General features: G+C 58.6%; 100 protein-coding genes, 1 tRNA gene, 5 pseudogenes and 1 riboswitch (2 of these 107 running past the window's edge). Of the genes and pseudogenes, 44 read left to right on the top strand and 62 right to left on the bottom strand.

Features of this window, described 5'->3' with window-relative positions:
- Both EOK75_RS11145 and EOK75_RS11140 read right to left on the bottom strand, forming a co-directional pair.
- A protein-coding gene (locus tag EOK75_RS11145) for an extracellular solute-binding protein (RefSeq protein WP_137194021.1) crosses the window boundary here: on the bottom strand, positions 1-1638 show its 5' portion. Its footprint begins 252 nt before the window's first position; 1638 of the gene's 1890 nt are visible here — the first part of the coding sequence; the start codon lies at positions 1636-1638; the stop codon falls past the left edge of the window.
- Positions 1639-1803: 165 nt separating this feature from the next.
- A complete protein-coding gene (locus tag EOK75_RS11140) occupies positions 1804-2316 on the bottom strand; it encodes a c-type cytochrome (protein ID WP_137194377.1) in 513 nt (170 codons plus the stop codon).
- Positions 2317-2435: 119 nt separating this feature from the next.
- On the opposite strand from EOK75_RS11140, the gene EOK75_RS11135 reads away from it, so the two are divergent.
- On the top strand, positions 2436-3266 hold the full coding sequence (locus tag EOK75_RS11135) for a prephenate dehydratase (RefSeq protein WP_137194020.1): 831 nt from the start codon (positions 2436-2438) through the stop codon (positions 3264-3266).
- A gap of 21 nt (positions 3267-3287) precedes the next feature.
- Here EOK75_RS11135 and EOK75_RS11130 read toward each other — a convergent pair whose 3' ends face one another.
- Positions 3288-3764, bottom strand: a complete 477-nt coding sequence (locus tag EOK75_RS11130; protein WP_137194019.1) for an SRPBCC family protein — start codon at positions 3762-3764, stop codon at positions 3288-3290.
- A 106-nt stretch (positions 3765-3870) separates the two neighbouring features.
- A complete protein-coding gene (gene nudC, locus EOK75_RS11125; protein ID WP_137194018.1) occupies positions 3871-4827 on the bottom strand; it encodes an NAD(+) diphosphatase in 957 nt (318 codons plus the stop codon).
- Between the two features lie 287 nt (positions 4828-5114).
- Between nudC and EOK75_RS11120 the strand changes: the two genes are divergently transcribed.
- Positions 5115-7025: a bifunctional 2',3'-cyclic-nucleotide 2'-phosphodiesterase/3'-nucleotidase gene (locus EOK75_RS11120; protein ID WP_137194017.1), complete on the top strand. Its 1911-nt coding sequence runs from the start codon at positions 5115-5117 to the stop codon at positions 7023-7025.
- Here the strand turns inward: EOK75_RS11120 and EOK75_RS11115 are convergent.
- Entirely contained in the window at positions 7007-8305 is a 1299-nt protein-coding gene (locus EOK75_RS11115; RefSeq protein ID WP_137194016.1) for an ammonium transporter family protein, read from the bottom strand. The two genes, EOK75_RS11120 and EOK75_RS11115, sit on opposite strands and share 19 nt — an antisense overlap.
- Positions 8306-8584: 279 nt before the next feature.
- On the opposite strand from EOK75_RS11115, the gene EOK75_RS11110 reads away from it, so the two are divergent.
- From EOK75_RS11110 to EOK75_RS11075, 8 genes and pseudogenes are all read left to right on the top strand, one after another.
- A complete protein-coding gene (locus EOK75_RS11110) occupies positions 8585-10783 on the top strand; it encodes a transglycosylase domain-containing protein (RefSeq protein ID WP_137194015.1) in 2199 nt (732 codons plus the stop codon).
- A 132-nt stretch (positions 10784-10915) separates the two neighbouring features.
- On the top strand, positions 10916-12652 hold the full coding sequence (locus EOK75_RS11105; protein WP_137194014.1) for a type I secretion system permease/ATPase: 1737 nt from the start codon (positions 10916-10918) through the stop codon (positions 12650-12652).
- Entirely contained in the window at positions 12649-13962 is a 1314-nt protein-coding gene (locus tag EOK75_RS11100) for an HlyD family type I secretion periplasmic adaptor subunit (RefSeq protein ID WP_137194013.1), read from the top strand. The genes EOK75_RS11105 and EOK75_RS11100 overlap by 4 nt, the downstream gene beginning before the upstream one ends.
- 98 nt (positions 13963-14060) lie before the next feature.
- Entirely contained in the window at positions 14061-14522 is a 462-nt protein-coding gene (locus EOK75_RS11095; protein ID WP_137194012.1) for a RidA family protein, read from the top strand.
- Between the two features lie 103 nt (positions 14523-14625).
- Positions 14626-15396 carry a glycerophosphodiester phosphodiesterase family protein gene (locus tag EOK75_RS11090; protein WP_137194011.1) on the top strand — a complete coding sequence of 257 codons (771 nt, stop codon included), beginning with the start codon at positions 14626-14628 and terminating at the stop codon, positions 15394-15396.
- A gap of 38 nt (positions 15397-15434) precedes the next feature.
- A complete protein-coding gene (locus EOK75_RS11085; RefSeq protein WP_137194010.1) occupies positions 15435-16598 on the top strand; it encodes a GNAT family N-acetyltransferase in 1164 nt (387 codons plus the stop codon).
- A gap of 223 nt (positions 16599-16821) precedes the next feature.
- Positions 16822-16920 (top strand): annotated as a pseudogene (locus tag EOK75_RS11080) (transposase); the annotation flags it as partial.
- 332 nt (positions 16921-17252) lie between these two features.
- The gene (locus EOK75_RS11075) at positions 17253-17357 is read left to right on the top strand and encodes a 4a-hydroxytetrahydrobiopterin dehydratase (RefSeq protein WP_137194008.1); all 105 of its coding nucleotides are present in this window, start codon (positions 17253-17255) and stop codon (positions 17355-17357) included.
- Between the two features lie 3 nt (positions 17358-17360).
- Here the strand turns inward: EOK75_RS11075 and rnd are convergent, their stop codons facing one another.
- Both rnd and EOK75_RS11065 read right to left on the bottom strand, forming a co-directional pair.
- A complete protein-coding gene (rnd, locus tag EOK75_RS11070; RefSeq protein WP_137194007.1) occupies positions 17361-18518 on the bottom strand; it encodes a ribonuclease D in 1158 nt (385 codons plus the stop codon).
- Between the two features lie 116 nt (positions 18519-18634).
- The gene (locus tag EOK75_RS11065; protein WP_137194006.1) at positions 18635-19123 is read right to left on the bottom strand and encodes a peroxiredoxin; all 489 of its coding nucleotides are present in this window, start codon (positions 19121-19123) and stop codon (positions 18635-18637) included.
- Between the two features lie 108 nt (positions 19124-19231).
- Here EOK75_RS11065 and EOK75_RS11060 point away from each other — a divergent pair, with 108 nt between their 5' ends.
- Genes EOK75_RS11060 through EOK75_RS11050 form a run of 3 tightly spaced genes read left to right on the top strand, consistent with a single transcriptional unit; the run spans position 19232 to position 21672 of the window.
- Entirely contained in the window at positions 19232-20434 is a 1203-nt protein-coding gene (locus tag EOK75_RS11060) for an NAD(P)/FAD-dependent oxidoreductase (protein ID WP_137194005.1), read from the top strand.
- Complete coding sequence (rsmD, locus tag EOK75_RS11055; protein ID WP_137194004.1) at positions 20434-21000, top strand: 16S rRNA (guanine(966)-N(2))-methyltransferase RsmD; 567 nt, start codon at positions 20434-20436, stop codon at positions 20998-21000. Before EOK75_RS11060 ends, rsmD begins: the two co-directional genes overlap by 1 nt.
- An 18-nt stretch (positions 21001-21018) precedes the next feature.
- Positions 21019-21672: an HAD family hydrolase gene (locus EOK75_RS11050; RefSeq protein ID WP_137194003.1), complete on the top strand. Its 654-nt coding sequence runs from the start codon at positions 21019-21021 to the stop codon at positions 21670-21672.
- 3 nt (positions 21673-21675) lie between these two features.
- Here the strand turns inward: EOK75_RS11050 and map are convergent, their stop codons facing one another.
- Positions 21676-22560, bottom strand: coding sequence for a type I methionyl aminopeptidase (map, locus tag EOK75_RS11045; protein ID WP_137194002.1), 885 nt, complete (start codon positions 22558-22560; stop codon positions 21676-21678).
- A gap of 150 nt (positions 22561-22710) precedes the next feature.
- Here map and EOK75_RS11040 point away from each other — a divergent pair, with 150 nt between their 5' ends.
- The 3 genes from EOK75_RS11040 to EOK75_RS11030 are packed head-to-tail and all read left to right on the top strand — an operon-like array spanning position 22711 to position 25096.
- Complete coding sequence (locus EOK75_RS11040; protein WP_137194001.1) at positions 22711-23430, top strand: competence/damage-inducible protein A; 720 nt, start codon at positions 22711-22713, stop codon at positions 23428-23430.
- Positions 23427-24146, top strand: coding sequence for a GNAT family N-acetyltransferase (locus tag EOK75_RS11035; protein WP_137194000.1), 720 nt, complete (start codon positions 23427-23429; stop codon positions 24144-24146). Before EOK75_RS11040 ends, EOK75_RS11035 begins: the two co-directional genes overlap by 4 nt.
- A 2-nt stretch (positions 24147-24148) precedes the next feature.
- On the top strand, positions 24149-25096 hold the full coding sequence (locus EOK75_RS11030; RefSeq protein WP_137193999.1) for an OmpA family protein: 948 nt from the start codon (positions 24149-24151) through the stop codon (positions 25094-25096).
- Here EOK75_RS11030 and EOK75_RS11025 read toward each other — a convergent pair whose 3' ends face one another.
- Positions 25097-26002, bottom strand: coding sequence for a LysR family transcriptional regulator (locus EOK75_RS11025; protein ID WP_137193998.1), 906 nt, complete (start codon positions 26000-26002; stop codon positions 25097-25099).
- Between the two features lie 347 nt (positions 26003-26349).
- Between EOK75_RS11025 and EOK75_RS11020 the strand changes: the two genes are divergently transcribed.
- Positions 26350-26586: an EF-hand domain-containing protein gene (locus EOK75_RS11020; RefSeq protein ID WP_137193997.1), complete on the top strand. Its 237-nt coding sequence runs from the start codon at positions 26350-26352 to the stop codon at positions 26584-26586.
- Between the two features lie 62 nt (positions 26587-26648).
- On the opposite strand, the gene EOK75_RS11015 is transcribed toward EOK75_RS11020, so the two are convergent.
- The 5 genes from EOK75_RS11015 to ilvD all read right to left on the bottom strand — a co-directional run bounded on the left by EOK75_RS11015 (position 26649) and on the right by ilvD (position 32345).
- The gene (locus EOK75_RS11015; RefSeq protein WP_137193996.1) at positions 26649-28664 is read right to left on the bottom strand and encodes an NADPH-dependent 2,4-dienoyl-CoA reductase; all 2016 of its coding nucleotides are present in this window, start codon (positions 28662-28664) and stop codon (positions 26649-26651) included.
- Between the two features lie 120 nt (positions 28665-28784).
- On the bottom strand, positions 28785-29168 hold the full coding sequence (locus EOK75_RS11010) for a hypothetical protein (RefSeq protein WP_137193995.1): 384 nt from the start codon (positions 29166-29168) through the stop codon (positions 28785-28787).
- Positions 29168-29947: a DUF6478 family protein gene (locus EOK75_RS11005; protein WP_137193994.1), complete on the bottom strand. Its 780-nt coding sequence runs from the start codon at positions 29945-29947 to the stop codon at positions 29168-29170. Before EOK75_RS11005 ends, EOK75_RS11010 begins: the two co-directional genes overlap by 1 nt.
- Positions 29948-30046: 99 nt before the next feature.
- On the bottom strand, positions 30047-30631 hold the full coding sequence (locus EOK75_RS11000; protein WP_137193993.1) for a hypothetical protein: 585 nt from the start codon (positions 30629-30631) through the stop codon (positions 30047-30049).
- Positions 30612-32345 (bottom strand): dihydroxy-acid dehydratase, encoded by a 1734-nt coding sequence (gene ilvD / locus EOK75_RS10995; RefSeq protein WP_137193992.1) that lies wholly within the window; start codon positions 32343-32345, stop codon positions 30612-30614. Before ilvD ends, EOK75_RS11000 begins: the two co-directional genes overlap by 20 nt.
- 121 nt (positions 32346-32466) lie before the next feature.
- Here ilvD and EOK75_RS10990 point away from each other — a divergent pair, with 121 nt between their 5' ends.
- The 3 genes from EOK75_RS10990 (at position 32467) to mbfA (ending at position 35077) form a co-directional block, all read left to right on the top strand.
- On the top strand, positions 32467-33135 hold the full coding sequence (locus tag EOK75_RS10990; protein WP_137193991.1) for a hypothetical protein: 669 nt from the start codon (positions 32467-32469) through the stop codon (positions 33133-33135).
- 3 nt (positions 33136-33138) lie between these two features.
- The gene (locus EOK75_RS10985; protein WP_137193990.1) at positions 33139-34023 is read left to right on the top strand and encodes a peptidoglycan DD-metalloendopeptidase family protein; all 885 of its coding nucleotides are present in this window, start codon (positions 33139-33141) and stop codon (positions 34021-34023) included.
- A gap of 76 nt (positions 34024-34099) precedes the next feature.
- The gene (mbfA, locus tag EOK75_RS10980; protein WP_137193989.1) at positions 34100-35077 is read left to right on the top strand and encodes an iron exporter MbfA; all 978 of its coding nucleotides are present in this window, start codon (positions 34100-34102) and stop codon (positions 35075-35077) included.
- Here the strand turns inward: mbfA and EOK75_RS10975 are convergent.
- Positions 35074-35901 carry an LOG family protein gene (locus EOK75_RS10975; RefSeq protein WP_137193988.1) on the bottom strand — a complete coding sequence of 276 codons (828 nt, stop codon included), beginning with the start codon at positions 35899-35901 and terminating at the stop codon, positions 35074-35076. The genes mbfA and EOK75_RS10975 overlap by 4 nt on opposite strands.
- Positions 35902-35986: 85 nt before the next feature.
- On the opposite strand from EOK75_RS10975, the gene dapD reads away from it, so the two are divergent.
- The 3 genes from dapD to EOK75_RS10960 all read left to right on the top strand — a co-directional run bounded on the left by dapD (position 35987) and on the right by EOK75_RS10960 (position 38470).
- Positions 35987-36811 (top strand): 2,3,4,5-tetrahydropyridine-2,6-dicarboxylate N-succinyltransferase, encoded by an 825-nt coding sequence (dapD, locus tag EOK75_RS10970; RefSeq protein ID WP_137193987.1) that lies wholly within the window; start codon positions 35987-35989, stop codon positions 36809-36811.
- 102 nt (positions 36812-36913) lie between these two features.
- On the top strand, positions 36914-37663 hold the full coding sequence (locus EOK75_RS10965) for a YoaK family protein (protein ID WP_137193986.1): 750 nt from the start codon (positions 36914-36916) through the stop codon (positions 37661-37663).
- A gap of 45 nt (positions 37664-37708) precedes the next feature.
- Positions 37709-38470, top strand: a complete 762-nt coding sequence (locus tag EOK75_RS10960; RefSeq protein WP_137193985.1) for a hypothetical protein — start codon at positions 37709-37711, stop codon at positions 38468-38470.
- 7 nt (positions 38471-38477) lie between these two features.
- Here EOK75_RS10960 and EOK75_RS10955 read toward each other — a convergent pair whose 3' ends face one another.
- The 16 genes from EOK75_RS10955 to EOK75_RS10880 form a co-directional block, all read right to left on the bottom strand.
- Positions 38478-40067: a GMC family oxidoreductase gene (locus tag EOK75_RS10955; RefSeq protein WP_137193984.1), complete on the bottom strand. Its 1590-nt coding sequence runs from the start codon at positions 40065-40067 to the stop codon at positions 38478-38480.
- Between the two features lie 61 nt (positions 40068-40128).
- A complete protein-coding gene (locus EOK75_RS10950) occupies positions 40129-42834 on the bottom strand; it encodes a DUF2339 domain-containing protein (RefSeq protein WP_137193983.1) in 2706 nt (901 codons plus the stop codon).
- A gap of 50 nt (positions 42835-42884) precedes the next feature.
- Positions 42885-43535 (bottom strand): DUF1523 family protein, encoded by a 651-nt coding sequence (locus EOK75_RS10945; protein ID WP_137193982.1) that lies wholly within the window; start codon positions 43533-43535, stop codon positions 42885-42887.
- Between the two features lie 13 nt (positions 43536-43548).
- Complete coding sequence (locus tag EOK75_RS10940; protein ID WP_137193981.1) at positions 43549-43815, bottom strand: hypothetical protein; 267 nt, start codon at positions 43813-43815, stop codon at positions 43549-43551.
- Positions 43812-45161, bottom strand: a complete 1350-nt coding sequence (locus EOK75_RS10935) for a DUF6638 family protein (protein WP_137193980.1) — start codon at positions 45159-45161, stop codon at positions 43812-43814. Before EOK75_RS10935 ends, EOK75_RS10940 begins: the two co-directional genes overlap by 4 nt.
- On the bottom strand, positions 45158-45478 hold the full coding sequence (locus EOK75_RS10930; protein ID WP_137193979.1) for a hypothetical protein: 321 nt from the start codon (positions 45476-45478) through the stop codon (positions 45158-45160). The genes EOK75_RS10935 and EOK75_RS10930 overlap by 4 nt, the downstream gene beginning before the upstream one ends.
- Positions 45479-45556: 78 nt before the next feature.
- Positions 45557-46117, bottom strand: coding sequence for a hypothetical protein (locus tag EOK75_RS10925; RefSeq protein WP_168199212.1), 561 nt, complete (start codon positions 46115-46117; stop codon positions 45557-45559).
- Positions 46114-48042 (bottom strand): AAA family ATPase, encoded by a 1929-nt coding sequence (locus tag EOK75_RS10920; RefSeq protein WP_137193977.1) that lies wholly within the window; start codon positions 48040-48042, stop codon positions 46114-46116. Before EOK75_RS10920 ends, EOK75_RS10925 begins: the two co-directional genes overlap by 4 nt.
- Before the next feature lie 18 nt (positions 48043-48060).
- A complete protein-coding gene (locus EOK75_RS10915; protein WP_137193976.1) occupies positions 48061-49185 on the bottom strand; it encodes a hypothetical protein in 1125 nt (374 codons plus the stop codon).
- Between the two features lies 1 nt (position 49186).
- Positions 49187-50239, bottom strand: a complete 1053-nt coding sequence (locus EOK75_RS10910) for a hypothetical protein (RefSeq protein WP_137193975.1) — start codon at positions 50237-50239, stop codon at positions 49187-49189.
- 89 nt (positions 50240-50328) lie between these two features.
- Positions 50329-51168, bottom strand: coding sequence for a pantoate--beta-alanine ligase (gene panC / locus EOK75_RS10905; RefSeq protein WP_137194376.1), 840 nt, complete (start codon positions 51166-51168; stop codon positions 50329-50331).
- Positions 51168-52007 carry a 3-methyl-2-oxobutanoate hydroxymethyltransferase gene (gene panB, locus EOK75_RS10900; RefSeq protein WP_137193974.1) on the bottom strand — a complete coding sequence of 280 codons (840 nt, stop codon included), beginning with the start codon at positions 52005-52007 and terminating at the stop codon, positions 51168-51170. The genes panC and panB overlap by 1 nt, the downstream gene beginning before the upstream one ends.
- Positions 52008-52108: 101 nt before the next feature.
- The gene (locus EOK75_RS10895; RefSeq protein WP_240793964.1) at positions 52109-52930 is read right to left on the bottom strand and encodes a L,D-transpeptidase; all 822 of its coding nucleotides are present in this window, start codon (positions 52928-52930) and stop codon (positions 52109-52111) included.
- 170 nt (positions 52931-53100) lie between these two features.
- Complete coding sequence (locus EOK75_RS10890; RefSeq protein WP_137193972.1) at positions 53101-53940, bottom strand: C40 family peptidase; 840 nt, start codon at positions 53938-53940, stop codon at positions 53101-53103.
- Positions 53940-55316 carry a leucyl aminopeptidase family protein gene (locus tag EOK75_RS10885; protein ID WP_137193971.1) on the bottom strand — a complete coding sequence of 459 codons (1377 nt, stop codon included), beginning with the start codon at positions 55314-55316 and terminating at the stop codon, positions 53940-53942. The genes EOK75_RS10890 and EOK75_RS10885 overlap by 1 nt, the downstream gene beginning before the upstream one ends.
- 102 nt (positions 55317-55418) lie before the next feature.
- A complete protein-coding gene (locus EOK75_RS10880; RefSeq protein ID WP_137193970.1) occupies positions 55419-55802 on the bottom strand; it encodes a hypothetical protein in 384 nt (127 codons plus the stop codon).
- A 137-nt stretch (positions 55803-55939) separates the two neighbouring features.
- Here EOK75_RS10880 and EOK75_RS10875 point away from each other — a divergent pair, with 137 nt between their 5' ends.
- Both EOK75_RS10875 and EOK75_RS10870 read left to right on the top strand, forming a co-directional pair.
- A complete protein-coding gene (locus tag EOK75_RS10875; protein WP_137193969.1) occupies positions 55940-56587 on the top strand; it encodes a carbonic anhydrase in 648 nt (215 codons plus the stop codon).
- A 48-nt stretch (positions 56588-56635) separates the two neighbouring features.
- Positions 56636-58033: a leucine-rich repeat domain-containing protein gene (locus EOK75_RS10870; RefSeq protein WP_137193968.1), complete on the top strand. Its 1398-nt coding sequence runs from the start codon at positions 56636-56638 to the stop codon at positions 58031-58033.
- A gap of 61 nt (positions 58034-58094) precedes the next feature.
- Here the strand turns inward: EOK75_RS10870 and EOK75_RS10865 are convergent, their stop codons facing one another.
- From EOK75_RS10865 to EOK75_RS10810, 12 genes are all read right to left on the bottom strand, one after another.
- On the bottom strand, positions 58095-59117 hold the full coding sequence (locus tag EOK75_RS10865) for an aspartate-semialdehyde dehydrogenase (protein WP_137194375.1): 1023 nt from the start codon (positions 59115-59117) through the stop codon (positions 58095-58097).
- A 70-nt stretch (positions 59118-59187) separates the two neighbouring features.
- On the bottom strand, positions 59188-60423 hold the full coding sequence (locus tag EOK75_RS10860) for an MFS transporter (RefSeq protein WP_137193967.1): 1236 nt from the start codon (positions 60421-60423) through the stop codon (positions 59188-59190).
- 96 nt (positions 60424-60519) lie between these two features.
- Entirely contained in the window at positions 60520-61371 is an 852-nt protein-coding gene (locus EOK75_RS10855; RefSeq protein ID WP_137193966.1) for a 2-dehydro-3-deoxygalactonokinase, read from the bottom strand.
- A gap of 72 nt (positions 61372-61443) precedes the next feature.
- Complete coding sequence (locus EOK75_RS10850) at positions 61444-62136, bottom strand: thiamine ABC transporter ATP-binding protein (RefSeq protein WP_137193965.1); 693 nt, start codon at positions 62134-62136, stop codon at positions 61444-61446.
- On the bottom strand, positions 62123-63661 hold the full coding sequence (locus tag EOK75_RS10845) for a thiamine/thiamine pyrophosphate ABC transporter permease ThiP (RefSeq protein WP_137193964.1): 1539 nt from the start codon (positions 63659-63661) through the stop codon (positions 62123-62125). Before EOK75_RS10845 ends, EOK75_RS10850 begins: the two co-directional genes overlap by 14 nt.
- Positions 63637-64620 (bottom strand): thiamine ABC transporter substrate binding subunit, encoded by a 984-nt coding sequence (gene thiB, locus EOK75_RS10840; RefSeq protein WP_137193963.1) that lies wholly within the window; start codon positions 64618-64620, stop codon positions 63637-63639. Before thiB ends, EOK75_RS10845 begins: the two co-directional genes overlap by 25 nt.
- A gap of 22 nt (positions 64621-64642) precedes the next feature.
- Positions 64643-65620, bottom strand: coding sequence for a thiamine ABC transporter substrate-binding protein (locus tag EOK75_RS10835; protein WP_137193962.1), 978 nt, complete (start codon positions 65618-65620; stop codon positions 64643-64645).
- A gap of 36 nt (positions 65621-65656) precedes the next feature.
- Positions 65657-65764: riboswitch (TPP riboswitch) on the bottom strand.
- Between the two features lie 41 nt (positions 65765-65805).
- Positions 65806-66345: a dihydrofolate reductase family protein gene (locus tag EOK75_RS10830; protein ID WP_137193961.1), complete on the bottom strand. Its 540-nt coding sequence runs from the start codon at positions 66343-66345 to the stop codon at positions 65806-65808.
- 81 nt (positions 66346-66426) lie between these two features.
- A complete protein-coding gene (locus tag EOK75_RS10825) occupies positions 66427-67221 on the bottom strand; it encodes a cytochrome c1 (RefSeq protein ID WP_137193960.1) in 795 nt (264 codons plus the stop codon).
- A 20-nt stretch (positions 67222-67241) separates the two neighbouring features.
- On the bottom strand, positions 67242-68555 hold the full coding sequence (gene petB / locus EOK75_RS10820) for a cytochrome b (protein WP_137193959.1): 1314 nt from the start codon (positions 68553-68555) through the stop codon (positions 67242-67244).
- Between the two features lie 9 nt (positions 68556-68564).
- Positions 68565-69125 carry a ubiquinol-cytochrome c reductase iron-sulfur subunit gene (gene petA, locus EOK75_RS10815; RefSeq protein ID WP_137193958.1) on the bottom strand — a complete coding sequence of 187 codons (561 nt, stop codon included), beginning with the start codon at positions 69123-69125 and terminating at the stop codon, positions 68565-68567.
- A gap of 249 nt (positions 69126-69374) precedes the next feature.
- The gene (locus EOK75_RS10810; protein ID WP_137193957.1) at positions 69375-69983 is read right to left on the bottom strand and encodes a glutathione S-transferase; all 609 of its coding nucleotides are present in this window, start codon (positions 69981-69983) and stop codon (positions 69375-69377) included.
- Positions 69984-70095: 112 nt separating this feature from the next.
- Here EOK75_RS10810 and EOK75_RS10805 point away from each other — a divergent pair, with 112 nt between their 5' ends.
- The gene (locus tag EOK75_RS10805; RefSeq protein ID WP_240793963.1) at positions 70096-70659 is read left to right on the top strand and encodes a peroxidase-related enzyme; all 564 of its coding nucleotides are present in this window, start codon (positions 70096-70098) and stop codon (positions 70657-70659) included.
- Positions 70660-70687: 28 nt separating this feature from the next.
- Here the strand turns inward: EOK75_RS10805 and EOK75_RS10800 are convergent, their stop codons facing one another.
- The 3 genes from EOK75_RS10800 to EOK75_RS10790 form a co-directional block, all read right to left on the bottom strand.
- Positions 70688-71743, bottom strand: a complete 1056-nt coding sequence (locus tag EOK75_RS10800) for a fatty acid desaturase (RefSeq protein ID WP_240793962.1) — start codon at positions 71741-71743, stop codon at positions 70688-70690.
- 227 nt (positions 71744-71970) lie between these two features.
- Positions 71971-72096, bottom strand: a complete 126-nt coding sequence (ykgO, locus tag EOK75_RS10795) for a type B 50S ribosomal protein L36 (RefSeq protein ID WP_050527975.1) — start codon at positions 72094-72096, stop codon at positions 71971-71973.
- Between the two features lie 99 nt (positions 72097-72195).
- Positions 72196-72270 (bottom strand) — tRNA-Val (locus EOK75_RS10790).
- Between the two features lie 202 nt (positions 72271-72472).
- Here EOK75_RS10790 and EOK75_RS10785 point away from each other — a divergent pair.
- Complete coding sequence (locus EOK75_RS10785; RefSeq protein ID WP_137193955.1) at positions 72473-73327, top strand: N-formylglutamate amidohydrolase; 855 nt, start codon at positions 72473-72475, stop codon at positions 73325-73327.
- 44 nt (positions 73328-73371) lie between these two features.
- Here EOK75_RS10785 and clpB read toward each other — a convergent pair whose 3' ends face one another.
- Positions 73372-75984, bottom strand: a complete 2613-nt coding sequence (clpB, locus tag EOK75_RS10780) for an ATP-dependent chaperone ClpB (protein WP_137193954.1) — start codon at positions 75982-75984, stop codon at positions 73372-73374.
- Positions 75985-76152: 168 nt separating this feature from the next.
- Positions 76153-76926, bottom strand: a complete 774-nt coding sequence (locus EOK75_RS10775; RefSeq protein WP_137193953.1) for a hypothetical protein — start codon at positions 76924-76926, stop codon at positions 76153-76155.
- A gap of 130 nt (positions 76927-77056) precedes the next feature.
- Here EOK75_RS10775 and pyrF point away from each other — a divergent pair, with 130 nt between their 5' ends.
- The 5 genes from pyrF to radC all read left to right on the top strand — a co-directional run bounded on the left by pyrF (position 77057) and on the right by radC (position 82683).
- On the top strand, positions 77057-77752 hold the full coding sequence (pyrF, locus tag EOK75_RS10770; RefSeq protein WP_137193952.1) for an orotidine-5'-phosphate decarboxylase: 696 nt from the start codon (positions 77057-77059) through the stop codon (positions 77750-77752).
- A 16-nt stretch (positions 77753-77768) separates the two neighbouring features.
- Positions 77769-78389: a TIGR02466 family protein gene (locus tag EOK75_RS10765; protein WP_137193951.1), complete on the top strand. Its 621-nt coding sequence runs from the start codon at positions 77769-77771 to the stop codon at positions 78387-78389.
- A 228-nt stretch (positions 78390-78617) separates the two neighbouring features.
- Positions 78618-80525, top strand: coding sequence for a molecular chaperone DnaK (gene dnaK, locus EOK75_RS10760; RefSeq protein WP_137193950.1), 1908 nt, complete (start codon positions 78618-78620; stop codon positions 80523-80525).
- 75 nt (positions 80526-80600) lie between these two features.
- On the top strand, positions 80601-81749 hold the full coding sequence (gene dnaJ, locus EOK75_RS10755) for a molecular chaperone DnaJ (protein WP_137193949.1): 1149 nt from the start codon (positions 80601-80603) through the stop codon (positions 81747-81749).
- 169 nt (positions 81750-81918) lie between these two features.
- Complete coding sequence (radC, locus tag EOK75_RS10750; protein ID WP_137193948.1) at positions 81919-82683, top strand: RadC family protein; 765 nt, start codon at positions 81919-81921, stop codon at positions 82681-82683.
- A 34-nt stretch (positions 82684-82717) separates the two neighbouring features.
- On the opposite strand, the gene EOK75_RS10745 is transcribed toward radC, so the two are convergent.
- Positions 82718-83617 (bottom strand): hypothetical protein, encoded by a 900-nt coding sequence (locus EOK75_RS10745; RefSeq protein ID WP_137193947.1) that lies wholly within the window; start codon positions 83615-83617, stop codon positions 82718-82720.
- Positions 83618-83795: 178 nt separating this feature from the next.
- A complete protein-coding gene (gene secA, locus EOK75_RS10740) occupies positions 83796-86492 on the bottom strand; it encodes a preprotein translocase subunit SecA (protein ID WP_137194373.1) in 2697 nt (898 codons plus the stop codon).
- Between the two features lie 206 nt (positions 86493-86698).
- On the opposite strand from secA, the gene EOK75_RS10735 reads away from it, so the two are divergent.
- The 3 genes from EOK75_RS10735 (at position 86699) to mutT (ending at position 89453) form a co-directional block, all read left to right on the top strand.
- Complete coding sequence (locus EOK75_RS10735) at positions 86699-87583, top strand: peptidylprolyl isomerase (protein ID WP_137193946.1); 885 nt, start codon at positions 86699-86701, stop codon at positions 87581-87583.
- Positions 87584-87719: 136 nt separating this feature from the next.
- Positions 87720-88988: a bifunctional glutamate N-acetyltransferase/amino-acid acetyltransferase ArgJ gene (argJ, locus tag EOK75_RS10730; protein ID WP_420821932.1), complete on the top strand. Its 1269-nt coding sequence runs from the start codon at positions 87720-87722 to the stop codon at positions 88986-88988.
- A 66-nt stretch (positions 88989-89054) separates the two neighbouring features.
- Complete coding sequence (gene mutT, locus EOK75_RS10725; protein ID WP_137193944.1) at positions 89055-89453, top strand: 8-oxo-dGTP diphosphatase MutT; 399 nt, start codon at positions 89055-89057, stop codon at positions 89451-89453.
- A 324-nt stretch (positions 89454-89777) separates the two neighbouring features.
- Here mutT and infB read toward each other — a convergent pair whose 3' ends face one another.
- From infB to rimP, 4 genes are read right to left on the bottom strand one after another with little or no spacing between them, the layout of a single operon-like run.
- A complete protein-coding gene (infB, locus tag EOK75_RS10720; protein WP_137193943.1) occupies positions 89778-92309 on the bottom strand; it encodes a translation initiation factor IF-2 in 2532 nt (843 codons plus the stop codon).
- Positions 92306-92941, bottom strand: a complete 636-nt coding sequence (locus EOK75_RS10715) for an RNA-binding protein (protein ID WP_137193942.1) — start codon at positions 92939-92941, stop codon at positions 92306-92308. Before EOK75_RS10715 ends, infB begins: the two co-directional genes overlap by 4 nt.
- Before the next feature lie 14 nt (positions 92942-92955).
- Positions 92956-94572 carry a transcription termination factor NusA gene (gene nusA, locus EOK75_RS10710; RefSeq protein ID WP_137193941.1) on the bottom strand — a complete coding sequence of 539 codons (1617 nt, stop codon included), beginning with the start codon at positions 94570-94572 and terminating at the stop codon, positions 92956-92958.
- A gap of 31 nt (positions 94573-94603) precedes the next feature.
- On the bottom strand, positions 94604-95230 hold the full coding sequence (rimP, locus tag EOK75_RS10705; protein ID WP_137193940.1) for a ribosome maturation factor RimP: 627 nt from the start codon (positions 95228-95230) through the stop codon (positions 94604-94606).
- A gap of 212 nt (positions 95231-95442) precedes the next feature.
- On the opposite strand from rimP, the gene EOK75_RS10700 reads away from it, so the two are divergent.
- A complete protein-coding gene (locus tag EOK75_RS10700) occupies positions 95443-96321 on the top strand; it encodes a LysR family transcriptional regulator (RefSeq protein ID WP_137193939.1) in 879 nt (292 codons plus the stop codon).
- A 230-nt stretch (positions 96322-96551) separates the two neighbouring features.
- A complete protein-coding gene (locus EOK75_RS10695) occupies positions 96552-97406 on the top strand; it encodes a DUF481 domain-containing protein (protein ID WP_137193938.1) in 855 nt (284 codons plus the stop codon).
- A 101-nt stretch (positions 97407-97507) separates the two neighbouring features.
- Here the strand turns inward: EOK75_RS10695 and EOK75_RS10690 are convergent.
- The 4 genes and pseudogenes from EOK75_RS10690 to EOK75_RS10675 all read right to left on the bottom strand — a co-directional run bounded on the left by EOK75_RS10690 (position 97508) and on the right by EOK75_RS10675 (position 103656).
- Positions 97508-98265 (bottom strand): annotated as a pseudogene (locus EOK75_RS10690) (IS6 family transposase).
- 116 nt (positions 98266-98381) lie between these two features.
- Complete coding sequence (locus tag EOK75_RS10685) at positions 98382-100103, bottom strand: OFA family MFS transporter (RefSeq protein ID WP_137193937.1); 1722 nt, start codon at positions 100101-100103, stop codon at positions 98382-98384.
- A 250-nt stretch (positions 100104-100353) separates the two neighbouring features.
- Positions 100354-102306 carry a sensor histidine kinase gene (locus EOK75_RS10680; protein WP_137193936.1) on the bottom strand — a complete coding sequence of 651 codons (1953 nt, stop codon included), beginning with the start codon at positions 102304-102306 and terminating at the stop codon, positions 100354-100356.
- Between the two features lie 3 nt (positions 102307-102309).
- Positions 102310-103656 carry a sigma-54-dependent transcriptional regulator gene (locus tag EOK75_RS10675; RefSeq protein WP_137193935.1) on the bottom strand — a complete coding sequence of 449 codons (1347 nt, stop codon included), beginning with the start codon at positions 103654-103656 and terminating at the stop codon, positions 102310-102312.
- A gap of 339 nt (positions 103657-103995) precedes the next feature.
- Between EOK75_RS10675 and EOK75_RS10670 the strand changes: the two genes are divergently transcribed.
- From EOK75_RS10670 to EOK75_RS10660, 3 genes are all read left to right on the top strand, one after another.
- Entirely contained in the window at positions 103996-104967 is a 972-nt protein-coding gene (locus EOK75_RS10670) for an ABC transporter substrate-binding protein (RefSeq protein ID WP_137193934.1), read from the top strand.
- Between the two features lie 176 nt (positions 104968-105143).
- Positions 105144-106181 (top strand): ABC transporter permease, encoded by a 1038-nt coding sequence (locus EOK75_RS10665; protein WP_137193933.1) that lies wholly within the window; start codon positions 105144-105146, stop codon positions 106179-106181.
- A gap of 12 nt (positions 106182-106193) precedes the next feature.
- Positions 106194-107261 (top strand): quaternary amine ABC transporter ATP-binding protein, encoded by a 1068-nt coding sequence (locus EOK75_RS10660; protein WP_137193932.1) that lies wholly within the window; start codon positions 106194-106196, stop codon positions 107259-107261.
- Positions 107262-107321: 60 nt separating this feature from the next.
- Here the strand turns inward: EOK75_RS10660 and purU are convergent, their stop codons facing one another.
- Entirely contained in the window at positions 107322-108206 is an 885-nt protein-coding gene (purU, locus tag EOK75_RS10655; RefSeq protein ID WP_137193931.1) for a formyltetrahydrofolate deformylase, read from the bottom strand.
- A gap of 118 nt (positions 108207-108324) precedes the next feature.
- Between purU and EOK75_RS10650 the strand changes: the two are divergent.
- Positions 108325-108949: pseudogene (locus tag EOK75_RS10650) on the top strand (IS6 family transposase); the annotation flags it as partial.
- 467 nt (positions 108950-109416) lie between these two features.
- Here EOK75_RS10650 and EOK75_RS10645 read toward each other — a convergent pair.
- From EOK75_RS10645 to EOK75_RS10635, 3 genes and pseudogenes are all read right to left on the bottom strand, one after another.
- Positions 109417-110488, bottom strand: a pseudogene (locus EOK75_RS10645) (IS110 family RNA-guided transposase).
- A 102-nt stretch (positions 110489-110590) separates the two neighbouring features.
- A pseudogene (locus EOK75_RS10640) lies at positions 110591-111036 on the bottom strand (transposase); the annotation flags it as partial.
- Positions 111037-112002: 966 nt separating this feature from the next.
- Complete coding sequence (locus tag EOK75_RS10635) at positions 112003-113001, bottom strand: asparaginase (protein WP_137193930.1); 999 nt, start codon at positions 112999-113001, stop codon at positions 112003-112005.
- Between the two features lie 189 nt (positions 113002-113190).
- Here EOK75_RS10635 and EOK75_RS10630 point away from each other — a divergent pair, with 189 nt between their 5' ends.
- The 3 genes from EOK75_RS10630 to EOK75_RS10620 all read left to right on the top strand — a co-directional run.
- Positions 113191-113715, top strand: a complete 525-nt coding sequence (locus tag EOK75_RS10630; RefSeq protein WP_137193929.1) for an invasion associated locus B family protein — start codon at positions 113191-113193, stop codon at positions 113713-113715.
- Positions 113716-113819: 104 nt separating this feature from the next.
- A complete protein-coding gene (gene rlmN / locus EOK75_RS10625; protein ID WP_137193928.1) occupies positions 113820-115001 on the top strand; it encodes a dual-specificity RNA methyltransferase RlmN in 1182 nt (393 codons plus the stop codon).
- A 13-nt stretch (positions 115002-115014) separates the two neighbouring features.
- Positions 115015-115343: the 5' end (the start) of a winged helix-turn-helix domain-containing protein gene (locus EOK75_RS10620; RefSeq protein WP_137193927.1), read on the top strand. The gene runs 865 nt beyond the window's last position; 329 of the gene's 1194 nt are visible here — the first part of the coding sequence; it begins with the start codon at positions 115015-115017; the stop codon falls past the right edge of the window.

Genomic DNA, 115343 nt, shown 5'->3' with positions numbered 1-115343 from the left:
GTCCACCGCCGGGCTTTTCAGCCCCATCGCGTTGAAAGAGGACACATCCGCCGTTTCTGACCCATAGTATTGCTTCAGCTCGGTCCCCGAAAGATAGCCGGTCTGGTTGAAATGGTTGGTGATGTCGAAATCGAATTTCGGCGGGCGGGTGCGGTCTTCCATCTGGGCGTTTTCCACGCGGGTCAGCACCGCATCAACGCCAAGGCTGCGCAGATTATCCACGAACGGGTTGATCACGCGGTCAAAGGTCGGACTGTCCTCCAGAAACTCTATCCGCAGCAGGTCGCCCTTGGCATTGCGGCGCATCCCGTCATCCCCCACGGCCCAGCCCGCCTCATCCAGCAGTTTCGATGCCTTGCGCAGATTGCCACGGTCCAGCTGGCGCGCGCCCGATACCGGCGGCACAATCGCCTCATCCGTCAGGATCGCGGGGTCCAGTAACCCCTCGTCCACCAATGGCTGCAGCAAGGCAACCTCGGCCTCGGACGGGGTGCCTTTTGCCTCCATAAAGCTGTTGCCCCAATAGGAGGGGATGCGCGAATAAATCCCATAAAATAGCGTGTCATTGGACCATTCAAAGTTGAACATCAGGCCGATGGCCTCACGCACACGCGGATCTTGGAACTTTTCGCGACGCAGGTTGAAGATAAAGGACTGACCCGTGGATTTTTGTCCCGAGGGTAGCTCCGCCTTAATCACACCGCCGTTTTGCACCGCCGGGAAGTCATAGCCCGTCGCCCATTTGATCGAGGATGCCTCATTGCGGAAGGTGTAGCTGCCGCCTTTGAACCCCTCAAACGCCGCGTCATAATCCGAGAAATATTCAATCCGGATGCTGTCGAAATTATTGGTGCCCACGCGCAGCGGATGATCTGCCCCCCAATAATCAGGATTGCGCGCATAGGTGACCGATTCCCCCGTCCGCATCTTGTCCAGCACATAGGCCCCCGTCCCAAGGAAAGGCGTCAGGTTGCTTTCCGCCAGATCCAGCCCGTTTGCCTCATAATGCGCTTTGGACAGGACCGGCAAACCGCCAACATCCTGCGGCAAATCGCGGGTAGGGATGTCGGGTTTAAAGGTGAACTTCACGCGCAGGGGATCAAGCGCCTCGACCTTTTCGACCTTGGTGGCAAAGATGGTGCGAAAATCCGTCAAGCCTTTGGCCAGAAACACCTCATAAGAGAAAACCACATCCGCGGCCGTCATCGGGGTGCCATCGGAAAAACGCACATCATCGCGCAGGTTGAAGATCACCCAAGAGCGATCCTCAGGGTATTCCAAGCTGGAACACAGCAGACAATAGGCAGCACCGATTTCATCATCCGGAGCCTCCAGAATTGATTCGTAGGCCGCCGAGGACAGCGCGGCCGCCCGCCCCTTGATCGAATAGGGGTTCATGCTGTCAAACCCGCCCGAGGTCCATTCCGATATCTCGCCCCCTTTGGGCGCATCGGGGTTCACATAGGACAGGTGCGTAAAATCAGCCGGATATTGCAATTCCCCAAAGGTAGAGATGCCATGTGATGTGATCACCGCTTCGGCCTTGGCCACCCCGGCAAATCCCGCAAGCGCCACGATAAACGCGGCCCGCGGCAAGTGTGTCGCGTTGCGTGTTGCGCCCATAATCGTCCGAATCATCGCGGCCCCTCCGTTTTGGTCAAAAGCACCGGTATCCCGCCGCTCTTTGGCTGGCCCGATGCTAAAGCGGAGCTATTGCGGCCTCAAGTTGCGATTGCGTGAGATTCGACGCAAAATGCAAAAGACCGCCCCGAAGGGCGGCCATTCAAACACTTTTCAGTGCGATCACTGCTGTGTGGCAAGCCACGCGATCAGGTTCACACGGTCGGTCGGCTTGGGCAGACCCGCAAAGCTCATCTTGGTGCCGGGGGCGTATTTCTTGGGGCTCGTCAAGAATGCATCCAGATTTGCCGGGGTCCATGCCTCATCGGCCATGCCCATCAGCACGTCGGAATAGCCAAACCCGGCAGAGGCCGCTTTCTGGCGATCCACAATACCGTTCAAATGCGGGCCAGTGCCATCGCTGCCATCCAGTTTGTGACAGGCTTTGCATTTGGCGAACACTCTTTCACCCGAACCGGCATCCGCGCTTGCAAAGAGCTCTTCAAATGTCGGGCCCTCTTCGGCCGTTTCAGTGGCCTCATCCGAACCGGTATCGATGGTATAGGCTTGCGTCGTCTCTCCGTGGCCACCACCAGTGGCGTAAAGCGCGCTTGCAGCCCAGCCCCCAAGCATAAACACCAAGAGAGAGCCACAAACGGCCCCAACCACTTTTGTCATTGTCATCGTGTCGAACATGTCGCGCCCCGCATCAGCGTTATCCTGACGCGCTTCTAACCGCTTCCCATGACGCTTTTCAAGGTATAGTAGCACCAACACCCACCCTTGAGCCGCTTTTATTGACGGAGACTGCAAAAATGACCGGACGTATCGCCTTTCAAGGGGAGCTGGGCGCCTATTCCCACGAAGCATGCCGTCAGGCCCGCCCGGACATGGAAGCCGTTCCCTACCATACCTTTGAGGACGCAATCGAGGCCTGCCGCTCTGGCGAGGTTGATCTGGCGATGCTGCCGGTAGAAAATTCCACCTACGGGCGCGTGGCCGATATCCATGCGCTGCTACCCGGGTCAGGTTTGCGGATCATCGACGAGGCCTTTGTCCGCGTGCACATCAGTTTGCTGGCGCTGCCGGGCACAAAGCTGGATGATGTCACCCGCGCGATGAGCCATACGGTCTTGCTGGGCCAATGCCGCGACTTCCTGAAATCCCATGCGATTGCACCTGTGACGGGGGCGGATACTGCGGGATCGGCCAAGGCCGTGGCCGAACAGGCAGAGCCGTCACTGGCCGCCCTCGCCTCAGAATTGGCCGGCGAGATTTACGGGCTGGATGTTCTGGCCTCGCGGATTGAGGATCAATCCAACAACACCACCCGCTTTTTGGTGATGGCACGTGAGGCAGATCATTCGCGCCGCGCCGAAAAGATGATGACGACCTTCACCTTTAGGGTTCGCAACATTCCGGCCGCACTTTACAAGGCGATGGGCGGGTTTGCGACCAATGGCGTCAATATGACCAAGCTGGAAAGCTATATGGTTGGCGGCTCCTTTACCGCGACCGAGTTTTACGCCGATATCGAAGGCCATCCCGAAGATCCAAATGTGATGCTCGCGCTGGATGAGCTGCGCTACTTCACCTCCCAGCGTGATATTCTGGGCGTCTACCCCGCCGATCCGCGCCGCAACTAGCCGGTTTTACCGCAAGCTGCATTAAACGGGTTTTGCCTGCTTGCGGTAACGATCCTCGATACCCGCCGCGACTTTGATCAGTTGCTGCTTGAAACGCTGGTTGACCTTTTCTTTGGCCAAACGCAGCGTTTGCAGGAACAGCCGCGCGGCAAGCGTATTGGGTTTGATTTCCATCGAGATCACAAGCCGCGTGCGGGTCTCGCCAATCGCTGTCATTTCAAGCTTCGTCACACCATTGCCAGGCTTTGCGATACACTCCAGCGTCATCTCCTGCTCTGGCATCAGGGACAAAAGCTTCAACGTCGCCGCCCGCCTTTTACCGCGAAAGTCGAAACCCAGCTTCCACATCATTCCCGCACCGGGCTGCGTAAGACTGTCCAGACGCTCAGCCTCGGCGCCGCGGTCGCGGGCCAGCCCTTCCCACTTGTCAAAATCGGTCAAAAGCGCGTTTACAAAGCCAATCGGCGCGTCAATGTCTTCTTTAGCGGTCAGTTTCAAGTGGGCGTCCTATTGTTTAACCCGCGACGGGCAAGGGTGATTATCCCGCAGGCTGCATGATTTTGCGCATGATGTCTGTAGATTTCTTAAAATTTGCAGCGATATGTCACGTGATCCGACCGGCAAGCCAGCTTGCAATCAGATGATAGGCAATCGCACCCTTCCGGGCCGGTTTGATGGTTGGATGCGTGCCCGCCATCACCTCCAGCATATCCTCGCGGGTGATCCAGATCGCGTCATCAAGCTCTTCCGGGTCCACGGTGATCTTATCCGAGGTGGCATCCCCGATAAAGCCCATCATCAAAGAGGCGGGAAACGGCCAGGGTTGGCTGGTCACATAGCGCACATCCCCCACGCTGACGCCGGTTTCTTCGGCCACTTCGCGGCGCACGGCGGCCTCAATGGCCTCTCCCGGCTCCAAGAACCCCGCAAGGCAGGAATACATCCCCTCTGGCCACCCATGAGAGCGGCCCATTAAAAGCTTGTTCCCGCGCTGGATCAACATGATCACAACCGGATCCGTGCGTGGAAAATGCTGGGCGGCACATTTAGGACAAGCGCGCTGCCAGCCTGCGTTTACCGGCGTGGATTGCGCACCGCAAACGGCACAAAAACGGTGGCTGCGATGCCAGTGCAACACGGCCTTGGCGGTGGCAACCAGCTCGGCGCTGCGCGCGGAAAGCTGGACCATAACGCCGCGCAGTTCTACAAAGGCGTAGGCGTCGGACAGGCTGGGGTGAAACTGGGTGGAGCCGTCAAAGAAGCCCGCCTCCACCGCCTCTGCCCCCGCTTCGGGCGACCAATCCGAGATATCCTGCGCAAAGCGTGCGATGCCATCATCCAGCCCAAGGAAAAGCGCCTCTGATCCATGTGCCAGCGCCGGATGCCCATGCGGCACCCACCCCAGATCACAGCCATTTTGCACCAAGGGCTTGCCCCGCCAGATCGGCAGGACCTGCCCGCCATTTGCCAACAATTCCGCCATCTTGGCGCTATCACGGCGCAGTTCGGCACAGCGCTCAAGGCCGGAGCCCGCAAAAGTAAGTACGTCCGGCGAGATCATAGCTGTCCTGTCTATTTGCATATGTCGAGCCGCCGATGTTGCCACGCAGACCGCCCCGGTGCAATCGCCCGGACGCCGAATTTTCGAACCACGGCCGACCGCCCAACAGGTATTCTTGGACATTTCCGACAATGGCTTGCAAGCAATGCAACCAAAATGCGAAAAATGTTGCATAATGCCAACTTGTGGTGGCATCTTTTCTGTTGGCTCGCTAGAATGTTTTAGTCCCGTATTTTGTCCGCCGTGGTTAGGCTAATCACTCAATCCGTCACCGCCAAGGGACCGCCTTGACCTCATCCACCCCCCTCTGCACCGGCATCACCGGAGAACAGGCCACTTTGCGCATCATGCAAACAGGTGACCTGCATGCCCATGTTTTTCCATTCGATTACGACCATGACCACCCGATCGACACCTTGGGATTTGCACGCACTGCATCACTGATCACCGCCGCCCGTAAAGAGGTTTCCAACTCCATCCTGCTCGACAATGGCGACTTTTTGCAAGGCAGCGCCTTGGGGGATTATGTTGCCTATGATCGCGGGCTGCGCGATGGTGATTTGCACCCTGTTATCGCCGCGATGAACGCAATGCGCTATGATGCTGCGACATTAGGCAACCATGAATTCAACTTTGGCCTGCCGTTTATGATGGCCGCCCTCCGGCGCAGCCAGTTCCCTTTTGTCAGCGCCAACACCTTGATCGAGCGAGGGAATACCCCGCTTGAAGACAAGCGCTTGCTGCCGCCCTATGCCATGCTTGACCGCCGTATCCGGGACACAAAGGGCAAACCCCATCCTATTCGCATCGGCATTCTGGGCTTGTTGCCGCCACAGATCACGACGTGGGATGAAACCCAGATCGGCGGCAAGATCTTTTCCCGCGACATGGTAGAGACGGCTGCGGCCCTGATCCCCGAGATGAAAGCCGCAGGGGCCGATCTCGTCGTGGTGCTGGCTCATAGCGGCATTGGCGAGGCCACACACTCCGACGGGATGGAAAACGCGGCCTATCCGCTTGCCAGACTGCCGGGGGTGGATGCGCTTGTCACCGGGCATACGCATATGGTCTTCCCCTCACAGCAATTCGCGAACATGCAGGGGATAGATCTTGCGCGTGGCACAGTGGAAGGCACGCCAACCGTCATGGCCGGTTTCTGGGGGTCACATCTGGGGCTGATCGACCTGTTTCTGGAACGCAAGGACGGCAGGTGGCGGGTCTTGGACAGCCAGTCCTCAACCCGCACCATCGCCAAGACCACTCCGGACAGGAAACGGATCGCCCTGGTGGAATCCTCGCCCCGGGTGTTGCGCGCGGTCCAGCATCACCATGATGCGACTCTGGATTACATGCGCTATCCGGTGGGCGAGACATTGGCCCCGATCCACAGCTATTTCGCGCTCGTCAAGGATTGCACATCGGTGCAGTTGATCTGCCAAGCGCAACAACGCTTCGTTGCGCAGAAAATGAAACAGGGGCCGCATTCATCCCTGCCGGTACTTTCGGCCGCGGCCCCTTTCAAGGTCGGCGGGTGGGGCGGCCCGGATAATTATACCAATATCCCCCCGGGGCCGCTGCACCAACGCAACCTGTCAGATCTTTACTGTTTTCCCAACACCATCTGCGCCCTTCGATTGCGTGGCGCGGATATTCTGGACTGGCTCGAACGGTCCGCCGGAATTTTCAACCATATTACACGTGGCAAACATGACCAACCGCTGCTGAATGACGCCTTCCCCTCCTACAGTTTCGACGTCATCTATGGCGTAACCTACCAGATCGATCCCTCACAGCCCCCCCGCTATTGCGCGCAGGGCAAGTTGATCAACCCACACTCCCGCCGCATTCGGAACCTGCATTATCAGGGCAAACCTCTGGATTTGGACGCTTATTTCCTGGTCGCCACCAATAATTACCGCAGCAGCACCCGCGCGGCAGTTTACGGGACAAATGCCACCGAGCTGGTCTTTGCCGAACCGGTCAACATCCGCACGATCCTGTATAACGAAGTAACAGAAAAGCCGTTTCTCGATGCGCGGCCTTTGCCGAACTGGTCAATTGCGCCGATGTCCAACACCAGTTTCACGTTTGAAACCTCGCCGGATGCGGCGAGGTTTCTGGCAGACCTAGGAAATGTCTGGATCGACCATTTAGGGGAAGACGCTAACGGTTTTGGCCGTTACCGGCTGTGGCCGTAGGCTTCGATCCCAAGCTCTGCCTTGTCGAGGCCAAGAACCTCATCCTCGGCACTTGGACGCAGACCGATGGTGACTTTCAAGAACGTCCACATCAAACCTGATGCAACAATCATAAAGCCACCAACCGCGGCAAAGCCCAAAAGCTGCGTGCCAAAGCTTGTCCCTTCGGTGTAAAACGGCACCGCCATTGTCCCCCAAAAGCCAGCAACAAGGTGTACCGGGATCGCACCAACCACATCGTCAATGCGCAGACGGTCCAGCAGCGGCACAACAACGACTGCAATCAAGCCGCCAGTTGCACCGATCCACAATGCGCCAAACAGCGTCGGGTCAAGCGGCCCTGCGGTGATCGCGACCAAACCAGCCAGCGCCCCGTTAAGCACCATCGTCAAATCGATGCGGCGATAGATAACTTGGGTCAGCGCCAGCGCACCAAGTGCCCCGCTGGCAGCAGCCATATTAGTGTTGGCAAAGATGATCGCAACAGCATTCGCATCGGCCTCGGTACCCAGTGCAAGCTGCGATGCGCCATTAAACCCGAACCAGCCCAACCACAGGACAAACGTCCCTAAAGTGGCAAGAGCAAGATTGTTGCCCGGCATCGCGGTCACATGACCGTCCTTGCCGAATTTGCCCAAACGTGGCCCAAGGATCAGCGCGCCGGTCAGTGCGGCAAACCCGCCCGCAGCATGCACCAAGGTGGAGCCTGCAAAGTCACTGAACCCTGCCTCCGACAGCCAGCCGCCGCCCCACTGCCATGATGCACCGATCGGGTAGAATACGCCCGTCAGCATCACCGTAAACGCAAGGAAGGGCCACAGCTTGATACGTTCCGCCAAAGTGCCCGACACGATAGAGGCCGTGGTCGCGCAGAACATCAACTGAAAGAAGAAATCCGAGCCGACAGCATAGGACGCATCCGCCGCAATATCCCCTTTGATCGAGGTCGTGGAAAAGGCACCAATCAGGCCCGGAATGGTCCAACCGTCGCCGGGGTACATCAGGTTGTAACCAACCAGCCAGTACATCACCGCAGCAATCGCAAAGAGGACGATGTTTTTGGTCAACTGCATGGCCACATTCTTGGAACGCACCAGTCCGGCTTCGAGCATGGCAAAGCCTGCGGCCATCCAGAATACCAAAAAGCCGCCAATCAAGAACAGCAAGGTGTTAAAGATAAACGCGTTATTGACGGGCGCTTCTGCGGTTTGTGCCCAAAGTGGCAAAGGCGCTAGGGCCAATGCCGCCCCTGCAACAAGGGCTGCTGTTTTCAATTTCATTTTCCGTTTCCTTTTTCCGCCGGTCAAAGCGCTTGGTGGTCGGGTGGCGGGCCGGACGACCCTGCTTTTAAGGGGGACAGTTTGCAGCTGCAGCACAAGCAACCGGCAGGACCGTTGGTGCAAAAAACAGCATTTGCGCATAAATTTCGCGCGTTTTCGCAAAACCGCCTAAAAAACCGACTTCAATGATACGTCAGCAGGATGCCTTAACACTCCACAATCCGTCGCAACCAAGCTATGGTCGCGCCAAATAATGCGTGAAAACACGAAAGATGTTGAATGAGCAGTTCAGGCAAAAAGCCAATGGTCGCGGATCGCCGCTACAAGAAACCGGCTGGCGGGGGCAAATCCAAGCCGCCCAAAGAGTCACGCGCCAAGGGCCGGGCGCCAAGACGCGCGACAGCCAGACGCGGGCTCTCGGGCTGGATCATGGCATTCTTTGGCCTGATCTGGCGCATCATCTGGGGCTTTACCTGGCGCGCGGGGGCGGTTCTTGCGCTGATCGTGGCGGGCGTCACCTTTTACTTTTATGCGCAGATGCCCCCTGTGGGCGATATGCTCGATGCCCGCGCGCGCGGCTCGGTGACCTTGCTGGACCGCAATGACAAGGTCTTTGCGTGGCGTGGCGAGACCTTTGGCGGCTCGGCCACGGCCGGGAATGTATCGCAATACCTCCACGATGCGGTGATCGCGACCGAGGACCGGCGCTTTTACCGGCATCTCGGCATTTCCCCGCGCGGGATCGCCTCTGCGGTGCGGATCAACCTGCGTGAGGGACGCGGGCCGTTGCAGGGTAATGGCGGCTCCACCATCACGCAGCAGGTTGCCAAGCTTTTGTGTCTTGGCGTGCCCTTTGATCCGACCCAGTGGAAATCCGAGGCAGAGTATGAGGCCGATTGCCGCAAAGGCGGCTTGATGCGCAAAGTCCGTGAGGTGCCCTATGCCTTTGCCCTTGAGGCGCGCTATACCAAGGAAGAGATCCTGACGATCTATTTCAACCGTGCCTATCTGGGCGCAGGTGCCCGCGGGTTTGAGGCCGCCGCCCAACGCTATTTCGGCAAATCCGCCAATGTGGTGAATGCCGCCGAGGCCGCCATGCTTGCCGGATTGCTAAAGGCGCCCTCTACCTATGCGCCGACGGCCAGCCTTCAGCGTGCGCAGGACCGCGCGCAACTTGTGCTTGACCTGATGCGCGAGCAAAGTTTCCTGACCATGGCAGAGCATGAGGCAGCAACCCGCACACCCGCCACCCTGTCAGAGGCCGCCGATGCGCGGGTCGGCACCTATTTTGCCGATTGGGTGATGAGCGAAGGCCCCAACTTCCTGACCAAAGACACCACCGAAGATGTGATTATGCGCACCACGCTAGACCAGCGCCTGCAAACCGCTGCCGAAGGTGCCTTGGCCGAGATTTTCGCGACCAAGGTGCGCGAAGGCTCCAAGGCTGAGGCGGCCGTGGTTGTGATGTCGGCCGATGGTGCGGTGCGGGCAATGGTTGGCGGGCGCAAAAACGTCCCCCCCGGCAGCTTTAACCGCGCGACCATGGCCAACCGGCAAACCGGATCGGCCTTCAAGCCCTTCGTCTATGCCGCCGCGATGGACCTTGGCTATACCCCCGCCGATTATGTCGAGGATGCGCCGCTGACGATCAACGTCCCCGGCTCTGGCCCTTATTCGCCGCGCAACTATACCAACAGGTATCTGGGCCTGATCACGCTGACCAAAGCGCTGGAGCAATCTATCAACGTCGCTGCCGTGCGCATCTCTGAGGCGGTGGGCCGTGATGTGGTGCGCAAAGTGGCCTCTGATTTCGGGATCGAGAGTGACTTGGCGGCTGGCCCCGCGCTGGCGCTTGGTGCCTCCGAATCCACATTGTTGGAGATGACGGGTGCCTTTGCCGGGATCTTGAACGGTGGGTCCTCGGTGCGGCCCTACGGTTTGATCGATCTACGCTTGCAGGGCGACAAGACCCCGATTTTGGGCCAAGACGGCGGCATCGGAGAGCGGGTGATATCGGATCAATCAGCCAAATACCTGACCTATATGATGCATATGGTCGTAGAAGAGGGCACAGGTCGCCGCGCCAAGTTGGAAGGTCGACAGGCGGCGGGTAAAACCGGCACCACCTCGGCGGCGCGAGATGCGTGGTTTATCGGCTTTACCGCCGATTATGTGGCCGGCGTCTGGATGGGCTATGATGACAACACGCCCCTAAGCGGCGTGACGGGGGGCGGTTTGCCCGCCGAGATCTGGCAAGAGGTAATGACCCGTGTGCATGAGGGCATGCCTCCCCGCGCGCTGCCAATGATCATCCCCGAGCCACGTCTGCCGCCTCAGCCCCAGTACCAAGATCCGCAATACCAGCAGCAACAACCGCAAATGCAAGACAATGACCCGCAGGTACAACAGCAACCGAACGAGGCCCCTTTGGCAGACCGCATTTTGCAAGAGGTGTTGGGCATTTTGGGCGGAAACTAGGCAGGCCCTACAAGCTTCGCGCTCTTTTTCACTCCGGCCACCACGGCGGGCAAGGTTCTGATAAGGATTTGGCGTTAGTCTGGGCATAGTCTCGGCATTTTCGCGAAACCTTACAGAAAAGAACGCCCAACCATGACGCAGCGGGACCATCGCACAGGCTTACAAGAGCTGAAGAACGCACGCCGCAAGGGCCGCGGGCTCTACCTCACGATTTTCGTATTCAGTTTTTTCGTCAACCTGCTGATGCTGACGGGTCCACTTTATATGCTGCAGATCTATGACAGGGTGCTGGGCAGCCGGTCAGAGGAGACGTTGCTGGCGCTTTCGGTGCTGGTTTTGGTGCTTTTTATCGCGATGGGATTGCTGGATTACGCGCGCAGCCGGATTATCGCCCGGGTCGGCGCAAGGTTTCAGGCCACCTTGGACAAGCGCGTGTTTCAGGCTGCCGTTCGACGATTGGCGATTGCCCCCGATGATCAGGCCGCAATGATCGCGCAGCGCGATCTGGAGGCTGTGCAACGCTTTCTTTCATCGCCTGTGCATCTGGCCTTTTTCGATATTCCATGGACACCGCTGTTTCTAACCGCAATATTCATTTTCCATCCGGTTCTCGGGTGGCTCGCGATTGCAGGCGGCGTTTGCCTTGTGCTGCTCACCCTTATGAATCGCAACCTGACCAAGGTCCCGCTTGGCCAAGCCAATCTGGCCTCTGTGCATGCAGACCGGATGGCGGACAACCTCAAGGGCGAATCAGAGGCCGTGCAAGCGCTTGGCATGGCTGGGGCCAGTTTTACCCGGTGGCAGCTTGCACGGGACGCCGCCTTACGGGCCAGCGTTGCCGCCACCGATATGGGCGGGATTTTTACGGCCAGCTCCAAAACCTTCCGCCTGTTTTTGCAATCGGCGATGCTTGGGGTCGGAGCCTATCTGGTTTTGCAAGGCGCGTTAAGCGCCGGTGCGATGATTGCAGGTTCCATTCTGCTGGGCCGCGCTTTGGCCCCAATTGAGGTGTTGGTCAGCCAATGGGCGCTGGTGCAAAGATCCCAGCAAGGCTGGGCGCGCCTTGCGGATTTGCTGTCATCGCAACCTGCCAATGTGGCACGTACTGCCCTGCCCCGTCCCCGCGCGGTTCTTGATATCCAGTCCCTGACTGTGGTGCCGCCCGGCGGGAACCAAACCGTTCTGCGCATGGTCTCCTTCACCGTTCAAGCCGGACAGGCCATCGGCATTATAGGGCCGTCGGGGTCCGGGAAATCCACTCTCGCGCGGGCTTTGACCGGGGTTTGGCGGCCCGCGGGCGGCACGATCCGGTTGGATGGGGCCACGCTCGACCAATATGATCCGGATATATTGGGCAGATATATCGGCTATCTGCCGCAGCGCATCACCCTGTTTGACGGCACGATCGCCGAGAATATCGCGCGGCTTTCTTTGCAGGCCGACCCTGCGGACATTGTAAAGGCCGCTCGCCGTGCTGCGGCCCATGACATGATATTGAAGCTGCCCGACGGCTATGACACCCGTATCTCCAGCTTGGGCGGGCGGCTGTCGGGGGGCCAGATACAGCGTATCGGCCTTGCCCGCGCCCTCTATGGGGATCCGGTGTTTCTGGTGCTTGATGAACCGAATTCCAACCTTGATAGTGAAGGGTCAACGGCTTTGAACCACGCCATCCGCGCGATGAAGAAGGCGGGAAATTCGGTGCTGATCATGGCGCACCGCCCTGCTGCCATTCAGGAATGCGATATGCTTTTGGTTCTGGAAAACGGCACCCGCCGCGCCTTTGGCCCGCGCGACCAGGTGCTGCGTGACATGGTCAAAAACCATAGCGAAATTACCCAAGCCAACACTCAGGGGGGCGCGGCATGAGCCAGATCCCCCCCCCATCGGCGCAAGACTGGCCCGTGCGCAAGCCCGTCATGATCGGGCTGGCAACGTTGTTCGTGTTGGTCGTCCTCATCGGCGGGTGGAGCGTGATGACAACCATCACAGGGGCGATCGTCGCCTCAGGCCGGATCGAGGTGGAACAGAACCGCCAGATCGTTCAGCATCCCGATGGCGGGGTTGTCGCCTCTATTCATGTCGTGGAATCGCAACCGGTCAAGGCCGGGGATTTGCTGCTGCGGCTGGACGGCGCCGCCCTGAAGTCGGAGCTGGCGATCGTCGAGGGGCAGTTCTTTGAGGTGCTTGCCCGCCGCGCCCGACTGGAGGCAGAGCGCGATGACAAGGCCCAGATCAGCTTTCCCGCAGAACTGGTGGACGCCACATCCCACACCCCCATAAAAGCCTTGATGGAGGGGCAGCGCCGCCTCTTTGCCGCGCGAAAAGAAACTGTGACGCAACAGTTGGACCAGCTTGCCAAACGCAGTGCCCAGATCGACAGCCAGATCACGGGGATCGCCGCACAATCACATGCAATGGACCTACAAATCACGCTGATAAATCAAGAGCTTCAGACACAAAAAGATCTGCTAGCCAAAGGTTTGGCCCAAGCGCCACGCCTATTGAGTCTGCAACGTGAAGCCGCCCGACTTGAGGGCCAAGCAGGGGAGCTGGCCGCCACGCGCGCGCAATCCCTAGGCCGCATCACCGAGATTGAGATCGAGGTTCTGAAACTTGCCGCCGCCCGCCGCGAGGAGGCAAACACCGAGCTGCGCGATATCGGCACCCGCGAGCTTGAACTGGCAGAGCGCCGCCGCGCCCTGACAGAACGTATCACGCGGCTCGATATTGTGGCGCCGGTGTCGGGCATTGTGCTTGGCCTGCAGGTGACCACCCCACGCGCGGTTTTGCGCCCCGCCGACCCGGTGCTTTACCTCATCCCCCAAGATCGCCCGCTGGTGATCGCAGCACAGGTACAGCCGTATCACATTGACCAAATCCGTGTCGGCCAACCTGCAAAACTGGTCTTTTCCGCCTTTCCCTCCCGCACCACCCCGGAACTTTCGGGGCACATCACAGCGGTTTCCGCCGATGCGCTAACCGATCAACGCACGCAAATGCCCTATTACCGTGCCGAAATCATCCCCAATCCGGGAGAAACTGAAAAACTAGAGGGGTTAACCCTGATTCCCGGCATGCCGGTCGAGGCGTTTATCCGCACGCAAGAGCGAACACCTCTGGCCTATCTGCTCAAACCCTTTGCCGACTATTTTTCCCGCGCTTTCCGCGAGGAATAAACAAACAAAAGCGCGTCTCATCGCCAGAACATAGTGAATTTCCATTTCACCATAGGGGGAAAAGGGGTAGCCTCGTCCAAACACTCGAAAGGACGAAAATGACAATCGCTTCCCGCCTTGCCGAACGTGGCATCACATTGCCAAACGCCCCTGCCCCCGCCGCCAACTATGTCCCATTTGTTCTGGACGGCAACACGCTTTATGTCTCCGGCCAGATCAGCCAAGGCCCCGATGGCCTTATCAAGGGCCGTCTTGGTGACAATCTGACAGCCGAGGAAGGCGCCGCAGCAGCGCAACGCTGTGCCATTTCCTTGCTGGCCCAGGTAAATGCCGCCTGTAACGGCGATCTTTCGCGGCTCAAGCGGGTCATCAAGCTGACCGGATTTGTCAATTCCACTGCCGATTTTACCGATCAGCCAAAGGTCATCAACGGCGCTTCGGATTTCTTGGTTGAAATCTTGGGCGATGCTGGCCGCCATGCGCGCTCTGCCGTTTCTGCCGCATCCCTGCCTTTGGGTGTCGCCGTAGAAATCGAAGGCATCTTTGAAATCTCTGCCTAAAAACCACTTTTCGGAAACACCGATACTCGGGGGCCGGCTTTGGCCCGCGAACACCGGTCTGGGGGCGCTGCGCCCCCTTTCCGATCAACATAAGCGAAATGCCATGTCTCTTGCCCTACATGCCGATTTTCTGACCAAGCCTATTGCCCACCGCGCCTTGCACGATATCCGCGACCGTCGCCCCGAAAATTCCCGCGCGGCCATTCGTGCGGCGATTGCTGCGGGCTACGCGATCGAGATTGACCTGCAACTGTCTCGCGACGGTCAGGCAATGGTATTCCACGATGATATTTTGGACCGGCTGACGCTGGAAACCGGCCCCGTCAACCAACGCTCCGCGGCAGAGCTGTCACATATTCCGCTGCGTGGCGGGCGCGAAACCATCCCCGGGCTGCCCGAAATCCTTGCCCTTGTGGCCGGTCAGGTCCCCCTTCTGATCGAACTTAAAGACCAGCAAGGAGAGCTTGGCCCCACCGACGGCAAGCTTGAGGCCGCAACAGCCGCCGCCCTTGAAGGCTATGGCGGGCCAGTGGCGATTATGTCGTTCAACCCCAATTCGGTGATCATCATGGCCCGGCTTTGCCCGCTGATCCCGCGCGGCATCACCACCTGTTCGTTCGATCCGGCAAATTGGGCTCCGATACCGGCGGCAACCTGTGACCGGCTGCGCATGATCCCCGATTATGACCATGCCAATGCCAGTTTCATCAGCCATGCCGCCAAAGATCTGGATAACCCGCGCGTAACGGAGCTGCGCAACAAAGGCGCGGCCATCCTGTGCTGGACCATCACCTCGCCCGAGGCCGAGAGCAAAGCCCGCGAAGTCGTACAGAACATCACGTTCGAAGGCTATCTTCCCACCCCACTCGAATAACCTGCCCCCGTTTTCAGGCGGCCCGCCCAAAGGTTCCCATGGCTGACATCGACGTGACGTTGCACAGCAGTTTCGCCGAAATCCCCGCCAAGGATTGGGATGCGCTGGCCTGCCCTGAACAAGAAACTGGCCGCGCCATTGATCCTTTCACCACGCACCGGTTTTTACTGGCGCTGGAGGAGTCCGGCTCTATCGGCCAGCGGTCGGGGTGGCATCCCCGGCCTGTGGTGGTGCGACAGGCAGGGCGTGCGATTGCCGCGATGCCGATGTTCGTCAAATCCCACAGTCAGGGTGAATATATCTTTGACCACAACTGGGCGCACGCCTTTGAACGGGCGGGCGGCGCCTATTACCCCAAGCTGCAAGTGGCCGCGCCGTTCACCCCCGCAACCGGCCGCCGTTTCCTGACCTTGCCGGATAAGGAAGCTCAAGGCACCCAAGCCCTGATCACCGCCGCAACCCAAGTGGCCCGCCAGAACGATCTTTCCTCGCTGCATATCACTTTTTGCACCGAAGCGGAGGCTGCACGGGGCGCAGATTTGGGTCTGATGATGCGCGTTACCCAACAATATCATTGGCAAAACAACGACTACGCCAACTTTGACGCCTTCCTCGCCCAGCTTTCATCGCGCAAGCGCAAAGCTATCCGCAAAGAGCGTCAAACCGCAAATGCGGCGGGCCTCGAGATTCGCGCACTGACAGGGGATGAGATTACCCCCGATCATTGGGATGCGTTTTGGGTGTTTTACCAGGATACTGGCGCGCGCAAATGGGGCACCCCCTATCTGACCCGCGCGGCTTTTGACCGCTTTCACGCCACGATGCGCGACGATATCTTGCTGGTTCTGGCCTTTGACGGTGATGAACCCGTGGCGGGCGCGTTGAATTTCATCGGGCGCGAAGCGCTTTTCGGGCGCTATTGGGGCTGCACCCAAGATCACCCCTGCCTGCATTTTGAGCTGTGCTATTACCGCGCGATTGATTGGGCGATTGCGCACGGGTTGCAACGGGTAGAGGCAGGCGCGCAGGGCGATCACAAACTGGCGCGCGGCTATCTTCCTTCTCCGGTTTACTCCCTCCATTGGATCGCAAATGAGGGTTTTGCACGGGCGGTCAGTGACTATTTGACGGCCGAACGCAACGCGGTGGAGGAGGATATCGAGATCCTCACCAGCTATGGCCCGTTTCGCAACACATCATGACGGAGGACCGAATGACCAGACCGGACGACGATGCCCTCGCCCCGCTTCTTGCTTCTTGCTAATTGCTAATTGCTGAGAAATGAGGCCTGTCCGCGATGCCATCACCAAGACCTACCGCTTTCGCAATTTCATCGAGGCTTTTGGTTTCAACGGTAATCCCCCCGCAAAATGGTTGTGTTGAAAACTAGAGTTTTCGCGGCAAGATATACCAAGAAGATTCACTATGAAGACGTCACGATATTCAGAGGCGCAGATTGTCTCGATCTTGAAAGAAGCTGAGAACGGCGTGCCCGTCCCTGAACTGTGTCGCACGCACGGGATGATGCCATTGCCCGGCAGGCGATTGCAAAGCAATCTGCCGTGAGGGTCAAAGGCGAGAGATGGCCGTTTTCTACCTGACTTATGCCTTTGTGTATAAATGGGGTTATGATCGAGCCTTCCTTTTGTCCAAAGAAGCGTAGTCTTCGTTGACATGCTGTTCTCTTTTCGAGCCTGCAGATCTTGTCAGGATCCCCCCCCAACGCCGCATTGACCGAAAGACAGGCCAAGGTAGCTTGCCAAACGCCAGTGGCGTAAGCGCAAAGCGCCAAAATAATATAAATACCTGTTTATTATAATAAAATCGCCCACCTTGCGGTGGGCGATGGTCATTTGATGTGTCCTACAGTCACCGTCAGCTTGATCACCCATGATACGGATGGGCTAACCGAAAAGGACATAAAGCTGGCCAGAAAAATGGATTTGCTGGCCGCGCTGTAAACGTTAGAGGCGCACAACCTTGATGTTATTGCCCTTGGCCGAAAGCGCGATTTCACCGCGGCACAGACGCAGCGCATCCTCACCAAAGGCTTCATTTCGCCAACCGGCAAGGGCCGCAACCTTGCGCTGCCCGCCCGCAATCTGATCCAGATCCGAGGCAGAGGCGATCAGTTTTGCAGCGACGCCCAGCTCTTCGGATTTCGCCTTAAGCAACACTCGCAACAAGTCGGCCAGCGCCGGATTTACCTGCATCTGGTCCTTGCCATTATCGATCTTTGGCAAGGTATCCGGCTTTGCCTCTACGCCTGCTTTGACCGCTGCAAGCAGCCCCTCGGCGATCTCTCCGCGCCGCGCCTCACGCAAGAGCAGACGCGAACGGCCAAGATCTTCGACCGTGGTGGGTTTGGTTGATGCAAGCTCCAACAGCGCGTCATCCTTGACCACACGGCTGCGCGGAACGTTGTGCCCCTGCGCATAAGCCTCGCGGAATTGGGCCAATTCCTTTACAATCGCCAAAAACCGCGCCGAGCTGGTGCGCGTCTTGATGCGCTGCCATGCCTCATGCGGGCGGATGGTATAGGTTTCGGGATCGGTCAGAACGCCCAGTTCTTCTTCCACCCATTTCTGGCGGCCGCTTTCGGCGATCTGCTCGGCCAAGGCCTCATAGATCACGCGCAGATGGGTGACATCGGCCAGCGCATAGGTTTTCTGTGCCTCGCTCAGCGGGCGGCGGGACCAATCGGTGAAGCGGCTGGTTTTATCCAACGGCTCATGCGCGATTTTGCGCACCAAGGTTTCATAGCCGACCTGCTCACCAAAGCCGCAGACCATCGCGGCGACCTGCGTATCAAACAGTGGCTTGGGGAAACAATTGCCCTCAACAAAGAAAATCTCAAGATCCTGACGGGCGGCGTGGAACACTTTGACGGTCGCCTCATGGCGAAACAGGTCATAAAGCGGTTCCAGCGACATCTCGGCGCCGTCGATCGGATCCACCAGCACGGCATCGCCATCTTTGCCCGGAAGCGCCATCTGGATCAGGCACAGTTTGGACCAATAGGTGCGTTCGCGCAGGAACTCTGTGTCGATCGTCACATAGCTTTCATTTTTGGCGGCATCACAAAACGCGGCCAGCTCTTGCGTTGTTGTTATCGTTCTCATCAAAATCCTGCTATAAGCAAATTGCACGGGGTCATCCCGCATAATTTGCTATAGGCGCGCTTTGCAGCAAAAGAAAGCCCTGCAACGCAATGTGGCAAGGCTTTCTTTCAGGGTTTTTAGATCGCAGCCAGCATGGATTCGCCGCCCGAAACCTCACAGGCGCCGGGGCTTTCTTCTAGGTGCAGAACCTTCACAACCCCGTTTTCGGCCAAAAGCGCATAGCGTTTGGACCGTGCCAACAGGCCGGCAGGTGGCGCGTCAAAGGTCATATCCATCGCACGGGTAAAGGCGCTGCCACTGTCGGACAGCAAGGTGATGCCCGCCTCTGTGCCGCCTGTCGTCTCACCCCACGCTTTCATCACGAAGGGGTCATTGACCGAAACACAAATCACCTCATCCACGCCTTTGGCGGCCAGCGCGTCTTTGGTGCGGATAAAGCTGGGCATATGCGAGGAATGGCAGGTTGGCGTAAACGCCCCCGGCACCGCGAAAATCACCACTTTGCGGCCTTTTGTCAGCGCGCCAAGGCTAACCTCTTCTGGACCCGCCTCACCCAAACGCAGCAAATTCGCCTCTGGCAATGTATCCCCGATAGAAATTGTCATGTTGTTCTTCCTCTCGCGTTGCGTTTCCTCTGCCCACAGATATAGGCTTCCCCCAAAGGCGCGGCTAGTGATGATTTGGAAAAACCGCAGCCAGCAGGAAGGATACGGATGACGCATACAATCGTAATCGGGGCTGGGCAGGCCGGTGCATCGCTTGTGGCCAAATTGCGTACCTTGGGGGAAACCGGGCGCATCACCCTGATCGGTGCCGAAACCGCGCCGCCCTATCAGCGCCCGCCCCTGTCCAAAGCCTATCTGCTGGGTGAGATGCCCGCCGAACGTTTGTTCCTGCGCCCAGAAGAGTTTTATGCTGATCATGACATTGTCTTGCGTCTTGGCGCCACTGTCACCGCGATTGATCCGGTCGCCAAAACCGTCACCCTTGGGGATGAGGTTCTGACATATGACAGGTTGGCACTGACCACCGGTTCATCGCCCCGCCGCTTGCCCGCCGCAATGGGGGGCGATTTGCAGGGGGTGTTCACCCTGCGTGATCTGGCCGATGTCGATGCGATGCAACGCTATTTCGCCACCGGAAAACAGGTGGTGATCGTGGGCGGCGGCTATATCGGGCTGGAGGGGGCCGCGGTGGCGGCAAAGCTGGGGCTGGATGTGACCGTGCTGGAAATGGCCCCGCGGATTTTGCAGCGCGTTGCGGCGGCGGAAACCTCTAATTTCTTTCGTGATTTGCATCGCACCCACGGCGTGAAAATCCTTGAGGGCACGGGGCTGGAACGCTTGCTCGGCGGCCCTCATGTCACCGGTGCACGCCTGTCGGACGGGCAAGAGATTGCGGCGGATTTCGTCATGGTCGGGGTCGGGATTACCCCCAACACCGCGCTGGCCGAGGCGGCGGGCCTTACGATTGACAACGGGATCGCCACCGATGCGCTTGGCCGCACCTCTGCGCCTGATATCTGGGCGGCGGGCGATTGCGCCAGTTTCCCCGTGCCAAATGGCCGGATGCGGCTGGAATCGGTCCCCCATGCGATCGAGAAGGCCGAATGCGTTGCCGCCAATATGCTGGGGGCCGCCAAGGATTACGTGCCGGCACCGTGGTTCTGGTCCGATCAATATGATATCAAACTGCAAATTGCGGGGCTTAACACCGGCTATGACCGCATCACCACACGCCGCACCGAGGGGGCCGTTTCATTCTGGTACTACCAAGGCGAAAAGCTGCTCGCGGTGGATGCGATGAATGACCCGCGCGCCTTCATGGTCGCCAAACGCCTGCTTGCAGCGGGCAAATCCCCAAACCCCGCACAGGTCAGCGATCCCGCGACCGAACTGAAAGCACTGTTGTCATAATGCGTATCATCGGCGGCACCCACCGCGGCACCCATCTGGCAGATGTGGGTAAAGGCGACATCCCCGCCCATCTGCGCCCCACATCGGACCGCGTCCGAGAGGCGATCTTTAACCTGCTGATCAACGGGCGTCTTGATGGCGGACCGAATCCGGTGACGGGCGCGCGGGTGCTTGATCTGTTCGCAGGCACCGGGGCGCTGGGGCTGGAGGCCCTGAGCCGTGGCGCGGAGAATGCCACTTTTGTCGATGATGGCAAACCCGCGCTGGCCATCTTGAAACGCAACCTTGAGATCACGCGCCTGACCGCTGGCATTTTGCGTCAATCGGCGCTGAAACTGCCGCCAAACCCCGCCGCGCCCTATGATCTGATCTTCCTCGACCCGCCCTACGGCAAACAAATGGGCGAGGCCGCGCTGGCCGCCGCAATCGTAGGGCACTGGATCGCCCCAAGCGCCGTCGTCGTCTGGGAGGAAAACGCCCCCGTCACCTTGCCCGCAGGCTTTGCCTTGTTGGACCAGCGCAAATATGGCGACACCACAATCACCATCCTGCGCGCCCCCGCATAACCCCGAAAGAGGCCCCGAATGACCCCCAAAGCCATTTTATTCGACTGTGATGGCGTGCTGGTTGACAGTGAAGCCATCACCTTCACCCTGCTGGCCGAGGATCTTGCCGATCACGGGCTGAACCTGACACGCGCCGAGATGGAGCAACGCTTTTTGGGCGGCACGATTGGCGGGCTTTTTACCGCTGCGCGCGGCCTTGGGGCTAGCCTGCCGGATGATTGGATCGATACGTTCTACGCCCGTCTTTATGCACGGTTGGCGCAAGGCACGCCCCTGATCGACGGCGCCGAAGAGGTGCTGGCAGTAATCGCCAAGGCCGGAATACCCTGTGCGGTCGGTTCTAACGGGTCGGACCAAAAGATGCAGATCACGCTTGGGCAATACCCTGACCTGAAGGCGCAATTCCACGGGCATCTCTATTCCGGCCAAAGCCTTGGCTGCCCAAAGCCCGACCCGGGGCTGTGGCTGCATGCCGCACAGGCTTTGGGCGTGGCACCGGCAGATTGTGTGGTGATTGATGACAGCCCGACGGGATGCCTCGGGGCCAGAAATGCCGGGATACGTTGCCTTGGGCTGGCCGAACATGATGACGGCGCAAGGCTCGCCGCCACAGGGGCAGAGGTTATCCACTCCCTGCGCGACGTGCCTGCAAAGCTGGGGCTTGGCGGCTAGGGCCTAGCCCTCCAGCGCGGATTTATAGACGTCGCCGGGCGAAAGCGTGAAAATCTCGGCACCCGTCGCCGTTACACCGATTGAATGCTCATATTGCGCGCTAAGCTTGCCATCGCGGGTGACGGCGGTCCATTCATCGGCCAGCACTTCGGTTTCGGCACGCCCCAGATTGACCATCGGCTCAATCGTGAAGAACATCCCCTGTTCCAGAACAGCCGTGCGATCCTGAACATTGCGCCGCAGCGCAGAGATTTTATTGCCCTGCGCATCTTTGCGAAAGCCTGCGTAATGCACCACATTCGGCGGGGCGTGAAAGACGCGGCCAATGCCATGCCCGCAAAAGTCGCGCACCACAGACAGACCCTGTTTCTCGACATAGGACTGGATCGCATAGCCGATGTCGCCAAAGGTATTGCCCGGCTTTACGGCCTCGATCCCCAGCATCAAGCTGTCATGGGTAACCTGCATCAGACGTTTGGCAAAGGGTTTGGGCTTGCCCGCCACATACATGCGGCTGGTATCACCGTACCACCCGTCCAGAATGATCGTGACGTCGATGTTCAGGATATCACCCTCGCGGATCACATCATTGGACCGCTTCGGGATCTTGCTGCCCGGAATCCCGTGGCACACCACATGATTGACCGAGATACAGGAGGCATGCTCATACCCGCGATAACCGATGGTGGCCGAGGTGACGCCGCGGCGCTCTACCTCGTCGGTGATGAATTTATCCAGCGCATAGGTGGTAACGCCCGGCACGACCAATGGGCCGACAAGGTCCAGTATTTCGGCCGCGACCTTGCCCGCCGCATGCATCCCCGCAAAATCCGCGTCTTCATAGATGCGAATGCCGTCTTTTGTAATCCGTCCGCGCGTCTCGTCCACAACCCGTGCCTTCCTGCAACCGCTTTGGCCCCTAATTAGGCCCGTCGCGCCAAAATTGCCAGACCTTGCGGGCGGGTCGTTGATTTTCAGGGTTTGAAACCACACATTCCTCGCCCTATATCAGATAAACACATGCCCACAGGAGGCCATATGACCAACCCCACCGCCGCGATGCTGGTCATCGGAGACGAGATCCTTTCAGGCCGCACCCGTGACAGCAACATGCACTTTCTGGCGGGCGAACTGACCCGCCACGGCATTGATCTGGCCGAGGTGCGGGTCGTCTCGGATGACCGCGCGGCCATTATCGCCGCGGTCAATGCGCTGCGCAGCGCGTATGGTCAGGTGTTCACCTCGGGCGGGATCGGCCCCACCCATGATGACATCACCGCCGAGGCCGTCGCCGCCGCCTTTGACACCCCCATCAGCCAACGCGCCGATGCGATGGCGCTGCTGGCCGCGCATTACGAACGGTCCGGCATGCCCTTCAACGAGGCCCGTCAGCGTATGGCGCGCATCCCCGATGGGGCAACCTTGATTGACAACCCGATCTCTACCGCGCCCGGCTTTACCATTGGCAATGTGCATGTGATGGCCGGTGTGCCCAATATATTTCAGGCGATGGTCGCCAGCGTCCTGCCCACCCTAACCGGTGGAGCGCCATTGCTCAGCCAATCCCTGCGCGTTGATCGCGGTGAGGGTGAGGTGGCCGCACCCTTTGGCGCGCTGGCCGCCGAATACCCCGATCTGTCGATGGGGTCCTACCCCTTTGTCGTGAACGGCGCTTACGGGACCAATTTGGTAATCCGTGGCACGGATGCCGCCCAAATCGATGCGGCGATGATGCGGCTTGCGGCGATGTTCACATGACAAAACCCATCGATATAGACGCCGTCACCGAGGCCACATGGCCCCCCGCAAGCATCACCCAGCACGGGCCGTGGCGGGTGCGCGAGGGGCGCAGTGGCGGGCAGCGCGTATCGGCCACCACCGCCAATGGCCCGGTAAATGCCTCCGACATTGCCCAAGCCGAAGCCGCGATGGCCGCCCTTGGCCAGACCCCGCTGTTCATGGTCCGACCAAGCGATGCAGCCCTTGATGGCCTGCTAGACGCACAAGGCTATCTGCGCCACGATCCGGTGGTGATCTATGCCGCCCCCGTAACGACATTGGCAGATCCTGCGCTCTCGCCCATGGCGGCGTTTACCATCTGGCCCCCCTTGGGCATTGCCACCCAGCTTTGGGCCGAGGCCGGTATCGGGGCGGGGCGCCTGGCCGTTATGGACCGTACCCAAGGCCCCAAGACCTGCCTTCTCGGGCGCGTCAATGATCGTGCGGCGGGGGTGGCCTTTATCGCCTGCCACGGCAAAACCGCGATGCTGCACGCGCTGGAAATCTCTCCCAGCCAGCGGCGCAACGGCGCTGCGCGCAATATGATGCGGGCCGCTGCGGTCTGGGCGGCGGATCAGGGGGCGGATACGCTTTGCCTTGCTGTGACGGAAAACAACATTGCCGCACGTGCGCTTTATGCCAACCTTGGCATGGATGAGGTGGGTGCCTATCACTACCGCGTCAAACAGGGCTAGCGATGGGCAAAGCAATACAAGCATGGATCGGATTGGCGTTCTTAGCCGCGGCGTCGGGGGCGCAGGCATTTACGCTGGAATTTCCCGGCCCGGCCACGCCGACCGCCGCCCCCGACACCACGCGCGCCAGCTTTGCCATGCCCACGGGCCGCTGGACCAAAGACGGGCTGCCCAGCAAGATCATCGACGGCACCATTGAGCGCGCCGCGTGGCAGATCGATACGCCCGGCCTTAGCAGCCTTGACCTGATCCAACCGCTGCGCGCGCAACTGCTTGCTGCCGGTTTCACCCCCGTCTTTGAATGTGAAACCCAAGGCTGCGGCGGCTTTGATTTCCGCTTTGCAATCGATGTGCTGCCCGAACCCGACATGCATGTGGACCTTGGCGATTTCCGTTATCTTTCGGTGGAGCGCGAGGTTGAGGCCGGCCCCGAGGCGATCGGCCTTTTGGTCAGCCGCTCTGCCAGCAAGGGGTTTGTGCAAATCACCCGCGCGATAGAGGATGCAGGCCCGCCGCTTTTTGCCGCAACGAATATCGTCACACAGCAGGACACCCCCCTGCTGCCCGCAACGGACAGTGATCTCGCCCAGCTTTTTGACACCGGGACCGCCGTGCTGGAGGGGCTCGACTTTGGCACGGGCGCTGCCGATTTAAGCGAGGGGCCATATGCGGCGCTGGCCACCTTGGCCGATTGGCTGCTTGCCAACCCCGACCGGCGCGTGGCGCTGGTGGGGCATACGGATGCGTCGGGCAGGTTGGAGGGGAATATCGTCATCTCCAAACGCCGCGCAGCCTCTGTCCGTACCCGCCTGATTGAGGTTTACGGCATTCCGCCCGCGCAAATAGAGGCGCAGGGCGTGGGTTATCTGGCCCCCATTGCCAGCAACCTGACCGAAGAGGGCCGCCAGAAGAACCGGCGGGTCGAGGCTATTTTGACCGCAGCCGAGTAGCTACCAGCCGTCCGGCCCCTGATCGGCATAGCGCCGCGCCAGAAAATCAATGAAGGCGCGCACTTTGGGCTGCGTAAATCGTCCCGGCGGATATACCGCATAGATGCCAAGCGTATCAACCGGCAAGTTGGGGATCGCCTCAACCACCTCACCTTTTTTCAGGGCATCAGCATATAGAAACGATGGCAGATAGGCGATGCCAAGCCCCGATATCGCAGCATTCAGCAACGACTGGCCATCATTGACCGTCAGCCAGCCCGCCGTGCGCACTTGTCGCTTTTCTCCCGATGGCGAAGGAATTTTCCACACATTTCCGTTCGCTTGGTTCGAATAGTGCAAAAGTTTGTGTTCGTTCAGATCGTCGATCTTCATCGGACGCCCGTGCTTTTGGAAATAGCCGGGGGAGGCGATCATACGTTTGGAAGTCTCTGTCAATTTGCGCGCCCGCAAGCTGCTATCTTCCAGATCACCGATCCGAACCGCCATATCGAAGCCTTCGGAAATCAGCTCTACATAGCGGTTATTGAGCACCATATTGACGGTGATATCCGGATATTCCGCCAGAAAATCCCCCAAGATCGGCGAGAGCAGGCTCACACCAAAATCCGTCGCCACGCTGATGCGCAACAGGCCCGTGGGCGCGGATTGCATCGAGGTGACAAGCGCATCCGCCTCCCCTGCGTCATTGAGCACACGGCGGGCGCGGTCATAATAGGCAAGGCCAATCTCGGTCGGGCTGACGCGGCGGGTGGTACGGTTCAGCAACCTCGCCCCCAGCCGTGCCTCAAGCGAGGAGACATGTTTGGAAACAGCAGATTTGGAGATTCCCAGCTTGCGCGCCGCATCGGTGAACCCACCCTGATCCACCACCGTGGCGAAAGCTTCCATTTCAGTCAGTCGATCCATTGTATTCCCTATGCGATAAGTACAGGCCTATGCCCCCTTACTGATCACCAATTCGGGCAATATCGCGGCACAAGCGCGGCCAGTTAGGGGTTATTTACAAGGATCGTTAATGGCCCGGAAACAAACATGGGCGGCAATAGCGCGCTGATTTGGGCCGGTTCTGGCGGCAAGAAAAGGGGCTGGATTTGCTTTGCGCGGAAAATTGTTTCCCGATTTAGCCCTATCGGCGAAAATTTGGCGGGGATTTCCGCCTATAGGTGCGCCCTATGGAATAGTGTTCCGACGCGGATTAGCTCTGTTCAGGCGAAGGCATGGTGCCTGCGCCCAACTTGTTGAAGGAATATGATATGACCCGTTTGATGATCGCACTTGGCCTTGTCGCCGGCATGACCACCCTTCCCGCCCTTGCCCAAGAGGCCCCTGCCGACGTCGATGGCAATGGAACATGGTCGATGGAGGAACTGGTCGCGACCTATCCCAACATGACCGAAGAGGTCTTTGCCGCGATGGATGCGAACGCCGATGGCGAGGTTGATCCGGCCGAGTTCAATACCGCGACGGGCGCGGATCTGTTGGTGCAATAAGCGCCTCTTGCCGGGGAAAGCGCTTTCCCCGGCCCGGGCTTTGCCAAAGGGGGCAAAGCCCGCTACATCGCGGCCCCCAGTCTTGCGCCTTGGTCAATGGCCCGCTTTGCGTCAAGCTCTGCCGCGACCTCCGCACCACCGATAACATGGCAGGCAATTCCAGCCGCCTCCAGCGCATCGGCCAGCCTACGGTTCGGGACTTGGCCCGCACAGATCACGACCGTATCAACGGCCAAAAGTTCTTCTCCCTCGGCGGTACTAATGTGCAAGCCCTCGGGGCCAATCGCGTCATAGGTCACGCCGCCACGCATCTCGACACCCTTCATCTGTAAGGTGGCACGATGGATCCAGCCGGTGGTCTTGCCCAAACGTCGGCCCAGCTTTCCTGCTTTGCGCTGCAACAGCACCACCTGCCGCGCGGGAGGTTCGGGCTGCGGGCCAGTCGCTGCCAGCCCCCCCGGCACATCTGCCGGATCGCCAACGCCCCACTCACGCCGCCAAAGGGCAAGATCTTCGGTCGGGCTTTCGCCTTGATGCACAAGGAACTCCGACACGTCAAAGCCGATGCCCCCTGCGCCAACAACCGCAACCCGTTTGCCCACCGGCGCCCCCGCCAGAACGGCGCCGTAGTCCAGAACATTGGCGCCGTCCTGCCCGACGATGCCCGGATCGCGCGGCGCAACACCGGTGGCCACGACCACCTCATCAAAGCCCGCCAGATCCTGCACGGCGGCCCGCTGGTTCAAATGTACGTCCACACCGGCGCGCTCCAACATCACCGCAAACCAATCGACAAGCCCGCGAAACTCCTCCTTGCCCGGGATAACTTTGGCAAGGTTCAAAAGCCCGCCAACCCTATCCTGCGCCTCAAAAAGGGTCACCTGATGCCCCCGCCCTGCTGCCACGATCGCACACATCATACCCGCAGCCCCCGCACCCACCACGGCCACCCGTTTCGGGCTGCTGGTCGGCGTATAGCGCAATTCGGTTTCCGCACAGGCGCGCGGATTGACAAGACATGAGGTCAGCTTGCCGCTGAACGTATGGTCCAGACAGGCTTGATTACAGGCAATACAGGGCGCGATTTCCGCCGCCCGCCCTGCCGCCGCCTTGGCCACAAAATCAGGATCGGCCAAAAAGGGCCGCGCCATAGAGACCATATCAGCCTGCCCGTCCGCCAAAATCCCCTCGGCCACATCCGGCGTGTTAATCCGGTTAGAGGTAATGACCGGAATGGACACCTCAGGCCGCAAACGTGCCGTCAGCCACGCAAAAACGGCCCGCGGCACAGAAGTGGCGATGGTCGGCACCCGTGCCTCATGCCAGCCAATGCCGGTGTTAAGCATGGTCGCCCCAGCCGCCTCAACCGCCTTGGCCAAGGTCACGACCTCCTCCCACGTCGATCCATCGGGAACCAGATCGATCAGGCTGATGCGGTAGATCAGGATGAACTTTGGCCCCACGGCCGCACGCACCCGCCGCACCACCTCGACCGGAAGACGCATACGGTTGGCGTAATCGCCGCCCCAACGATCGGTGCGTTTGTTCACATGACGCGCCAGAAACTGGTTCAGGAAATACCCCTCTGAACCCATCACCTCCACCCCGTCATAGCCCGCCTCTTGCGCGCGGGTGGCGGCGGTGACGATATCGGCGATCTGCGCCTCAATCCCGGCCTCATCCAATGCTTTGGGCGCAAAGGGCGAAATCGGCGATTTGACCGCACTGGCCGAGACACAATCCTTGGAATAGGCATAGCGACCCGCGTGCAAAATTTGCATCGCAATCCGCCCGCCTGCGGCATGAACGGCATCGGCAACACGGCGGTGGTTGGCAATATCTTGCGCTGAATAAAGCCCCGCAGCCCCCGGAAACACGCCCCCCTCAGGGTTCGGCGCCATCCCGCCCGTAACAATCAAGGACACCCCACCCCGCGCCCGCGTGGCATAAAACTCGGCAACCCGCGCCCAGTCGCCGGTCTCTTCCAGACCCGTATGCATCGAGCCCATCAGTACCCGATTGGGTAGGGTGACAAATCCAAGATCAAGCGGTTTCAGTAGATGTGGGTAATGCGTCATGCCAAACCTCTCTGCGTTTTGGCTAACATGGCGCGGCGCGGCCGGTCTGTCACCCCCAACGCGGCGTCACCAATGGCGCACCCGTTTTGAAATGCAAACCTTGGGGTAAATCACCTTTGATCAGACTGTCGCACTCAGGCAATGCTGCCGGAAGGTCCGTTTGAGCATATCCAGCTCCGCGCGCAAAAGATCCACCTCGGCGCGGATATCATCTTCCAGTGCGTCGCCGCTGACGAGGGCGAAATGCCCCAGCTTTTCATCCGATGCCGCATCGAAAATCAGGAATGTCTGCACGCCGTCGCATAGGGTTTCGACCGGGATCGGAACCTGTAAGGCCCAGTTGCCACCCTCCATCGCGGTCAGGGTGGCACCTGCGATCGGTTCCCCCAGATGCCAGACGTGGATCTCGGGCGCATCGCCCGCCCCGATCAACACACCTTCCCAGACACCTGCCCGCATCCGCGTCTTGATCAGCTTGGCTGCCTTGCTCTCTTGCCGCTGCATCACAATTCCGCCCTTGGCCGACGAGAGAACGTCACATCGCGCAGCGTGATCTGGTTCATTTCCGCGCGGTCAAAGATCAGATCCACCCAGATCCGGTCGATCTGCTTCTCCGCGAGCTTGGTATAGGCGAGGTCAAATTCCACGAAGACATTCGCCCCCCCCTCCTCCAAAGGCAGTTGACGCACGATCTGTTCCACGTTCGGCCCCTGCTTGACGTTCAAACGCGCATAGATTTCAAGCGGTTTTTCCGCCTCAACCGTCGCGTTGAGCCCGATCAGATGGGTCAGGCGCAAACCCTCCACCGCCGCATCGGGCAACTCCAACACCAGCGACAAAAAAGAGCCTTCAAACCGGAAAACATCCATCCGCAGACCGAAAGGTGCAAGGTGCGCCTCGTCCGAGTTGCGGAGCTGGCGGACAGTCAGTTCATTGTGCGGGCAATCGTGGAATACCTTCACCCCGTCACAGATCGAGGTTTGGTTCTTGACGCTGGACAAGCCCGAAAATGCGATCGGGCCGTACCACGGCTCCGGCCGCCATGCCCAATCCGACCCGATCGGCTTGGGTGCAGCATCGGACCCGATCAACGGCAAGGCCAGCCGGTGTTCGGCTTGATGTATCACCCGGTCCAGATTGCGACGCAAACTCAACGCCTGCCCGCGATAGCGTCGCAAGCTTTCCAAATCGAGCCCCTCGGCCATATCAGCCAATCTGGCCCAACGCCGCAACATGCGGCGGTACATCACTTTGTCAATCCACCGGTCTCGCTGCTTCATCATAGTTTGCGCCGTCACTCTCTCTTCAGGCACCGCTGCAAGATGCCTCATTAGAAACTATGACTGTCGTCTCACATAATCGTTAAAAATGTTTATCCAGCGTCACAGCCCGTTGGCGCGGCGCACAGCCGCTGCAAAGCGATCAATCTGGCGGCGGCCTTCGCTGTTGCTTATCGTCTTGTCTTGCCGGGGGCGAACCGAAAGAGTGATCAGCCGCTCGCCAACCGCCATCAACGTCCGCCAGGATTCGTTTTCCTTATCCTCGGCGCTTCGTGTCAGCCCCAAGGTCACACCGCCACGGATGTCGCGCACATCATGCACGATGATATCATCATTATTGCCCGCACCGCGCAGGGCGGCCTTGCCATCCAAGGTCTTGAAAAACGGGGCGAGGGACGCTTTGGTCAGGACCACCCCTTTGGCGCTGCCATTCGGCCCCACCGTCGCCGCAAGGATCGGACCTTCGGAGCCGTCACATGGCGCGAAGGCGACAAACTCAGCACCGTCAAATTTCTGGCGCGTACGGGTCAACGGACAAAAGCCGACGGGGCCCGCCAGCTTTATCCCGGAAATGGCCACGTCTTTGCGCGCGACCTGACCCGACTGCAGTGCCTTCGTGGTACCGGGTGCAACGCAGCCCGATACCAAAAACGCACATATGCAGACCTTACTGATCCATATAGACATGCCGCTCTTTCTGCGCGCCGGGATGGGTCACAGCGCCAAGCCGCGCACCACCCACAAGACGCGCATATTTCCAAAGCGCGCCGCTGTCATACTCGGTTTGGCGCGGGCCCTTCCAATTGGCCTTGCGGGTCGCAAGTTCTGCGTCCGTCAGGTCCACCGACAGCTCGCCTGTAACGGCGTTCAGGGTGATCATGTCGCCGTTTTGCAGCAAGGCAATCGGGCCGCCATGGGCTGCCTCTGGCCCGACGTGACCCACACAGAAACCGCGGGTCGCACCCGAAAAACGCCCGTCCGTGATCAGCGCCACTTTCTTACCCATGCCTTGGCCCGAAAGCGCGGCAGTGGTCGAAAGCATCTCGCGCATGCCGGGGCCGCCTGCGGGGCCCTCGTTGCGGATGACGATCACTTCGCCTTCTTCATAGCCGCGTGCCTTTACCGCCTCGAACGCATCTTCTTCGCATTCAAACACACGGGCCGGCCCTTTGAAGACCTGCTGTTCCGCGCTCATTCCGGCAACTTTCACAATCGCACCTTCGGGGGCAAGGTTGCCCTTCAGGCCGACAACGCCGCCGGTTTTGGTGATCGGGTTGGAGATCGCATGGATAACACGGCCATCGGCCTCGCCCTGAATCCGGTCAAGCTCTTCGCCCATGGAACGGCCAGAAGCGGTGATGCAATCCTCATGCATCAGGCCTGCCTTGCGCAGCTCTTTCATCACAACCGGAATACCGCCTGCCTCATAAAGATCCTTGGCGACATATTGCCCGCCGGGCTTGAGGTCGACAAAATAAGGCGTGTCGCGGAAAATCTCGCATACATCCGAAAGATCGAAGTCGATCCCCGCCTCATGCGCGATGGCAGGCAAATGCAGCCCTGCGTTGGTCGAGCCACCGGTACAGGCCACAACCCGCGCGGCGTTTTCCAGCGACTTGCGCGTAACGATATCACGGGCGCGGATGTTTTTCTCGATCAGGTTCATCACGGCAACGCCCGAGGCCTCACCGTATTGATCGCGGCTTTCGTAAGGCGCCGGCGCACCGGAAGAATTCATCAGCGCAAGGCCGATCGCTTCGGACACGCAAGCCATGGTGTTGGCTGTAAACTGGCCCCCACAAGCACCGGCCGAAGGGCAGGCGATACGTTCCAAAATCTCAAGCTCGGCATCTGTCATATTGCCGGCCTGATGCTGGCCCACGGCCTCGAACACATCCTGCACAGTCACATCTTTACCGTTCAGACGGCCCGGAAGGATCGACCCGCCATAGATAAACACCGACGGCGTGTTCAACCGCACCATCGCCATCATCATCCCCGGCAGCGATTTGTCGCAGCCCGCAAGCCCCACAATCGCGTCATAGCAATGGCCGCGCATTGTCAGCTCTACCGTGTCGGCAATCGCCTCACGCGAGGCCAGCGAGGAGCGCATGCCCTCATGGCCCATCGCAATGCCGTCGGTCACGGTGATGGTGGTGAATTCGCGCGGGGTGCCGCCGCCCTTTTTCACGCCGCCCTTCACCGCTTGCGCCTGCCGGTTCAGCGAGATGTTACAAGGTGCCGCCTCGTTCCAGCAGGTCGCAACGCCAACCCACGGCTGGTGAATCTCTTCCTCGGAAATTCCCATGGAATAGAAGTACGAGCGGTGCGGCGCGCGCGACGGGCCTTCGGTAACGTGGCGGGATGGCAGTTTGGATTTGTCGAAACGGGTATTGTTCATGGCTGGTCCTTCCGGGAAGTCGCTTTGGTCAAAGGGATAAAGCGGTGATGCGAAAGGGGCAAGATGCGATTGCACCCAGATCGCACGGCGCATAGTGTTTTAGACAAGGAAAGGGGTCATAATGCGCAAGATTACGTCGTTTTCCTTATTGGAGCGTCTGGGCCGCACGCGGCTGTCACGGCATTTCTATGCCCGCGATTTTCTGTATTCCGAGATCGGGAATTTCCACGCCATTCCCAACTTGCCCGCGGATGTGGACCTGTTTATCGCCGCAGGCACCGCCTTTTGCACCCAGCTTCTGGACCCGTTGGTGGAAACCTTTGGCCCGCTCGCGGTCCGATCGGCCTACCGCAGCCCGGCCGTCAACGGCTTTGGCAATGCGCACAACCTGAAATGCGCGCGCAATGAGGCGAGTTACGCGGGCCATATCTGGGACCGACGCGACACGGCGGGGCGCATGGGGGCCTGCGTGTCCGTGGTGGTGCCGTGGTTTGCCGATCAATACAACCGGGGCCGCGACTGGCGCGATCTTGCGTGGTGGGTGCATGACCACCTGCCCTATCATGAGATGTGGTTTTTCCCCATCAACGCCGGTTTCAACCTGACATGGCGCGAGGCCCCCGCGCGGATCATTTCCTCTTACGTCGCGCCCAAGGGGAAACTGCTTGCAGCCCGCACCGATCCGGTCGAAGATTTGACCACACGCCAAGCCCGCTATGCCGATTTTCCGCCCTTTAGGGGCGTTCGCTATCCCCCCATCCCCGCCCGCTGGGCCGAGCCTAAGGACTAGACCATGCCCGATTATCTCGCCCTTGCCGCCCGACTGATCGACCAGCCCGACCTTTACGCCGCCCTACACCTTGCCGCATCAGGTGGCCCGCTGGAGCTGGCAGACCTGCTGGACCATTGCACACCTCAGATCACGGCCCGCCTGACATCGGTCGATCAAGCCCTGCTGCGGGCGGTGTTGCGGGCGGGCGCGGGCCAAGAGGCCGTCGAGGGTGCAAGCGCGATCATCAGCCATCTGAACGCCGCCGATGTTGCCCCCGTTTTCCTGCCTGAAATCAACACAGGCCCCAGCATCCCCCTGCCCACGGGCGGGCAGCGTGCCGATATGCCCGCCTTTTCCGACCCCGCTTTTGATATCTGGTTTGCCGCCCAAGGCGTGCCCTACGGCATCGGGCTTTATGGTGAAAACCGTACCGTTTATGCCGCCGAGCAATTCGCCGATAGCGCCAGCCATGAGCGCCGCACCGTCCACCTCGGCATCGATGTCTTTGCGCCTGCTGGCGTGGCGGTGCATGCGCCCCTTGCGGGCACCGTGCGGCACCTGACCTATAACGCCGATCCGCTGGATTACGGCCATACCCTGATAGTGGAGCATGATGGGCCAGTACCGTTTTTCACGCTTTATGGCCATCTGGGCGACAGCCTGCCGGGGCTGCTTGCCGTCGGGGACAAGGTAACAGCAGGACAAGTGATTGCCCATCTTGGCGATTGGCATGAGAATGGCGGCTGGGCACCGCATCTGCATTTCCAGATCATGACATCAATGTTGGAGCAGAATGAGGGTAACTTCTTTGGTGTCGGTCACGCGGGGCTGTGGAACGTCTGGTCGCAGATCTGCCCCGATCCGAACCTTATCCTGCGGCTCAACCCGGCACGGTTTGCGGTTTAGGCGACTGCGAAACCTTGGGGGATTGCCTTTTTATCTAGCGCACATTAATTAGAACCATTCTAAATTGGAGAGAGCTATGATCCCGGGATTTTCCAGCCGCCGCCGCTTTTCCGACCTGAACGAGCAGGAAATTCTGGCACTGGCGATTTCATCCGAAGAAGATGATGCCCGCATCTACCGCAGCTATGCCGAAATTTTGCGCAAGGACTACGCCGCCTCTGCCGCCGTGTTTGATGGCATGGCCGAGGAAGAGGACGGCCACCGCCAGCGCCTGATTGACCTGCATGTCGTGCGTTTTGGCAAGGTGATCCCGCTGATCCGGCGCGAACATGTGGCCGGATTTTACGCCCGCCGTCCGGTGTGGTTGACCGAAAACCTCGGGCTAGAGAAAATCCGCGGCGAAGCCGCCGCGATGGAACATGACGCCCAAGCTTTCTACACACAGGCCGCCAGCCGCACCACGGATGCCGCCACGCGCAAGCTCTTGGGCGATCTGGCCGCAGCCGAGGCCCAGCATGAAGATCTGGCACATGCCTTGGAAGATGAACACCTCGGCGCCGATGCCCGCAGCGAGGAAGACCGCAACGCCCATCGCCAGTTTGTGCTGACTTGGGTGCAGCCGGGGCTGGCGGGGTTGATGGATGGGTCTGTTTCCACCCTCGCGCCGATTTTCGCGGTGGCCTTTGCCACACATGATAACCACACCACCTTGCTGGTCGGTTTGGCTGCGGCCATCGGGGCGGGTATCTCGATGGGCTTTACCGAGGCCGCCTCGGATGACGGACAGCTTTCGGGGCGCGGGTCGCCAGTGAAACGCGGGATATCAGCCGGGGTGATGACCACTCTGGGCGGGCTTGGCCACGCCCTGCCCTATCTGATCTCTGACTTTTGGACAGCGACGACAATCGCGATTGCCTTGGTCTTTGTCGAACTATGGGCGATTGTCTGGATCCAGAACCGCTATATGGAAACCCCATTTCTGCGCGCCGCATTTCAAGTGGTGCTAGGCGGCGCGCTGGTTTTGGGGGCGGGCATGTTGATCGGGGCCGGTTAGGCGCAGGGGGATGTATCCCATGCGTCGATTGCGGCAACCGCTTCTTCAGCCGTTTCAACGAATTTGAAAAGCTGGAGGTCTTCGGGGGAAATCGTCCCCGCCTCGGCCAGTGCGTCCCAGTTGATGATCCGTTCCCAAAATTCCTTGCCAAACAGCAAGAAGGGGATGCGGTTCATCCGGCCGGTCTGGATCAAGGTCAGACTTTCGAACATCTCATCCAAAGTGCCAAAGCCGCCGGGAAAGATGCAGATCGCAGCGGCACGCATCAGGAAATGCATCTTGCGAATGGCGAAATAATGGAAGTTGAAACATAGGTCCGGCGTGACATATTCATTCGGCGCCTGCTCATGCGGCAGCACGATATTCAAGCCGATGCTTTGCCCGCCCGCCTCTGCGGCACCACGGTTGCCGGCCTCCATCACACCCGGCCCGCCACCGGTTACGATCACATTCTGGCGACCATAGCTTGTCATAGACCGCTCGGTCATCAGGCGTGCAAAGGTCTGTGCCTCGGCGTAATATTTCGTCAGCTCGGCCAGCGTTTCGGTGCGGGCGGTGTCTTTCTTGGCAGGTTCAGGGATGCGGGCACCGCCAAACAGCACAATCGTGGATTCGATCCCACGCTCATCCATCACCAGCTGTGGCTTGAGCAGTTCAAGCTGCAAACGCACCGGGCGCAATTCCTCACGGCACATGAATTCATGATCGGTAAAGGCAAGGCGGTAGGCCGGCGCGCGGGTTTGCGGCGTATCGGGAATGTCGCGAACCGCCTTCACATCTTGCTGGCTATCGCGAAAAGGGTGCTTGCGGCTGTCGTCTTTCATCAATGGTCCTTGCTCTGCAATTGCGTGACTTTGCATCAACGTCTATAGCTTCGGGCAAAGCCTGACCACCGTAAAGGAATATGACATGAGCAATGCAGCCCTAGAGACCGCCATTGAAGCCGCATGGGAGGCCCGCGACGGCATCACCCCGGCCACCAAAGGCGAAACCCGCGACGCGATCGAGGCAACCCTGAACGCCCTCGATTCCGGTACGCTGCGGGTGGCCGAAAAGCGGGGCTCGGACTGGCATGTGAACCAATGGGCGAAAAAGGCGGTGCTGCTGTCGTTCCGGCTGACGGATATGTACGAGATTTCCGGCGCCAACGGCGGCACCAACTGGTGGGACAAGGTACCGTCCAAGGTTCAGGGCTGGACCGAGGCCGACTGGCGCAGCGCCGGTTTCCGCTCGGTTCCCGGTGCCATCGTGCGGCGCTCGGCCTATATCGCCAAGGGCGTGGTCTTGATGCCCTCTTTCGTCAACATCGGCGCCTATGTCGATGAGGGCACCATGGTCGACGCATGGGCCACGGTCGGTTCATGCGCGCAGATCGGCAAGAATGTGCATCTGTCGGGCGGCGTCGGCATCGGCGGCGTGCTGGAGCCGATGCAGGCCGGCCCGACAATCATCGAGGATAACTGCTTTATCGGCGCGCGCTCCGAGGTGGTTGAGGGCTGCATCATCCGCGAAGGTTCGGTTCTGGGGATGGGTGTCTTTATCGGCCAGTCGACCAAGATCGTTGACCGTGAAACCGGCGCCGTGACCTATGGCGAGGTGCCTGCGGGATCGGTCGTGGTTGCGGGATCGATGCCGTCGAAGAACGGGGTCAACCTTTACTGTGCCGTGATCGTGAAGAAAGTGGATGCGCAGACACGCTCCAAAACCTCGATCAACGAGTTGCTGCGCGACTAGGCGCCTTTGCCCCGAGGGCCAAACGCCTTCGGGGCAAACCGGATTTTCCCGATCCGACACAGCAGGGGCGATTAAGCCCCAACCATAAACGGGGGCATAGGGATGCAACAGCGGCGGCGGGCGGCGAAAAGACTGGCCCTTTTCAACACGCTTTTGGGTATCCGGCGGTCCCGCGACGGTGACTTCCTGCTAGGGTTGGTGCTGGCCACGATTGCGGGGGCGGCCAACGCCGGGGGCTTCTTTGCCTTGGGGCAATATACCTCTCATATGACGGGCTATGTCTCTACGCTGGCCGATAATATCGCGGTGCTGAACGGCAAGGTTATTCTGGTCAGCCTTTGCGCCATCGCGGCCTTTATCCTGGGGTCGGCCACAAGCACCGGAATGATCCACTGGGCCAAGCTAAGACGGCAGCGGCAGAAGTTCGCCCTGCCGATGGCGCTTCAGGGATGCTTGCTATTCGGCTTTTCATGGGCGGGATACCTGACCAGCACAGCAGGGCTGACATTCGCCCTGGCTGTCTTGTGCTTTGCCATGGGAATGCAGAACGCGACAATCACCAAAATCTCGGACGCGCGGATCCGTACGACCCATGTCACCGGCCTTGTCACCGACATCGGGATAGAGCTGGGCCGCGCAAGCTTTGGCATGCTGTCACCACAAACCGGCGTGTCCGCCGACAGGGGCAAGCTCAAAACCCTGCTCGGGCTGGTTCTGGCATTTCTGGTGGGCGGGGTGATCGGGGCGGTTGGTTATAATAACGTCGGGTTTTTCTTTTCGATGCCGCTGGCCTTGGTCCTGCTGGGGCTATCGGTGCCGCTTTTGGTGCGACACCGCCGCGACGCGCACTGATCACCCGTTTCCACTTCAGGAACACCATCATAGTCAGGACACCAGATGCTCAGAAACTTCTCAAACGGTGTTTTCGCAATGGGCATATTTGCAGGCGTTGTTTTCTGCATTCTCCTGAACCCGATCGTCAACTTCTTTGGGTGGGAGCTTTCAATCTGGTCCAATGAAACGCTGCAAGGCGTTCTGGTCGGTGGCGGAATAACCCTACTTGCCGCCTACTGGCCCTTTCACCTGCAATCCAAGACCAAAGCAAAACGGGTCGCCACCGCCGTTCAAATCAAACTTTTTCAGAATTTCAATAGCGCTGCTAGTATTAAATGGAGCATTAAAAATGCCAAATCCCGTGTTGAAAACAAAGGCGCCTCAGACCTCCACTACCTTGGAGGCCTGATCCCGCCCGCGATCAATCGCCGCTCGCATCATGCCTCAGCAGAGGAATTGGCGCTTGTGATGGAGTTGCTCCGCCCCGATCAAAAAGAAGGCTTCATGGAAATCTGGATGCGGTATGATAATCTGGAAAAACTCTTTGACGAGTTTCTATTCGCGCGCCAGTCGGCCGTGGATGAAGCCGGTCTACCGCAAAGCTTGCTTTTTCTTGCAGGCACGCATTCAATCGACGTTGCGGACCTTACCCTCCTAAACAGCAAGTTAGATGTGCTTGCACCTTTCGTCGGTGGCTGTCTCTCGCAATGCGAAGACGTCTTGGATCGCACAGCCAAGCTGTTGCATACCTTGCAAACTCAACTCACCGAAAAGGCGGGCATCAAGACCGACTTTGTATCGATTGAAACCAAACCCAACAGCTGACCGCGCCCTAACCTGCCTTAATCATCGCCGCCGCTTTTTCGGCAATCATCACCGTCGGGCTGGATGTATTGCCCGATACGATGGTCGGCATGATTGAGGCATCAACCACCCGCAAGCCCGCAAGCCCGTGCACCCGAAGCTGCGCATCGACAACGGCCATCGGATCATCACCCATCTTGCAGGTACCCACCGGGTGAAAGATCGTGGTCGCGATATCGCCGATGGATTTCAACAGTGCCTCACGCTCTGTCACCTGCGCGCCGGGAAGATGCTCTTCTGGTGCGAAAGGGGCAAAGGCGGGCTGGGCCATGATCTTGCGTGTCACCGCGATGGCATTCAGCGCGGTTTGCTGATCATCCGGCGTTGAAAGATAGTTCGGCGCGATGCAGGGGGCATCCGCGGCCGATTTGCTGCGCAAAGTGACCGTGCCGCGGCTGCTAGGGCGCAGGTTACACACGCTCGCGGTGATTGCGGGGAATTTGTGCAGATCCGAACCAAAACTGTCAAGGGACAGCGGCTGGACGTGGTATTCCAGATCGGGCGAGGCCTTGTCGGGGCTGGAATAGGCGAAAGCGCCCAACTGGCTTGGGGCCATCGACATCGGGCCGGAACGCGACCACGCATATTCCGCCGCAATCTTGGCCTTGCCCCACAGGTTGCCCGCAATCTGGTTCAGGGTTTTGGTGTTGGACACCTTGTACACGGTGCGAATTTGCAAATGGTCTTGCAAGTTTTGCCCGACGCCCGGCAGATCATGCAGCGGCGTGATGTCATGTTCGGCCAAATGCAGCGCAGGCCCGATCCCCGAAAGCATCAAGATATGGGGGGAGCCGATGGCCCCCGCCGAAAGGATCACCTCTTTGCCGCTAAACGCCTCACGCGGGGTGCCGTTTTCGCGATAGGACACGCCGGTGACTTGACGGCCTTCCAGCAATAATTTTTCCACCACCGCATGGGTTTGCACCGTCAGATTGGGGCGTTTCAACGCAGGCCGCAAAAACGCCTTGGCAGAGCTGACACGCCACCCCCCGCGTTGGTTCACCTGAAAATAGCCGCAACCGAAATTGTCGCCCTTGTTGAAGTCGTCGGTTTTGGGGATGCCCGCCTGATCGGCCGCCTCCTGGAAAGCATCAAGGATATCCCAACGCAGCCGCTGCCCCTCAACGCGCCACTCCCCGCCTTCGGAGTGTTCATCCCCCTCAGCCACCGCGTTATCCTCGGACTTCAGGAAGTAGGGCAGAACATCATCCCAGCTCCATCCGGTATTGCCCATCTGCCGCCAGCCGTCATAATCCGCCGCCTGTCCGCGCATGTAAATCATGCCGTTGATCGCCGTGCAGCCGCCCAAAACCCGCCCGCGCGGATAGTTGAGCGCGCGGTTGTTCAGGCCCGGCTCCACCTCGGTTTTAAAACACCAATCGGCGCGCGGATTGCCCATGCAATAAAGGTAACCCACGGGAATATGCATCCAAGGGTGGGTATCACGCCCCCCCGCCTCTAACAGCAACACCGATGTGTCTGGATCCTCTGACAAGCGGTTCGCCAACACGCAGCCCGCAGCCCCTGCACCGATGATGATATAGTCGAAGCGTTGCATATCAGCCCCTTTTTGTCGCTTTCGGTTATGTTTAAACCGAAAAAGCAGGCAATTGAAGCGCTTAACTTTCGCTTGGAGGTTTGCGATCCCACTGTGCCGTCATTTTCCGGTTCAGCCATGTCAGCGCGACCAGCGACAGACCCAGCCCCATAAAGGAAAACACCCGGATCAAGCCAGAAAGCCCCGACATATCCACCAAGAACACCTTGGCCACCGTCAGGGCAACCCCCGCCATCGCAACCTTGCGCAACGGCACCGATCGTTTGGCAAAGGCGAACATCAAAAGCGCCACCGCCGCGATCAGCATGGCAAGCGTGTAGCTATAAAGCTCTGCATCCGTAAAGCCCGGCACCGTCAGGTCGCGCCCGCGCCACAGGCGGCGGATCTCCATCCCCGTGTAGGCGGCCACACACAGGCTGGCGGCAAGGGTGAACGCAATGCGCAGACGGCGGCCAAAATGGGTGATTTTCCACGCCGCCACCGCAAAAACGGCCGCCAGCGGCAGGAATGCGAGTGCAAGGCTGTCAAACAGCGGCGGGCCTGCGATAATTTCATCATAAGCCCGCAACGGGTTGGAGAAGGTCAGCAGCACCGCAAGCGTGCCAAGTGCCGCAAGCCCGTAAGCCCCCGCAACCAGCGCACGCAAAAGCGTCATAAACCGGTTGCCGCCCCGCATCCGGTAGAGCTGGTTCAACGTAAGAGCGACCCAGATCGTCGACATCAGCCCCATCACCCAATGGCTATCGCTCGCCTCTCTCGGGGCGGCGCGTAGCAGGGTGATCGCAAGAAACACGCCAAGGATTGTCCAGCACGCACTTTCCAACACCAGCGCGGTTTTAAGGCGCCGACCGCGCGAGATCCACCACGCAACGCCCAAAAGCGCAAGCGGGCCAAGAAAGGAAAAAGCGACCTCAAGATAGGCGGTAGAATAGGCCTGCTCCGCGTAATCCCAATGCGCGGCCCAATCCAGCCCCGGCCAGATCACCAGCCGGAAGGTGATGATAGCCACCGCAATCTGGACAAACAGCGACAAGGGCGGCAGGGCATGGCGACGGTCCAGCAAGACAGTGCCAAGCACCGTAACCGCCAGCGCCACGGTCAGCGCCGATTTGGTCAGCACAAGGAAAAACGCCAAGGTAATCAACGTCAGCGCCGCCACAGAAAGCAACCCCGTGCGCAGCGGTGCGCCCTCATCCCCTAGGGCCGTGCGTGCGGCAAACAGCACCATAAGGGCCGCCATCGCAATTGCGGCCAGCGCCCAAGGGTATTGCCCCAAAAGCGAGGCGGGCGTCCAAAGAAACTCCAGCATCAACACCGTTGCGGGGGCAAATACCGCCGCAGCGAAGGCCCAGAAACTTGCCGCAGCGGGGCGCGCCCCCACGGCCCATTGCATCCGCGCAAACATCAGGCAACTTCCCGCAGCACCTATCGCCGCCAGCACCCAAACGGTTGCAGGGGGGCCGGATGTGGGGCCACCATCCACCGGCAGGACCGTCGCATGAAAGCCGCGAAACAGCGCGCCGTAATAGATGCCCTCCAGCGCGATCACAGCCAAGAAAGCCATGCCGGGGATAAGCGCGTGATCGTAAAGGGCCGGGGCCTCTCGGGTCCAGATGGTGGTGGCAACCAACAACAGCGCCAACGCAAGGATCGCCAGCCAAACTGTATCGGCAGAGCCTGCATCTGCTTGCACCCAAAGCGCCGCAAAACCCGCCGCAAGCGTTGCGCCAAACGTCAGCCTTGTGGGAAACGCGGGTAAGATCTTGCCACGGCTGCGCAGCATTTCCAGCATGGACGCCCCCGATTGGCGCGGGGTTATCCCACGCTCCGGTATCGCAAAGGCGGCAAAGGTCGTGATCAAAACGCCCGCCAAAAAGTGCAGATCGGCACCCCGCGCGGCATAGAGCACCGCCATACCGCCCAGCGTTACCGCCAGCCCCAAGATCGACACCCAAGCCCAGCGCTTGATCGTATCAATCCCCAGCGCCACAATCGCAACCATGGCCAAATAGTAATGCACCATCCAAGAGCTATCAGAGCTGCTGCCCGTCATAAAGGGGGCAAGCGTTGCCCCAAAAATGCCAACTGCCGCCAGAACCGGCCCGTAAAACCAGCCCAAAACGAGGGCCACAACCGATACCCCTGCCAACCCCAGCAGGGTCGTGACCGGCTCTATCAAACCGTACAGCGCGCGGGCGGAAAACACCCCGACATAAAGCACGATGATCCCCGCGCCTGACAGGGTTGAGGGCAAGAACCGTGTGGCGCCGGTGGCATCACCGTCCGCATCCTCATCGCCGGCCCTGCGGCGAATAAACTCGCCCCCCGCGATCAGGGCCGCGCCAAAGCCCAGCGCGCCCATAACCCGCCAAAACGGCGTCAAAAGCCCGTTCTCGACGCCGTATTGCACCATAAACAAGCCAGCCAGCGCCAGTGACGCTGCGGCAATCGCCAGCACCCAGTTTTCGCGCAGCCAAACGGCAAGGCCATCAAACAGGCCAGGATCGAAAACATGGGGCGCGGGCTGCACCTCTTCGGATGGTGTGGGGTCTGGCCGCGCAACCTCGGCCTGCACGGGCATCTCGACGGCTGGTTGGGGCAGGCCCTCGGGCGCGGGGCGATTGGCCTGCAATTGCTCGACCAAACGTTCCAGCTTTTTGAACCGCGCCTTCAAACCCAGATGGGAAATGAAAAGATAGGGCACAAGCACAACGCTTAGCAGCACCCCGATTGCAGCAAGGGTTATCAGTAGCTCAAACTCGCCCATCGCGCGGCCTTACCTCATTCATTCTTATCGGTCTTATCGGTGGGCCGTTCTTACCAGCGGGGCTTGCCCGTCCAGCTTGCCAGCCAAGCCCTGAAACGCGCCCAAAGGCCGTCGGCGCGGGCGTCCACCTCATCAAAAGTGTCGCCGATACTTTCCAGCGTGGGGTCAATCGTGCGCTCGCGGAATTGTGCCCACATCCGCCATAGCAAAAGCAGAACGCCCGCCAGAACCACAAAGAAAATCACGTTAAACCATGGGAATAGCTTGACGTCCGGCCCCTCAACCGCGCGCATACTGATGGCGTTGGGAAAGATGCTCATGAATTCATTGCGCCAGCCGTAATGCGTGACCGCCACCCAACGCGGATTATCGGCGCTGGAGATCATATTCTGCGCCTCGGTTTGCAGGTTGGAACCGTCCAGCTTGAAATAGGGCGGCCAGCCCCAGCCGGTATCCTCATTGCGGTAAACCATCGGCTTGCCGTTATTGCGATACGTCTGGATGAAAAACACATCACGGTTTTTATCGACCGCATTGCCCACATCGGGGCTGGCCCAAAAGAAGGAATTCTCACCGAAATCAATGCGGCGGTTTTCCGTGCCAACCACCCTCGCAATATCCGTTTGCGGCAAGGTGTAGTGGAAAAATGAGAACAACAGCAACGCGATGGTTGCAAGGAATGTCCATTTTACATAGCGCATTGGCGGGTCCCTTTCAGGCGAAATTCAACAGGTAAATGGCCGCTATCACGGCCAGCGTCGGAAGGACATAGACGAGCCAGATCAGTTTTTTGCGCAAACCCTTGTCATATTCGGCCATGCCCGCCGCGATATAGGCATCGCGGTCGCCGGGGCCCTCTTCTGCGTCCCATTCTTTTTCCAGTTCTTCGCGCTGGGTGGATCTGGAATAGATGCTGACCAGAAAATACAACACCGTAAGGGCGATATAGCCAAAGAAGGCCAGCCGGAAAAACCCCATCATCGTCTCCCTTTGCGGGCCGGGCCCCAAGGCCCCGCCAAATGCGTTCTGCGGGACTTGGCTTTGGGCGCGGCGCGCTCTGCCTCATCCATCGCCGGCTCTGCCCCGAAAAGCGCCCTGCGGGCACCGGCTTTATCCACCATATACTCCCGCTCCAGAAAATCCGCGACATAACCGCGCTTGCGGTCCGACCAAGAGGCATAGCTGCTATAGAACAACTCTTTATGGGTGATGAACATTTGCCGCACATCCAAAGGTGCAAGCTGCGACAAAAGCATATTCACCAGATCGCGGTCCGCATGGGCACGCGCACGCAGGGTATAGAAATAGGCCGGATGTTCGGACGTGATGCGCGGCCAATCCCCGCCGCCCTCCACCCAAGCCAACAGCCGCGACAGGCCCTGAAACTCTTCGGGCAAGGCCGCGCCAAGCTGACGGGCGATCTTGCGCAGGTCGTTGCGCGTCGCAAGGCCCAGATCAAGGTTCAGCGCATCCGCCGCATCGACCAGAATGAAATCCATCTTCTGGCGCAGCACCGCCGCGCTGTCCATCGCGCGCGCCTTGACGATAGGTTCCACCAGCCCGCAACGTTCCAGCCAATCGGCAATGCGGTTGCGCGATGAGAGGTCCATCACCAGCCCCTCCAGCCCGCTTTGCGGCATAACCGAGATCACCGCAGGCAGTTTCACATCCCGAAACACATAAAGCCCGCCAAAATGCGAGGTCCAGAAATTCGCCTGCTCGAATGTCATCTTGGGCAGCGCAATCGGCACCCGCGTCACATCGCCGGTCTTTTTCGCCATGCCGATCATTTCGGCGATCAACACATCATCACGCCAGCCCGCAGGCTCTTGGCGAAAGCGTTCGATCTTTTGCGCCAGCTTGGCCGCATCCGCCACATGGCCGCCGATCGTATCCGCCTCGATCGTGATCTGGCGAATATCCAAAAGCCGCGTGGGGCTGGAAACCTCGAACACGCTGTTCGCCAATTCCCCCGCCACCGCATCACGCGCCGTCAGGGCAAACAGCTGCGCCTCATTCGCCTCGATAAATTGCCGCAAAATCCCCCGAGAGGTGGAGAACGTCACATTCAGCAAAGGTGCCGATTTCTGCGCCGTGGTCAGCAAAATGAACTGCCGGTTACAGCCATTGGGGTTGAGATAGCGCTCATCGCCCAGCTCCTCGCCCACCTCGGGGCTAAAGCCGGAAATGTCGATGTGGAAATCGGTCAACTCCGTGCGCTTGCCCGTCAAATGCGCCAACGCGCGGTTATAACGGTCAATCAACGCCGGAGAGGATACCTCTACCAGATTGCCGAACATCAAACCCTTTTCGATCAGACGTTTCATTTGCTGTCCCTCAGGGCATTGGCCTTGGCAGCAGCACGGCCAAAAGCATAGAGGTACCACGGCACCCAGAATATCGCCGAGAACCCCGCCAAGCCCGCCGCCTCCCAGAACCGCGGCTTCAACCCTGCCATCTCATCAGGGTTGAACACGAAAAACACCAGAACCGCCGAGGCCCCACAAAGCAACAGCCCCATGATCCGCGCATGTGTCGGCCCTTTGTCGAAAAGCATCGCAGGGCGGGTGACGAAAGGGACAATGGCAAAGCCGATATAGGCAAAGGCCACGAGGATGAACGCGAGGAGAATGAGGACGGTCATGGGGCAATGCCCATCCCACCGAATCGGCATTTCTGAAATGGCTGACCCGAGTCACGGCAGGGGACGATACAGGAAACCCTAAACATTAGATTTCTCCAAACCCGCATTTGATTGTTCTTCCAACCTCGACAGTACACGCCCCGCCACGGTAACGAAGGGCTCTAAAGTGGCATCGTTCGGTTCTGTTACGCCACTCGCTTGCTTCTTCAGATCTCGCCACATAGCTTCCGACAGCGCGGTATAATCCGGATCGGCTTGAGGCAACAAAAGTTGAATCTTTGGCACAATCTCAGTAAAAGCCCTAACAAACTGATTCATCTGCTCACATGAAATCTTACCGATCTCACTGCTGGAAACTCCTTGGCTCATATCAAACGACATGAAGAAGCTAATTGCTTCCAGTTTAGTAAATGCTTCTCGAAGCTCACTGATTTTCTTTTCGCGCGAGTCAAATAATCTAGTCTGCTTTTGTAGCTCTCGGTTTCTCGTTTGGGCTCTCAAATTCGCTTTGTTAGTGAAATATGCAATGATTACTGTAACCAAGGCAGTCAAAATCGGAATGCCAACTGCAACGACAAGTGCTTGATGGTTGGCTATCCATGCGTTCCAAGTATTAAGCATGCCGATAATTCCCATCACCCCTTCCCCTCCAGATACCGCCGCTTGGCCTCTTCTTGCCGCGCGAAATCGCGAACCATATTGGCAATCGCCACCTCATCGGATTTATCGGCATAACGGAACTCGCTATCGGCATAGCGGTTGATTTCTTGCACCACCATATCCACCGTGATCTTTTGGGTCATGTCGCGGATCATCGCCAGTTTTACATCATAGGGTTTGAACAAGAACAGGTCCGGCGCCTCCATCCATTCATCCGGCAGATCAAAATCCATCGCGCGCACTTTCACCGCATCGGTGATATTCTTGATTGCCCGGCCGGTAAAGCGCGGATCGGCGGTCTGAATCGCCTTCAGATAGGTGCCCAGCTTGGCGATGGTATCAAGCGGGCCGATGTCGCGGGTAACGCCGTCCCAGACGCGCAAAAGGCCGTCCTCATGCGGGCGGGCGTGGCGATCAAAGCTGGCGGCAACAGCGCGCTTCATCTCTTGGGCGGCGAAAAGATCATGCGCGCCCAAGGGGATATCGTGGTTTTTTCCCATCAGCAGGGCCAGAATATCGATGTAATCTTCGCGCGTCTGTGGCCCGTCGACCAAAAAGCGCGCGGCGGCACGTTGGCGCAGGGCATCATCGACATTCTCGGGGAAATTAGAGAACATGCCAAAGGTGCAATTGCCGCGCACCACCGTATTGGCGCCGGCAAAAGCCTCCATAAAGACGGCTGTCACCTCTTGCTGACCGGCCGAGGATTGCTTGTCCCCGCGCTTGCCCGCGATCTGGTCAATATCATCAATCGTGCCAAAACCGATCACGGCAGGGTCCAGAATAGTGCTGATAAAGGCCTTGGCGTTCTGCCCCGATTTGCCCTGATAGCTGTCGATTTGGTCAATGGAAAAATTCTGATAGCGGAAGGGGTATCCCGCCACCTTGCAGTAGTCATTCAGCAATCCCGCCATCATCTGGATCAACGTGGTCTTGCCGGTCCCCGGCGCGCCATCGCCTATAAAGGTGAACACAAAGCCGCCCATCTCGGCAAAGGGGTTCAGCTTGCGGTCAAAGTCATAAGCCATCAACATCTTGGCCAAGCGCAAGGATTGGTGCTTGGCGATATGGTTGCCCACGACCTCATTTGGCTTTTTGAAGGTCATCGTCAACGCGGTACTTTTGGCGGCCCGCGCCGGTTTGAAACCTGCAATGGTCAGGCCGTCCGCCTCAACCCGCCAGCTGGCGGAGGCAAAAGCGGCGATGCGGGGGGCGTCTTGGCCGCGCAGGGCAACGCTGGCCATCAGCTGTTCGGCATAGGCAAGCACCGTGGCGACAAGGCTTGCATCCTCTTGCGCATGGGCGGCGATGGCTTGGTCCAGCTCCCATATCGCGCCGTGCAGAGCGAGGGGGGCGTTATCGGTCAGCACCTCCTCTGCCGGGCCGATTTCGACCACACGTTCGGTGGTTTGCGCGGCCAGAAGGAAGGCGGTCGCATTGCCAAAGGTATAAAGAACGGCCAAGGCCTCGGCTGCCAACAGCTCGGTAAACTCGGGCTTTCTTGGGCTGGGCAACCGGCCTTCAAGGTTGGCTTGCTTCAACTCCACCAAGGGGGTCTGGCGGGCGTATTCCTGCCCCACCGCCAGCGCAATCGCCAAGGCACGGCGCACGCCCTGCGCAACCGTGGCCTGCACCGGTGAGATCAACGGGTCATCATCTTGGCAAATCCGGTCCAACAGGCGCACAGCATCGGGCCGCGCGGTTGGTCGCGTCACCAGCCCCGGCGTGGTTGACCGGAACCGGCGCGCCCCCAACCCCACGCCCGGCGACCTTTCCCGAGGCGCCACCGCACGCGGGGTGGCGATGCGCGGTGTATGGTCAAGCCCCGTCAACATCTCGGTGGCGGCGGGGTAATGCGCGGTGATATCCTCTTCGCGCAGTTCCATCGTGTCGCGTGTTGTCATTCCTGCATTCCCTTGCAATTACCGCTGCGCGATGATGCGGCCACCGGCGCCGACCACGAATTTGCGAACATCCGCAAAACCGGCGGGGCGCTTTTCGGCCAGCGCCTGATAGGGGCGTTCCGGCATCACCAACATGCGCGTCATCGCCGTCGCGCCAATATCGGCCAGCCCCGGCCCGCCAAACGGACCAGTGGCAAAAATCTGCCGCTCGGTCGAGGAAAACCAGCCTGTTTTCACGGTTTCCTCCCGCTCGGCCAGCAAATCCTCCAGCGTCCAAACCAGCGCCCAATCCTGCCCCGGTTCGGGCCTTGCCGCCGCCAGCACATCGGAAATCGGCCCCGATTGCAGCGTGAAACTGCTGGAATACATCGGCCCAAGGTGAATCCGCCGCAGCCGTTTGGGGTGCAGGTCGTCAAAATCGGTATCAAACCCCTTGGCAATCGTCACCAGCTTGAGCCCGTCCACCGATTGCGCCATCAGATGCGCCTGCATCTGCGGCCAGCGCCGGTCGTCGCGCGGCAGAGAGGTTTTGCCGCTATCCTCTACATTCAAAAGATAGATCACCGGCAGGTTGGTTTGCGTATCGTAAACCGCCCAATGCACCAGCCACGAGCGGCGGCCACGGTCCTCACCCATCCATTGCACGTCGGGATCATTGCGTGCCCAGAACGGCACCCCTTGCATCAGGGCCTCATAGTAAAGCCGTTGCGACAGGGTGAATTGCAGCCGTGTCGGGATCACCAGCTCCCCGACGATCTGGCGGATCATCTCATCCTTCAGCTCAACCTCGGTCGGCAGCTGCGACAGGTGCCGCTCGGCCTGCTGGGCGTCGTTGGCCATGACCAGCAATTCCTGCGCGACAGGAAAGCCGCTTTCGTGCCGGTCAAACGTCAGCTTACCGGGCAAAGGCCCGTCGATGCGCCCAGCCATCAGGTATTTATAGCCCAACGCCTGAAACGTCAGGTTCAGCCGCTGGATATACCCCCCGATCACCCGCGCATCCAAACGCGAAAGCTGGCCTTCACGCTCCAACTCGGCGGCGACACGGCCCAGATGGCCCGTGATCTTGTCAAACTTGTCGAAATAACGCCGGATGATGGCCGCGTCGTAAAGCTCTGCGTGATCGTCGGTTAAGCCGTTCACATTACCCGCCGTATTGGTTCTTGTCGTGTTTTTCCACAATAGAGGCAAACCGCCGCGCAAAACGTTCATCCGCCTTGGCCTTCGCCTCCAGAACCTTGCGCGCAAAGACCATGTGGTCGCCGTGCGCCTCCATCATATCGGCCATCCGGTTGTTGGTGGCGGTGCCAATGGCGGCCATCGCGGCCTGCGCCTCTTGGTCGGTTTTCACGCCGATTTCATTGATGCGATGCGCCACATCCTGCTGCTGCGCGGTCTTGAGGCTGGAGGTCAGCGCATCATAAAGCACCACGCGCTGCTTGGTATCGGTTTGCAATTTGTTGATCAAAACCATCTGGGTCGCCGCCTGATTTTGCAGGCTGTCCATCCAAGTTTTGCCCTTCTCGATATAACGCTCCAGGGTTTGCGATTTCGCCAGATCAACCTGCTCTTGCTGCACCAGCGCGTTATAGCGGGTATTGAGCGCGGCCAGCTCGCTTTCCAGCTTGGTGCGTTTTGCGGCGTCTTGTTCCACGCTGATCTTGGTTTCCAAGGCAATAATCTGCGGGTCCATCCCCATGATTTCGGCGCGCACGGACTCAAGGCTGCCCACGGTTGCCTCGCGTTCTGTCAGCGTGCCGGTCAGATTGGTTTCGACGCTGGTTTTCTGCGCATTCAGCAAATCCAGCTGACCCTGCAACAGCTTGACGATCACATCGGATTTCGCGATCAGATCTTGCAGTTTATCGTCGATAGAGGCCGTGCGCATCCGCTCTTGCCGCATCGATTCCGACTTGGCACTGGAAAAAATCCCGATGAAGCTTTCCATCCCGGTCTTGTTGCGCATCTCATCGAAATCACGGCTGAAACCGGCTGTGACATCATCGAGGCCCATAATCAGATCAGCGATATTGGCGTTCATCAATTCGGTGTGCTGATGGACATCCTCCAGCGTGGCGGTTTCCACATCAATCGTTGTGTCCCCCGCCTCAATCTGGCTGGTGATCGCAGAGATTTTGGTCTGCACCTTTGCCACCTGATCCTGACTTTCACGGATCTTGCTGTCGAAATCTGCCATCACGGCCTCCGATGTAAATACTCATAAAATATGGGCGGGCGGCACAGCCAATTCCAGCCCCACTCGCGAAAAACCGTCGCAACAGGCGATTACACCGCGATATTATCAATCAGGCGCACACCGCCAATCATGGCGGCGGCCAACATACGCACCGGCCCGTCAAGCCGTGAAACCCGTTCCAGCATCACGGCAGAGCGTAGCTCGATATATTCCACCTCGTCAAAGCCTGCGGCCAACACCTCGGCCCTTGCGGCCCTCATGGCAATCGGCACCGGCGCGCCGCCGCGAATGGCAGCCCCCGCACGCTGCATGGCGGTGTGCAACGCAGGCGCACAGGCCCGCGCCTTTGCCGAAAGCTGCCCATTGCGCGATGACATCGCCAAACCGTCCGCCTCGCGGATCGTTTCACATCCGGTTATCTTGACGGCCAAATTCAGATCCGCAACCAAGCGCTGCACCACCTGCAACTGCTGCCAGTCCTTTTGCCCGAAATAGGCCCGATCCGCCGCCGTCATCCCGAAAAGCTTGGCCACCACCGTCACCATCCCATCGAAATGGCCGGGGCGATGCGCGCCCTCCAAAGGGCCGGAAATCCCCGTAACCGAAATTGTCGTGGCAAAACCGGGCGGATAAACCGCCTCGGCCGGTGGCGCAAAGATCACATCCACACCCAGGGGGGCCAGCAAGGCGGCGTCCGCCTCTTCGGTGCGCGGATATTTCTGCAAATCCTCGGCGGCGTTGAATTGCTTGGGGTTGACGAAAATCGTCACGATCACCCGTGCGCAATCAATCTTGGCCGCCCGTACAAGGCTCAGGTGCCCTTCATGCAAGGCACCCATCGTTGGCACCACGCCAACGGCGTCGCCCCCGGCCTTCCACCCCGCCACAATCGCACGCAACTGCGACACATCCCGCACGATCTGCGGCATCATTTTTCCGCACCTTTTGCAGGCAAGACATCGGCAAAGGAATGCTCTGGCGCTGGAAAGGCGCGGGTGCGAACCTCAGCCGCGTAATCGGCAATCGCATCAGAGGCAGTCTGTCCCAGCGAAGCATAGCGTTTCACGAATTTGGGTTGAAAATCGGTGAACAGGCCCAGCATATCATCAACCACCAAAATCTGGCCGTCACAGCCCGCGCCAGCCCCGATGCCTATCGTCGGAATGGTCAGCGCCTGCGTGATCCGCTCCGACAGCCCTTCGGGTGTCTTCTCCAGCACGACCGAGAACGCCCCCGCCGCCTGCACCGCCTTGGCATCGGCCATCACCTGCGCGGCCTCATCGTCACGGCCCACAACCTTATAGCCGCCCAGCGTGTTCACCGCCTGCGGCGTCAGGCCGATATGCGCCATCACCGGCACACCCCGCGCGGTCAAGAAAGCAATCGTATCCTGCATATGAACGCCGCCTTCCAGCTTTACCGCCGGCGCGCCCGTTTCCGCCATCAGGCGGCTGGCGTTGCGAAAGGCTTGCCCGGGGCTTTCCTCATAGCTGCCAAAGGGCATGTCGATCACCGGCATCGCATGGGTGATGCCCCGCATCACCGCCTGCCCATGGGCGATCATCATTTCCATCGTCACACCAAGCGTAGAAGGCAACCCGTAAAGCACCATGCCAAGACTGTCGCCAACCAGCACCACATCGCAATGCGGGTCCACAAGCCGGGCCACAGGGGTGGTATAAGCCGTCAAACAGACCAGCGGCTCGCCCCCTTTACGGAACAGGATATCGACCGGAAGGGTCGGGCGAACAGGTGTACTTGCGCTCATGTCTCTCTTGCGCTCCTTCAAGAGGGATGGGAGCCGCCTTTATACAGGCCACCCCCATGCTTCACCAACAATAATCTTGCGCCGCAGTGCCCTGCCCCGCCTCAAAGCGGGACGTTGCCTGCATCCATTCCCGGCACCATGCCGTCGCGCGGATCTTCGAAATCCGGGCTGCGATCATTGGCAAGCGCTTCCTCACCATAGACCAGCTCAGGATCAACGCGTTGGGCCGGAACCTCTTGGCCACGGTCGAAGTTTTCAGGGTCCACTCGCAGGGATTCCGCCTCAGAGCGGACATGAACGCGGGTGCCCAGCGGCACCATTTCATAAAGCGCGATCATGTCTTGATTGAACATACGGATACAACCGGCCGAGCTGGAGTTTCCAACAGAATCAAGCGCATTGGTGCCGTGGATGCGGTAATAGGTATCCCGCCCGCCACGGTACAGATACAGGGCACGCGCGCCCAAGGGGCTGCGCAAACCACCGGCAATGCCGCGTGCAAAGGGGCCGTAAATCTCTGGCTCGGTGCGCAGCATGTTCTTGGTTGGCGTCCAACCGGGCCATTTCTTTTTGACGCGGATCACCCCATCGCCCGAGAAACTGCGCCCGGCGCGACCTGCCCCGATTGGAAAGCGCACAGAATCGGCACCCTCACGCACGAAATAGAGGAATTTTGCATAGGGATCGACGTCGATGGTGCCGGGAGGCTGTTCCCCCAGATAGGTGCCCGTGATCTGACGGTTCACCCCTTGCAAATAGCTGGAGGGAACGCCCGGCAGGGCATAGCCGCTGTCATAGACCGGGCCATAGCCCTCGATAAAACCGGCTGATGGGATAATCGCCTGACTGTTGGCGCAGGCCCCCAAAAGGGCGGTACCCGCAACAGATAAAAAAGTCCGGCGGTTTACTAGAACGTTTGTCACGCTGCGCTCTCTTCCTTGGTTCATTTTTCCCAGAACGGCCATTTTCATAGGCCTAGGTCAAGGCCTTGGTACGCAAAACCCCCGAAAAGGGGGCGTTAAGGATAATTCTTTACGGGTTTGCGGCAAATCGGCCAACAAAAACCGCCCTTGGGGGACAAGCGCAGGGCAACCTATCCCCTTGGCCTGCGCCGCGCCGTCACCTCTCCGCTGCCGTTGTGCCGGATGCGGGTGATTGCCTCGGCGGCGGGTTCCATCACAGTCGCCATGAAGGCACCGGTGGCGTGGATCATCAGCTCAGCATCGACCATCATCGCAACATGGCCCTTCCAGAACAAAAGATCACCGCGCCGGGCCGCCTCGCCCTCTGGCACAGCTTGGCCCATACGTTCTTGCATGTCGCTATCGCCTGGGCAGTCGATCCCACAGGCCAGATGCGAAAGCTGTATCAGGCCAGAGCAATCAATGCCGGAATGGCTGTTTCCGCCCCAAAGATACGGGGTACCCAGAAACAGGCGCGCGACCTCTACCGGATCGCTGTACCAACTGCCCAAGGGCAGTAAATGCCCCGTTGGCACAAATCCGTGCGGGGTTTCGGTAAATTCCCCCGACGGGTCAATCGCGTGCAGGCGCGTGCCAAAACTGATACCCACCGATTGCGGGGCCTGCGCGCGCGGCTCCGAATAAAGGTGGCTGGCAGGCGCGGCGAGCCAATGGGTTACCCGCGTTGGCGCGCAAAGGGCCGTTTCCGGGACATAGCCGCAATAGCCGTCTTTGGTGGCCCGCCCGAAGGCAAAGCCCCCATGCTGTTCAATCACCTCAAACCCGTCACCAAGCAAAAGCTGACGGTCGCGCGGGCCGTCGGGGCTGCGCAAAAGATCAACCACCGGCACCGCAACCTCACATGGGACCGCATAGGCATAGGCGGGGGCAGAGACCTGCCCCTGAAGGGAAATATCGGCCACCCGCTCATTCGCAAGCGTCAACCGCCGGTCAAACACAGGCGCATCCATCACAATTCCTTCCCGAGCATCTGCGGCAGGGCGGCAAGAATCGCCCGCGCGCCCTGCCCGACGCCACCTTTCGGGCGGGCGGGGGCGGCTGTCGGCTGATGGCCGTAGATATCAAAATGCACATAGGCCGGATTGTCCACGAAACGTCGTAAGAACAGGGCCGCCGTGCTTGCCCCGGCAAAACCGCCAGCGGGCGCATTGTCCAGATCCGCGATGCCCGGCTCGATCATCGCTTCATAGCCCGGCCACAGCGGCAAGCGCCAAACCGGGTCATGCGCCTGCACACCCGCCGTGGAAAGAGCGGTCGCAAACCCGTCATCATCGGTGAAAAACGGTGCCAGATCGGGCCCGACGGCCACGCGCGCCGCCCCCGTCAGGGTCGCCATCGAGATTACCAGATCGGCATCCCCCTCATCCGCAAGCGCCAGCGCATCGGCCAGAACCAAGCGCCCCTCGGCATCGGTGTTATTCACCTCCACCGTCAACCCTTTGCGAGAGGTCAGAATATCCCCCGGCCGCATCGCAGAGCCAGAGATCGCATTTTCCACCGCGGGCACCAGCACCCGCAAGCGCAACCGCAAGCCCAGCGCCATGATCATATGCGCAAGGCCCAGCACCGTCGCCGCCCCGCCCATATCCTTCTTCATCAAAAGCATGCCCGCCGGCGGTTTGATATCCAGCCCGCCCGTATCAAAGCACACTCCCTTGCCAACTAGCACCAGTTGCGGCCCCGCATCCCCCCAGCGCATGTCCAGCAAACGCGGCGCACGGGTTGAGGCACGCCCGACAGCATGTATCATCGGTAGGTTTTGTCCCAGCAAATCATCGCCGCGCGTCACCTGCACTTTGGCGCCATGCTGCTCTGCCAGCTTGCAAAACGCATCTTCCAGCTCTTGCGGGCCCATATCGTTGGCGGGGGTATTGATCAGATCGCGCGTCAAAAACTCGCCCTCGACCATGGCCAGAAGGCGCGCGCTGTCCGCCCCTGCGGGGGCTTTCAGACGCGGCAGGTCTTTTGCATCGCTGCGATAACGGTCAAAACGGTACTGCGCCAGAAACCAGGCCAGAACCACCTCATCCAAGGCCGCACCGGTCAAATCGGTCTGATAATGCCAGTCGCCCGCAGGCAAGGAAGCCGCCATGCCAAAACGGCTGCGGGCCCGTGCCTTTGCCGTGCCATAACCAAGCACAGCCGCACCGACCCCGCCATCATCCCCCGGCAGCAACGCAAGCTGCCCAAGACCCGCCTTAAAGCCGGTCGTCTTCAACCATGCCTGCACGGGGGCCGCTTGCGTGGCAAGCCAATCATCCAAAGCGTCCGCAGGGACAATATGGATTGGCCGGGAGGCACATTCAGCAGGGGCAAATTCAAGCATTTCAGAGGTTCCATTCTTAGGCACTTTCGCAGAGCCTAGGACGTTTCAACCCCGAACCGAAACCCAAAAACCGGCCCCTTGCCATTTTTCTCCGTAAGGCGCCTAGATCTGTTGATCCAATGCGCCGCTCTCGGCCGCCAAAGACCGCTTTGCGACCCGTAAAAGCCGCGCCCAGACCGCCGAGAAGGCCGTAACATCCTCGGCCTCCAGACAATTGCGCACGTCAATCGCAACGCGGCTAAGGCTAACAAGCCCCAATTGCGTCGCCATACGTTCCAACCGGCGCAACCGGCGCGCCAGATTCAACAGGTCCTTACCCTCTACCTGCTCCGCCATATTGGCCATCGACAGGGTAAGTTCGGTCAACGCACGACTTACAACCTCTTCGGCAACCTTCGTGCCCATTGACCGATAGATCAGGGCAATCGGTTCTGCATCCTGGCAAATCCGGTCGTTCGGCTTAAGTTCCATTATCGTTGCACTCATTTTACCCTCATACTCCAACACACCGAGGGCCAATTTGACCAAAAGACCTGAAGAAAAGGTTGCAGCCAAAGTACGAAACCTCTCGAATTTTCTTAAACCAGCCCCTAATACTCCCCCACTTGACCAAGGAGCACCTGATGCAAAACGCCAAACCGCTGCCGAGCTACCTGATCCAACGTTATCATGGTTGGCGCGCAACGACATATTCCGACAATAAGGCGTGGTATCGGCGGCTTGCAGAATCCGGCCAGCACCCTCGCGCGATGGTGATTTCTTGCTGTGACAGCCGCGTGCATGTCACCTCGATTTTTGGCGCGGATGAGGGAGAGTTTTTCATCCACCGCAATATCGCAAACCTCGTGCCGCCCTATACGCCGGACGGCAAGAATCACGGCACCTCGGCCACGGTAGAATACGCGGTACAAGCGCTGAAAGTCGCGCATATCGTTGTGCTGGGGCATTCCAACTGTGGCGGGATTAAGGGCTGTCATGATATGTGCAGCGGCACCGCGCCCGAGCTTTTGGAAAGCTCCAGCTTTGTGGGCCGCTGGATGGACATCTTGCGCCCCGGCTTTGAGCGCGTGAAGGACGTTGATGAAGCCGACCGCACCCGTGCCCTGGAAAAAGAGGCGGTGCTGATCAGCCTTGAAAACCTGATGACATTCCCCTTCGTGAAAACCGCCGTCGAGGATGACCGCCTGACGATTCACGGGCTTTGGACCGATGTGGGAGAGGGCGCGCTGGAGCAATACGACCCCGCCATGGGTCGTTTTGTCAAAATCTAGGCTAAGGTCGGGGGGCCGCCCCCCGACCACCCGCAAGAAAGGCAGAGCATGACAGACGCAGAAAAAGCCTATGCCGCCGCCGAACGGATGATTGAGGAGGCGAAGCGGAGCGGTGAATTCGACCTCGATTTCGATACAGACGAAACCCGCGCGCTCGAAGAGTTGCCCCCCAGCATTGCCGAGCTTTCCGGGGTGGGGCAACTCGATTTCAGGAACACGCGTCTCACAGATGCAAGCCTCGCCCAAATCAGCAATTTATCAGATTTACGAACTCTCGGTTTAGCCGGCACGCCAGTCACGGATGCGGGCATCGCACATATTCGGAACCATCACAAATTAGAGGCGCTGGTCCTTTCCAATACGAAAATTACAGAGGCAGCACTTCCCCACATCAACGCCTTGGGTACATTGGTCGCACTGCTCCTCGATGGAACCCAAATTTCCGACATCCGCTTGCTGCGCGACTATGCAACAAAGATGGCGACCTCGGGACCCTTCTTGCTAACATTTCGCCACTGCACCGCGGCCAAAGCAGACGAACGGGTTGCCACAATTTCAGAGATCGAAGACAGCCAAGAACGCGCGCAAGCCCTGTTGGACCTGATCGACGCGGGCTGGGTGCCGCCGGGTGAGGTCGTGGCGGATGCGCCACTGGCCCCCGGATACGTCCTGCCGCCTGATGGCCCGATGCGGTCCCAAGACAGCGCACCTATTGGCGGGGATGAAGACCAAGAGGGGCTGCGCGAAGACCTCGTCGATAAGGCGGCAACCCTGATCGAGGCGATCGGCGCCTCGAACGAATGGGCCGCGCTGCGCCGCTCAGCCGAACGTTACCGCACCCAGATCGCCAAGCCCTTGGCCGAGATACGCCTCAAGCGGCTCTATTCGGCGGGCAACACCCTGCGCGTGGCCTATGAGGCCGACGCCAAGGCCGAAAAGCACGGTCGCTTCAATGACGTGATACCCCCGCTGATCGCCGCCCCTTTGCAGGATGTCGTGGAAACGCATGGGCTGTTTTTCATGGGTTTCCTCAATGGGGCCGATATTCATGCGCAAATGCTGGCAGGCCTAACCGGCCAACGCCGCCCCGATGAGGTCGCCGCCGCCGAACCGCTGGTCACAAGCCTTGAAGACAAGCCATTGGCGCTGGACGTTGAGGATCAAGCCGCCATGGCGGATGATCTTGCCGCCGCAAAGGGCGAGGGGCCATCAGCCGAGATCGGCGAGAAAATGCTGCGTGGACGGGTGTGGAATATGCTCGGGGCTGCTGGCCGGGCGGTCTATGCTGCTGGGAAAGGCGGCACAACAGTGATCCTTAGCCATGACTTTTTACAGTGGTTGCTCGGCAATGAGACGCTGATCAAAGGCTGGCTACAGATTGTCCAAGGCAGCGCCTCTGGCTGGTTCACCAACATGATGCAGGTTCTGCGCGAATTGATCGGCTAGCCAAAAGAAAACCCCGCCCCCCAAAAGGGCGAGGCTTCAAGATAGATCCGTCACGCGGGCCTTAGCCCTTTTTCAAACAACGCTGGCCCAGAACCTCGGCGATTTGCACTGCGTTCAATGCAGCCCCCTTGCGCAGGTTGTCAGAAACGCACCACAGGTTAATGCCGTTATCGATGGTGCTGTCTTGCCGGATACGGCTGATGAAAGTGGCGAAATCGCCGACGCATTCCACCGGCGTCACATAGCCACCATCTTCGCGCTTATCGACAACCATGATGCCCGGCGCCTCACGCAAGATATCGCGGGCTTCATGCTCATCCAGGAACTCTTCGAACTCGATGTTGATCGATTCGGCGTGACCAACAAACACCGGCACCCGCACGCAAGTCGCGGTGACTTTGATGTCCTTGCCCATGATCTTCTTGGTTTCCGCGACCATCTTCCACTCTTCCTTGGTGGAGCCGTCATCGAGGAACACATCGATATGCGGGATCACGTTGAAAGCGATCTGCTTGGTGAACTTCTTGGGCGGCTTGTTGTCGGTCGGGTTATAGATGCTTTTGGTCTGGTCCCAAAGCTCGTCGATACCTTCTTTGCCGGCACCGGACACGGATTGATAGGTCGAAACCACAACCCGCTTGATCGTCGCGCGGTCATGCAAAGGCTTCAACGCCACAACCATCTGCGCGGTCGAACAGTTCGGGTTCGCGATGATCATCTTTTTGGTATAGCCAACCACCGCATCGGCATTCACCTCTGGCACGATCAGCGGCACATCCGGATCATAGCGGTACAGGCTGGAGTTATCGATCACCACACAGCCCGCAGCAGCTGCCTTGGGGGCATAGATCTTGGTCGCATCGGAGCCGACGGCAAAAAGCGCAATATCCCAGCCGGTGAAATCAAAGGTATCAAGGTCTTTGCATTTCAAGGTCTTGTCGCCAAAACTGACTTCTGTTCCCATGGATTTACGCGACGCAAGCGCCACAATCTCATCCACCGGGAATTCCCGCTCAGCGAGGATATTCAGCATTTCGCGGCCCACGTTGCCCGTGGCCCCAACGATAGCGACTCTATAGCCCATCATGGCCTCCATTTATGTCCGTCTGCGCCTTACCCCAAAGCGTGACCAAGGGGAAGGGCCAAGCACCATTTTACGCCGCGGCCAGACCGACGCGCCGCTCACGAATTGGCAAATGCACAAGCGCCGAAAACGCGCCAACGCCGACCCCGATCCACCAAACCATGGTGTAATCGCCGGTCAGGTCATACATTTTGCCGCCCAGCCAGACACCCATGAACGACCCCAGCTGGTGGCTCAGGAACACAAACCCGTAAAGCGTGCCCATATAGCGCAGCCCGAACAGATGCGCGACCAGCCCCGATGTCAGCGGCACCGTCGCCAGCCACAAGGACCCCATCACCAAGGAGAAGACCAAGACCGACGCGGGCGTCATCGGCACCAGTATAAAGGCCGCCGCCGCAACCGTCCGCGCCGCATAAATCCCCGCCAGCAGGTATTTCTTGGAATAGCGATTGCCCAGCCACCCCGCATAGATCGCCCCCGCGATATTGGCCAATCCGATCACCGAAATCGCCACCGCCCCCAGCACCGAGGTGGACGAAATCCCGATCGCCGCCAGATATCCCGCCTGGTTGATCGGCCCGCACATCTCGGTCACGAAGGCCGGAAAATGCGCGGTGATAAATGCCAGCTGATACCCGCATGAGAAAAAGCCTAGGAATATCATCGTGTAGCTCGGGTCTTTGAACGCGCTGCGCAACACAGTGCCAAGGCTTTCTTGCAGCTCTTCCTTGGTTGCCGTGATCGGCGCACGCAGAAATGGCAACGCAAACAGCACGCATAGAATGACGACAGCAAAGATCACGAACACCGTTTGCCAGCTGTAAAATTGCAGCAAAATCTCGGCGCTGGGGGCGCCGAACACCTGCCCTGCCGAGCCGGCCGCCGTGGCAATCCCCAAGGCCAAACTGCGATTTTCGGCCGAGGAGGCCCGCCCCACAATCGCCAAAATCACGCCGAAGCCGGTACCCGCAATGCCAAAGCCCACCAGAATCTCCAGCAGCCAATGTTGCCCCGGCGTCACCGCCAAGGATGACAGCACCAGCCCCGCCGCATAAAGCAGTGCGCCTGCGATAATCGCGCGACGGTCACCAAACCGTTCGGCCAATGCGCCAAAGACCGGCTGCCCGATGCCCCACGCCAAATTCTGAATCGCAATCGCCATCGAGAAATCCGACCGCAGCCAATTAAACTCTGTCGCGATCGGGATCTGGAACACGCCAAAGCTGGCGCGGATCGCGAAATTGATCATCAAGATCGCACAGCCGGCAATAAGCACCGGCGTGAACAGGGGGGATTTGGTCATGGCCGGTCTCCGTCACATTTGTGCGCAGATTTGCGGATGCGCAGCGCGACGGTCAATCGTTGAATTGTAAGGGTGGCAATTTGGGTTTTGTGGCCGTCAAAGCAAACCGCGCAGTTTGGACAGCCCCGCAAGCGCGCAATCCCCTGCGTCCAGCGTGGCGGGGGTGATGCCTTGTTGCCGCAGCGCATGGGCATAATGGTCACACTGCCCCGGCGCCCCGATCAGGATAATCGGCTGACCGAGCCAATAAGGCTTGGCGGCGGCCAGCTCGGTCCCGATCAGCAAACCGACCAGCCCACTGCGCGCGGCACGTGGCGACAGCCCCATAAGCGCAACCTCGGCCCGCAAGGAAAACAACTTTGCCCCCAGCTTTTCAGGGCGAGAGAGCGTCTCGGATAAGGCCGCCTCAAAGGCTGTGGGATCAAACCCGTCAAGCGTATCGTCTGGCTGCGAGAGTAGGGAAAACAGCTCTCCGGTCAGGAAAGTTTGAAAGCTGACCACCTCTTTGGCGCTGACATGGACCCATCTGGAATGGAGGCCGGGCAGGCAGATCACGCCGTCGAAATCGGGGTTAAGCGCCAAGGCCCCTGCGATCACAGTCTCTTCACCGCACATCATATCAGCAGGGTTGGTTTGGGACAGGCCGGGGGCAATGCGCAGGGAAATTCGCGCATCTTCGGTCGGAATATCGACCAGCGTGGCCGCATCGGCAGGCATGCAAGGAACGGCTCGGAACGGGGCCGCATCCCAACCACAGGCAATAACAGGCGTGGTCTGTGCCGACAGCCAAGGCGCAATCAGGCACAGCAGCGCGGCCTCCAAATCCTTGCTGGTTTCACCAGTGGCTTGGGCCAAGGGGCCAGCCGCCCCCATGGCCGTTGCGCGCATCTGCGTGGCACTGCAATCGACGGCAATCCATTCAGGGGTGATCTGCGGGTTTTGGGTCATGTCATCACCTTCTGTTGCTTGGACTGCCATCTTCTAGCACCCCGCAACCCGCATGGAAACGGGGCGCTTGGCTTAACCGAGATAGGCGGCCAATTCCGGTGGCGGATTGTCCAGCAACGCTTGTGTTGACTGTGGCGCATGCGCAATGCCCCCCGCCACAAGGCAGGTCAGCGGCGCAAAGCTACGCGCTTCTTGCGGGTCATGTGTAACCATAAGGACACAGGTATTATTCTCTTCGGCCAGCCCCGCAACCAGCTCCAGCATCTCGAATTTCAGGGCGGGGCCAAGGGCGGCAAAGGGTTCATCCAGCAGCAAAATCGGGCGGGCGCGCAGCAACGCCCGCGCCAGTGCCGCCCGACTTTGCTGACCACCCGAAAGCTGTGCCGGTTTGCGCGCGCCCATCCCCGACAGGCCCACACGGTCCAACGCTGCCGCGATCCGTGTGTGATCAGCCCGCGTCAAACGCAGATCGGGCGACAGCCCCAGCCCGAGGTTCTGTGCGATCGTCAGATGCGGAAACAGGTTTTGATCCTGAAACACCGTGGTGATCGGCCGCGCGCCTGCCCCCATCTGCGTAAGGTCCGTGCCATCCCAAAGCACGCGCCCCGAACGGGCGGCGAAAAATCCGCCAACAACCGACAGCAGCGTGGATTTCCCCGCACCGGACGGGCCGATCACCGCGATCCGCGCGCCTTTGGCGGCCTTCCAATCGGCCGTCATGCGGAAATCACCTTGGGTAATGGTCAATTGGTCAAGATGCAGCATAGCGACGGCCCCAATGGTCAAAGGCCCAGAACAGGGCAAAGGAAAGGGCAACCAGCAACAGCGCGGCACTCGCTGCCGCCTCCATCCGGTAGGCCCCCATCAAACGTTGGACAAGCAGCGGCAAGGTTGCCTCCTCCTCACCCGCGAACAGCGCGATCACGCCAAGATCCCCCATCGACAACGCGGCCACAAGCCCCGCCGCAAAACCCAAAGGCCGCGCAAGCCGTGGCAGCACAACCCAGCGCAACCGCCCCCATACCGTCAGCCCGAGAGAGGCCGACAGGCGGTGGAAATCGGCGTAAAGGCTGCGGGCCTCGGGGGCCAGAATTCGAAAGGCAAACGGCAGCGACAGAGCGGCGTTAATGATAAAAGTCACCGGTAACGCAAGGCTGGCCGGGCGAAAATACGGCTGCAAAATCAGAAACAAACCCGTCCCCAACACCAGAGAGGACGCCGCGAGCGGCAAGGTCGCCGCCAGTGCGGGCCAAGCCTTGCCGCGCGCAGCGGCCATCGCCAGTACCAAAGCTGCCGCAATGCTCAGCGCGGTAGAACCGAGTGCGATGAGGATCGACCGGAGCGCCGCCGCCCACACCTGCGGTGGTAATGTGGCGAGCCCCGGCAAGCCATTCAGCACAACAGCCAACAGCGGCAGGGCCAGAAACATCGCAGCAAGGGTAATGGCCATGGCGTCCACGGTCCGGTGCCAGCCTGCGGGCGCAGGCGGCCCGCCTTCCCTACCAGCACCCACACCAAAGCCGGAAGGCAGGCTGATCCGCGTTGCCACACCGTAAGCCACGGCACAAAGGCCAAATTGCAACAGGGCCAGCCGCGCCGCCGTCGGCAAGTCAAAATCAAAGCGCAGCGCTTGATAGATCGCCAGCTCAATCGTGGTGGCGCGCGGCCCGCCACCCAAGGTCAGCGCCACGGCAAAGCTGGTCAGGCAAATCACGAAGATCACCAGCGCCGCCCCCGGAACCACCTCGCGCAGCATCGGAACCTCGATATGACGCTGAGTGGCCGAGGGCGAAAAGCCGAGGCTGGCGGCAAGGCGAAACCGTTCCGCCGGGATGGCCTGCCAGCCATGAAGGATCATGCGCACCGCCAGCGGCATGTTGAAAAACACATGCGCCAGCACCACGCCCGACAACCCGTAAATCGAGAACGTCGGGACCCCAAACCCACCCAGCAACGTATTGACCCATCCCGCGCGCCCGAACACCGCCAGCAACCCCAGAACGGCTACGATCACCGGCAGGATGAACGGCGCGCCCAGCGTCGCGATCAACAGCCCACGCCCGAAGAACCGCCGCCGCGCCAACGCCCGCGCCACCGGTATCGCCAGCACGATGGACAGGCCTGCCGACAGAAACGCTTGCCAAAGGGTGAACCGCAGGGCTGCAAGCTCTGCCCCGGAAAGGGAGAAGCTGTTGAGCGAGAGGCCCAAAGCGCCGAGCGGGGCCAGCAGAAGCAGTATAACCGCCGCCGCCAACCCCGCTGCGGTCAGCGAGAGAGCGCGCTCAGCCATTCGTCCAACGCGGGTTTGCGGGCGGCTTGTGCCTCCTCTGCGGTCATCAAAAGCGCCTTTTTCGGGGTGATCATCTGGTCAAAACCATCGGGCAAGCCGGCGGCAGGCATATGGGCGGGATACATCCAGTTTGTCGTGGGGATGATGGATTGAAACGCCTCTGACGCCATAAAGGCAAGGAACTGATCAGCAAGCTTTGGCTGCGGGGCGGCGGCAAGTTTGCCTGCAACCTCTACCTGCATATAGTGGCCTTCATCAAAAAGCGCCGCCGATTTGGTGGCGTCCTCCTCTGCGATCAGGTGATAGGCGGGGGAGGTGGTGTAGGAAAGCACCATATCCGCCTCTCCGGCGGAGAACATTCCGTAGGCCTCGGACCAGCCGGGGGTGACGGTGACGATGTTATCGGCCAGCGCCGCCCAAATCTCTGGGGCGCGCGGGCCATAGGCCGATTTCACCCAAAGCAGCAGCCCCAGACCGGGGGTGGAGGAGCGCGGGTCCTGGATCACGATTTTCAGGTCGGAAGCCGCCAGTTCTTCAAAGGTTTTTGGTGGCGTGGGCAACGTGGTGTTATCATGCACAAAGGCGAAATAACCCCAGTCATAGGGCAGGAAAATCGGGTCCGCGAAGGGCACGGGCAGATCATTCGTTGCCTCTTGTCCATGCGGCGCAAAAAGGCCGGTCTGGGCAGCACGGGCCGTCAGGTTGCTGTCGAGGCCAAGCACCACAGAGGCATCAGACCGCGCGCCTTCCAGCTGCAAACGGGCCAGAAGCTCGGCACCATCGCCCACGGCGGAAAATACCAGATCACAGCCGCAGATCGCCTCAAACGCGGTTTCAATCGCGGGACCCGGCCCCCATTCAGAGGTAAAGCTGTCATAGGTCAGGATGTTGAGCACCGGCGTCTCGGCATGTGCGGCGGGCGTAAATGCGACAAGGGCCGCAAGGGTCAGGTATTTCATCGGGATTTCCTTTATGTTTGCGTCACCGGCTAAGCGCGCGTTGCCATTCGGCCACGGCAGAATCGCGCAAGGTTGCGACGTCGTCCTCGGAATAAAACAGCGATTTTTGTGGCAGCTTCAGCTTGGCAAATTCGGGTGGCATCAAATCGGGATCAAGCTTGACCGGAAAGCCGAAATTCACCCGTGGGATCATTTCCTGAAACGTCTCGGAAAGGATGAAATCCATGAAGGCTTGCGCCAGTTCCGGCTGATCGGTGTTTGCGATCCGGCCCACAACTTCGGCGGTGAAATAATGACCCTCGTCGAAAATCGCGGCGACCTTGGTTTCGTCTTGCTCCACGATCAGATGGTAGGCGGGGGAGGTGATGTAGGACAGCACCAGATCCGCCTCACCGCGTGTGAAAAGACCGTATGACTCGGACCAACCTTTGGTGACGGTCAGGATGCGGGGGGCAAGGCGTTGCCAGTAATCCTCGGCGCGGTCACCGTAAACCGCCTTGACCCAAAGCACCAAAGCAAGCCCGCCGCCAGAGGAACGCGGGTCCTGGATCACGATTTTCACATCCTCGGGCAAGGCGGCCAGTGATTCAAAGTCATGCGGCGGGGTGGCCAACTTGGTGTTGTCATAGATGAAGGCGGTATCGCCGTAGTTAAATGGCAAGAAGGTGGTATCAGCCCATTCCACCGGCAGCGACAGAGTCGACAGGTCCTGATTATGCGGGCCGAAAAGGCCGGTTGCCCGCGCGCGCAGGGTTTCATCCGTGGAAATGCCGATCACGATATCGGCCTCGGTGCGCGCACCTTCCAGCATCAGGCTGGGGATCAGGTCGGTGGTGCGATACTGCAGATCGCAGGCACAAATATCCTCAAACGCTTGTTCGATTGCGGGGCCCGGCCCCCATTCCGACGCGAATGAGGTGGAGGCATAGACCGTAAGCACAGGCGTATCGGCCAATGCGGAGGTCGCGATAAAGGGTAAAAAGAAAAGTCGCTTTAACATGGGTCTCTCCATAAACGACGGCCGAAAGTCGGGATGGATCATTCCATGCACCTTCCCTCCGCCGGTTCTAACCGGTTCAGGTTCGACGGGTCTGTGGCTTTTGCCAAATCTCAGCCTTCTACAAAGGCTCCCCGAGGTGAGAGTGAGTCTAGCGCGCCGCGCAGCGGGGGCAAGGGCGAAATGCCCTAGCGCGCAATCCGGTAGGTAGAGGAAACGAGGCCCGAGGGGAAACTGCGGGTGGTTTGATGGGTCAAGGACACCTCTTCGGGCAAACTGCCGAACAGGGGGCGGCCCTGCCCCAACAGCACGGGCACGCGGGTTTGAGTGATTTCATCCAGCAAACCCTCTTGCAAGAATGACTGCAAAACCCGGCCACCATCAACATAGACCCGGCGCCAGCCCTCAAATGCCAGGACGGTCACAAGATCCGCTGGTGCCATATCGCTGATCACCACGATGTCCGCCAGATCTGCCGGAACATCCTCAACCGTTAGGCTTTGGCTCAGCACGATCACCGGCTGGGCATAGGGCCATTGGGCGAATTGACGAACGGTCTCAAACGTGCCCCGCCCCATGATGATCCCGTCGATGCTGGCGATAAAGGCATCATAGCCGTGATCCTCGCTGCCCGTATTGAACGGGTCCAGCCAATCAATGCTGCCATCGGGGCGCGCAATAAAGCCGTCAAGACTTGTTGCGATGAAGGCGTGGCAGGTCAGGGACATGGCGACAGCTTTCGTACGGGTTGTTTATAGGCAAAGGCCCCACCGTTTCGGGCGGGGCCTTTGCAAACGCACGTGATTAGATCAAACGTGCTTTTTCTTTGGGCCTTTGACAGCCGACCAGATCCGCTTGTTGGTCAGATAGAGCAGAACCGACAGGACAGACAAGAAGATCACAGCGGTAAAGCCTGCCTGCTTGCGGGCCATCATTTTTGGCTCGGCGGTCCACATCAAGAAGGCGGTCACGTCCTCGGCAACATTCTCGATGCTGTTTGAGTGGCCATCCTGATATTCCATCTGATCTTCATAGAGAGGCGGCGCCATAGAGATCCAGCCACCCGGAAAGGCAGTGTTCTCATAAAAGGTGGTGCCTGCTTCTTCCTTTTCCTCGCCGGTATAGCCTTTGAGCAATGAGGCGATATATTCCGGTCCGCCAATACCCTTCACGAACTGGTTGATACCAGTACCCGCAGGGCCGTGGAAACCAGCGCGGGCCTTTGCCATCAAGCTTAGGTCCGGGGCGTTAGGATCGCCGTGTGGCGGAAAGTGATCAGTGGGTTTGCGAGGCCGGAAATCATCCAGCTCCGCATCAAAGATCTCCATCTCGGCGGCATAGGCGCGCACCTGATCCTCGGGCAAATGTGGGCCGCCCTTATCCGCCAAGGCGCGGATCGGGACGAACTTCAACCCGTGGCAGGCCGAACAGACCTCGGTGTAGACCTGCAAGCCGCGCTGAAGCTGATGCTCATCATAGGTGCCGAACGGACCTTCAAAGCTGAACGCCACATCTTCGACATGACCTTCATCACCGGCGGCCATTGCCGAGCCAGCCCCAAGAATGAGGGCGGAAACGGCGCTGATTGCGATTTTACGAAACATAATCATCAGTTCCTTTGTCCTCACTCTGCCGGATCGGCGTAATGGGATTTGAAGTCTTCCTCAATCGTGGCGGGCGTCGGCAGTGGTTTTTCAAACACACCCAACAGCGGCAAGATTACGAGGAAATAGGCGAACCAATAGGCAGAGGCGATCAACGAAATCCAGTCGTAAGGGAAATCAGTCGGACGCGCGCCAACCCACATCAGCACCATGAAATCGACGCACAGCAGGAAGAACCAGCCTTTGAACATCGGGCGGTAACGGCCCGAACGTACCGAGGAGGTGTCCAGCCAAGGCGCCAGTGCCATGACAGCAATCGCGCCGAACATTGCGATCACACCAAAGAACTTCGCGTCAACGATGCCGAAGGTCACAATGCTGGTCAACTGCACAACCCAGACGTCTGCGGTAAAGGCACGCAGAATCGCGTAGAAGGGCAAGAAGTACCATTCCGGCACGATATGTGCAGGCGTCGCCAGCGGGTTTGCCTCAAGGTAGTTATCGGGGTGGCCAAGGTAGTTTGGCATGAAACCGACAATCGCGAAAAACACAACCATGATCACGGCCAGCGCGAACAGGTCTTTGATCACGAAGTAAGGCCAGAAGGGCAATGTGTCTTTCTCGGCTTCGGCTTTCGACGTGCGGCGCACTTCGACACCGGTCGGGTTGTTGTTGCCGGTCGAGTGGAAAGCCCAGATGTGGATTGCGACAAGTGCGGCAATCACGAATGGCAGCAGATAGTGCAAGCTGAAGAAACGGTTCAGCGTGGCGTTATCAACGGCAGGGCCGCCCAAAAGCCAAGTCTGGATCGATTCGCCGATGCCCGGAATAGCGCCGAACAGCCCGGTGATCACAGTCGCGCCCCAGAAGGACATCTGGCCCCAAGGCAAAACATAGCCCATGAACGCCGTGCCCATCATGCACAGATAGATGATCATCCCGATAATCCACGTAATCTCACGCGGGGCTTTGTACGAACCGTAGTAAAGGCCGCGGAAGATGTGCAGATAAACAGCGATAAAGAACAAAGACGCGCCGTTTGCGTGCAGATAGCGCAGCATATGGCCGCCGTTCACGTCGCGCATGATGTGCTCAACACTTGCGAAAGCAAGGCTGACATGTGGCGTGTAGTGCATCGCAAGCACGATGCCGGTAGCAATTTGCATCACCAGACAGACCGTCAGAACGATGCCCCAGATCCACATCCAGTTCAGGTTCTTGGGTGTGGGGATCATCAAGGTGTCATAGGCCAAACCAACGATCGGTAGGCGCTTGTGAATCCATTTCTCAATGCCCGTTTTGGGCTCGTAATGGTCGTGCGGAATTCCGGCCATGATATATCCTTACCCGAGCTTGATGGTTGTTTCGTCCGTAAATTCCGCGACGGGAATCCACAGATTTTCTGGTGCCGGTCCTTTGCGGATACGGCCAGCGGTATCGTAGTGCGAGCCGTGGCAAGGGCAGAACCAGCCGCCAAAGTCACCCGCGCCATCACCGATAGGCACGCAACCCAAATGGGTGCAGACGCCGATCATCACCAGCCATTCACCGGCTTCATCCATCGTGCGGTTCATATCCGAGGCGTCGGTATCGGGTTTATTCGGGTTTTCCGAGGTCTGGTCGATCAGCCCGGAAATTTCGACCGCGCGCGCAGCGTCGATCTCATCTTGGGTGCGGCGGCGAATGAAAACCGGCTTGCCAAGATATTTCACCGTCAGCTGTGTGCCTGGCTCCATATCCGCAACATCGACAAAGATAGAGGACAAAGCCTGCACATCTGCCGACGGGTTCATCTGATTGACAAGCGGCCAAACGGCAGCCCCTGTGGCAATCGCACCAGCGCCTGCCGTGGCGTAATACAGGAAATCCCTGCGGGTGCCTGCGTGTTCGTCTGCGTGGGACACGAGAATTCTCCCTTCCGAGGGCTACATCATGCAACCCATGTCATAACCGGGCCACGACTAATACGCGCCCCTATGCTGGGCTATTTAGCGCCAGAAACCGCCTACGTCCAGCGGACAAAGCCGCGCATCTAGGTATTGCGTGGCCGAAATGCAACCGGACGGCCCGGGAATCAGCAAAAATCCAAGACCGCCCGTCGCTAGCTTCTGAAATCAGCGGGAAAACCAGCCCCCGACAGACACCGAAAAGCGTTACGCTGGGGGAACAGTGGCCTTCATGCTGTCACGCGCGGCAAAATCCGCCTCCCATTTGGCAAGCGCTGGCCGTCCTTCGCGCCAATTGCGCACACCATGGCGGAAATCCACATAGGCAAGCGCGCAAGCAACCGCGATCTGCCCCATATCAAGCGCGCCGTGCAAATGCGCCATCCAGCGATTTTCCAACGCATCCAGCGCGCGGTCAACCTTGGCCCACTGCCCCTCGACCCAGGCGTCATAGCGTTTATCCTCGGGGCGGACCCGCGTTTCATAGACCATCAAAATAGCCGCATCAAGCATGCCATCCGCCGTCGCCTCCAGCGTCAGCGTGTCCCAAAGCCGCGCGCCTTCCGGATAAAGCCCTGCCTCAAAATGCGTATCCAGATAGCGCGTAATCACCCGGCTGTCATAAAGCGCACAGGCACCTTCACGCTCCAGCGCAGGAATCTTTCCCAGCGGATTTTGTGCCAAGGGGGCGGTGCCCACATTGACCGGATTTCCGCTTGCCACCTCTAGCGTGATCGCATCGGATTTACCGGCCTCAGCCAGCAAAACCATTATTTTCCGCGCATAAGGCGATGTGGGGGAGTAAAAAAGACGCATCCGTTTTCCTTTAACCATAGCGCATAACGCGCGGGGCCATTCTTGTTCAACAAGCTTGCAGCATGCAAGGCAATCGCCCAGAAAGGAAGAAATCTTTGGAGGAATGCATCCCGTGACCGACACAACCGCGCTTCACCTGCCTGCCGCCGACCCGCTTGATGCCGACATTACGGCCTATTTTGCGAAATGTGAGGAAAAGCTGGGATTGGTCCCGAATGTCCTGCGCGCCTACAGCTTTGATCAGGCGAAACTGCGGGCCTTCATGGAAATGTATAACGATCTGATGCTGGCCCCCTCGGGCCTTAGCAAGATGGAACGGGAAATGATCGCCGTTGCCGTCTCGGCCGAGAATCGCTGCGTGTATTGCCTGACGGCCCATGGTGCGGCACTGCGCCAGCTTTCGGGCGATCCGGCATTGGCCGAGGTGATTGCGCAAAACTGGCGGGCGGCGCCCTTGGAGGCACGGCAAAAAGAAATGCTGCGCTTTGCGGTCAAGCTGACGAACGCGCCGAAGGATATGGAGGAAGCCGACCGTCAAGCGCTTCGTATGGCAGGGTTTTCAGATCGTGACATCTGGGATATCGCCGCCGTCACGTCCTTTTACAACATGTCGAACAGGCTTGCCGCCGCCACGGAAATGCAACCAAATCCTGAATATCACGGCGCGGACAGATAGGGCAGCCAAGCCACCCTATCCTTGGTTTTCATGCGGCAAGATACATTGCATGGGCACGACGGAACGAGAGCAACTTCTTCTGGCTTTCGTCCCAAAGGTGCAGGCGCGCACAAGAGATGCTTTCGCTGACCGTCATCCGTTGGCTTTCATCCAGAATCGGATGTTCCTTGATCACCTCTGTCAGGCGATAAAAGGGGATGCGACTGTACAGATGATGCACATGGTGAATCCCGATATTCGCGGAAAACCACTGCAATGGCTTGGGCAGAACGTAATGCGAAGACCCCGCAAGGGCTGCTTCATGCAACTGCCACTCTTCGTTTTTGCGCCAATGGGTGTCTTCAAACTGGTGCTGCACATAAAACAGCCAAACCCCGGCAGAGGCGGCAACGATCCAAGTTGGCAAAACCACCAGCAAAAGCGGCGTCCAGCCCCCGAAATAAACCAGGGTCGCAACGCCCGCCAGCAAGGCCGCATTTGTTCCCATCGCGGAAATCCAGAACGAAGCCCCTGATTTCATCAAGCCGTAGGGGATGCGATTCTGCACCAGAAAGATATAGGCAGGCCCAAGCAGGAACAGCGTAAACGGGCTGCGATAAACGCGGTACATAAAGCGGCCAAAGCGCGAGCGGGCCAGATATTCATCCACCGTCAAGGTCGTCACATCACCGATTCCGCGCATATCCAGATTACCGGCGGCGGAATGGTGGATCGCGTGTTGCCGACGCCACACGTGGTAAGGTGTCAGGGTAAAGACGCCCAAAGAGCGCCCAACCCAGTCGCTGACCTTGCGGTTGGCATAAAAGGAGGCGTGGCCGCAGTCATGCTGAATGCAGAACAGGCGCACCAGAAACAACCCGTTCACAGCCCCCAAAGCAAAGGCCGCAAGCCCGCTATACTGCAGCACCCATAGCGCCACAGCCCAGATTGAAATGAAAGGCACCATTGTCACCAGCAGCTCATAGGTGCTGCGGCTTGGATCAGGATCGCGGTATTTGGCAAGAACTTGTAGCCATTCACGTGCAGTTCTGTTCTGGTCTGGCATGGCAGCGGATGCGGCATCCCGCAGGTTTTGGATGTTCATTCGACGGATGTCTTCCCTAGTAGGTAACTGCACTTGTCTAAAAATTTGCGCAAAATGCGCCATTAGATTACCTAGATAAGCCAATCTTGGGCTTGTGGCAATCTTGTGAAACGCTCCTTGGGGCTTTGTGTCGCAGGATAAGCGCACAATTACCCCTTACGGCATGAAAAAACCGCCGAGGTTTCCCATCAGCGGTTCATTCAAATCGTTCAAGACCGTCGGCTGGATCAGCCTTGACGTGCTTTGAAGCGGCGTTGCGTCTTGTTGATCACATAGACGCGGCCCTTGCGGCGCACGACCTGGCAGTCGCGGTGACGCAACTTCAGCGAGCGAAGCGAGTTTTTGACCTTCATGGGTCTTCTCCTTGTCGCGGCGCGCGTGCGCCGATTAAATCCTGATGTCCCCACATAACGCGGTGACGATGAACCTGCAACCAGTGATGGCGGCAAGAATGGTGGGCGGTACTGGGATCGAACCAGTGGCCACTACGATGTCAACGTAGTGCTCTACCGCTGAGCTAACCGCCCACGCAGCCGCAACGATCCCGCCATGACCCCTCTTTGACCCAAGTTCCAAAGACAGGGACGCGGGCGGAACCGCGTCGGTTGGCAGGGCTATAAAAGGAGTCGCCGACATGTTCAAGTGGTTTTGTGCAACAGGTTTTTATCTGATGGCATTTGGCAAATGAAATTTGCAGGCTATACCTAGTGCCACAAGGGGGAACCGCAGGTGTCTGACGCATACAATCTTTATCGGCCAAAGGTGCAAAGCGCATCTTTTGTCTTTTCCTCGCCCCACAGCGGGCGGGATTATGCGTCAACCTTCAAAGGGCAAAGCCGTTTGAACGCCCTTGCGCTTCGGTCTTCCGAGGATGCTTTTGTTGATCTGCTGTTCGCCGATGCCCCTGCCCATGGCGCGCCATTGCTGGCCGCATCTGCGCCGCGCGCCTATCTGGACCTGAACCGCGCGCAGGATGAGCTGGACCCTGCCCTGATCGAAAATGTACCGCGCAGCCCGCATAATCCGCGCATTCTGGCGGGGCTTGGCGTGGTGCCGCGTGTGGTTTCTGCGGGGCGGCACATCTATTCGGGACGAATCACCCGCGCCGACGCTGATGACCGCTTGGAACGTTACTGGCAGCCCTATCACCAACAGTTGCGCAGCCTGATGCGCGAGACGACAAAAACCTTTGGCGAGGCCGTGTTGATCGATTGCCACTCCATGCCGCATGACGCGATCGAGGGCCATAGCCGCATCAACGGCCCCCTGCCCGATGTCGTCTTGGGCGACCGCTTCGGGGCCTCTGCCGGCAATAGCGTGGTCAAAATGATCGAGGCCGCTTTTGTGGATGCCGGTTTGCGCGTTGCCCGCAATGCGCCCTTTGCGGGGGCCTATATCGCGCAGGCTTATGGCCGCCCGTCCCGTGGGCAACACGTGGTGCAGGTGGAAATTGACCGCAGGCTTTACCTCGATGAGGCGCGGGTGGAACCTCGCCCTGATTTCGCAGAATTTCAACGGCTGATTTCAGGGGTGATTTCACGAATCACGGGGGCAGCAGAAGATATTCCGATGGCCGCCGAATAAGGCAAAAGCCCCGACCTTTTGGCCGGGGCTTTCAATTCAGGCGATCAATGTACTGCTGCGATTTGCGGCTTTTCGCGCTGCGAGGCGCTGACGCGATCCCCGATCAACAAGCCTTCCTCGCTGGCTGAAACCTTGATGGTGGTTCCGTCCAACACCTCACCCGACAAGATCATCTCGGCAAGCGGATCTTGCAGGCTGCGTTGGATAACGCGTTTCAAAGGCCGCGCACCAAACACAGGGTCATAACCCTCAGCCGCCAACCAATCGAGCGCGTCCTGGTCCAGATCAAGCGTGATCTTGCGGCTGGCGAGCCGGTTTTCCAACCGCTTCATCTGGATCGTTACGATGCCTGCCATATCCGTGCGTGCAAGGCGGTCAAAGATGATCGTTTCATCCAGACGGTTCAGGAACTCTGGCCGGAAGTGATTGCGCACCGCCTCCATCACCTGCGCCCGTGCAGGCGCCGGATCGGCCCCGTCAGGAAGCTGGCTTAACGCCACCGCGCCAAGGTTGGACGTCAGGATGATCAGCGTTTGCTTGAAATCCACCGTCCGGCCTTGGCCATCGGTCAGCATCCCGTCATCCAAGACCTGCAACAGCACGTTGAACACATCCGGATGCGCCTTTTCCACCTCGTCAAACAGCACGACCTGATATGGACGACGCCGAACAGCCTCGGTCAGGACCCCGCCCTCGTCATAGCCGACATAGCCGGGAGGGGCACCGATCAAGCGGCTAACCGCATGTTTTTCCATGAACTCGGACATATCGATACGCACCATGGCCTGATCGTCATCAAAGAGATACTCGGCCACAGCTTTAGTCAGCTCTGTCTTGCCCACACCGGTTGGGCCAAGGAACAGGAACGAGCCAAGCGGCCTGTTCTCATCGTTCAGCCCTGCCCGCGCACGCCGCACCGAATTGGCCACGGCTTTCAGCGCCTGATGCTGACCGATCACCCGTTTGCCAAGCTCGTCTTCCATCTTCAAAAGCTTCTCACGCTCACCTTCCAGCATCTTGGTGGTCGGAATACCGGTCCAGCGTTCCACCACCTCGGCGATTTGCTCGGGGCGCACGGCCTCTGACACCAGCGCATCGGTTTCCAAGCCTTCCGAATCGGCCAGTTGCTTTTCAAGCTGCGGAATGATGCCGTAGGAAAGCTCCCCGGCTTTGGCCAAGTTGCCTTCGCGTTTGGCGGCATCCAAATCCGCGCGCGCCCGGTCCAGCTTTTCCTTCAGATCACGACCCGATTCCATCTTGGCGCGTTCGGACTGCCATTTGGCGGTCAGGCTGTCCGATTGCTCCATCAGGTCGGCCAGTTCTTTTTCCAGCTTTTCAAGACGGTCTTTTGATGCCGTGTCGTCTTCTTTCTTCAATGCTTCCGCCTCGATCTGCAATTGCAGGATTTGACGGTCAAGCTGGTCCAGCTCTTCGGGTTTGCTGTCCACTTCCATGCGCAGACGGCTTGCGGCCTCATCCATAAGGTCGATCGCCTTATCGGGCAGGAAACGGTCGGTGATATAGCGATGCGAAAGCGTTGCCGCAGCCACCAAAGCACTGTCAGAGATCCGCACACCGTGGTGCATCTCGTATTTGTCCTTGATACCGCGCAGGATAGAGATTGTATCCTCTACCGTTGGCTCCGTCACCATAACCGGTTGGAAACGGCGGGCGAGGGCCGCATCTTTTTCCACATATTTGCGGTATTCGTTCAGCGTGGTGGCCCCGACACAGTGCAGCTCTCCACGGGCCAAGGCAGGCTTGATCAGGTTGGCCGCATCCATCGCCCCATCGGCTTTGCCCGCGCCAACAAGCGTGTGCATCTCGTCAATGAACAAGATCACCTCGCCAGCGGCGGCTTCAATTTCCTTGAGTATGGCCTTGAGGCGTTCCTCGAATTCACCACGGTATTTCGCACCGGCAATCAGCGCGCCCATATCCAGCGCCATCAGCCGCTTGTTGCGCAAGGATTCCGGCACATCGCCGTCAATGATGCGCAGGGCCAAACCTTCGGCAATCGCGGTTTTACCAACGCCGGGTTCCCCGATAAGCACCGGGTTATTTTTGGTACGGCGCGAAAGCACCTGCATCGTGCGGCGGATTTCCTCATCCCGACCGATGATTGGGTCGATCTTGCCGTCACGCGCCGCTTGCGTCAGGTCGCGGGCGTATTTCTCCAGCGCTTCATAGCTGTCTTCGGCGCTCGCGCTATCGGCGGTGCGGCCTTTGCGAATATCGTTGATTGCGGTGTTCAGGTTCTGGGCGTTGATACCCCCCGCCACCAGCGCATCCTTGGCATTGGTATTGGTCATGGCCAGCGCCATCAAGACACGTTCCACCGGCACGAAACTATCGCCCGCCTTCGTCGCCAGCTTTTCCGATTCGTCCAGCACCCGTGCGGTTGACGGGTCCATATAGGGCTGCGCATCCCCTGACACCTTGGACATTTTGCCAAGCGTCAGATCAAGCGCTTGTACCACGCGCGACGGGTCGCCGCCCGCACGGGTGATCAGGTTGGATGCCATACCCTGCTCATCATCCATCAAGGCCTTGAGCAAATGTTCGGGGGCAAGCCGTTGGTGGCTTTCGCGCATGGCAATAGTTTGGGCAGCCTGCAAGAAGCCGCGCGACCGCTCCGTGAACTTTTCTAGGTTCATCGGTATTCTCCTTTTTCTGATAAAGCGCCCGGCGTTTGGGATGCCCGATTACGGCACACCCCCTGTTTCGGGCCTCAGGTTAAATTTGGGGGCCGGCCTGTCCTTTTTCAAGCGTTTACTGGCGCGCATTCCCCAAAAAAAATCAAAAACGGTGCGGCAAATTGCCCCTTATTTCCGCGCTTTGGGGGTAAGCAGCTTTTCAGGACGCATCGCCTCGGCGGCTTTGAACAGGCTGAAGGTCTGGTTCACATAATTCACCGCGCCCGAGATTTTCTCCATATAAGATTCCAGCTCGGGGGTGCGCTCGGCCTCTACCAGTTGCACGGGGCGGTCGGGGCCGTTGGCCTCGAACTGGCAATAAAACAGCGGCTCGCCGCGACGCAAAATCAGATCCTTGGAGGTGTCATGCCATTCAAACGCCCACATCAACGGGCGCGGCCAAAGGTTCAACGGATAGCGCCCGCCAAAGATCGTGCCGGGCAGCGGATCGGGGCGGTAATGCGCGAAGGTGCCAAGTTGGGTCAAATAGACGGTCTCATCGGCGATAAAGCAATAGGGCAGCATCAGTTGCACCGTTGGCCTGTCGGGATAGCGCCATTCGGTCTCGTTCACCATCATGATCACTTCAGAGATTTTATTGGACCGGATAGGTGACGCCGCCCCTGCCCGGTTGATCAGACGTGGCTTGCCCTTTTCATCGCGATCAAAGCCGATATGCAGATCAAACGGGCAGTTCACCACGAAATAGCGGCTTTCCATCTGGATCACTGCGGGGCAACGGCTGGCCGATTTTGCATGTTTCTTGTTGGTCTGCCGCATGATCATCCGCTCGGGCGGGTCATAAAGCACGGCGCCCTTGTCCTTGGTCAGGAACCAGCCAACGGTGACGGGGCCGGATGCGGGGCCATCCTCGGGGCGCTCAAATTCTAGCGAGACTTGCATAATGGGCCTTATCATTTTGATTTTGCAATGATCCAAGCCCGCCACGGGGGCCAAGTCAATGCGGCACGCTTGACAGCCCGCCGATTAGCGCCCATCACGCAGCGGTTTTGCCAAAGATAAGGGGATTATGATGGCCGATGATCGTTTGATCGTTGCATTGGATGTGGCGAATGTCGTGCAAGGGATGGAAATTGCGCGCCAGATTGGTGACGCCGTGTCTTTTTACAAGATCGGTCTTGGCATGCTGACCGGCGGCGGGCTGGCGCTGGCCAACGAGCTGAAACAGGAACATGGCAAGCGCATCTTTCTGGACATGAAGTTCTTTGACATCGGCGCCACGGTTGAGGCCGCCGTGCGTGGCATCGCCCAATATGACCTTGATTTCCTGACGGTTCACGGTGACCCCCAAGTGGTGCGCGCTGCCAAAGAGGGCGCCGCCGGCACCAACCTGAAAATTCTGGGTGTGACCATCCTGACCTCGCTTGACCGCGCCGATCTGGATGCAAACCTGATCAAACAGGGCGACCTTGCCCAGATCACGCTGGAACGCGCCAATAACGCATTAGAGGCCGGTGCCGATGGCGTCATCGCCAGCCCGCATGAGGCTGCCTTGATCCGTGCGTTGCCCGTGGCAGATGGCCGGTTGATTGTGACCCCCGGCGTGCGCCCCACCGGTGCCGCCAGCAATGACCAAAAGCGCATCGCCACCCCCGCCAACGCAATTTCCGCAGGGGCCGATCATATCGTCGTCGGCCGCCCCATCTGGCAAAACAGCGATCCACGGCAGGCCGCACTGGACCTGCTGGGCGAATTGCCTGCCCGCTAATTTCAAGGACATCGAAATGCCCCAAATCAACAGCCTTTTCGTCACCCGCCTTTACCGCGCCGCCCTGTCCGAACTGGGCAAATCCCCCACACCCGACGCGCTGGAGGATAGCTGCCTTGGCATCGCCGAGGATGATACCGCAGGGCAGGACTGGTGCGAGGAACATAAATTCCCCGGCTATACCTCTTATGCCTCGCTTGATGATCTGGCTTGGCGTGACCCTGTGTTCAAGGATCTGGTCAAGCTGATCGACAAACATGTGGCCGCCTTTGCAAAAGATCTTGCCTTTGATCTGGACGGCAAGAAGCTGAAAATGGATTCGATCTGGATCAACATCCTGCCCCAAGGCGGTATCCACACCTCGCATATCCACCCCCATAGCGTGATCAGTGGCACGACCTATGTATCTGTGCCGCCGGGGGCTGGCGCGCTAAAGCTGGAAGATCCGCGCCTGCCGATGATGATGGCCACCCCTACCCGCACCAAAGACGCGCCCGAAGGGTTGCAAAACTTTGTCTTTGTCGCCCCCGAACCCGGTGAGATTGTGCTGTGGGAAAGCTGGCTGCGCCATGAAGTGCCAATGAACATGGCCGAAGACGACCGCATCAGCATCAGTTTCAACTATAACTGGGGCTGATCAAAACCCGCAATCATTAGCGCCACCCTAACAATCCAGATGCAATTTCCCACAATTGAGGTGAAAAACCATCAAGGGGGGTGCTTGCAGGGGCCAAACACCCTGCCTATATATCCACCGTAGCCGGAAAAGGCGGCCGTGCCTTGCCGTCAACAACTGGGATCGGGGATCAGGGGCCATAACGGGCCTGACCCCCACAACATCGCCGAAGAATAAGAGGTATTTATCATGGCCAAAATCATTGGGATCGACCTCGGGACCACGAACTCTTGCGTCGCCATCATGGATGGTTCGCAACCCCGAGTCATTGAAAACGCGGAAGGTGCTCGCACCACGCCATCAATCGTAGGCTTCACGGAAACGGAACGCCTTGTGGGTCAGCCGGCCAAGCGCCAGGCTGTGACCAACCCCTCCAATACGGTCTTTGCCGTCAAACGCCTGGTCGGTCGCCGCATCGACGACAAACACGTTGCCAAAGACAAGAAAAACCTGCCCTACGACTTGGTAGATGGCGGCAATGGCGACGCTTGGGTGCAAGTGCGCGGTGAAAAATATTCGCCAAGCCAGATCTCTGCATTCATCTTGGGTAAGATGAAGGAGACCGCCGAAAGCTATTTGGGCGAAGAAGTAACGCAGGCCGTTATCACGGTTCCCGCCTATTTCAACGACGCCCAGCGTCAGGCCACCAAGGACGCAGGCCGCATTGCCGGTCTGGAAGTGCTGCGGATCATCAACGAGCCGACAGCTGCCGCTTTGGCCTACGGTCTCGACAAGAAAGAAAGCCGCACGATCGCTGTTTATGACCTTGGTGGTGGTACATTCGATATCACCATTCTGGAAATCGACGACGGTCTGTTCGAAGTGAAATCGACCAACGGCGACACTTTCCTTGGCGGTGAAGACTTTGACATGCGCATCGTGAATTACCTCGCCGAGGAATTCAAGAAAGAGCATGGCGTTGACCTGACCAAAGACAAGATGGCGCTTCAGCGTTTGAAAGAAGCTGCGGAAAAAGCAAAAATCGAGCTTTCTTCCAGCCAGCAGACCGAGATCAACCAGCCGTTCATCTCCATGGGCTCTGACGGGCAGCCGCTGCACATGGTCATGAAACTGACCCGTGCCAAGCTGGAATCGCTAGTCGGCGATCTGATCAAAGCCTCGATCAAGCCATGCCAAGCCGCGTTGAAAGATGCAGGCCTGTCCACTGGCGACATCGACGAAGTGGTTCTGGTCGGTGGTATGACCCGTATGCCTCGCGTTATCGAAGAGGTGACCAAATTCTTTGGCAAGGAACCGCATAAGGGTGTGAACCCTGATGAGGTTGTGGCCTCGGGTGCCGCTATTCAGGCCGGTGTTTTGCAAGGCGACGTCAAAGACGTTGTGCTGCTCGACGTAACCCCGCTTTCGCTTGGTATCGAAACCCTTGGCGGCGTGTTCACCCGTCTGATTGACCGGAACACGACCATTCCGACCAAGAAGTCCCAAGTGTTCTCGACCGCCGAAGACCACCAGAGCGCCGTGACGATCCGCGTGTTCCAGGGTGAGCGTGAGATGGCTGCGGACAACAAGATCCTCGGCCAGTTCAATCTGGAAGATATCCCGCCCGCACCACGTGGGATGCCACAGATCGAAGTGACTTTTGACATTGACGCAAACGGTATCGTTTCCGTGGGCGCCAAGGATAAAGGCACCGGCAAGGCGCAAAACATCACCATCCAGGCCTCGGGTGGTCTGTCCGATAGCGATATCGAGCAAATGGTGAAAGACGCCGAAGCGAACGCCGAATCGGATAAGGAACGCCGCGAGCTGGTGGAAACCCGCAACCAGGCCGAAAGCCTGCTGCACTCCACCCGCAAATCGCTGGACGAGCATGGCGACAAGGTGGACCCATCCACTGTCGAAGCCATCGAGCTGGCGATGCAGCCCTTGGAAGAGGCGCTCAAGGCGGAAGATGCCGGGAAGATCAAATCTGGTATCCAGAACCTGACAGAAGCTGCGATGAAGCTCGGTGAAGCCATCTACAAGTCTAGCCAAGAGGCCGAAGACGGTGCGGAAGCCCCTGATGAGGCCCGCCCAGTAGATGATGATATCGTCGATGCCGATTTCGAGGATCTGGACGACAACAAGCGGAAGTAACACCGCCGGAACGACAAATGGGGCGGCCTAATTCAACGGGCCGCCCCTCTGCCGTTCCAAGAGCAGAGGTTTGCCATGGCAAAACGCGATTATTATGACGTACTCGGGGCCACGCGCGGCGCTTCGGCCGATGAGCTGAAGAAAGCCTATCGCGGCAAGGCCAAAGAACTGCACCCTGACCGTAACTCCGACAATCCCAAGGCTGAAGAGCAGTTCAAAGAAGTGAACGAGGCTTATGAAGTCCTGAAGGATGCTAACAAAAAGGCCGCCTATGACCGTTATGGTCATGCAGCCTTTGAAAACGGAATGGGCGGAGGCGGCGGCCGACCTGGCCCGCAAGGCGGCCAAGGTGATTTTGCATCAGCCTTTTCGGATGTATTCGATGACCTGTTTGGCGATTTCATGGGTGGCCAACGCGGTGGCGGACGGTCGCGTGCGCAGCGTGGGTCTGACTTGCGCTACAACCTTCGGGTGACGCTGGAAGAAGCCTTTTCGGGCATTCAAAAAACCATCAATGTACCCACCTCGATTGCCTGTGATTCCTGTCGAGGGACCGGCGCCGATGGTGGCGCAGAGCCTGTGACCTGCCCGACCTGTTCGGGTATGGGAAAAGTCCGCGCACAGCAGGGCTTTTTCACGGTGGAACGCACTTGCCCTACCTGTAACGGCATGGGGCAGACCATCAAGAACCCTTGCAAGAAATGTGCCGGCGCAGGACGGGTGGAACAGGAACGCGCGCTCTCGGTCAATATTCCTGCAGGCGTTGAAACTGGCACCCGTATTCGTTTGGCGGGCGAAGGCGAGGCTGGCTTGCGGGGCGGCCCGACCGGTGATCTCTATATCTTTATCGAGGTACGGGAACATGCGATCTTCCAACGCGAAGGCGTGCATCTTTTCTGCCGCGTACCGGTGACAATGGCGACCGCAGCCCTTGGCGGCGAGGTCGAAGTGCCCACCATCGACGGCGGAAAAAGCCGTGTGAAAGTACCCGGTGGCAGCCAGACCGGCAAGCAAATGCGCCTACGGTCCAAGGGTATGCCCGCGTTGCGCGGCGGCGGTGTTGGCGACATGCTAATTGAGCTGGCGGTCGAGACGCCGGTGAACCTGACCGGAAAGCAAAAAGAGCTTTTGCGGGAGTTTGAGAAGCTGTCAGAAGACAATAATCCCGAAGGTCGGACATTCTTTTCCAAGGTGAAAACCTTTTGGGAAGGGATGAAAGGCTAAGGAGCTGCAAAAGGCGGAGGGATCGACCCTCCGCCTTTTGCCCTGCCGGGGATACGTTGCGACTGCGGGTTGTATTCTGGCCATGTGCCGTCCTGGTAAGACGGACGTTTCTTCAAGTTTACTTTCGGCCGTTAACCCTTAGTTTACCATGACGTGCCACTATCGTGGCATGAGTCAGAACCGCGCCTTTCAAGAAGCCTCTATGCCGCTGTTTCCGGAGATGGATGAGGCCGTGGTTGTGGTGCCCCCTTCGGGCAAAGTTCCCTCTTATCTTGCAGATCACCGCAAACGCCTACGCACCCGTTTTATGGAGGGTGGGGCTGCGGCAATGCCCGATTATGAGCTTCTGGAATTGGTGCTGTTTCGGGCGATCCCTCGACAGGATGTGAAGCCCCTTGCGCGCCGGTTGCTGGATACCTTTGGCGATTTCAATCGGGTTGTGACAGCACCTCAGGCACGTCTGCTCACGATACAAGGCGTCGGCGGGGCCGTGGTGCAGGAGCTTAAAATTGTTGAAGCTGCTGCCCAGCGAATGATGCGGGCCAAGGTGATGCATACGGCAGTGCTATCCTCGTGGGACGCGCTGGTGGACTATTGTCACACCGCCATGGCCCATAGGGAAACGGAGCAATTCCGCATTCTCTTTCTTGATCGCAAGAACGTACTGATTGCAGATGAAGAACAGGCCCGGGGAACGGTTGACCATGTACCGGTCTACCCTCGGGAGGTGGTAAAGCGGGCCTTGGAGTTGAACGCCAGCGCCCTGATACTGGTTCACAATCATCCATCCGGTGACCCGACACCATCGGAAGCGGATATTATCATCACCGGCCAAATACAGGACGCCGCGCAAGTCCTTGGCGTCACGCTACACGACCATCTGATCATCGGAAAGGAGCGGGAGCTCAGCTTTCGGGCCAGCGGATATCTTTAGCGGGAGGCATCGGGCGATGTTTCAAACCCCTGACTTATCTGGCTGAGGCAAGCCTCAGGTCAGGCAGCGGATTGGCCATGACCAGAATATCGCCGATAGCATCACAGGAAGGCGTGGCCATCGTCAGATCGGTCTTGCTCAACACTCCGGCCTCGCTCAACAGCATTTCCCCCAGCAATTCGCGATTACAGGTTAAATCCGTCACCGCAACCTCAATGGTCAGATCAACCGAGACATCCCGACTTAGCGGGAACGTATAAACCGCAGCCTGCATAGGAAGCGGAGTGGTCGCATCGCCCAGCATGCTCAGATACCCGCCGTCTTTGGGCAAGCCTTGCAAGTTGTGGGCGGCCTCATCGCCAGAACGGATGCCATTTTTGAATGCGACCAGCTCAAATCGGTCTTGCGCAACCCATTGCAAGGCAAACCGGCGGTAAAGACCCAAATCCGGCAAGGGTTCTGCGCCACGAACACTGTCGCCATTGTTGAAATGGACTGCCACCTCACCGCCAGGTTCCATTCCCGGCAGGCTGGTGAACAGAGCGCCCGTAGCCGAGGTCATGGCCGTCACAGCAAGGCCACCATGGCGCAGCACGACACGCTCCGATACGTGGCAAGGGGCGATCAACGTCAGCCCCAGCGTGGCATCGGGGCTGGCAACCACTTCCAACGCAACCGGACAGGCCGGAGCCTCAACAGGCATGACAGCGGCCTCTGGCGGCGCCTCGGGGCGAATGGTGACGGGGGCCTGCACAGCGGGGGGCTGGGTGACAATGTCCACAGGGTCCAGGCTGGCCGCAAGCGCCGTAACCGATTGCGGATCAATTGTAAGGTTGGCCTGTTTTGTCGGCCCATCAGCCTCATCCTGCAACAGCTTGGTTCCGCCAAGCGTGACAGCAAGAGTTGCAATCGCCAATGCTATTTTGCGTTTCATATCCATCATCTAGCCTCTGCCATTGAAGGCCTATCCTTGTTGCGAAGCAAGGCGCGGGCATGGCGAGAATAGGGAAAACTTCTCATACATCGCGACAAAAGCAAGGATAATGCATCAAAAAAAGCAAAAAGGGGCAGAAAAACTGCCCCTTCTTTTTATGACTCTCCGATGCTTGATCCTATGCCAACTTCCCGTGGCAATGCTTGAACTTCAAGCCCGAACCACAAGGGCAAAGCTCGTTCCGGCTGGGATTGCCCCATGTTGTCGGATCGTTTTCATCAAAGCCGTTTGCGGCAACTTCTGCCTCTGGCGCATCATGGCTTGTCTTGGCGGCACCCGCAGTAGCGTTTTGTTGGGCCTGGTATTGCTCCAGCATAACGCGCTGCTCTTCCTCGGTCAGCGGACGCACCTGAGACAGACGCTGCGTCACATCCTGCCGCAAGGAGTTTAGCATGGATTCGAACAGCCCGAAGCCCTCGGTTTTATATTCCGACAGCGGATCGCGCTGCGCATACCCGCGGAACCCCACGACAGAGCGCAAATGTTCCAGCGTCAACAGATGTTCGCGCCATTTGGCATCGATTGTCTGCAACAGCACCTGCTTTTCGATGTTGCGCATCGTCTCGTCGCCAAAGGCCGCCAGCTTTTCTGTCATCTTGACGTCAGAGGCTTCGCAAATCCGCTCGCGCATCAACTCTTGGTCAACGCCCTCTTCCTTGGCCCAATCGACAATCGGCAGATCCATCGCCAGCTGTTCCAGAATGGCGGCGTGCAGCCCCTCAACCTTCCATTGATCAGCATAGGATTTGGCGGGCAGGTATTCATCAATCAGATCATCAATCACCTGATGGCGCATGTCCTCGGCGATTTCCGACAGATCCTCGGCTTCCATTATCTCTAACCGCTGGCTAAAGATCGCCTTGCGCTGGTCGTTCATCACGTCGTCGAATTTCAACAATTGCTTGCGGATGTCGAAGTTGCGGCCTTCAACCTTGGCCTGCGCCTTTTCCAGCGATTTGTTGACCCAAGGGTGAACAATCGCCTCACCTTCCTTCATGCCCAGCTTGGAGAGCACCGAATCCAACCGTTCGGATCCGAAAATCCGCATCAGGTCATCTTCGAGCGATAAGAAGAACGAGGACCGCCCCGGATCGCCCTGACGACCGGAACGACCGCGCAGCTGGTTATCGATCCGGCGGGATTCGTGGCGCTCGGTGGCCAGAACGAACAGCCCCCCCGCCGCGATAACCTTGGCCTTTTCGTCGGCATGTTCCGCGGCGATACGGGTGCGCAAGGCGTCGGGATCGGCATCCGGATCGGCGGCCAGCGCCTCCAGCACCTTCATATCGACGTTGCCGCCAAGCTGAATATCGGTGCCGCGACCGGCCATATTCGTCGCAATCGTCACCGCGCCGAATTTACCGGCGTCGGCCACAATCTGCGCTTCTTGCTCATGCTGGCGGGCGTTGAGGACGTTATGTTCGACGCCCTCAGCCTTCAGCATTTCTGAAAGCGCCTCGGATTTCTCAATCGAGGTGGTGCCGACAAGGATCGGCTGACCCTTTGCATGGGCCTCCTTTACCGATTTCACCACGCCTTCGAATTTTTCGCGTGCGGTGCGGTAAACTTGGTCGTGGTCGTCGACACGCGCAATCGGACGGTTGGTTGGCACTTCGACCACACCAAGCCCGTAGATTTCCATGAATTCCTCGGCCTCGGTGCTGGCCGTGCCGGTCATCCCGCCCAGCTTGTTATAAAGCCGGAAATAGTTTTGGAAGGTGACGGAAGCCAAAGTGATATTTTCCGGCTGAATCGCCACACCCTCTTTGGCCTCAATCGCCTGATGCAGACCGTCCGACAACCGCCGCCCGCGCATCATGCGGCCGGTGAATTCGTCGATCAGCATCACCTCGCCATCACGCACGATATATTGCTGGTCGCGCGCGAACAGCTTGTGCGCCCGCAGGGCTTGGGTGACGTGATGGACCAAAGTGGTGCTTTCGGGATCGTAAAGGTTTTGCCCCTCGGGCAGCAGGCCCGCCTCGCGCATGGCCTCCTCGATGAACTCGTTACCCTCATCCGTATAGGTCACATTGCGGGTTTTCTCATCCAGCTTGAAATGTTCCGGCAGGATCTGCGGGATCAAGGCATCGACGGATGTATAAAGCTCGCTGCGGTCTTGGGAGGGGCCGGAGATGATAAGGGGCGTGCGCGCCTCATCGATCAGGATGGAGTCCACCTCATCCACGATCGCGTAGAAATGCCCGCGTTGCGACATTTCCTCGATCGAGGATTTCATATTGTCGCGCAGGTAATCAAACCCAAGCTCGTTGTTGGTGGCATAGGTGATGTCGGCGCGGTAGGCCTCGCGCTTTTCGTCGTCGGCCTGATAGGGATAGACAACACCTGTCGTCATCCCCAAGGCACCGTAGACCTTGCTCATCCATTCGGCGTCACGCTTGGCCAGATAGTCGTTGACCGTGACGATATGCACGCCCTTGCCCGCCAATGCGTTCAGATAGGCAGGCAAGGTCGCCATCAGCGTTTTACCCTCACCGGTTTTCATTTCCGCGATATTGCCCTGATGCAAGAAAATCCCGCCCTTCAACTGTACGTCAAAGGCGCGCAGGCCCAAGGCGCGGCGCGCGGCCTCACGGCAGTTGGCAAATGCCTCGGGCAAAAGCGCATCAAGGCTTTCGCCCCCCTGCGCCCGCTCGGCAAGGCTTTGTGTTTTGGCCTTGATCTCATCGTCGGTCAGGGCTTTGAAGTCCGGCTCCAGCGCGTTGATCTTCGCGACCAGCGGGCGAACCGATTTGACCTTGCGGTCGTTTGGCGTGCCAAAGACCTTTTTGGCAAGTGTTCCAATACCCAGCATGTTTTCTCCGTGGCGCGTTCCTGCCATATCAGGGTTTCCTGACATGATCGTGCAAGCGTCTGGCCTTGCCCGCCCCCCCATGGTTTCGTAGATAGGGGGAGAAAGCCTTTGGTGGCACGCCTTACAACGACCTACGCGATGTAAGCGGCACTGCGGGCCAAGTCAACGTTGCGTATCCGCGCAGCACCAGCCTAAGGATAATAAAGATGCGTAAATCAGTAACTCTTGCGGCAATTCTGGCAGTTTCGACCGCATTTGCGGCCGGCGCGGTCGTCGCACAAGAGACAGCAACCGCTGAAACACCTGCCCCCGTCGTACCCGAAGGCGGCGCGAGCGCGGTTGTTGCAACCGTAAACGGCACCGATATTACCTTGGGTCACATGATCGTATTGCGCGAAAACCTGCCGCCACAACTTTTGGCGCTGCCCGATGAAACCCTGTTCCAAGGCATCCTTGACCAGCTTGTCCAACAAGCCGCCCTTGCGCAAAGCATGTCCGACAAGATCACCCTGCGCGACACGTTGGCGATGGAAAATGACCAGCGCGGCTATCTCTCGGGGACGGCATTGCAATCGGTGGCGACCAACGCTGTTACCGAAGCGGCCCTCCAAAAAGCTTATGATGCGCAATTTTCCAAGGCGACGGGTGACAAGGAATATCATGCCGCACATATCCTTGTAAAAACCGAAGAAGAGGCGAAAGCCATCAAAGCCCAGATCAATGAGGGCGCAGATTTCGGCGATATGGCGAAAGAGCATTCCTCGGACGGGGCGGCGGCCAATGGCGGCGATCTGGGCTGGTTTTCCGAGGGCATGATGGTTGCCCCGTTCCAAGATGCAGTCTTTGCGATGGACGTGGATTCCGTATCTGATCCGGTGGAAACACAGTTCGGCTGGCACCTGATCCAGTTGAAGGAAACCCGCATCAAGGCGGCCCCGACCTTGGACGAAGTGCGCGAGGATCTTGCCACGACGGTCGAACAAGCCGCCGTCACCGATCATATCAAATCCATCATGGATGCGGCCACAGTTGAACGTCCCGGCGAAGGGTTTGACCCTGCCTTGCTGCGCAGCGACACATTGCTCGATTAAGAGTTAACCAACAAAAGGGGGCGTCATCGTGGCCAACACCGACTGGAAAGCCAAGTCCAAGAAGCTGAAGAAAAAGTACAAGGCGCTAAAGGCAGAGCTGGAGCTGCGCATCCATGATGCCGCCGCTGCGGTCGCGCTGACCACGGACGCCCCCACGACCAAAACCAAGACCAACGCCGTGTCGCCGCTGGCACCCAAGGGTGGCTTTCCGGAGCTGCCCGCCATTGCGGGCGTAGAGTTTGCGTCAGTCGCCGCCGGGATAAAGTACAAGGGCCGCAAGGACGTGATGCTTGTCCGGCTGGCCCCCGGCACAGCGGTGGCGGGCGTGTTTACGAAATCCTCCACCCGCGCGGCCTGTGTTCTTGACTGTCAGGCCAAGCTGGCCATGAAAGTGCCCGCAGAGGCTGGTGCTGCGATTGTTGTAAACTCGGGCAATGCAAATGCCTTTACCGGTGCCTTGGGGCAAAAGTCGGTTGATGCGGTGACGGGCTGCGTGGCAAAGGCGCTTGGGGTTCCGGCCTCGCGCGTGTTCTCGTCCTCTACCGGGGTGATCGGGGAACCCCTGCCTCATGACCGAATCACAGCCGCCATCCCCGACCTTGTGGCAGGGCTGAACACCGACGCGGTCAAGATGGCAGCACAGGCCATCATGACCACCGACACCTTCCCCAAGGGCGCATCTGCAACCATTGAGGGCGACGGCGGGCCGATCCATATTGCGGGCATCGCAAAGGGTTCTGGGATGATCGCGCCGGATATGGCGACCATGCTGGTCTATATCTTCACCGATGCAAAAATTGCGCCTGCCGCGCTGCAAAAGATGCTGTCACGCAACGTGGACGACACTTTCAACGCCATCACGGTGGATAGCGACACCTCCACCTCGGATGCGTTGCTGCTGTGTGCCACAGGTCAAAGTCCGGCAGCCCCGTTGCAGGGTGCAACCGCCAAGGCGTTTGAGGCGGCCCTACAGGGCGTCATGCTTGATCTGGCCAAACAGGTCACCCGCGACGGAGAAGGGGCCACCAAACTGGTTGAGGTGCGTGTCACCCGTGCTGCAAGCGACCACGACGCCCATCTGATCGCGATGGCCATCGCCAATTCGCCGCTCGTCAAAACTGCGATTGCAGGGGAGGATGCGAACTGGGGCCGCGTTGTTATGGCGATCGGCAAATCCGGCGCGCAGGCTGATCGTGACAAACTGGCCATCCGGTTCGGGGACCTTCTGGTGGCCGAAAAAGGCTGGCGCAGCCCCAAGTATTCCGAAGAGGCGGCCTCGGCATATATGAAACAAGACGAGCTGCTGATCAGCGTCGATATGGGCCTTGGCAAGGCCAAGAAATCGGTCTGGACCTGTGATCTGACCCACGCCTATATCGATATCAACGCCGATTACCGGTCTTGATCCTATTTAGGTAACGATATTTCAGGGCGCCGGGGTCTAACCTCCGGCCCCAATCAGAAAGCCCTTATGAAAATCATTCTCGTCTCCGCCGTCGCCTTGATTGATCCTGACGGCCGCGTCCTATTGGGGCAACGCCCCGAAGGAAAATCCTTGGCCGGCCTGTGGGAATTCCCCGGGGGCAAAGTCGACCCCGGCGAAACGCCCGAGATCGCCCTGATCCGCGAATTGCAAGAGGAGCTGGGCATCGATACATGGGCCTCTTGCCTTGCGCCCCTGACCTTCGCCAGCCACAGCTATCCGGATTTCCACCTGCTGATGCCCCTGTTTGCCTGCCGCAAATGGCAGGGCATTCCATCAGGGCGCGAGGGCCAGAAGCTTGCTTGGGTGCGCCCCGAGGCATTGAAAGATTACCCAATGCCCCCCGCGGATGTCCCCTTGATCCCTATTCTGCGTGATTGGCTGTAAAAATGTCTCACATCCAGCAAAAATACGCACGTAAAGGGAGCATTGTTGCTGGACGTTAACAATTTTCACGGTAAATTAAGATCTTAGCGTTTTTGGGAGGAAACGATGCTACGGACCATCACATTGGGCAGCTATATTTCAATTCAGGGCTTCCAAGTCGGGCAGGCAACGGATGGCAAAATCACCGTTCGCGTCGACAACAAACATTTCACGGGCACACCAATTGAGTCGGCTCGCAAGTCCTGAAGCATACGACATTATACAGACTAAAAAGGCCGGGCGATTTGCCCGGCCTTATTTTATTCTGGTAAACGATACGCTGGATCACTCCAGCGTACGTTCAATTTCTTCACGCTCAAAGATCTCGATGACATCATTCACGCGAATGTCCTCATAACGCTCAAACGCCATGCCGCACTCTTGGCCCGAAGTCACTTCTTTGACCTCGTCCTTATAGCGCTTGAGCGTTTTCAGCGTGCCTTCGTGGATCACAACATCATCACGCAGCAAGCGCACACCAGCCGAGCGGCGTGCAACGCCTTCGGTAACGATACAACCCGCCACATGACCAACGCCGGTGACCTTGAAGACCTCTTTGATCTTTGCATAACCGATAAAGGTTTCGCGCACTTCGGCCTTCAACAAGCCCGATGCCGCAGCTTTGATGTCATCCACCAGATCATAAATGATCGAGTAATAGCGGATCTCCACGCTCTTTTGGTTCGCCGACTGACGCGCCGAGGCATTTGCCCGAACGTTAAAGCCGATGATCGGCACGTTAGAAGCCTCTGCCAAGCCGACATCCGAATCGGTGATCGCGCCAACACCGTAATGCAGCACGCGTACACGCACCTCATCGTTACCGATTTTTTCCATCGCTTGAACGATCGCCTCGGCAGAGCCCTGCACGTCGGCTTTGACGATGATAGGCAGCTCCGAGACATCCTTATCAGCTTTGGCCTTCGCCATCAGCTGTTCCAGCGTTGTCGCGGCACCGATGGCGGCGCGCTTGTCCTTGGCGGCTTTCTCACGGTAGGTTGCGATTTCACGCGCCTGCGCTTCGGTTTCCACCACGTTCAGCACATCACCGGCTTGCGGTGTGCCCGACAGGCCCAAGACCTCTACCGGGGTGGATGGCCCTGCCTCATCGATACGGTCGCCCTTATCGTTGATCAAAGCGCGGACCTTGCCCCACTGTTCGCCGACGACAAAGATATCGCCACGACGCAGCGTGCCCGTTTGAACCAGAACGGTTGCAACCGGACCACGGCCCACATCCAGCTTGGCCTCGATCACAGCAGCCGCAGCCGTGCGTTTCGGGTTTGCTTTCAGTTCCAAGATCTCTGCCTGAAGCGCGATTGCCTCTAGCAGATTATCGATCCCGAGCCCGGTTTTGGCCGAAACTTCAACGTCTTGCACATCGCCCGACATTGCCTCGACGACAATCTCATGTTGCAACAGATCGGTGCGGACCTTGGTGGGGTTCGCCTCATGCTTGTCGACCTTGTTGATCGCCACGATCATCGGAACGCCTGCGGCTTTGGCGTGTTTAATCGCCTCTACCGTTTGCGGCATCACGGCATCATCTGCGGCAACCACCAGCACGACGATGTCGGTAACCTGCGCACCACGTGCCCGCATCGACGTAAACGCCGCGTGGCCCGGGGTGTCGAGGAAGGTCAACAAAGCGCCTTTCTCGGTTTTCACCTGATAAGCACCGATATGCTGCGTGATACCACCGGCCTCGCCACCTGCGGTGCTACCCTTACGGATCGCATCCAACAGGCTGGTTTTACCGTGGTCAACGTGGCCCATGATCGTCACGATCGGTGGGCGCGGCTGCAAATCTTCGGCGGAATCGTTAACCGAATCGATTACCTGTTCCACGTCAGCATCCGACACGCGAATCATGCGGTGGCCGAATTCTTCAACCACAAGCTCTGCAGTATCCACATCAATGGGCTGGTTCATCGTGACCATCATGCCCATTTTCATCAGACTTTTAACAACATCAGCCGCGCGTTCAGCCATACGGTTTGCAAGCTCTGACACCACGATGGTTTCAGGCACACGCACGTCACGGAACTGCTTTTCAGGGCGCGCCGATTGGCCAAGCGCCTTTTGGCGGGCCTTTTCTTGCTTGCGCTTCATCGCCGCCATAGAGCGCGTGCGCCCGCCTTCACCGGCCAGCGCGTCGTTCAACGACAGACGGCCCGTACGACGATTTGCATCACCCTTGTTTTTGCCACGGCCACCATCATCGCTGCGGTTGTCGCGGTCGCGGTCGGTTTTGCTGCGTGCAGGCGGCAGGCCAGGCTTGGCACCCATCGGGCCACGCTCATCCACCACAGGTGTTTCCGTTGTGGCCGGTTTGGCAGCCTTGGGCGCGTTTTTAGCAGCTTCCGCGCGTTTTGCTTCGGCCTCGGCCTCCGCTTTCACACGGACAGCTTCTTCGGCTTTGGCACGCAGAGCTTCTTCGCGTTCGCGGTCTTCCCGCTCTTTCGCTTCGATCTCTTCACGTTTGCGCGCACGTGTTTCTTCACGCTCGCGCTCCTCAGTGGCGCGGCGTTCCGCGTCTTCGACCTCGCGCGCTTTGGCAGCGCGCAGGGCGGTCAAACGCCGTTCCATTTCAGCATCCGAGATGCCTGCCGGACGCTTGGACCTGTCGCCCAAATTCGGTTTCCCGCCCGCAGTAGGGGCGCCACCGGCCGCAGCCGGTTTCGGGACGACCACGCGTTTGCGTTTCGTTTCCACAACTACACTTTTCGTGCGGCCATGGCTGAAGCTTTGCTTCACCTGCCCCGAACGGGGGGTGCCACCAAGGCCGAGGGGTTTTTTACCGTCTGTATCGCTCATGCGTCTTGTCTATCCTCATCGGCGGTCTGCCCGCCTGCTTGCTCACGGAAACCCGCAAGCCTTGCCGCTTCCTCTACAACACGATGGCCGAGTCCACCAGCCGCAAGCGCGCCGTGTATTGCATGTTCCCGGCCAAAAGCCAAACCCATTTCCTGAGAGGTCAGGCAGCCAATAAATCCATTCGTCCGTTCCGGGGGCCGCAGCTTGGATTTCCCGCGCTCCGATCCGTCGCTGGCTTGGATAAGCGCAATCGCCTGCCCCTTCACCAGCCAGTCCTTCACCTTCTCATAGCCTGTCACCGCCTGCCCTGCCTTGCGTGCAAGGCTCAGCAATTCAATGACACGCCGCGCCAAGAGTGATTCGACCAGTTCGGCCAACCCCTCCGGCGCTTTTACCGGCTGACGGGCAGCGCGGGAAAACAACCCTTTTTGCGCCGCCTTGGCAATCGCATCCCGGTCCGCAGCCACATAAAACCCGCGCCCCGGCAAACGACCCATCACATCGGGCACAACAACCGTCTCGGGCCCCACCACAAAGCGGATCAATCCCGCTTTCGGTTGGCTTTCCCCCGTGACGATGCAGCGCCGTTCTGGCCCGTCATCTTGATCTTTGTTCCGGCCCCCGCGTGCCATAGCTGCTCCGGCTCTCAGACCTCATCCTCTTCATCAAGGTCTTCGACCTCTTCTTCCTCGGTGCTTTCCATTTCGGTCGGGTCCACCCAACCAAGCAAGACTCGCGCCGTCATAACGAAGGTTTGCGCCTCTTCCAGGCTAACGTCAAACTTTTCCAGCACGCCTTCGTCTTTAACGCGAACACCTTTCACCGTTGTCCAGCCACCGGCCAGTTCCCAATCGGCGCAGGTTGCGAAATCTTCCAGCGTTTTAATGTCATCTTTGCCCAAGGCTTCCAGCATTTGCGGGGTCAGCCCTTCAAAGTTCACAAGGCTATCTTCGACGCCCAAAGCACGGGCGGCTTCCATCGCTTTGGTGTTCGCAGCTTCCAGATGCTCGCGCGCCCGTGTCTGCAGCTCACCTGCGGTGTCTTCGTCAAAGCCGTCGATGGACAAAAGCTCCTCTGTCTCGACGTAAGCAACTTCCTCCAGCGTCACAAAGCCTTCGGAAACCAAAAGCTGCGCCATCATCTCATCAATGTCCAGCGCGGCCATGAACAGGCCTGTACGCTCGGCAAATTCTGCCTGACGGCGGGCTGATTCGTCGGATTCGGTCACGATATCGATGTCGAGCGCCGTCAACTGGCTGGCAAGACGTACGTTCTGGCCACGACGACCGATGGCAAGCGAAAGCTGCTCATCAGGCACCACAACCTCGATCTTGCCGGCCTCCTCGTCGATCACAACCTTGCTGACTTCGGCAGGCTGCAACGCGTTCACAAGGAAGGTCGCCTGATCTTCATTCCACGGAATGATGTCGATTTTCTCGCCCTGAAGCTCATTCACCACGGCCTGCACACGGCTGCCGCGCATACCCACGCAAGCGCCCACAGGATCGATAGAGTTATCAAAAGAGATTACCGCGATTTTCGCACGGCTGCCCGGATCACGCGCCACAGCCTTGATCTCGATGATACCATCATAGATTTCCGGCACTTCCATCTTGAACAATTCGGCCATGAACTGCGGGTCGGTGCGGCTCAGGAAGACCTGCGGACCGCGGGCCTCACGGCGCACGTCCTTGATGTAGCAACGGATACGATCATTCGGGCGATACGATTCGCGGCCGATCTTTTCGTTCCGGCGTAGAATCGCCTCGCCACGACCAATATCCACGATGATATTGCCATACTCTTCGCGCTTGACCTGACCATTGATGATCGTGCCTTTGCGGTCGATGAATTCTTCGAACTGGCGATCACGCTCAGCTTCGCGCACCTTCTGCAGGATCACCTGCTTGGCAGATTGCGCGGCAATCCGGCCCAGATCAACGGGTGGAACCTCTTCAATAATCTCATCACCAACCTGCGGATCCGCCAGATGCTTTTTCGCATCCTTGACGTTCATTTGCGACTGGTAATTTTCCACATCATCATCGCCCACAACCGTCCGCACGCGGGTAAAGGTTGCCCGCCCCGTACGCCGGTCAATCGCCACGCGGATATCCAGCTCTGCCCCGTAACGGGATTTAGCAGCCCGGGCGAGCGATTCTTCCATCGCCTGAATGACCAGATCGGGGTCAATCATCTTCTCCCGCGCGACGGCCTCGGCCGTTTGCAACAGTTCAAGCTGGTTTGCGGAGGTAATTGCCATTGTCGTTTCTCCCAAAGGGCGGCGCGTGCCGTTAGTGCTTGGTTACGGGGGTATCGTCGGCCTCGGCCTCATCCCCTTCGGTCTCATCAACTTCGGTCTCATCAACTTCGTCAAAGGCAGCCGCATCAAATGCCGGGTCCGCCTTTTTCTGGCGCAGCATTTCCGCGATCAGCTCATCCGTCAGAATCAGCTTGGCATCCGAGAGCCACTCAAAGCGCAGACCGATCGTGACGGGCTCATTGCCCTCCTCGATCTCGATCAGCACTTCTTCACCCTCGGTCCCGCGCAACACACCCTTGAAGCGGCGACGCCCATCGATCAGCTCAGAGGTCTCTACACGGGCCTCGTAATCAGCCCACATATCGAAATCCTTGAACCGCGTCAGCGGGCGGTCGATCCCGGGGGAGGACACTTCAAGCGTGAAATTATCTTCAATCGGATCTTCCACATCCAAAACCGCCGAAATCGCGGTGGAAATTGTGGCACAATCCTCAACGATAATCCCGCCTTCAGGCCGGTCGGCCATGATTTGCAGGACTTTAATCTTACCGCTCATCAAGCGAACGCGCACCAGCTCAAACCCCAAACCTTCGATGGTCGGGGTGATGATTTCCGCAAGGCGGCGGTCGATAGCGGTTTTGGCAATCAAGTCAGACATTGCTATTCCAAATGCAAAAGGTATCCCAAAACAAAAAACGGGCCAACAGGCCCGCATCAGGTTCCGGTAGCTTCAGGTTTGGACCCTGAAACAGCTGTTAACGATCATATAGTACAGCACGCGATCAAATGCAAGGCGCATTCGGAACACGGTGCGCGGCAACCCGCCCCTGCCCCCTTGTGTTTTCACGTGCTGCGGCGTCAAATCCGTCGATGGACCTGAACCTTATTCGCACCTTCATGGAAGTCGCCACCACCGGCTCCTTTGCCGCCGCATCCGAGCGGCTGTTTGTCACCCAATCCGCGGTGTCATTGCGCATTCAACGGCTGGAGGACCAATTGGGCCGACCGCTGTTCATCCGCTCCAAGGCCGGGGCAGAGATGACACCGGCGGGCTCTGAATTCGAACCCTTCGCCCAGCTTTTGCTGCGCAACTGGGAACAAGCCCGCCAGCAGGTCGCCATTCCCCAAGGGTTTACCCGCTCCATTACCATAGGCGCACAGACTGCCCTTTGGCCCCGCCTCGGCTTTCGCTGGATCGACGCGCTGCGCGAGGCCCTCCCCGACCTCAGCATCCGGGCAGAGCTTGGAATGCCAGAAACCCTGACCCGCGCGATGACCGAAAGTGTGATGCAGATCGCGCTGTCTTATCGGCCCAGCTTGCGGCCCGGGCTGCGTGTGGAAAAGGTCATGGATGAGGCGCTGATCCTCGTGGCCTCCTGGCCCGAGCCGACGCTTGACCAACTCCCCAATAACTACGCCTTTGTGGATTGGAGCCCCGAGTTCCTGTCCTTCCACGAACTGCACCTGCCCCATCTGACCAACCCCGGCCTGACGCTGGATATCGGTGTGCTTTCCGCGCTTTACATCATCAACCGCCGTTGTGCGGCTTACCTGCCCGCCCGCTATGCAATGCGGTATGTCGAGGAAGGAACGCTACATCTGGTCCCTGACGCCCCGCCATTCGCCTTTCCCATCTGGTCCGTCTGGCGCGAGGATCTGGATGATGACATCACCGCTGTTGCGAAAAAGACACTACAAACCGTGGTCCACCAATTCGATGACGCCGCTTTCCACCCCTCTGAAAGTTAGCGCAGCTGACCGCACGGCCCAATAAAGCCAATGTTTTCGATATCAGGGCCGCAAATCATGCTGACTAAGACGTAAAGCACCCAATTCAAGACGCATAATAACAAGTAATAATCATGTCATCCATGATTAAAACGAGTTTTTCATATGTCATCCGATTGTCCTAAAACCCCTTCAGGCAAACTTGCTTCGGATCATCCGGTTCAGAAGCGCTACCTTGAAAGGGAAATGCCATGAAAAACGAATTCAAAATCGTAACAGCTGCGGCGCTCGCCTTGGCTTTGACCGCATCCGGCGCATTCGCGCAGGAATTGCTGGGCACAACAGCTTTGAACGACACTTTGGATGACATCGATCGCGATGTTGCCAAGGATATGGCCCGTGCCAATGACGCATCGCGCTTTGGCAACCCAGAGCACCGCCCCGGCATGTCCGGCTCGGCATCTCTGGCCTATTCCGGCAAGACCGGCAACAACGAATCCCAAGACCTGACCATCGGCACACGCCTTCGCTATGCGTCCGGCCCCTTGGTTCAAACACTTGGTGCGGCAGTTGATTTCCAGGAAGTCAGCAACTCTTCGACCAAAGAAGACGTTTTTGTGGTCTATGATGCGAACTACTACTTCAACGACCGCTTCTATGCGTTCGCTTTGGCACGCATCTCAACCAACGGCATGGCTGATGTTGTGGTTGCAGGCGACGACCCAATCTCTGAAAAGCTGGAAAAAGACGCATTCATCGGCTTTGGTCCGGGTTACCGCGTTGTGAACACCGACCAGATGACATGGCGCGTTCAGGCCGGCGTTGGCCAAACCTACCTGAGATACGGTGATGACCGCTCGGTTACCGAAGCGGCCGGCATCGTGTCCTCGCGCTTCTTCTACGGCATCAACCCGAATGTATTCGTGACCATGGATACAGACATTTTGAAATCCGACGAAGCACTGCGCATAAACAACGACTTCGGCGTTAACGTAAAGATGACTGACGCGTTCTCTACACGTATCAGCTACTTGACCGAATATGCCGATAACCGCGCAACTCGCTCGGACAACAAATTGGGCGTTTCGCTCGTTTACGGCTTCTAATCGCCAATCCGTCCCGCGCCACCATCTTTAGGGAAATATAGAGATGGATCACGGCGCGGGGGGGACCCCTTTTTCGTGTGTTTGACGAGCTACCGTCTATTTCATTGGCATTGCCAAGTTGTTGAGTTGTGTTTTTGAAGGGCCATGCAGGCGGATTTCAAGCCACCGTTTCCGACCGTCATGCACAGGCAGAAAGCATCTGCCTGTGCATGACGGTCGGAAGATGTTGTTGATCCACTGCCCGGCAGTTGCTGCTTGCAACAAAGAGAGGGTGGTCATGTGCGGCGAGGAGGCGTTGTGCCTGTCTGGGCGACTTAGTTTTCTCGTCGTCTCGTCGTCTCGTCGGCCTTTGACTGCCCTCAATTCTGTTGTTGCGGCCCTTGTGAGCCGATGATCGGCGTGATTTAGCTGCGTAATTTTTCGGTAATGACAACCCTTGGTTGGCAGAATTATGCGATCAGCCTTGCCATGAAGCGCGTGGCGGCTTTGGCATTTCGGCGCGTCTGAACGAGAACATCGAGCACGTCGCCGTTGGCCTCTACTGTGCGTCAGAGCCAATGCTTCACGCCATTGATCGGAATCACGACCCTCTCGCGCATGCAGGCATGCGCTGCCGGACAGCGCCATCATCGAGATGCCACTTGTCATTCGGCCGTGGCCGGTCGCGGCGGATGCAACCAGCAAAATGCGACCCGAAACGGACCGTTTCGCGGCTTACAATCACGCCACGTTCGGCAAGCAGATCCTCAATATCCGCAGTGCTCAGCGCGAGCCGATGGCACGCCCAGACCGCGTAAGCGATGATTTCACGAGGATAACGGAAGCCCTTCAGGCGTAGCATTGTGCCCGGTGATTTCATGCGCCGCCCGATAGCCAATCTAGCAGGGCTGAACAACTTGGCGATGTCAGAACACCGTGTGAAACGTCAAACCGGATATGGCCGGGGGCGCTTTGCAACGCCCCCGGGTAAGGGATCTACTCTCCGGGAACGGCTTGCAGTTCCGGTTCGTCATGGTGGTGATGCTCTTTCACCGGACGCATCCACAGGTTGGCAAAGAAGGCCACGACCAGCAGTGCTGCCATGCAATACATGGTGGTATTGTAAAGCGATGGCGTTGGATCGATGGTGCCTCCGGGTGCGATTTCCATCAGTTTGGCAATCGTCACGGTCTTGGCTGCAACAAGCTGGTCGATCTGGGCAAGCGGCGCCCCGAATTTCTCGGCAAAGACTGCCGGATCGACTTTGCTTGACAGATCCTGGATGGCGCTTGTGACGGACATCTGCCGCAGCGATGTAATTGCCAGCGGCCCCAGTACGCCTGCAAGCGACCACGCTGTCAGCAGACGGCCATGAATGCCCCCCACATGCATCGTCCCGAACATATCCGCCAAATAGGCGGGTATGGTGGCAAACCCGCCGCCGTACATCGAGAAGATGATCATCGTCGCAACATAGAAACCGATCAGATAGATCATGCTTGGGTTGGTCGCCACGGCCGAGGCAAAGTAGGGAATCGACAGGTACAACAGCGTGCCAAGCACGAAAAAGCACATATAGGTTGCTTTACGCCCGATGTAGTCCGACATTGAGGCCCAGAAGAAACGGCCACCCATGTTGAAGACCGAAATCATCAAAACATAGGTTGATGCGAAGGCCGCGGTGACAACAAGTGGCATAACCGAGCCGAAAATCTCGGACATCATGGTTTTGGCCACACCGATCACGCCAATCCCGGCGGTCACGTTCAGGCACAGCATGAGCCAGAGCTGCCAGAACTGCGGCGTCTTGATGGCTTGGTCGATATGCACGCTATTTTGCGAAACCATACCCGAGGCGACGGGTTTTGGCTCCCAACCTTCGGGCTTCCAGTTTTTTGACGGCACGCGATACTGGAATGCTGCAAGGATCATCACGAAAAAATAGACGATGCCAAGAGTCAGGAATGTCTGCGATGCGCCGGTCTCGCCGGTGCCGATCACATAGATGCCTGCCTGTCCGCCAAAGTCTGCGGCTTGGGATGCCGAGGCAATGACCACCTCGATGCGGCCTGCGGCTGTTTCGGCGAAAACCCGGCCATTTTCGACCACGGTCGCCACGGCGTCTTGTGCGCCCAAAAACTCAGGTGCTTTGGCGAAGATGCCCAACAGCCACCCTTTGATGGGGGCTGCAATCATCGCACCGCCGCCAAAGCCCATGATCGCCATGCCTGTCGCCATGCCGCGGCGGTCAGGGAACCAGCGCAACAGCGTCGAGACCGGGGATACATATCCCAGACCCAGCCCGCAGCCGCCAAAGACGCCATAGCCCAGATAGACCATCCAAAGCTGATGGGTGGAAATGCCAACAGACCCGAGGATAAAACCACCGCCCCAAAGGAAGGCCGCAACCACGCCAACCATGCGGGGGCCGACCTCTTCCAGCCATTTGCCAGCGAAAGCCGCCGAAAGGCCAAGGAACACGATGGCAACCGAGAAGATCCAGACAACGGAACTCAGGCTCCAGTCATCGGCGCTTGGTGCCACGACGCCCAATTCGCGGGTCAGCGCGAGGTTGAACACGGACCATGCATAGACGGATCCGATGCAAAGATGGATGGCGATGGATGCCGGCGGGACGCGCCAGCGGTTATAACCGGGTTCTGCGACAATGTGGCTTTTATGCAAAAAAGCCAACGCACCGCTCGAGGCGTTACTCATGATTTTTCCTCCCTTGATCGCGCTGACGGCAAGTTCCTCCGAAATCTTGCGCCTGCGGCATGCATTGGCATGCAGAACAAGGAAAGCCAGTTTAGGCGTGAGGTTGTCAAGCTGATTCACTAAGTATATCAGTTACTTAGGTTGACTAAAAGTCTTTGTGGTGCCGACATATGTCAGGCTTTGGGGACATTCTGTTCGCAGGGTTCTTTAGCTGCGGGGAATATGGGACTTTTTGTCCAAATAACCCGCATTAAGGATTATTTTCGGCCGGTAGGAAAACGTTGAAGCAGCTGCCCTCTCCGAGGGTTGAGGTGACGGTGATCTGCCCGCCAGCGCGACTCACGATTTGTTGACTGATGGAAAGGCCAAGCCCTGTTCCTTGTGCCTGTTTGGTCGTGAAGAACGGATCAAAGATGCGGGGCCGCACCTCTGGCGGGATGCCCGTTCCAGTGTCGGCGACGGAAAAGATCATGCCGCCCTCGCAGTCGGTTGTCGTCACGCTTAAAACCCCGCCATTCGGCATTGCGTGGACCGCATTCAGGATCAGGTTCACAACCACCTGTTGAAGTTCGGTGCGTGACATCCGCACCGTCGTGGTGCTGTCGGTCGACATTTGACAATTGATGCCCGCCCTATCGATTTGGTGCTGCGTTAGCAAAAGACAATCGCGTACGACCTCGGACGGCATAAGCAAGTTCGCCGAGCCTGAGTATTCTTCGGGCCGGGCAAATTGTAGCAGCTTGGATACGATGACGCCGATCCGGTAGACCTGATCATCAATCAGACGGAATTCCTCGGCCACCTCGTCGGCCTTATCGCCAAGGGTGCTGCGCGCCAGGTCAAGATTACCTTGGATTACCGCGACAGGGTTGTTGATCTCATGCGCGACCGAGGCTGTAATCTCCCCCACCGCCGCCAGCTTTTCCGAGATTATCAGCCGTTCAGTCGTACGCTCCAAACGTTTGTTGGCCGCGCTTAGGTCGCGTGTGCGTTCCTCGACCTTGGTCTCAAGGCTTTTGGCCCAATTGCGCAGTTCGCGGTCACGTTCCTGTAGCCGGTCCAAAAGGTCATCAAAATGGCCGGCAACCTGCGCGATTTCACCGCCGCCTTTTTGGGGATGGTTGCGCGCGGTCATATCGCCGGCCTCTACTTGGGCGATGGTGCGGGTCATCCCTTCGAGGGGGCGGAAAATATGCGAGGCCCACCGCAGAAACAGCGGAACCGACAACAGCGCAATCAAGACAAATGCACCGGCAAGCATTACGGTGGATGCAACCTTGGCCTGCCGGAAGGGGGTTTCAAGAAAGCCAACATAAAGCATGCCAACTCGATTGCCAAAGCTGTCGACAATCGGCTCATAGGCTGAAATATACCAGTCATCAACGACAAAGGCCCGGTCAAGCCAGACGCCACCCTTGGTCAGCACCAGCTTGCGCACCTCGGCGGAAACGCGGGTGCCAAGTGCGCGGACGTTTTCAAACAGGCGGACATTGGTCGAAATGCGCACATCATCCAGAAATAGGGTCGCCGTGCCTGCGCTGTCCTCGGGCAGGCTTTGTTCGCGGTAGACGAGCGCGTTGATTGTATCGATAAAATCAAGGTTGCGGTTTAGCAAAAGCCCCCCGACCAATGCAGCCCGCGATCCATCGAGCAATTTCAGCGGCGCGGCGGAATGGATGATCATGCCGCGGGTCTCTTGGGCGCGATCGGTTGGCGCGGCGGCACGGGTGGGCATCAGCGGTATTTCGGCCCTTTCGGCAAGGCCGGGTGACAGGGCATCAAGCGCGGGGCCGTCCAGAATGTCAACGGCGCTGTGCCATTGCCCGCCCAAGGCGGTGGCGATCACCGGCATCTGCTTTTCCGGGTCGGTGTCCGGCGCGATCCGCAGAAAATCAAGTCCGAGGCGTTGGCGTTCCTGTTCCAGAAAGGCGCTGATCGTTCCCGATTTCAGACTGGCGTCAAAGCTGGTGGAACCGGCAACGGCATCAATGCGTTCCCCTGACATCTCGATTAATCTGGCGAGGTATTGATCGGCGATGATCAAATCGCCATTCACCTTGTTCACCAGCAGGTCATCAACCTTGCCTGACCAGCGCCAGATCGTGCCGCCCAAAAGCACCGGCAGCAAAACCAGCATCGGCAAAAGGGCGATGACCAGCAAACGCATCCGAACCGAGCGCAGCAGACCGAAAAGCCGGACCATCCGCTATACCCCCCAAGCCGCGCATTTTCGGTCAATCGTTTTGCGCGAAATGCCCAACCGCCGCGCGGCCTCGGACCGGTTGCCGTCAAAGGCGTCCAGCGCAGTCAGGATTGCGCGGCGCTCGATATCCTCCAAAGGGGCGATGTCGCGGTCCGGGCCGGTCGGTTCCAGCGTTTCGATCGGATAGCGGCCAAAGATCAGGGCGCGCTCGATGAAGTTGTGCAGCTCGCGAATATTGCCGGGCCATTCGTGGCGCAGCATCGCGGAGCGGACAGAGGAGGGCATCTCTAGCGGTGGCAGGTTCAGGGTGGTGCTGATCTCATTTTGGAACAGTTCGGCCAGATCAAGCAGGTCGGTGCCGCGATCCTTTAGCGGGGGCATCGCGACCTCTACCACATTGATCCGAAACAGAAGATCTTCACGAAACAACCCGTCCTGTACCGCTTGCGGAAGCGATTTGGCGGTGGAGATAACAAAGCGCAGATCAAGCTGCACATCCCGTGAGGTACCAATTGGCCGGATGATCCCGTCCTCCAACACCCGCAGCAGCGCGGTTTGGGCGCCGGCGGTCAACTCGCTGACATCATCCAGAAAAACCGTCCCCCCCGAGGCAGAGGCAAGCAGCCCCTCGCGCCCCGATTGCGCACCGGGAAAGGCCCCCTTTGCGTGGCCGAAAAGTTCAAATTCAATCATCTCGGCGGGGATTGCCCCGCATTGGATCGACACAAATGGCGCGGTGCCGCGGCCTGAATGGCTGTGGATATGGCGGGCCGCAACCTCTTTGCCGGCCCCTGACGCGCCAGTGATCAGAATGGGGGTCGAGAGGGGGGCGACACGTTCCAATATGCCGCGCACATCGGAAATTATGGCGGACTTCCCGACAAGCGTCCGGCGGCGTGACCCTGCCGAGGCCGCCTCCAGTTCACGTTTCAACAGGAAATTTTCACGTTTCAATCGCGCGATCTCAAGACGGCGGCGCAGGGCATTCATGATCTGGTTGGACCGGAACGGCTTTACCAGAAAATCGGAGACCCCCGCGCGCATCGCATCAATGGCGGTTTGCAGGTCGGCATAGGCGGTAATCATGATTGTATCGGTAAACCCGCCTTTGTCATGTTGGGTCTGGAGCCACTCCAGCCCCTTTTGCCCCGGCATGATATTGTCGAGAACCATCACATCATATTGCTTTTGGGACAAAAACTGTTCCGCCATTTCGGCGTTTGGCGCCTCATCAACTGTTCCGCAAATCGGGGTAAGGGTTTTGACAAGGAAGTGGCGCATGCCCGGCTCGTCGTCCACGATCAAGATACGCGCACCCTTTAGCGGATCATTCTCCCCCTCGATCTGCATCCTGTGCCTCCCAACATAGTTTGTCCCACGTCTTCATTAAGGTCCAAATGCTGCCCGTGACAATCGCCATCTGCGACACCGTTGTTTTCTTGTGCAGCAATGCCTTGGCCCTGTTCGGCGGCTTCGGGCAAAAAAATTGCTTGGTTGCACTTTGGGGGCTTTCCGGTTAGGCATAGTCTGAAAACGACCTTAGGTGTCGCAAATTGACCTTCCAGCATCTCTTGATAAGGGGCAGCAGCTGAACTGTTTTGGATCGCGATTGCGACACAGGTGCACATTATTCGGGCTCGGCAGCAGAAGTTGCCCCGCCCAACAATCAACATGAAGGAGAAATGCCATATGAAACGCATTATTTACGGCACTGCATTTGCAGCACTCGCGATCCCGACAGCGGCTTTCGCGCAAGAGCAATGCGGCGAAGTAACGATCACCCAGATGAACTGGGATTCCGCGGCCATTGTTACGGCTGTGTCCAAGTTCTTGATGGAGCAGGGCTATGGCTGCGACGTGACTGCGGTTCCGTCCGATACGACACCGGCGATCACGTCGCTGGCTGAAAACAATGAACCCGACATTGTGACAGAGCTGTGGACCAACTCGGCAGGCGATGCTTATCTGAAGCTGAAAGCAGACGGCAAAATTGAAGAGCTGGGCCAAGTGCTTGAGCCAGGCGGTGTTGAAGGCTGGTGGCTGCCGACCTATCTGGTCGAAGCGCATCCGGAGCTGGCGACAATCGAAGGTGTTATGGCCAACCCGGAACTGGTTGGCGGCATGTTCAACAACTGCCCTGACGGCTGGGGCTGCCGCATTGTGAACGACAACCTGCTGCGTGCCTTCGACCTTGAGGGTGCCGGCTTTGAGATCTTCAACCACGGGTCCGGTGAAACACTGGCAACCTCGATGGCATCAGCCTATGGCGATGAAAAGCCTTGGTTCGGTTACTACTGGGGTCCGACAACGCCATTGGGCATGTTCGACATGACCAGCATCGATCTGGGTGAATATGATGAAGCAGCGCATCTGGCGAACCAGAATGCCAATGCGGATGATCCCAAGGTTTCGGCCTTCCCGGCTGCACCGGTTCTGACGGTTGTGACCAAGGACTTCATGGAATCCCATCCAGATATTGCCGAGCTGATGAGCAAGGTTACCTTCAAGACCGACACCATGAGCAAGCTTCTGGCCTGGAAACAGGAAGCCAACGCGACCAATGAGGAAGCTGCGGTATACTTCTTGACCAACAATCCTGACGAGTGGAGCGGTTGGATCAATGATGCTGCAAAAGAAAAACTTTCTGTACTGCTGAAATAAGCAGACTGATCGGGGCGGCGTTTCTGGCGCCGCCCTTTTACGAATTGTCGCGCCTGAAGTGGCGTTTCAGGCACATAGATTTGCCACAAGACAGGGCCAGGGTCCTCCGATCCGGCCATCTCAATAAGTGAGAAAATTTGAAAAAGGGCCACCCTGTGGGTCCGCATGAGGTATGCATGGCGACTTACGATTTTGTTTTCGATGGACTTGGGCTGCGCAATTGGTGCGGCAGTAGCAGCGATGGCGGCGGGGGCATGACCTCCATGGCGGACTTGCTGGCGAAAACATCGGGTAAGGACGCAACCGCATCTCCTTGGGAAACCCCCTTTCCATCAATGGATGAGCTGCATCGGGCTTGCCCGGGCTTTCCACAATCGCGGGAATTGACCAGCGGTTTGGAAGAAGGGTTCATGTCGATCAAGGATACCCTGAAGGTGGTCGTTGATCCGCTGACCCAACCGCTAAGCTGGGCATTGAACGAAGCGCTTTGGGTGATGCAGGCGGTTCCATGGTTTATCATGATTCCGCTTTTGATGCTGATCGCTTGGGCTGTTGGCCGGTCGCTGAAGCTGGTCGGGCTGGTCGCGCTTTGTTTCGGCTTCCTCGCCTTTGTCGATTACTATGACTACACGATGCAGACCCTTGCGATCATCTTTGTCTGTGCGTTGATATGTGTCTTGCTGGGGGTGCCAATCGGTATCGCCATGTCGCGCAGTGACCGCTTGCAGCGCGGGATGATACCGGTGCTGGATATGCTGCAAACCCTGCCGCCCTTCGTATATCTTATCCCGCTGATCTTCCTGTTCTCGGTGACCGAGCCAAAGCTTTATGGCATCGCAATTATCCTTTACGCGATCGTGCCGGTGATCCGCTTGACCGATCTTGGCATCCGTCTGGTAGATCCCGATGTGACCGAGGCGGCAGATGCCTTTGGCATGACCAAAAGCCAAAAGCTGTTCAACGTTGAAATCCCGCTGGCCCTGCCCAACATAATGGCCGGCGTCAACCAGACCATCATGATGAGCCTCGCGATGGTTGTGATCGCATCGCTTGTTTCTGCACCCGGTCTGGGTGTGCTGGTGCTGCGCGGCATCCGCTCGTTGGAGCTGGGCGTCGGTTTGCTATCCGGTTTGGGGATTGTGCTGCTTGCGATCATTCTTGACCGCGTGACCAAGGCGGCTCTTGCCCGCATCAATGTAAGCCAGTCACGTTAAGGGGTAGCAGATATGACCGATACCGAAATTAAAATCTCGATCCGCAACCTTTACAAGATCTTTGGGGATGATCCCCAACCCGCCCTGCAAATGATAAAAGATGGCATGGGCAAGACCGAGCTGTTGGAAAAGCATGGGCATGTGTTGGGGCTGAACGACATTAATGTCGATGTGCCCGCCGGTAAAACGACCGTGATCATGGGGCTGTCCGGCTCTGGCAAGTCGACGCTGATCCGGCACTTGAACCGGCTGATCGAACCAACGGCCGGCGAGGTGTGGGTCGATGGCGAGAACATCCTTGAATACAATGACGCGCAGTTGCGGCATTTGCGGCAGCACAAGATGTCGATGGTATTCCAGAAGTTTGCGTTGTTGCCGCATCGCACCGTGTTGCAAAATGCTGGCCTCGCCCCCGCAATTGAGGGGCAAAGCGAGCGGAAATATGCGGATGAGGCGCGCAAGTGGCTTGACCGCGTTGGCCTGCAAGGTCAGGGCGAACAATACCCGCATCAGCTTTCAGGTGGGATGCAGCAGCGGGTGGGGATCGCCCGCGCTTTGACCAGCAATTCAGACATCATGCTGATGGATGAAGCGTTCTCGGCGCTCGACCCGCTTATCCGCACCGACATGCAGGACCTGTTGAACGAGCTGCAGGCAGAGCTGCAAAAGACCATCGTGTTCATCACGCATGATCTGGATGAGGCGTTGAAACTCGCGGACCATCTGGTGATCCTCAAGGATGGTTTCACCGTCCAGCAGGGGGAGCCGCAGAATATCCTGTTGAACCCCGCCGATCCGTATATCGAAGATTTTGTAAGCGACATTAACCGCGCCCGCGTTCTTCGCGTCCGTTCGGTGATGACGCGTACACCCGATGCGCCGGGCGAACGGGCGGGTGAGATTGACCACAACGACAATCTGGAATCCGTGATCGCCTTGTCCGAGGGCGATACCTCCCTCAGCTACCGCGTGATGAAGGATGGCAAGCCGGTTGGCGTGCTGGATATGCGCAAGCTGGTCCGCGCCCTTGTTCCGTCTGAACAATCGGATGATCCCGAAAGCGCGCGTCGTAGCGGCTGATAGCATCCGCCTTATCTTAAGCGAAGCCGCCCCGATCATCATTGACGGGGCGGCTTTGTTTTAACCCATACGTTCAGAGGCGTATGATCCCGGAGAGGCCGGGAACACCACGGTTTTATTCCCGTTCAGGAACACGCGGCGATGGATATGGGCGTGAATGGCGCGCGCCAGAACCTGACTTTCCACATCCCGCCCCAGCGATACGTAATCATTTGGGGATTGGGCATGGGTAACGCGCACGGTGTCTTGCTCGATAATCGGCCCCTCATCAAGGTCGGAAGTAACGTAATGCGATGTCGCCCCGATCAGTTTCACCCCGCGCTGGAAGGCTTGCTTGTAGGGGTTCGCCCCCTTGAAGCTGGGCAAGAAAGAGTGGTGGATGTTGATGATCCGGCCTGACATTTTTTGGCACATCCCATCCGACAGGATCTGCATATAGCGGGCCAGAACAATCAGATCGGCGCCGGCATCCTCGACCACAGCCATAATCCGGGCTTCGGCCTCAATCTTGTTTTCCGCGGTTACCTTGATGCAGTGGAAAGGGATGTCGTGGTTCACGACAACCTTTTGATAATCCATATGGTTAGAGATCACCCCGACGATATCAATCGGCAAAGCCCCGATGCGCCAGCGGTACAAAAGATCGTTCAGGCAATGCCCGAACCGCGAGACCATGATGATGATTTTCATCTTCTGGGACTCGTCGTGGAATTCATATGACATTTTGAAGGGTTCGGCGCTTTTGGCAAAGCCCTCCGTCATCTTGGCAAGATCGACCACCCCATCGCTTTCAAAGCTGACCCGCATGAAGAAATTGCCCGTTCCCTGATCATCGAACTGGGCGCTGTCGGTGATGTTGCAACCGTTATCCGCGAGGTAATTCGCGATCGCCGCGACAATCCCGCGCGTTGAATGGCATGTGACGGTTAGGGCGTATTTGCTCATAGCTGGTCCTGTCAGAAAGCTGGGCGGCGTCTGGTGGCCGATAGGGATGTCTTTCGCAGGCGGGTTGCGCCGTCAAGGCATGAGCATCGGCATCGGTGGTTTTTATCGCCCCGCGCAGGCCGGTCGTGGCCTGATTGTCAGCCGGGAAGCGATCCGGCTTTGGGTCAATCGCTTTGGTCGGCATTTCGCAGGTTGCATCCGTCGGGATCGACCGCGGCCGAACGACAAGTGGCATCTGGACGAAGTTGTGATCACAACCCGTGGCAAAAGGCGTTGGCTGTGGCGCGCAATCGACGCAAATGACGACGTACTCGATATTCTCGTGCAAACACACCGAAATGCTAAGGCTGCAAAGCGGTTTTTCGAGAGACTGGTTGCCAAGTTTGGCGAACCCAGGGTCGTCATCACCGACAAATTACGCAGCTACATCAAGCCGATCAAAACCTTGCCCCCGGACGCCGACCACCGCGCCCACAAGGGTCTAAATAACGCGATCGAAGTTTCGCATCGACCGACCCGCAAACGAGAGAAGATCTTCGGCAAGTTCAAATCCCACGGACATGCTCAGAGGTTTCTGCTTGCACATGATCACCCTCTCATTGCGGCAAGCAGAAACTGCGGGGCAGTGGATCAACCTCATCTTCCGCCCCCGCCGCTACCAACTCACCGCAGCCTCATACCGCCGTGCCCGCTCGGATGCCTTCAGCCTTTGGGCCGACTACACCTTTGAAATGGCCGCATGATCCTACCTTTTCCACCCTTCACAAGCTGATGCCAACAACTTGGCAATACCATTTTTAGCCTTTTTTCGGCGTAGGTTCGGGTTGCTCTGTCTTGTCGAACGCATTATCAATTAGAAGCCAACCGCCACTTAGGCTCCAGCCTTCGGTAACGGGGACGTCTCCGTCAAGTGCTTTTTGACATACGCATCCGACCGCATAGTTGCAGATTTGATGACAGTTGCTTTCTGAGCCGTTCTGCTTTCGCCGCGGCCTTCGTCGGAGATCATCCCGGGTGCATGCTTCGGTCCGTGGACAGCGCGATGGCTGCCAACATGATGCTGGTTCAAATGCAATTCCGATGTGCCTATCTCATAGGTGTGCTCGATGTTGGTCGGCAACAGTCCGGAGCACGGCATTATCGGAACCACGCCTCTGGGGGAACCTCGAAGGCCTGCGGTCAGGCAGGCATCGGTTGGGAATACAATCCGTCAGGTGGCATGGGGCACGGCAGTGTGTGGTCGGAAATCGGTGTCATCAACCCACATCCGGTGCAGGATCACCCCGATACGCCGGGCTAGCGCGACCATGGCGCGCTTACCACCTCTGCGGCGGGAGACTTGCGCTGCCCATGTTCTCAGCCAGGTCGAACGCCCGCGGTGCAACATCACGGTCGCAGCCTGACATAGCGCGCGGCGCAGGTTGACATCACCTGCCTTGGTGATGCCGCCTGAGACATCGCGTTCGCCCGACTGGTTGCGTGATGGCGTCATGCCGACCCACGGGCCAACATTCTTGGGAGATGTGAACCGGGTGGGGTCATCGACGGCTGATCTGTAGGTTAGCGCGACAACAGCTCCCACTCCCGCTGCCCGGCAGGGCATTGCAAAGCAATGGCCCGAGAGGGGGCATCGACATAAGTCGACGACATACAGGGGCATCCTGAGCCATCTGGCGGACAAGGCGTTCCAATACCGCCAGCTCTTGTCGAAGGGACGCACGCGCCCGAAGCATAGGGCCTGTCGCGGCCTCCAGCATCGAATTGCCGTCCGCCAGTTCGCGGATCCGGTGGTCATACCTGCCCCGAGAGATGGCACCAACTTTCAACCCAAAGTTCCGCAACAGCCCACGCATAGACATTTCCAGGGCGATCATACCTTGCTGGATGGCCTTTCGGGCACCGAGCACGGCACGAACTTCTTGCGCCGAGACGGATTTGCAGTGAACGGGCCGGAACCAGCCAAGGTGAAGCAGGCGCGCAATGCCCTCGGCATCCCGCCGGTCCGTCTTGATTGGCATCGCCTTCAGGGCGCTTTTTACCTGGCGGGTTTCCATTAGGATGACATCCAGACCTGCTAACGTCAGCCCACGGTGCAACCATTGCGACAATGGGCCAGCCTCTAGCCCAATGGCGGCAATAGTGCCGTCCTGTTCGCGGGCCCAACGCACCAATTCTTCAGGTTCACTGGCGACCTGCGCTTCTTTCACGATCTTGCCATGCTCGCTGATCACGCAAATTGCGGTCTTTGCCAGCGATACATCCAACCCAACAAACAGTCTCATCCTGTGCCCTCTATGTGGATCCAATACGGGATGGTCGACAAATTGCCACTGATCTTGCAAGCGGTAACAGGCAGTGTGCAACGCAGGCCCCGTTACGGCATCTCATAACCAAAAGATAACGGCTGCGGCGCGAGCGATTGCTGAGAGGAAGACGGTTGGGGATCTGTCGTAGCGGGTTGAGATGCGTCGCCAATCCTTGAGCCTGCCGAACATCCTCTCAATGTGTTACCTGGCAGCGCATGTTTGCATGCGCGAGAAGGCGGTTACGTCGTTTGTAGCGGCGCTTGTCGTACTTGACGGGCTTACTACGCGACTTGCGACCGGGGATGCAGGGCGTTGTGCCCTTGCCTACAAGGGATTCACGGAACCAATCAGCATCATACCCTCGATCAGCGAGAAGCCATTCGGCGGTCGGCTGACCATTCATTAAGGCGGCTGCACCAGTATCTGACTTGTCCTGCTGTGATGAAGAGGCGGATTGGTCGTCCGCTGGTGTCAGTGACAGCATATAGCTTTGTCCCTCTCGCCGATTGTTCCAATCGTCTGCCGGGCAATGTTTCATACCGCCCTTGGTCAGCCCCCCTCTCGGGTCATTGCTGCACCTAGGGGATCGACCGGTTGATATCATAGACCTCGGTGACTTCTGCCTGCGCCACGAGGCCGGTCTGGACGTCCTATCTGGCATTGGATCCGACCTTGATCTCACATCGGAATCTGGTCATGCAAAAAATCACAATATTGCGCGGCTAACTTTAACGGAGAGATTTGCCCTCCAACTTTTGAAGATGCGCTCCAATTCGAATCCGGTCCATGAAAGCGTCAGCGAGAAGAGGGGCGTTGATGGAGTCGTACCATTCTTGGGACGAGCGTTGCGCTGATTGATCCTCAATGATTTCGAAGATATCAGTCAAATGCTGCTTGCTCATTGGACTCAATAAGTCTTATGCCTTACGCTTTTGCGTGGCCCTCACTTTTCGTCAGGTTGGCGTTCTCCGCAAAACTCCGCGCAGCTCAAAGAGAGAGCCCCGAAGATACCCGTCAGGCGTTTGCGCTCTTCGCCCGCACATCGCCCCTTGTGAAAGATGCAGGCGGTGGGGACCCTATAGCCATGTTGATCGAGAAGTATCTCGCCGAATTAAAGTCTGATGCGGTCAACGAGGCTCAGGGCCTTGTGCCCTTCGCAGGGAAAAGCGCTGCTATTGGGTGGCTGCTTCGCGGTCAGAGGCGACAGGCTTGATACATCTGGCCGCAGATGAACCCGGTCTGCAAATCAATGTGGAGAACACAGTCGGCCGCCCATCATTCATAGCTTCGTTAAAAAAAGTACCACCCGACCCCAACAACGCCCTATAGCCGCCCTGATCTTGCCACGAACATAGGTCAAACATATCTCAGTAGCGAAAGAGAACGGCTCGGTGGCTCGGCCTTTAAGCCCCCACCCAGACCGGATCATCGGGTCGATCGCTACGACCAAAAGAACGCCGTCAGCGCCACAAAGGGCTGACGGCGTTTCTTCATGCGCCTTCGCCAAACCCGGGGGCAAGACGCAGGCTTCCGGTCTCAAAACCGCGCCAGTTCCGCTCTATTGTGTTCAGACGTTTGCGGGCCGCGGGATGATCTGCGTCCAGCACGCCCAGCTTGACCAAAAGCGCCGTGATCGCCAGCTCGGCCCCGCGGGTCCCACCGTCCATGACCTTCAGCGCAATACCCTTTTGCAATTCGGGAATGATCCCGACAAAGACCGCCTCGGCCCCCGTCTTGATCGCCACCTTGCCGCCCATGGCGCGCATCAACTCGGTGCAGGCACGGCCCTCACCGGCCACCATTTCGGGATAGGCCATCATACCGCGCGACAGCCGGTAAGCCGCGTTCTGGCGCGCATCGCCATCCTCGCGCGCGGTTGCAAAATAGGCCATCGCCCGCGCCAGCCCTGCCACGCTGGTCGAATAATTCGGGGCCGAACAGCCATCAATCCCGTAGCCCGCGCTTTGCTCGCCGGTCAGCTCCTCATGGGCGGCCTTGATCGCCATTTGAACAGGGTGATCGACCTCTACATAATCCGCGTGCCCGCCAAGATGCTTGTTCAACATCAAGAACCCCGCATGCTTGCCCGAGCAATTGTTGTGCAACTGGCACGGGCTGCTGTCCGTCTTGATCAGGCGATCACGCTCTGCCTTGTCTTGCGGGGTCTGGTTGCCGCAGCGCAGATCACTTTCGCCCAGCCCCATATCCTTCAGCCAAGCCGCAACCGCTTCGGTGTGCAGCGCAGCTCCGTTGTGGCTGGCACAGACAAGGCCCAACTGCCGGGAAGTAAGATCGCGCCCCGCCCCGCTTTCCATCAAAGGCAGGGCTTGCACCATTTTGCAGCTTGATCGCGGAAAGATCACCGCATCCGGATCGCCCCAAGCCGCCTCAACCGAACCATCCGCGCCACAAATCACGGCGTGACCAAAATGTGTGCTTTCCAGTTGTCCGCCCCGCCACAACTCTGCGATCGCTGCCGAATCTGCCATTTTCCCCGTTCCTTTCGTGGATTGTGATCAAACATGCGCGATTTTCTGCGCATGGGGCTTTTATGACCTGCCCTTTTTGCGTTATGCATGAAATATCGAGTTGAAACGACCCGCGCCACAGCAAAAGCTTGAACCAAGGGTTATGTGGCCGGTTAAAGAGGCATTAAACAGCTGGAGGCTGTGATCGACATGAATTCACGCATCATCGGGGCAATTGCAGGCCTTATGCTTGGGATGGGGGCCTCCGCCGCCTTCGCACAATCCGAAACCGAATGTGTATCCGCGCAAACGGACTGGAGCGTTTGTGTCTGGAACGAACCCAAAGAGTGCTGGGGGGTCTCCAAGCCAAAGGAAACCGTGAACACCCGCAACGGGCAGGTTGTCTCGGCGCGGCGCGGTGATATCTTGATGTTTGTCACTTTCCGTCCCGGCGCAGGTGCCAAGGGTGAGGTGTCCTTTACCGGCGGCTATCCTTTTGCCAACGGCTCCACCGTAAACGTGAAAATCAGCGACAAATCCTATGAGCTGTTTACCGATGGTGAATGGGCGTGGCCTGCAAGCACCTCGGATGATGCAGGGCTTTTGGCCGCGATGAAGGCAGGGGCCTCGGCCGTTGTGACCGCACGTTCCAGTCGTGGCACGCAAACACAAGATACTTTCTCGCTGCAAGGCTTTACCGCCGCGATGAAAGAAGCAGAGCAGCGCTGCAAATAAGCCGCTGACACGAATTTCAAACGCCCTTGTGCAATCAGCGCGGGGGCGTTTTCTTTTGCCCGCATATCCTGTATAGGCAGGGCTTGCCCTCTAGGATCACAGATATGACCACCGCCCCGATCACCCAAGATGTCCACACCATCCCGCGTAAGCTGCCCGAGGGCGGCAAGACCAATATCATCGGCCTGACGCGCGACCAGCTGCGCGCCGCCTTGATCGCTGCCGGCTGTCCGGAAAAGCAGGCAAAGATGCGGGTCGGGCAAATCTGGCAATGGGTTTACTTCTTTGGCCTGCGCGACTTTGCGGAAATGACCAACCTTTCCAAGGATTTCCGCGCCCTTTTGGCCGATAAGTTCGAATTGACCCTGCCCGAGGTTGTGACGCGTCAGGTGTCCGAGGATGGCACGCGCAAATATCTGGTGCGCATTCAGGGCGGACATGAGGTGGAGGTGGTCTATATCCCCGAAACCGATCGCGGGACGCTGTGTATTTCCTCTCAGGTCGGCTGCACGCTGACCTGTTCGTTCTGCCATACCGGCACGCAAAAACTGGTCCGCAACCTGACCCCTGGAGAAATTGTCGGCCAGGTTATGCTGGCGCGGGATGATTTGGATGAATGGCCGGTCAAGGGGGCGTCAAACGCCGACCCTGCCGCGCGGCTTGTGTCAAACGTCGTGTTGATGGGCATGGGCGAGCCGCTTTATAATTTTGAGAACGTCCGCGATGCGATGAATATCGTGATGGACGGCGAAGGCATTGCCCTTGGCCGTCGCCGCATCACCCTTTCGACCAGCGGCGTTGTGCCCGAAATCGCCCGCACCGCCCAAGAGATCGGCTGCCTTTTGGCCGTCAGCTTCCATGCCACCACCGATGAGGTGCGCGACCAATTGGTGCCGATCAACAAAAAGTGGAACATCGCAACCTTGCTGGATGCCTTGCGCGCCTATCCCGGGCTGACAAATTCCGAGCGGATCACCTTTGAATATGTGATGCTTGACGGGGTCAATGACAGCAAGGAAGACGCTTACCGCTTGGTTGAACTGCTGCGCGGTATTCCGGCCAAGGTGAACCTGATCCCGTTCAATGAATGGCCCGGCGCGCCCTATAAGCGGTCTTCGGGCAACCGTATCCATGCCTTTGCCGATATCATCCATGAGGCCGGCTATGCCTCGCCGATCCGCAAGCCACGGGGTGAAGATATCATGGCCGCCTGCGGACAGCTGAAATCCGCGACCGAGCGTGCCCGCAAATCCCGCGCCCAGATTGCAAACGAAGCGGGCCTGTGATCCGCGCGCAGCGGTGAGCATCCCTCGGCTTGAAAACCCGTGCGCGCGGCGGGTTTTCTTGCATCATCATGGGCTTGGGACCACGCCGACCGGCCCCGCCAAAGGCGCGGATCTTGCCGGTTTGATTGACCAGCTTGGCTTTGTGCAGGTCGATAGCATCCGAACCGTCGCCCGCGCCCATGATCTGATCTTATTCTCGCGGCGGCAAAACTACCAACCATCGGCGTTGAAACAGTTGTTGGAAAAAGACCGCGCGCTGTTTGAGCATTGGACGCATGATGCCGCAATTCTGCCTGCGCATCTTTTCCCGCATTGGCAGCACCGTTTTGCCCGTGATGCCAC

The organism is Pseudorhodobacter turbinis, from assembly GCF_005234135.1.
In the GTDB taxonomy this organism is placed as follows: domain Bacteria; phylum Pseudomonadota; class Alphaproteobacteria; order Rhodobacterales; family Rhodobacteraceae; genus Pseudorhodobacter; species Pseudorhodobacter turbinis.
This window is presented reverse-complemented; position numbering and strand designations above follow the sequence as displayed.

Coding starts and splice junctions, on each gene's coding strand:
- EOK75_RS11140 (WP_137194377.1), bottom strand. CDS start 2,316: ATGTTCGACACGATGACAATGACAAAAGTGGTTGGGGCCGTTTGTGGC.
- EOK75_RS11135 (WP_137194020.1), top strand. CDS start 2,436: ATGACCGGACGTATCGCCTTTCAAGGGGAGCTGGGCGCCTATTCCCAC.
- nudC (WP_137194018.1), bottom strand. CDS start 4,827: ATGATCTCGCCGGACGTACTTACTTTTGCGGGCTCCGGCCTTGAGCGC.
- EOK75_RS11115 (WP_137194016.1), bottom strand. CDS start 8,305: ATGAAATTGAAAACAGCAGCCCTTGTTGCAGGGGCGGCATTGGCCCTA.
- EOK75_RS11110 (WP_137194015.1), top strand. CDS start 8,585: ATGAGCAGTTCAGGCAAAAAGCCAATGGTCGCGGATCGCCGCTACAAG.
- EOK75_RS11105 (WP_137194014.1), top strand. CDS start 10,916: ATGACGCAGCGGGACCATCGCACAGGCTTACAAGAGCTGAAGAACGCA.
- EOK75_RS11100 (WP_137194013.1), top strand. CDS start 12,649: ATGAGCCAGATCCCCCCCCCATCGGCGCAAGACTGGCCCGTGCGCAAG.
- EOK75_RS11095 (WP_137194012.1), top strand. CDS start 14,061: ATGACAATCGCTTCCCGCCTTGCCGAACGTGGCATCACATTGCCAAAC.
- EOK75_RS11090 (WP_137194011.1), top strand. CDS start 14,626: ATGTCTCTTGCCCTACATGCCGATTTTCTGACCAAGCCTATTGCCCAC.
- EOK75_RS11085 (WP_137194010.1), top strand. CDS start 15,435: ATGGCTGACATCGACGTGACGTTGCACAGCAGTTTCGCCGAAATCCCC.
- EOK75_RS11075 (WP_137194008.1), top strand. CDS start 17,253: ATGTGTCCTACAGTCACCGTCAGCTTGATCACCCATGATACGGATGGG.
- rnd (WP_137194007.1), bottom strand. CDS start 18,518: ATGAGAACGATAACAACAACGCAAGAGCTGGCCGCGTTTTGTGATGCC.
- EOK75_RS11065 (WP_137194006.1), bottom strand. CDS start 19,123: ATGACAATTTCTATCGGGGATACATTGCCAGAGGCGAATTTGCTGCGT.
- EOK75_RS11060 (WP_137194005.1), top strand. CDS start 19,232: ATGACGCATACAATCGTAATCGGGGCTGGGCAGGCCGGTGCATCGCTT.
- rsmD (WP_137194004.1), top strand. CDS start 20,434: ATGCGTATCATCGGCGGCACCCACCGCGGCACCCATCTGGCAGATGTG.
- EOK75_RS11050 (WP_137194003.1), top strand. CDS start 21,019: ATGACCCCCAAAGCCATTTTATTCGACTGTGATGGCGTGCTGGTTGAC.
- EOK75_RS11040 (WP_137194001.1), top strand. CDS start 22,711: ATGACCAACCCCACCGCCGCGATGCTGGTCATCGGAGACGAGATCCTT.
- EOK75_RS11035 (WP_137194000.1), top strand. CDS start 23,427: ATGACAAAACCCATCGATATAGACGCCGTCACCGAGGCCACATGGCCC.
- EOK75_RS11030 (WP_137193999.1), top strand. CDS start 24,149: ATGGGCAAAGCAATACAAGCATGGATCGGATTGGCGTTCTTAGCCGCG.
- EOK75_RS11025 (WP_137193998.1), bottom strand. CDS start 26,002: ATGGATCGACTGACTGAAATGGAAGCTTTCGCCACGGTGGTGGATCAG.
- EOK75_RS11020 (WP_137193997.1), top strand. CDS start 26,350: ATGACCCGTTTGATGATCGCACTTGGCCTTGTCGCCGGCATGACCACC.
- EOK75_RS11015 (WP_137193996.1), bottom strand. CDS start 28,664: ATGACGCATTACCCACATCTACTGAAACCGCTTGATCTTGGATTTGTC.
- EOK75_RS11010 (WP_137193995.1), bottom strand. CDS start 29,168: ATGCAGCGGCAAGAGAGCAAGGCAGCCAAGCTGATCAAGACGCGGATG.
- EOK75_RS11005 (WP_137193994.1), bottom strand. CDS start 29,947: ATGATGAAGCAGCGAGACCGGTGGATTGACAAAGTGATGTACCGCCGC.
- EOK75_RS11000 (WP_137193993.1), bottom strand. CDS start 30,631: ATGTCTATATGGATCAGTAAGGTCTGCATATGTGCGTTTTTGGTATCG.
- ilvD (WP_137193992.1), bottom strand. CDS start 32,345: ATGAACAATACCCGTTTCGACAAATCCAAACTGCCATCCCGCCACGTT.
- EOK75_RS10990 (WP_137193991.1), top strand. CDS start 32,467: ATGCGCAAGATTACGTCGTTTTCCTTATTGGAGCGTCTGGGCCGCACG.
- EOK75_RS10985 (WP_137193990.1), top strand. CDS start 33,139: ATGCCCGATTATCTCGCCCTTGCCGCCCGACTGATCGACCAGCCCGAC.
- mbfA (WP_137193989.1), top strand. CDS start 34,100: ATGATCCCGGGATTTTCCAGCCGCCGCCGCTTTTCCGACCTGAACGAG.
- EOK75_RS10975 (WP_137193988.1), bottom strand. CDS start 35,901: ATGAAAGACGACAGCCGCAAGCACCCTTTTCGCGATAGCCAGCAAGAT.
- dapD (WP_137193987.1), top strand. CDS start 35,987: ATGAGCAATGCAGCCCTAGAGACCGCCATTGAAGCCGCATGGGAGGCC.
- EOK75_RS10965 (WP_137193986.1), top strand. CDS start 36,914: ATGCAACAGCGGCGGCGGGCGGCGAAAAGACTGGCCCTTTTCAACACG.
- EOK75_RS10960 (WP_137193985.1), top strand. CDS start 37,709: ATGCTCAGAAACTTCTCAAACGGTGTTTTCGCAATGGGCATATTTGCA.
- EOK75_RS10955 (WP_137193984.1), bottom strand. CDS start 40,067: ATGCAACGCTTCGACTATATCATCATCGGTGCAGGGGCTGCGGGCTGC.
- EOK75_RS10950 (WP_137193983.1), bottom strand. CDS start 42,834: ATGGGCGAGTTTGAGCTACTGATAACCCTTGCTGCAATCGGGGTGCTG.
- EOK75_RS10945 (WP_137193982.1), bottom strand. CDS start 43,535: ATGCGCTATGTAAAATGGACATTCCTTGCAACCATCGCGTTGCTGTTG.
- EOK75_RS10940 (WP_137193981.1), bottom strand. CDS start 43,815: ATGATGGGGTTTTTCCGGCTGGCCTTCTTTGGCTATATCGCCCTTACG.
- EOK75_RS10935 (WP_137193980.1), bottom strand. CDS start 45,161: ATGAAACGTCTGATCGAAAAGGGTTTGATGTTCGGCAATCTGGTAGAG.
- EOK75_RS10930 (WP_137193979.1), bottom strand. CDS start 45,478: ATGACCGTCCTCATTCTCCTCGCGTTCATCCTCGTGGCCTTTGCCTAT.
- EOK75_RS10920 (WP_137193977.1), bottom strand. CDS start 48,042: ATGACAACACGCGACACGATGGAACTGCGCGAAGAGGATATCACCGCG.
- EOK75_RS10910 (WP_137193975.1), bottom strand. CDS start 50,239: ATGGCAGATTTCGACAGCAAGATCCGTGAAAGTCAGGATCAGGTGGCA.
- panC (WP_137194376.1), bottom strand. CDS start 51,168: ATGCCGCAGATCGTGCGGGATGTGTCGCAGTTGCGTGCGATTGTGGCG.
- panB (WP_137193974.1), bottom strand. CDS start 52,007: ATGAGCGCAAGTACACCTGTTCGCCCGACCCTTCCGGTCGATATCCTG.
- EOK75_RS10890 (WP_137193972.1), bottom strand. CDS start 53,940: ATGGATGCGCCTGTGTTTGACCGGCGGTTGACGCTTGCGAATGAGCGG.
- EOK75_RS10885 (WP_137193971.1), bottom strand. CDS start 55,316: ATGCTTGAATTTGCCCCTGCTGAATGTGCCTCCCGGCCAATCCATATT.
- EOK75_RS10880 (WP_137193970.1), bottom strand. CDS start 55,802: ATGAGTGCAACGATAATGGAACTTAAGCCGAACGACCGGATTTGCCAG.
- EOK75_RS10875 (WP_137193969.1), top strand. CDS start 55,940: ATGCAAAACGCCAAACCGCTGCCGAGCTACCTGATCCAACGTTATCAT.
- EOK75_RS10870 (WP_137193968.1), top strand. CDS start 56,636: ATGACAGACGCAGAAAAAGCCTATGCCGCCGCCGAACGGATGATTGAG.
- EOK75_RS10865 (WP_137194375.1), bottom strand. CDS start 59,117: ATGGGCTATAGAGTCGCTATCGTTGGGGCCACGGGCAACGTGGGCCGC.
- EOK75_RS10860 (WP_137193967.1), bottom strand. CDS start 60,423: ATGACCAAATCCCCCCTGTTCACGCCGGTGCTTATTGCCGGCTGTGCG.
- EOK75_RS10855 (WP_137193966.1), bottom strand. CDS start 61,371: ATGACCCAAAACCCGCAGATCACCCCTGAATGGATTGCCGTCGATTGC.
- EOK75_RS10850 (WP_137193965.1), bottom strand. CDS start 62,136: ATGCTGCATCTTGACCAATTGACCATTACCCAAGGTGATTTCCGCATG.
- EOK75_RS10845 (WP_137193964.1), bottom strand. CDS start 63,661: ATGGCTGAGCGCGCTCTCTCGCTGACCGCAGCGGGGTTGGCGGCGGCG.
- thiB (WP_137193963.1), bottom strand. CDS start 64,620: ATGAAATACCTGACCCTTGCGGCCCTTGTCGCATTTACGCCCGCCGCA.
- EOK75_RS10835 (WP_137193962.1), bottom strand. CDS start 65,620: ATGTTAAAGCGACTTTTCTTTTTACCCTTTATCGCGACCTCCGCATTG.
- EOK75_RS10830 (WP_137193961.1), bottom strand. CDS start 66,345: ATGTCCCTGACCTGCCACGCCTTCATCGCAACAAGTCTTGACGGCTTT.
- EOK75_RS10825 (WP_137193960.1), bottom strand. CDS start 67,221: ATGTTTCGTAAAATCGCAATCAGCGCCGTTTCCGCCCTCATTCTTGGG.
- petB (WP_137193959.1), bottom strand. CDS start 68,555: ATGGCCGGAATTCCGCACGACCATTACGAGCCCAAAACGGGCATTGAG.
- EOK75_RS10810 (WP_137193957.1), bottom strand. CDS start 69,983: ATGCGTCTTTTTTACTCCCCCACATCGCCTTATGCGCGGAAAATAATG.
- EOK75_RS10800 (WP_240793962.1), bottom strand. CDS start 71,743: ATGAACATCCAAAACCTGCGGGATGCCGCATCCGCTGCCATGCCAGAC.
- ykgO (WP_050527975.1), bottom strand. CDS start 72,096: ATGAAGGTCAAAAACTCGCTTCGCTCGCTGAAGTTGCGTCACCGCGAC.
- clpB (WP_137193954.1), bottom strand. CDS start 75,984: ATGAACCTAGAAAAGTTCACGGAGCGGTCGCGCGGCTTCTTGCAGGCT.
- EOK75_RS10775 (WP_137193953.1), bottom strand. CDS start 76,926: ATGCAAGTCTCGCTAGAATTTGAGCGCCCCGAGGATGGCCCCGCATCC.
- pyrF (WP_137193952.1), top strand. CDS start 77,057: ATGGCCGATGATCGTTTGATCGTTGCATTGGATGTGGCGAATGTCGTG.
- EOK75_RS10765 (WP_137193951.1), top strand. CDS start 77,769: ATGCCCCAAATCAACAGCCTTTTCGTCACCCGCCTTTACCGCGCCGCC.
- dnaK (WP_137193950.1), top strand. CDS start 78,618: ATGGCCAAAATCATTGGGATCGACCTCGGGACCACGAACTCTTGCGTC.
- dnaJ (WP_137193949.1), top strand. CDS start 80,601: ATGGCAAAACGCGATTATTATGACGTACTCGGGGCCACGCGCGGCGCT.
- radC (WP_137193948.1), top strand. CDS start 81,919: ATGAGTCAGAACCGCGCCTTTCAAGAAGCCTCTATGCCGCTGTTTCCG.
- EOK75_RS10745 (WP_137193947.1), bottom strand. CDS start 83,617: ATGAAACGCAAAATAGCATTGGCGATTGCAACTCTTGCTGTCACGCTT.
- secA (WP_137194373.1), bottom strand. CDS start 86,492: ATGCTGGGTATTGGAACACTTGCCAAAAAGGTCTTTGGCACGCCAAAC.
- EOK75_RS10735 (WP_137193946.1), top strand. CDS start 86,699: ATGCGTAAATCAGTAACTCTTGCGGCAATTCTGGCAGTTTCGACCGCA.
- mutT (WP_137193944.1), top strand. CDS start 89,055: ATGAAAATCATTCTCGTCTCCGCCGTCGCCTTGATTGATCCTGACGGC.
- infB (WP_137193943.1), bottom strand. CDS start 92,309: ATGAGCGATACAGACGGTAAAAAACCCCTCGGCCTTGGTGGCACCCCC.
- EOK75_RS10715 (WP_137193942.1), bottom strand. CDS start 92,941: ATGGCACGCGGGGGCCGGAACAAAGATCAAGATGACGGGCCAGAACGG.
- nusA (WP_137193941.1), bottom strand. CDS start 94,572: ATGGCAATTACCTCCGCAAACCAGCTTGAACTGTTGCAAACGGCCGAG.
- rimP (WP_137193940.1), bottom strand. CDS start 95,230: ATGTCTGACTTGATTGCCAAAACCGCTATCGACCGCCGCCTTGCGGAA.
- EOK75_RS10700 (WP_137193939.1), top strand. CDS start 95,443: ATGGACCTGAACCTTATTCGCACCTTCATGGAAGTCGCCACCACCGGC.
- EOK75_RS10695 (WP_137193938.1), top strand. CDS start 96,552: ATGAAAAACGAATTCAAAATCGTAACAGCTGCGGCGCTCGCCTTGGCT.
- EOK75_RS10685 (WP_137193937.1), bottom strand. CDS start 100,103: ATGAGTAACGCCTCGAGCGGTGCGTTGGCTTTTTTGCATAAAAGCCAC.
- EOK75_RS10680 (WP_137193936.1), bottom strand. CDS start 102,306: ATGGTCCGGCTTTTCGGTCTGCTGCGCTCGGTTCGGATGCGTTTGCTG.
- EOK75_RS10675 (WP_137193935.1), bottom strand. CDS start 103,656: ATGCAGATCGAGGGGGAGAATGATCCGCTAAAGGGTGCGCGTATCTTG.
- EOK75_RS10670 (WP_137193934.1), top strand. CDS start 103,996: ATGAAACGCATTATTTACGGCACTGCATTTGCAGCACTCGCGATCCCG.
- EOK75_RS10665 (WP_137193933.1), top strand. CDS start 105,144: ATGGCGACTTACGATTTTGTTTTCGATGGACTTGGGCTGCGCAATTGG.
- EOK75_RS10660 (WP_137193932.1), top strand. CDS start 106,194: ATGACCGATACCGAAATTAAAATCTCGATCCGCAACCTTTACAAGATC.
- purU (WP_137193931.1), bottom strand. CDS start 108,206: ATGAGCAAATACGCCCTAACCGTCACATGCCATTCAACGCGCGGGATT.
- EOK75_RS10635 (WP_137193930.1), bottom strand. CDS start 113,001: ATGGCAGATTCGGCAGCGATCGCAGAGTTGTGGCGGGGCGGACAACTG.
- EOK75_RS10630 (WP_137193929.1), top strand. CDS start 113,191: ATGAATTCACGCATCATCGGGGCAATTGCAGGCCTTATGCTTGGGATG.
- rlmN (WP_137193928.1), top strand. CDS start 113,820: ATGACCACCGCCCCGATCACCCAAGATGTCCACACCATCCCGCGTAAG.